A 115,343-nucleotide genomic window follows, 5' to 3' on the forward strand; every position below is an offset into this window, starting at 1 on the left:
TCATCTTTTGAACAATCATCTACAATTATCATTTCCCAGTTTTTAAAAGTTTGCATTTTAACTGAATCAATAGTCTTTTTTATATATTTACTAGAGTTATAGGAGGGAGTAATAATCGATACATATGGTAAGTTCTCTTTATCTAAACCCACTCTAATATTCCTCCTTATTCGACAATTTTATCATATCACACAAAATTAACTTTAACACTAATAAATAGAAATCGTCAAATTAAGATTCTAACCAAAACTTCCAATTGCCTTTTTATTTAGTCAAATTATACATCGAAAATGGTAGGGGAAATTAGCCTTTTCACGCTTTGAATCCTAGATTAATATTTTAAATCAAACAAAAAAGTGGTGTTAAAAGTTTACCTTTTAACACCACTTTTAGTATTATTTATTATTGTTTTGAAATGCAATAAATTCTCTACCAAGATTTGCAATTTTCTGATGCCAAGCTTCATCTGTTGCATATTGATGTACTTGTAGGTTATTACGCATATGATCTACGGTGTATTGCTTATAGCCATCGTAGATATAATTATTTGCAATCCATATTGATCCTTGAATTAAACCTTCTTCTTTTGTATCCCAAGATGATGCACAACTATATGCACAGCTATCAAAGGCTCTAATTCCAAAGAAGTTATTCTTATCCTTCACCAAACTACTTGTTCCCCAACCAGTCTCAAGTATTGAATGCGCAAGTAAATAAATAATATTAACTCCACTTTGCTCAGCAGCTTCCACGTAGGTTTTACCCATTCCAATTAACACACTATCGCTTTTTTTACTCTTTATAAACGCATCGATAGCCTCTGCAGTTACATTTTGTTGTTGTGTACGAAGGTCTGTAAAAATACTAAATGTACTAGAAGCATCTTCAATTCGGACAAGCAACTTTCCTCTTGAACTAGAATATCCAGTTATCCAGCCTACTTTGCCATCAGATGTTCTAATCTTATACCAATGTTTATAAGAATCTTTTCCATTATACTGGTATTCAAGAACTTTTACTTTGGTACCACCTTTTACAAGACCGATTAACGTACTATCATTTACCAAACGATCTGTTCGGATATTTCGGTCCTCTACTAATAAATAATCGGCATCTAATGGGTTATCTAATAAATAACTATTTTGAACCCATCCAATTTCATTTGTATTAAACATGATTTTTGCACCGTATGAATACTGTTCTAATATGTTTACAAAATCTCCATAAGTTAGAACATCTTTATGAGTGTAATCAGTGCTCAAATGTATTTCCCAATCAGATAATTCTTCCCAGGTATTATATACCGGTAATGCTTCTGTCGTGACAGCCTGTCCAGTTTGAACATCACTTTTACGAACATATCCAACCCTACCTAAAACATCAACCATATACCAACTTCCATAATCACTTAATATTGGATATCTATAATTAGCATATAGAGCGGAATATTGGATTAGATCACCAGAGCTGTTTTTAGCATATACAGCAATGTTTTGGCTTAGATAAAAGGAATTTGAACTATTTTGTGTATTATTTAGATCTCCAATCGATCCAATATAAGGAATAGTTAGATCTTTCTTAACATAACCGACAGTATTACCGAATTTCACTTCATGCCAATTATTTCCGTAGTCCCTAATTCTTGGATATACCTGTCCTTTATACACAGCACCAACACTAACTAGTTTGCTGCCTTCAAGAATATAAATTGCAGAATCCTCAGTTGCTTCAAAATACTTATCTGAAGTATTAAATGCAACATTCACGTCTGACTTTCTCACATATCCTACTCGATCAGAGTAAATAACCCTGAACCAGCTACCATAATCACCAACAATAGGGTATTTTACCCCTTCATTTATTCCTGCAAATGAAATGAGCTTTCCACTTGAATTATCATAAACAGCAACATTTTCCTTTGGTATAAAGAATCTCGTAGTATTGCTATAGCCTGAGTTTATATTTTTAAGGCTTGTTCCATCAGATGGTGTAGTAAACTCTTTAGCAACGTACCCAGTACCATTACCAAATTTCACTTCATGCCAATTACCAAAATCCCTAATACGTGGATATACTTCACCTTCTGGGACTCTTCCTACTCTTACAAGCTTTCCATTTTCATTTGCATAAATAGCAGTCGTTTCTAAGACTTTAAAGTATTTATCTGTAGAAGTAAACGAGGTACTAACAAGAGACTTTTTAACAAAGCCAACTCTTCCTGCTACAATAACTCGATACCAGCTACCATAATCACCAACAATTGGATAATCAATATTTGTATATAATCCAGCAAATGGAACTAATTTCCCACTCGTATTATCATATACTGCAACATTGATAAGCGGTCTAATCGTTTTTGATGAATTATTATATGGTCCGTTTAAGTTATTAATGTTTGATGAGCTACCTGGTTTTGTATAATCCTTCATTACATAGGCAACACTATTACCAAACTTGATCTCATGCCAATTTGCACCATAGTCACGAATTCTAGGGTAGGTTTCTCCTTCACTTAATCTACCAGACCTAATTAAGTCGCCATCCTTTTTTATATAGATAGCAGTAGCACCAGTTACTTCAAAATATTTAATCGATGATGTAAATTGTGCACTAGCAGTCGTTTTTGTTGTGATCTGTGGATCTGTTTCTTCTTTATTATTCTCAGTAGTTACTGATTCATCCTCAGCAACATTCGACATGTCTTCATCAGAAGATTCTGATGGAGTATTATCTTTAGTACTACTTGGATTTGTTTCTTCTTTATTCTCGTCATCTACTGTAGGTTCTTCTCCATCAACAGGATCTTCCTCTACTACAGGTTCTTCGTCAACATCAGAAGGTTCCTCATTAGTCGGGTCTGTTGTGGGCTCTTCATTTGTTGGATCAGATATATTATCTGTAGCAACATATGAAAATCTCGATTGATCATCTAGAAGGTAATAATAAAAACCGCCTATTGCAATCTTCAGAAAACCATCCTTCTTTTCCACTACCGGGTAAAGAATATCAGATTGAATAGTGAAGAAAAAATCCCCAGATTCCACTTCCAGATTAGTATCAAGAAGTTGTACTTCTACATCTTCACTTGATTTAAAGTAGCCTTCATTACTTTTTAATTCATCATAAGGTGTAAGAAGACTTTCCTCTGTCAAAAGAGTATCTTTTGTTTTCTCAAGTTCAACATAAGCCAATTCTTGTCCCCATTGAAAAAAGACTTTCCCATCTCTTTTTTCTTTGACGGTCAAGACAGATCCTACATTTACTTGACCAACCTCTCCATTCTCTTCTGAAAAAATTTGAGCCTGTTCAATCATCTCAACATAATTACTCGAAACTAATACACTATCATTGTTCATAGATGCATCATTTGAATTAGCAAATGAGACTGTTTGTGCAAATGTTGAAATTATCAACATTGATAGTGCCAAAAGTATCCCTAATTTTTTAATCATTTACGTTCTATTTCCCCCCTACATAAACTTCGTCTCTATTATACTACCAAATTTCGACGGAAAAAAACTACAATTCATCATAATATTTTACTAGGTAATTAGAACCAAAAATCTCCTCAGTTGTTAGCTAAGGAGATTTTTGTGATCTTATTTAGTTCTTTTATACGCTTCATCTGCCATTAATAACCCAACAGAATGATTTTCTTTCCATATACTTTCAAAGTTTTTTAATGGTACAGGTCTTGTACCTACGTAAGGAGAGATTTCTGGTGTAAAGCCTGGCTGTCTTTGATTAATTAAAAACCAATCTGTAAAACCACCACCACTTGGGTTACTCTTTGGTGCTACTAAATTGTATCCTGTTTTATCAGATAGTTTTTCAGCTAATTTATAATCTCGACTATAATCAGAAGATTTCTGGTGGAAATGCCAATAAATAATTTCGCCAGATGAATGATATGAAACAGCTGTCTTAAAGCTGTGATCAAGAGTAAAGTTATACATCGCTCTTACTTCTGGCTCACTTAATGGTTTTTCACCTTTATAATTTTGCGGTCCTGGCTTTCCTGGATTACAACATATATTGTTCCAATCTGCTGGGTATTGTCTATTTAAATCAACACCCCTTATGTTCGCTTTCCAAGCAGAAAAATCCTTATTGTTATTATTAATTTTTAAAACATATGAAGGATTTTTTGCACTTTTATAACCTTCCTGAACTAATGTTACTCCATCTGGATTAACCATAGGAACAAACCATATACTAGTATTGGTTAAGATTTGTTTAACATTATAACCATCTATCGCTTTGCTCCCAACATAGCCTTGTGCATATTCATCAATCATTTCCATTAATAAATTGGTTGTCATATGTTCTCTAGCATGGTGTGACCCATTGAATAGGACTTCTGTTTTACCAGTACCAAGCTTTAAAGCATAGATGTTTCTACCATCAACCGATTTACCAATAGTTTTAATATCAACAATCGATGGGTACATTGCATTTAGAGAAAAAATATCCTGCTCCATCTCTTTATAAGAATATGTTTGTACAGGATTCACAAGATCATTTCTAAGGACTGTTACATGCTCTTTACTTATGTACCCAACTCTACCTGATATCTTAATTTTGTACCAAGTTCCATAATCACTTACAATCGGATACGTTTCATTTGCATTTATTGATGCAAAAGGCACTAATTTCCCTGAATCATTATGGTAAACAGCACTATTTATCTTTGTTTTAAAGCTTGTTTTTGTATTTACTTCTCCTGCACTTTTATTAACAATTTTAATTGTAGATGGACTCGTGAATTGCTTTCGTATGTAAGCAACTCCATTACCATATTCAATTTCATGCCAATTTGCTCCATATTCTCTTATTCTTTCAACGACATGGCCCTCTTTGACAAAACCGACACTGATTAAATTGCCACCTTTTTTAATATAAATGGCTGTATTAACGGTGGCCTGTAATAGTTTCATATTGCTACTGAACTCAACATCTATATCTTTTTTCCTTACATAACCTAATCGATTTGCAACTACAACCTTAAACCAACTTCCATAATCACTTAAAACGGGGTAAGAGGCATTCGTGTATATACCTGCAAACGGAATTAGCTTACCATTCCTATTTTCGTAAACAGCAATGTTTTCTTTTGGTCGAAAGGTAATGGATGAATTCTTGTAATTTGTTATTTGATTCTTTACTTGATTTCCATCTGAAGGCTCAGTATATCTTTTTTCTACATATGCTACACTATTGCCAAATTTGATTTCGTGCCAATTTGCACCATAATCACGGACTCTAGGATATACTTCTCCTACCGATAACCTACCTACACGAACTAATTTATCATTTTGCTTTATATACATTGCTGTTGCATCAGTGACCTTAAAGTACTTAATAGCTGATGAAAAGCTTTCTGTTACATCTGATTTTCTAATAAACCCGACCCGGTCGAGAATGGAAATCTTGTACCAGCTTCCATAATCACTTATGATATGATAGTTTACATTTTCATATATTGATGCATACGGAACAAGCTCACCAGATGAATTATCATAAACTGCAATATTTTGTTTGGCTATAACATTCCTAGTAGAAGATTTCTCCCCATTAATAAGATTTTTGATGTCTGCTCCATTTGATGGCTTAGTATCCTCTTTCTTAACATAAGCAACAGTATTACTAAATTTAACTTCATGCCAGTTCTCACCATAATCTCTTATTCTCGGATATTCTTCACCTATCGTTAATCTTCCAACTCTAACTAATTTATTATTCTTTTTAAGATAGATCGGTGTTGTATTAATCACTTCAAAATAACGATCATTTTTTGAAAAAGCACTTAATACAGTAGCATCAGTACTTTCATTTACGGTCATTGCATCGACTTCTTCTTCATTTACACGATCAGTTTCTTCAAGAACTTCAATTGCTTGTTTCTCTTCTTCTACTATATTAGGTTGTTCAGGAGTAGATGAACCATTAGCTTCGTTTTCAGTGTTTTCAGTTATACTACTTGCTGGTTCTTCTTCTTGATTAATTGTATATGTCTGAACTTCATCCTTTTTAACAAATACTATTACCCCACCTAGTTTTAATTCAAAATAACCCGTATTGTCTTTAGTATATGTATACGTCTGATTTGGCACTAGTGTTCCTATAACACTACTTTGTTCATTACCCAACTCACTATAAATATAAGTTGAATCACTACTGATAAATTCTCCGACTGGAACAAGCTCTGCTAATTCATCTGAAGCTTGTTCTAATTCTTGTGTTGCTTCTAGTAAACTTTCATCCATTAAATAGAAAGTCTCATTAATATAGAAGCCCACATTCTGGTCATCCTGTTCTTCCTTTATTCCCTCTATAATAAACCCTTTATTAATTACACCAGCTTTTTCTCCTTCAATAGAAAAGAATTCACTATCTTCTTTTACTTCAAAGTAGCTTTTAGTTAATTCTATAGCTTGGGCACGGTCAAAAAATGGAATAATAGAACAAATAAGTGAACAGATAATCGTAATTATAATCAATTTTTGCTGTTTCATGGCTTCTCCTTTTCTAGTTTTCTAAGTATAAATACTCATTTAAAATACTTGTAAATTATACAATTAAAATTTCACTAATTCAATCTATGAAAATAGTACCATATGAGACTAGTAGTTAGGTGTCATGATTTTTCATGTTTTACAATCCTTTTTAGACTTAACATCTAGCAACTTGAATTAAACAAACATCCAACATTAAAAATCTAGATAGGATTTCACAATATGCAGAGCCAATACCCCAATCAAGTATTTCTTCTAAACACTTCTATACCATGCAGGTAAAGGATATAAAAAGGGTCTCATCAATTTAATGAAGAGACCCTTTTGTTTTATTGATTTTTTAGCAATTGGTTTTCCGGTACTTCTCTAAGGACTTTAGCTGGTGAACCTACAACAATTTTACCACTTTCAACATCTTTTGTTACAGTACTTGCTGCGGCAACTGCCCCATCTTCGTTAATGACTTTTCCAGGTAAAATAGTTGCATTTGCACCAATTCTTCCACCGTCTTTTATGGTTACACCTTTAAAGTGCTTCAAGCGTTCTTTTGATCGAGCCATATAGTTGTCATTTGTTGTAACGACACATGGCGCTACAAAAACATAATCGCCTAATTCCGAATAAGCAGTAATATAACAATTTGTTTCTAGTTTACACTTTTCACCTATTTTACAATCATTTTCTACAGATACTCCGCGTCCTATTATTGTTCGTTTTCCAACTGTAACACGTTCTCTCACCGTTGCTAGATCGGCAATAAATACTTCCTCATCTATTGTTGCATTCGCATAAATAATAGATGATGTACCAATCGTACATCCAGCCCCTACTATAGCAGGGGGTAGCTTTTTAACCTCAGGTAAGATTGAATTTTTTGCTCGTGTTGGTTGCTTACCGATAACACTATTATCTTGAATGATAACATTTGGTCCTATTTGAGTACCTTCATAAATGATAACATTATTACCAATTGTAACGTTCTCTCCAAACGATACATTGTCTTTAATTATGACATTTTCTCCGACAGTTGGGTTCGTCATTTCGCATCTTCCTTTTCACTGAAAAAATGATTAATATGCTCTACTATTTTTAGAGAGGCATTCCCATCCCCATATAGGTTTTCAACATAGCTTGGTTCTTTAAAGCTAGTGATTAAATGGGCAAGATCATGCTCAATAGGGTTAACGAGAAGATTCCAACCAACCTCAACTGTTTCCACCCATTCCGTTTGATCTCTTAACGTAAAACAAGGTACCTTTGCAAAGTAGGCTTCCTTTTGAACCCCGCCTGAGTCTGTTATGATTGCTTTAGCATTTTGCTCAAGCAACAACATCTCTAAATACGATACAGGACTAATAATCTTAATATTGGTTGATTCTTCAATAAGATGATAAAGTCCATTTTCTTTTAACAATTTTTCCGTCCTTGGATGTAGAGGTAAAATAATCGGATCGGCCAATAAATTTAGCGATTTAAAAATTGCCTCTAATCTTGATTTATCGTCAGTGTTTTCAGCTCTATGTATCGTCGCTAAAATATAATTGCCTTTTTCAACGTTGAACTTAGCTAAGGAGTAATTTTTCTCCGCAATTTTAATATTATATTTTACGGCATCATACATAACATCTCCGACTGCTATAGCATTTTCTGTAATACCTTCCTTTTTAAGGTTAGATATCGCATGTTCAGTCGGACAAAATAATAAGCTAGAAATATGATCTGTTAACACTCTGTTGACTTCTTCTGGCATCAGTTTATTGTAACTTCGCAATCCTGCTTCAACATGAAATAATGGAATATGAAGTTTACTTGCAGCTAGGGCACCAGCTAAAGTAGAATTTGTATCCCCATATACTAAAACAGCATCTGGTTGTTCATCAAAAATAACTTGCTCTATCTTAGCTAGCATATCACCAGTTTGTTTTCCATGTGAGCCAGAACCTACACCTAAATCATAATCAGGTGTAGGAATATTTAACTCCTCGAAAAACACACCTGCCATATTATGGTCATAATGCTGCCCTGTATTTACGATAATTTCCTGATAGGACCTTCTAAGTTCACGTGATACTGGTGCGAGCTTAATAAATTGAGGTCTAGCACCAACAATTGTTAAAATCTTTTTCATGCCTTTGCTTTTTCCTTATAGAAATTAGCGATTTGCTCTACAACATATGACTGCTGTTCTTGTTTTAATTCAGGAAACATTGGTAATGATAGTGCTTCTTGACAAGCTTTTTCAGTTACTGGTAAGTCCCCTTCTTTATATCCAAGGTACTCAAACACAGGTTGTAAATGTAAAGGCTTTGGATAATAAACCATTGTTGAAACTCCATGGTCTTTCAAGTAGCTTTGTAATTCATCGCGATCTTGTACTCGTAATGTATATTGGTGGAAGATATGATGGTTATGCTCTTCCTCAAATGGCGTAACAATTACATCGCTTAGTTGTTCATTTATTAATTGGTTATATGTATGTGCCTTTTCACGTCTAAGGTTACTCCAATCATCTAAATGTGGAAATTTCACATTTAATATGGCAGCTTGAAGCTCATCTAATCTACTGTTATAGCCTAATACATGATGATAATATTTAGGCTTACTTCCATGAACTCGAATGACACTCATTTTTTCTGCTATTGCTTCGTCATCTGTTACAATCATACCTGCATCACCGTAGGCACCTAAGTTCTTTGTTGGGAAGAAGCTATAGCATGCTGTAGTTCCTAATTCTCCAACCTTTTTACCTTTATATGTAGCTCCGATTGCTTGTGCTGCATCTTCAATAATTGCAAGGTTATGCTTTTTGGCAATTTCAACGATCGGATCCATATCTGCCATTTGACCATATAAATGAACAGGAATAATCGCCTTCGTTTTTTCAGTAATTGCTGCTTCAATTTTAGTAGGATCGATATTAAATGTTTTAGGATCGATGTCTACAAAAACTGGCTTCGCATTGATTCTTCCAATTGCGCCGGCTGTAGCAAAGAAAGTAAATGCAGTTGTGATAACTTCATCTCCTTCTTCCACTCCACAACCTAATAAAGAAATATGTAATGCGTCACTTCCACTAGCTACCCCAACACCATATTTTACATTACTGTAGTCAGCGACATCCTGCTCAAGCTTTTTAACATTCTTGCCAAGGATAAATGTTGAAGAAGACATAACATCTTCAAGTGAAGCATGTATTTCTGTTTTAAGGTTTTGATATTGTTCTTTTAAATCTAACATAGGTACTTGCATGGAATAACCTCCAGTAAATTTAGATATTTTTATTACACTAATAGATTAGCATATAAATCAAGTAATTTTTTTGATTCTGTTTCCCAATTATACTTTTGCTCTACAGCCTTTCTACCGTTTTCACCCATTATAGCAACTTCATCAGGATTTGATAACAGGTGGTTGATTGCTTCTCCAATGGCTTTAGGGTTAAGTGGATCAACACAAATCCCGCATTTATTTCCTTCAATGATTTCTTTCCATAAAGGGAAATTTGAAGCAATTACCGGTACACTACTAGACATGTATTCAAACATTTTATTGGGTTGGGCATCGATATGGTTTGGTAATGGATGAAAAAGTACCAAACCCGCAGAAGACTTTGCTAGAATTTTAGCCATTTCTTCTCGATTAACTTGTCCTAGCTCATCAACCTTTTTCCAGCCCTCTTTGTTCTTAACTGAATTTCTATCTGTTTCTGACACAAATTTTCCACCTAATAATAGTTCAGCATCAGTATACTCCATTGCTTGAACCATTTCAAAAATACCTCTAATTTTATTAATAACCCCTACATAACAAATTGAGTTTTTCTTTTCAATGTCATTAACATCTGACAGTCTTAATTCTTTTAATAGCGGGTAATTATTAACATCAAGAACATCTGATCTTAGTCCCGAAAATCTTTTCTTTATATGTGGAGTTGCAACAATAATAGCACTAAATCTTTTGGCTGCATAGTTTTCAATCGTCTCAAATGTTTTTGATATTGAGTATCTAATTGGCTTTGCTATCCACGCTTTTGAGAGAATTTGTCTTGGTACATCTTCATGAATATCATATATCACTTTTTTACCCTTTTTCATTAATAGAAGACCAACAAAGATTAGCTCAGGATCATGAAAATGATAAATTTCAGCATTAATTTTCAATGCTTCCTTATAAACTGCCATAACCGTATCTGTCATTCTTTTTATTCTATTTTTAGGTTTTTCAATTCCGTGAACATGAATATTATTGATTACCTCATTTGGAGCACCTGGTGAGATAAGATGTGTTTCATATTCACTAGTTAGGGATTGACATTCCTTAATGAATATTCTTGTATCATCATATCTATGAACTGAGGTAATATGGCATATTTTCCGCATAAAATATCTCTCCTATGCAAAAAACACCCTAAAGTTTTAGGGTTCATTTTGCTGAATTATTTTCTTCTAACAAATAGTACACCTACTATGATGACTACAACCATAAGAGCAAAACCAAGAATTCCACTTACAATGGCGCGCTTCATTGGATTACTACCAACTTCAGTAACGGTAATAGGTTCTTGTATTTCAGCTTTAAGAGCATTAATCTTCTTTAACTCCAAATCATATAAAAATTGTTCGGTTTCTAATGTTTTTTCTGATGTAGGACTAGAGTTTTTCAATTCATCAATTGTATTTTCGATTAATTGCACTTGATTATTATAGATTGCTTCACTATCTTTAAGTAGCTTGTTTGTAATTAATTCCAGGTTCTTCTTCACTTCATCCTTTTCAGAACCCTCTAGACCAATCGTAACCCAATCATTGTTTTTACCAATAACTAGATTATCTTGAACTTGTTCTATATTACTAATTTCTATTGAGCTTAGAAATTTCCTACTACTTAACATTTTTTCAACTGTGTCGGGATTTGAATAAACAGATGTATTCAAATTGTCTAGTGATACCTCAACAGTCGCATTATATGTTTTTTCTTTATTTACTTCTTGAATATAAGTTACAACACCAAATAGGACCGGGACAATTAACAGCAATAAAATAGACCATATTAAAAATTTATTCTTTTTCATCTTAGCCTCCAATAATGACTATAGAATTATTATCCATGACTCAATTGTCTATAGACTTGCAATAGAGTTTCTTCTTGATTTTGCCAATTAAATGTTTTGGCTAGATTCAGTGAGTTATTTGCCATTTCATTACGGTCTTGTTTCATGATGTCATCTAAACCTTGTTTAAAGGCAGTAACCGTATTTTCTTTAACAACAATCCCATTTTGATTTTTTGAAACAATTTCTTTCATTTCTGGTAAATTGCTCACTAATACAGGAAGTCCCACCATCGCATATTCAAAGAGTTTGTTAGGTAAACAATAATAGTAATTTAAGCAGCTATTTTCGATAAGCGATATGCCAATATCAGCTGAAGTAGTATAAGAGAGCACTTCATGTGGTGCTACTGCTTCTTTATAAAAAATATTTTCATTTTTTTCTGCAGCAGCTTTCACTTTAGCTTCTAATTGACCATATCCCATAAAAATGAGTACAGAATCATTATTATTCCTTTCTTCAAATGCGTCAATAAGTTTTTCAATCCCTCGTCCAGGTGTTAATGCCCCTTGATAAAGGAAGATAACTTGGTGAGGATCTATATCATAAAGCTCTCGAAACTTATCCTCTTTTTTTATCACATTATAGGCTGGACAATTTAAAACAAGCTTTGGTTTTGGAATATTGTAACGCTTCTGATACTCTTCAGCGATTCCTTCGCTTACAGTTAGAACCTGGTCAACACTGCGAATAAAAAATCGTTCAGTCCAAAAAGTTAACTTCTTTCTTAGCTTTTTCCCTACAAGCTTTTGCGTTTCTGTTTGAAACTCGTGAGCATCATAGACAATTTTCACATTTCCCGAAGATAATTTTTTTACTATCACTGCAATTGGTAAAGGCATTATATCATTGCAATGGATGATATCTACCTTTCCTTTTGACATTTTGATTATCTTATATGCCAATTCTAGGTATTTAATTATTTGCATAAATAAACTTTTTGATAATTTTTTCGTTTTTAATTTAATTCGCTTAACCTTAATTGCTGAAATCGTTTCTTGCTCTTTTAAACCATCTTCATGTAAAGCATAAACTGATACATCATAGCCATTTTCAGTTAAGGTTGTACATTCCTTTAATACACGCGAGTCATTTTTGAAATTATTAAACACCAAAGAAATAACTTTTTTCATGTTTTATTCCTCATACTTAAAAGTTTTTGTTCACTAGATCTTATCCATGTTAATGGATTTGTTAGAGTTAATTGGCTATTTAAAAACAACATCCCTATTACTACAATTGTCAAAAATACAAGGTCAATATTTAGTAGGAAATTCGCTAAGCTTGTACTTGAAAGTGTCATAGCCTCTACAATTAACCACGAACAATACGCAATAATCACTGGATTGAAATCTAATTTATTTATGAAGTATTGAATTAAATATAAGATCACACCAACAAGTAGAGAAGATAGGATAATACCCCCAATACCAAAGTTAGCAAACATATCCGCCCAAAATACTGTAGGTGCAGAACCAACAACTCCTGCTTCAATCATTGCTGGATTCATAAAATTCATTACTTCAGTTGTAATGCTAAAGTTTTCCCACGGGAAAATCCCCCCAGGATTAGGAAATGATCTCCCTAATAAATATTCTTCATGCTTTGGAAACATCTCTATATAAAAATAAGCCGGGCCTATCTGTCCTGTAAATGCTCTGCTGAAGATCGATTGAATAACATCAATAATTGGGCGCCCTTCTAACCCCATAAATCTGCGATACATAAAAAGCAGCGCTGTAAATGTTGTTGCTCCTAAAATCAGTGCAGTTTTTAGTTTTATCTGTGTTTTTTTTGTAATTAAATAAACTGATACCAAACCAATAAAAAACCACACGAGTGGCGCCTTTTGAGTAGTCATTAATGCAGTGAAAGATGCTGCAGAAAAGGTAACTAAAAAGAAAGACCAGTTAATAAGACTAGGTTTTTTCAAACTAGCAGCAAATGTGTAATATCCTAGGAATGTTAACACTGATGAATAGAAGAGCCTATACCAATGCAAATTCCCGCTAAATCCATTTGTTGCTTCACTCCTAGATAACGCTAACTCCTCAGAGCTTGCACCCCTAAGCTGTTCTATTAATGGTATTGATGGTATTTTACTTAAATAGAGAAGTACTACCCCAATACTTAGTAAAAATAGCAAAAACATTGCCATCTTTACATATCTATTTAATTCACCACTGTCCTTAATCTCACTATAGGACGTGTTCAGCTTTAAGTTAAAAACATTTGCTAACATGACGAACACAACAACAATTAATAGAATTGAAATGCTGGAGTATCCCCATAGCTCTAATATTTTAAACTTATTGTCAATTCCTAAGCTTACTCTATAATCGTTCCATAAAAAGAACAGGGCTAAAATCCCTACATACGAAAATACAAAATAGCTCCATAAAAAAATACTAGGGATTGTTGGAACTAGAAATCTTATATTACTTTTGCGTGCTAAATATATCACTATAATGATAATCATTAAAAAATTAATGACGAATAATAATGAAAACATGATCCCCCTCCATGTTCAAAACAATCTATATTTTAAGCTGATTATAACATATGATGTCCCTTCGAATATTTAACAATAACTGTAAAGGGGAACTTTTAAACAGTTGGTGTTGATTGTTCTGAAGTTCCTTTGCTTATTTTATAATAAATATAGAAGGTCCCGATTCTATGAACAACCAATGAATATGTTAATAAATATAGAAACTCTTCAACATTCAGATGGAAAAACAAAGCTATAACAAAATCAATGGCTGTAATAAATAACATTGAGAATTGAATAGCTAAGTCTATACCATTTTTTTGATATACACTTACTATTGTACTAACAGGAGATGTTATGAACCTAAAGAAAAACAACGGCATCATGATTTGGGCGTACTGCCCAGCTGTACTCCAATCTTCTCCAAAAACAATAATTATGACATCTTCTATAAAAACAAACATTATGACATAAGCAGGTATTGCAAGATAAAGTAATTTTTTCATTGTTGATTTGTATGTCTTTATTGAGTGACCATGCTTATTCTTTTCAGCCGTTGCTTGTTGAAAAAACACTTGTCCTATTGAAGTACCAATCAATAATGATGGCGTTGCTAAAATCCTATTTACTAATGAGTAAAACCCTAGAGTTATAGTAGAAAAGAGCATAGATATAAAGATACTGATAATATTCTGAGACAAGTTATTTGCTAACACAGCCCACATTGAATACTTAGGAAAATTTATATATTCCTTTGCAAGACGCTTCATTTCAGTAAACTTTATTTTTGCTAGCAATTCCTTATTTTTCATTAAGCGAATGAGCAAGCTTCCATTCCCAAAAATATGTGCTGACAACTGACCACCTACAAGACCATGGACATTTGGTTTTATTAATCCTGCAATCACTTGAATTGCTGCTGAAACAACAGCTTTATACATCTTTGCCCTTGCAACAAACTTGTATTGCTTAAATCTTGTATTCAAAAAATTCAAGGTATTAAAAAGACCAATAAAAAAAACGATAACAGGTGTCATATAGAGCCAAAATGAAATATTTTCATTGCCTAACATACTTAGTATTGGGTTATGAAACAAAACGATTATTGCAAATAAAGAAAAGCTTAGAGCTAATGCTACTAGGACAGAAAGTGCAGTTAAATTTATTGCATCTTCGTCCTTTTCAGGGAGAACAATTGCAATTTCATATCTTGCGTTAGCAATTGAACCAAACACTGCGGATATGGCTACAATCAATGCTAATACCCCAAAATCATTTGGGGTATATAGCCTTGTTAAAATTGGAGATATTGCTATAGGGATACCTTGTGCTACCATTGTCCCACTTAGCAAAGTTAACACATTTTTATTAAAATCATTTTTGGTTAATTGTTTTATTTTATTCAATCCATTCACTCCAACTATTGAGTGATTACAGTTTGTAATATCTTCCACTGATATTTTCATTATGTTGTTTCATTGCATTTCTAGTATCAAAAATTACTTTTGATTTTTTTGCAAGTAATTCATAGTTGAAATCACTATGATCAGTTGTTAATAAGACTAAATCTGCAGCTTCGATCAACTCTTCTGTAAGGTCATATGTTTTAACCTTTTGTTTGTTGTGCTTAAACTCTGGAACAAAAGGATCTACGACTTTCCAATTTGCACCTGTCTTATCTAAATCTTTTAAAATTTCTAAAACTGGAGATTCTCTAACGTCGTCAATATCCTTTTTGTATGCCACACCTAGGATCAGTACATTAGCTCCATTAAGTGAAATCTTATCTTCATTTAAAATTTTCATACAACGATCAACTACAAATTCAGGCATGCTATTATTGATCTCACCAGCAAGCTCAATTAGACGAGTATGATAATTAAACTCTCTAGCTTTCCATGTTAAGTAGAATGGATCGATTGGTATACAATGTCCACCTAATCCTGGACCTGGATAAAATGGCATAAATCCATATGGCTTAGTTGCGGCTGCAGAAATTACTTCCCAAACATCTATTCCCATTCGGTTACAAAGAATCGCCATTTCATTTGCTAACGCAATATTTATATGTCTAAATGTGTTTTCATAAATCTTTTCCATTTCAGCAACAGCAGGACTTGATACCTCATGGATCTCACCCTCTAAAACATTTTTGTATAGCGCTGCAGCTACTTTCGTACAATTATCTGTTATACCGCCAACAACCTTTGGTGTATTTTTTGTATTATATTGTTTATTACCTGGATCTACTCGCTCTGGAGAGTAGGCAATAAAAAAGTCAACTCCACATTCCATTCCAGAAGATTCCATGATTGGTTTCACGATTTCTTCAGTTGTTCCTGGATATGTTGTACTTTCTAAAACAACTAACATTCCTTCATGTAAATATTTTGAAATCTCTTTAGATGAACTTTCTACATAAGATGTATCTGGTTGCATGTATGTATCTAAAGGAGTAGGAACACAGATCGCAACCGCATCAACTTCACTAATCTTCGAGTAGTCTGTTGTTGCAATTAGTTTTTTTTCACGGACCATTTCAGCTAGCTCTTCTTCGACAATGTCCCCGATATAGTTTTGACCTTTATTAACCATATCGACTCTTTCTTGTTGTACATCAAAGCCAATAACTTGGTAACCAGCTTTAGCCTTTTCTACCGCAAGTGGAAGCCCTACATAACCAAGACCAACTACACCAATGGTTGCATTTTTACTATTTATTTTAGTTAATAAATTTTCAGCGATTTGGTTTGACATTAACTATTCACCCCTACATTTTTTTCAAAAGACACTGGTTTGTTTGTGTCAGCTGAATCATATAATTTTATGACTAACTCAAGAGCCTTTTTACCATCTTCACCACTTACAATTGGGTCGCGATTTGTTTTAATAGCCTCAACAATATCTTCAATAATACATTGATGCCCAGGCTTCCCAAGTGGATCTGCCTTTACACGCTCAATAATTTGGTCAATTTCTTCCTTATCCATGGACTCAATATCCAAGTGTTCCACAAAGCTTGCAGTTACTCCACCAATCTTTACTGAACCTGTCTCCCCAAAAATACTAATACTTTCTTCTAAATTCTTAGGATAGATTGTTGTGGCAGCTTCTATGATGCCTAAGGCACCGTTTTTAAATTTCGCAACACCTACTGATACGTCCTCAGCTTCAATATTACGTAATCTAGTAGCACTCATACTATAAACTTCATCTAAGTCACCCATTAACCAAACTAGTAAGTCTAGATTATGGATGGCCTGATTCATCAATACACCGCCATCAAGGTTTTTCGTACCTCTCCAAGGTGCTTGATCATAGTAAGCTTGGTTTCGATTCCACCGAACAGTTGCATCAGCGTGACTCAATTTCCCCAATTTACCGGAATCCATCAATTCTCTTAATTCTTTTATTGCTGGTCTAAATCGATTTGGATGGACAACTGTTAACTTTACTCCATTTTCCCTACAAGAGGAAATAATTGCATCAGCATCTTCAAGTGTAAGGGATATAGGTTTTTCAACGACGATATGTTTTTTTGCATTTGCTGCTTGAATGGCAATATTCGCATGAAAACCACTTGGCGTACATATATTAATTACGTCAATATTATTATCTTCATGTAACATATCATCAAGTTCAGTAAATGTTTGGACATCATATTTCTCTTTATAATATTGCATACTTTCTGGAATTTTATCGCATACTGCTACAAGTTTTGCATTTTCTGCTTTTTCGATAGCCTCAGCATGCTTTTTGGCAATATGCCCACATCCAACTATTGCGAAATTTACCATTTTTACTACTCCTTTGTATTTTATTCAGCGTGAGTTACTGGTGGTCGACCAATTGAGTAATATTCTATATTTGCCTTCATTGCATCCTTTAGATCAAAACAATTTCTCCCATCAAAAATTATAGGAGTCTTCATAAGTTGGTTTATCTCTTCAAGGTTAAATGTCTTGACCTCATTCCACTCAGTTAGAATAAGTAATGCGTCAGCACCTTTAATAGCATCTGAAAAAGATTCGGCATACGCCACTTCTTTATTTAATATTTTCTTGGCATTTCCAATAGCGATTGGGTCATATGCGATGACATTTGCGCCTTCATCAACTAACCTTTGTGATATCACAATTGAAGGTGCTTCTCTCATATCATCTGTATTTGGTTTAAATGCTAAACCCCATAGAGCAATAGTTTTACCCGAAAGGTTCCCTAGCCTTTGTTTAAGCTTTTCAACAAGTAAATATTGCTGATTACTATTTACTCTTATAACGGAAGATAGCAATTCGAAATCATATAGATTTTGACCAGCTATTTGGACTAGCGCTTTTGTATCTTTAGGGAAGCATGAACCTCCATACCCGATACCAGCATTAAGGAAATGCTCTCCAATACGCTTATCTAACCCCATACCTTTTGAAACATCTTCTATATTCGCATCTATCTTTTCACAGATGTTGGCTATCTCATTAATGAAACTAATTTTTGTAGCTAAAAATGCATTTGATGCATATTTGATCATTTCTGCACTTCTAATATCCGTTTTAAAAATAGGAATGCCAAATGGCTTATTGATGGATTCAAGTACTCTTCCAGCACTTTCTTCTGCATAGCCAATTACGATCCGATCGCCATGGAAGGTATCCTTTACAGCCGAGCCTTCTCGTAAAAACTCAGGGTTTGATACAATATTAACTTTATACTTCCCTTTTACTAGAGATTGAATAATAGCTAATACACGTTCATTCGTACCAACTGGCACAGTACTTTTTATAACAATTATCGAATCATTTTTTATATATGTTGCTACATCTTTTGCAACACTTTCTACATACGATAAATCTGCTGAACCATCTTCCATTTGTGGAGTCCCAACTGCTATGTAAATAACCTCTGCTCCAGAGTATCCCTTTACTAAATCACTAGTAAATTCCAATCTGTTTTCTTCAATATTTTTAACCATTAACTCTTCTAAGCCTGGTTCATATATCGGAGATTTTCCCTTTTTTAGTGAAGTCACTTTTTCCTCGTTTATATCAATACAAGTAACATTATGACCAATTTCCGAAAGGCAAACACCAGTTACTAATCCAACATAACCAGTACCAACTACTGAAATTTTCATATTTATCCTCCAATACAACAAATGTATCATCTAAAAATATCTGCTTTGACTCTTTATTACCAATACTCTGATTAAGAGCCCATCCACCATTGTACAATAAATTACACAATTATACATCAACTATGATTATATATTAACCATACTGATAGAAACATGTTGAAATTTGTCTATTCCTTGAAGCAAACAAAAACATTATAATATAAAATAGTGGTTTTGTTTTTTAAAACCTGCTTAAATTTATGTTACAAAGTGATTAAATATCAAACTCCTATGAAAGAGGACCAATAAATGCGTACTTTTTATTTTCTATTCTTTATTATTAGTCTTTTTGTATTTTCACCTACACACGATGTACAAGCTAATGAGCAAGATACACAAAGATATATCATTTTATTTACAAATAGTATAAACAAAGATCTTATTAATCATGTAGATGGAGAAATTATTCATGAATTTGAAACATTACCTGCAGCTACTGTTGTGCTACCGACATCGAAAATTGACCTTTTAAATAATGACCCATCGATCCAATTCATATCTGAAGAACAAGAAACTCAAATTAGCCAGCAAACAATCGATTGGGGATATACGGAAATAAATCCAACGCCAATCCATCAATCAGGATTCACTGGAAAGGGAAAAAAAATTGCTGTCATTGATACAGGTGTAGTAATTTCCCATCCTGATTTAAAAATTAAAGGCGGAAAATCGTTTGTTGATTATACTACTTCATATAATGATGACAATGGTCATGGCACACATGTAACAGGAATTATTAATGCTCAAAATAACTCTATTGGAACAATAGGAATAGCTTATGACGCTGATATCTATATGTTAAAGGCTTTTAATAATGAAGGCATTGGGAACACAGTTGATTTAGCACATGCAATCGATTGGGCAATTACTAATAATATGGATATGATAAATCTAAGCATAGGATTCGATGTGGATGATCCATTTATTAGGTACCTAGTTAAAAAAGCCTATCAGAATGATATTTTAATAGTAGCCGCTGCAGGGAATAAAGGAAAAGGAAACGATACAATCACTTTTCCAGCTAGATATGATGAAGCTATTGCAGTTGGTGCAATAAACGAGAATAACACTCGTGCTAGTTTTTCTTCCACAGGCCCTACATTAGAGGTTACAGCACCTGGTGATGAAATTTACAGTACTTACTTAGGAAATGAGTATCAATACATGAGTGGTACATCTATGGCTACCCCTTATGTAACAGGTTACTTAGCCCTTTTTGAAGAAGCCAATCCGAATTTATCAAACTCAGAAATTCGGACTCTCTTACATGAAAAGGTTGTTGATTTAGGGACTACAGGGTTTGACCACGAATATGGATTTGGTTTAATTTCTAATTTCATTGATATGGAACAAAATCAGGGTCAGGATCAGGACTCGGAACAAGAAAATGAGCAGACTTTTATACCTAGCGATAAATTCTTTAAAGTTCTTGAACCTTCAGCGATTTATATAAAGGAAAACAACCAATTGGTTAGAGTTGGAAGATTATCAACTAACGAATCCTTTCCAAGGATTCGCGATTATGGACCAAATTGGCACGAAATTAAATATGGGGCTCAAACAGCTTATGTAAAAAAAGAATTTACAGTACCATCTGATGGTTCAACTATTAACAATTTGGATACTACCACTAAACACTCACAATATACGATAAAGCCTAAGGAAAACATTGCTGTTTATGACAATTCTTCTGGGGAACTAGTTAATTTTGGTGCGATCTATACCAATGTTTCTTTTCCAATTATTAGCGATTATGGAAACTGGTATAAAATAAAATTTATTGATCGAATTGGTTTTATTCGAAAAAAGGATGTTCAACTAGACTTTTCAAGTGAAATTAAATTTTTCAAGGTCAATACTCCAACTGCCATTTATCAAAATTTAGATGGTAATCTAGTAAGGGTTGGTCGAGTGTACGAAAATCAGGTATACCCTAGAATTAGAGATTACGGGCCTAATTGGCACGAAATTCAATTTGGTAACGGTGTTGCCTATGTAAAAAAAAGCTATACAACACCTAGTCTTAACCATACGCCAGAAAATCTTAATACTACTTACAAAGATAGTAGTAAACATGTAAAACCTCGTTTAAATATCGCTGTTTACGATAACTCTTCCGGTTCTTTAGTCCAATATGGGGCAATTTACAGTGGGGTGTCCTATCCTATCGTTAGTGATTATGGAAATTGGTATCGTGTTAGATTAGCCGAGAGAATTGGCTATATTAGAAAGAAGGATGTAACAGAATAACAAAAGCTCAAGGCTCCTTGACTGTGCGCGAAAAGCGAACGCCTGCAGCGGAAATCAACAACCAAATTTAACAGAGCCAAATAAAAAAGAAGTCCTTTTCATTTGCGAATTGGACTTCTTTTTTATTTGATTTCATAACTTTTCTTTTAAATATTGTACTAGTTCTTGATTTAATTCTTCTCTTTCTAGCGCAAAGTCAATCGTAGCTTTTATAAATCCAAGTTTATCGCCAACATCATAACGAACACCATCAAATTCATATGCATAGACATCTTGATAATCCGTTAATTTGCAAATTGCATCTGTAAGCTGGATTTCTCCACCAGCTCCTGGCTCTTGATTTTCTAGAATTTCAAAAATCTCTGGCTGTAATATATAACGGCCCATAACAGCAATATTCGACGGATTTTGTCCAAACTTTGGCTTTTCAACTAAAGAATCAATTTTAAACAAGCCCTCATCTTCCTGATGATCAACTTTTATGATTCCATACTTTGATACATCTTCGTTTTTAACTCGTTGTACACCTACTATAGAGGCATTATATTGATTATGACGTTCAATCAGCTGTTTCAAACATGGAGTCGAAGAGGTAACAATATCATCCCCTAACATAACAGCAAATGGTTCATCACCAATAAATCTTCTTGCACAATAAATAGCATGTCCTAATCCTAGTGGCTCTTTCTGCCTTATATAATGGATATTTGCTAGTTTGGAAATATTTTGAACATCTTCAAGTCTAGTGTAATCACCTTTTTTAGCTAAGGTTTCCTCTAGTTCATATGACTTATCAAAATGATCTTCAATTGCTCTTTTTCCCCTACCAGATACAATAATGATATCTTCTATTCCAGAACGAACAGCTTCCTCCACAATGTATTGGATCGTTGGCTTATCCACAATCGGTAGCATCTCTTTAGGTTGAGCTTTTGTTGCAGGTAAAAATCGTGTTCCAAGACCCGCAGCTGGTATTATTGCCTTTCGAATTGTCATTCGTCAACACTCTCCCTTACTCATTACATGAACCTACTACTAAATATAACAAAAAAGGCTGTAAAGCACTATACCCACACCTTTTGTATAATTCATGTAACGTATTAATAGTGATTCAAGATCCCATAGAAAAAAATGACTAGGTTTTATGAAAGGTGATAATACTAACCTTATTTACTATCAAGACAAACATAAACTATGAGGTATATATGAGACACATTTCTATTTATATTATTGTTTTTGTTTCAATATTAATTCCTATTCTTCCGACAAACACCCTGGGAGAAAACAAAAAACCTTTAAGTGATGAGGAATTATGGGATTCAACTGTAAGAGAATATTTAAAAGAGGATCTATGGATTGGGAAAGAAGGATATATTGCAGCAAATTCACTGATGGTACCTATGCATATTGCATTTCAAGAAAACAAGAAAGAATGGATAGATGATTTTCAACATCATTTCTTAAAGCTATCTAGCTCTGGACTAAATAATAGTATTGATGCGAGTGAAAGGCTAAATACTCTCCAATATTACTATTTGGTTTCTAGATTCATTTATTTATGTGAATTTTATCATTACCCATTTCCAGAAGCAGAAAAATTAACTAATCATATGATAAAAGTTATTGAAAAAATTTGGACGACATCACCTGCATGGATGTGGAATAAGGTTGATTTTAAAGGTGCAAAAGAACGTGTTTCTTGGAAGTTAAAAAATAAAAATGTGGATAAAAGCTACTATAGAGCGATTACTGATGAGGAATTATTTATTTTTTCTATTAGCGCTGATTTAAAATCCATTTATTATTTGAAAGGCTTAAAAAATAATACGATTGATAGCATAGTGGATACCGCATACACGGTTTATTTCCAAGAAAGTAAATTCACTAATAATGGAAACTGGATTTTTCAACCAGGAGTATACAAAGAACATCCCGATTATAAATTTGCTGGGACTGACCTCGTGTTAAATGAGGAGTTCCCATTCTATATTGAAAATATCGCTAAGGATACTTCTCATAGTCATCGTTTTCCTTTATGGATATTATCGTTAAGGAATTCATTTCCTAAAAACTCTAAAGAATTCTTGTTTTTCAACAAAGTATTTAATGGCTTAGAAAATCAATTCTATGAAGAGGTTTTAGTTCCTTCTGATGAAAACCATTTTGATATACCTTTAACCACTAACTATATGGATGGAACGAATGGTATCTATCGATATAACTACTCTTCTTTAAAACGTGGTGATGGTTATTATCCATTTGAATTATCAGGTACTTTAACACTTGGATGGTGGTCTTTTCTAGGAAGTAATCGAATATTAGCAACATATAAAGAACTAGCCTCAAAATTCCCTTTAGAGAGCCAGCAGCTAGATGTCATGCTAAAGAAAAGATCTACTTTACAAAATCATAACAACGTAAGTATAGCATCAGGAGAGAAGGCCTTCATTAATGGATTTCGCGAGTTAATTTGTAGACTAGCCATTAATAATAAAACTAGTAAACAATAAATGTGTACCAACAAAAGCGCAAGCGCCTTGATCAGCCTAAGGCAATAAGATGATTTAGAATAGAAAATAAAAGGCGTTCTTTGCCTTCAATTCTAAATTAGGTTATGACCTCGAGGGGGGTAGGCGCTGGAGCTGGATGTCGTGCGCTTATCCACAGTACAAGAATTTTATAATTTCCTAAGCGACTAAAAAATGGATCTGAATAATCAGATCCATCCCCTATTTTTTACTCTTCTGCAAGAGTTCAATTTTCTTCTTCAGCTTCTGATTTTCAGCCTTTAATTCACTATTTTCTAACTTTAAGTCTTGTACTTGTTTTTCTAATTCAGTGCTTTGTCCCTCTGTCTTGGCCTCTTTATCATTTGAACAACCGACAGCTGTAACGAGTAAAGCTGCTGTTAATAGACTCACTGTTATTTTCTTCTTCATAACATTCCTCCTAGACAAACGTTCTTCAATTAAAGAGAAGAAGGGGCTGGCTATCTAGATCGAAGCCAGTCCCTTCGTATTTTATGCTTTTTTACGTTTTTGAGCAAGGAAGAATGCAGTAGTACCTAGCAGCATCAATACAAAACCGAACATAAACATGTTGAACATGTTTGTACTTGTGTTAGGGAGTTCTTCTTCTTTTTCATCCTCTTGCTTAGCAATTTGTTTTTCAACATTGCTTTGTTTTTCATTGCTGTCTTTTTTATCTTCTGAATTTGTTTCTTTACCTGTACCCGGTACTTCACCTGTTGCTGGCTCTTCACCTGCGTCTGGTTCTTCACCTGCGCTTTGTTGTACATCCCAAACTAAAAAAATAGACACAGGATTTCACCCATGCCTACTCCGCAATAAAATAATTCAATAAATAATCCGCCCAAACTTTATTTCCACTTTCATTCGCTTTAGACTCTGTTAAATAATCCTTCATTTTCACATCATCTAAATCAGGCCAATTCTCCCAATGATTCAAATAAATCATATCATTCTCTTCTGCATAAGCCTTTAATTGCGATACCTCACTTGGATAGTAGGTTGCATCATATAATGGATTTGGAGGCTGAATCATAAGTGTCATATCTTCATTTTCCGCTTTCCAAGAATCAATCATTTTTTGAATATTATCCAAAGTATTTTCAATTCCAATAAGTCCATTATCTTTTAACATCGATGGTTCAAATAATAGAATATCAGGGCTCAGCTCGTTAATTCCTTCATAGGATTGATCCTTTATGACATCAAGAGTTGTTTTGTCACCTGTTGAAAGAACGGTTACTTCGAATACATTCTCTCCATATGTAGCCTTTAATTCCTCGCTAAATTGATCAGACCACGCCCCTTTTTCATCAGAGGTTCCAAAAATAACAAGCTTTAACTGCTTACCTGTACTTGAAGCATTACTTATTTTTTCTTGTAGATCTTTCGGTAGATTACTAGCGTATTTTGAAACATCTATCTCAATTTTTTCCTCTTCAGGCTCTTCTTTTAATGATACAGACTTACTTGTGCTTGTCACAGCACCTTGTGTGGAAATTTTATTATTCCAATGGAGATTTCCAAGAATAATCGCTGCCACGCACACAATTAGTGTTACTAAGACTAAAAGCTTTTTCACAATGATATCCCCCAATATTCGACATGTTCCTATCTAAAATTATACACAAAAACATTGATTCTACAACAATTTCCATAACAAGAAATAGATTTCCTATTATTTATTGATAGGAAATCATTTGTAATTTTTGAATTAGCCTCAATTCTTCTTCATGCTTTAGTTTTCCTTTACCTTGATTAGAATGAGCTATGCATTCATCAATCGTCTTGCACATACCGCTTCTCACAAGCTGATTCATTTTTGTAATTGTAGTTGGAGTAATATAGGTATGAGGAATTGGCGATGCTGCAAGCTCTTGTAATATCGCAAATCGTTGTTGGTCAAGTTCATAGATCGAATTAGTTGAACTTGTTTTAGGCTGTGGCTTTTGCTCCTTTGTCATCTTTTTCACAAAAAACATGTAGAAACCTATGGAAAGGATCACTTGTGCCGTAGCAATATAGGTAATAAACTTCCTTGTTTCAACGATAAATGAGCCAATTGCAAAAGTTGCTGTAATAATAATGAAGCTGATTGCAGCTACGTATAGAATATGAAGTGATAAAGGGATTGCTTTTTGATTTTTTGGATTGTTCCTAGACTCATAGTCATGATAGCCTTTTATCAATTTAGTTAGTTGTTCCTCTAAATGTTGTAAATGCTGTAATAATTCTTCGCCCACCATATTTAGACTAAACTCCTTTTCTAAACTTATATAAGTATTCCTATTATTATTTCGGCATAAAATTACTTTTTTAAAGCTTTTATAGACATAAATAGGAAAAAGACTCAAAAAAGAAGGAAACCGCTCGGTTCCCTTCTTTCTCATTTACATATTAGATACACGTTTTCTTTTTTGAATAAAAAGAACGATTCCTCCTAAAGCTAGGACAATGAGTCCTACTGCCAAGAGGTTATACATTACAGTAGCTGTTTTAGGAAGTTGATTCTTATTTTCGACCTTAACAGGTTCAGTAACGATGTTATTCGAATCTACTGGTTTTTCTCCGATAGATGAATCATTTCCTTTAGAAGGATTTTCATCGTCAGGAGTTGGCTTTTGAGGATCCACGCCCTCATCTTGACCATCACCAGGTGCTGTTACAGGATCATCGTCCCCGTCTTCTAAAAGAAAGAGAATTGGTTCTTCTAGGTAATCTTCCGTTCCGTTTATCTCAAACTGGAAGCTTACTTCTTCTTCATCCGCTGTCACAAACGTTATTTCATAATTTCCAACAGGGAGCTCTAATATATCCATTTCTTCACCTGTCGAAACGTCAATTAATCTTCCTTGTTCGTCAGACCAACCAAAGTAATAAATATTTTCTGTTTCTTCATCGATTCCGTAAAGGTCAAATGTCGCATCAACCTCAGGAATATCGACTGTTTTGTATACATACAGACTAACATCCTTAACTGATCCTTCTATAGGTAAGGTTGTCACATCTGCAGATAAAAAGCCATAATACTCATCTTCTTCAACATTAACCTCAATGTAATAATCAGTATTTGGTGAGAGATTCAAAAATTGATACCTAGTCTCACTACTATCAATCTCAATATCCTCAACAAGTTCTCCATTATTCGAATATAGAGAAACGTTGTAAGTGCCTATACCTTTTGGTAGCATTGGATCCCACGAAATCGAAATTGAGTCTTCTGTTACTTCATCGATCTTAAGCTCAGGACTACTATCTACGTCAAGATTTACTTGTACGCCCCAATCCTTAAGATCTGAAATGACTTGGGCATTCTCCTTATCCTTTAGATCCAGTGTTGAAATATTGTATAACGAAACGTATTCTAGGCTTGGCAAGTCTCGTAAAGCTGTTAAATCTGAAATCATCGTTTCATCTAAAATCAAATAATATAGGTTTTCTAAATCTGCAATGCTTGAAAGATCCTTAATTGGGTTTCCACTTACATCCAAATAATTAAGACTTCCCTTCAATCCTGATAGTGGTGTTAAATCCTCTATTTTATTATTTGCAAGACTAATAAAGTTAAGCTTTCTTAATCCTGATAAAGCAGAAATATCTTTGAGACCATTGTTTATTAATGTAAGATCATACAGATTGGTCATTCCGCTTAAAAAGGAGATATCAGATAGATTACTATTGACGATAGCTAAAGAACTTACATTTTTCATTTCTTTTAAAACTGAATAGTTCTTTAAATCTGCATCTTCAATATGAACATAGTTTAGCTCTGATAAATTCTTAAGTGGTGATAAGTCTAGAGTAGCAGCATTTCCAAATACATAAAAATCAGATAGGTTGCTTGCAAACTCTAATCCAGAAAGATCCTTAATATCTGACTCAATTAAAGATAATGAGATTAGCTTCTCTAGATCACTTTCTCTTAAATCACGATCAAGTCCAAGCTGTTCTTTAATAAGCTCTTTCAAATTGTTATCCTTAAATGGTACGGTTTCACCTGTTGGTTCAGACCATGTCGTTTCAGAGATATTTGAACTAAGAACAAGATCACCATCACCGTTATACGCCTTAACCTCTATGTCATACTCAGTAGCTGGTTTAAGACCATCAATTTCTAAGAAGCTTTCTTCACCTGATAACTCGCTATGAAGTTCACCATTTACGTATACCTCATACGTTTTAATTTCTTGTTCACCGTAATAATCCCAATAAAGTGAAAGTGAATTCTCTGTTATTGTATTAATATAGGCTTCAAGCCACTCTTCTTCTTCAGCACCTTCATAATCAACCATTACACCATTTGCGATAAGCTGAGCAATTACTTGCTGAGCGGCTGACCCTTCTGCTAAATCGAGTTGTTCTGTACCATATAAAGACACATATTGAAGCTGCTCAAATTGCAGCAATTCATCAATCTTTTCAATGCTTGTATAGCTTAAATTAATACCCTCTAGCTTCGTCAGCTGCTTAATGTCAGCGAGCGAGCTAATTGGGTTAACATCCACATCGATATATGCAAGCTGTGTTAATTTTTCAATTCCTTTAAGATCTTTTAAATCATTTTCGTATAGTGATAAGTAAAGAAGACCTTCAAGAGCTGGCAGTGTTTCAATGCTCTCTAAGTTATTTCCATTTAGCGAAAGATCAGATAAATTTTGCAAATCTGCTAAAATAGATAAATCCTTTATTCCTGTTTCCCCTAAGTGTAAGCTTTCTAAATTCGTTAGCCCCTCTAAAGCAGTGAAATTCACAAGCGGATTTCCATCTACATATAGATTTCTTAGGTTTTGCAATGAAGCTAGAGGTGTTAAATCAGATATTCTATTTCCAGATAAGCTTAAGCTTTGGAGATTAGTTGCTGCTTCAATACCTGATAAATCTTGAATTCTATTACTGTCGAGATATAGCTCTTCTAGTCCTTTTAAGTCACTAATAAAAATATCACGTTCTAAACCAAATTCAGCTTTTATTGCTTTCTCTAGTTGTGCATCCTTAAATATAACCTTTTCTCCTTCAGGAGCTGAAAGTGTTTTAAACGTAGAAACAGTTTTTCCGATTTGCTCATCCTTGTCGTTAAAAGCAAAAATCTCCACTGTGTATTCTGTATTTGGTTGAAGAGTATCAACTGTTATTTGATTCCCTACCTCATCAGGGTCTACATGTGTTACCTTATCAGCAACTTTCACTTCATAATAATTTACATCCTCACCATCATATTCCCAGCTAATGATTGCTCTCTCTTCATTCGCTTTTATTGATGTGATATATATCTTATACGAATCATCGTGGTTAATCGTTAGACCGTCACGTTCAAGTGATTGAACCTCATCAATTAGAGAAAAATATAGCTCACCGTAAATGGTTAAAGTAGATAAATTAGTTAGCTGCTGTAGAGGTAATATCGTTGTAAGCTCTATGTAGCTAATATCTAGCGTTTCTAGGCTAGAAAGCGTTGCGATAGGTTCTACATTATTTATCAACGATTCTGCGAGTATAAGAGTTTTTAAGTTTGTTAATGAAGGTAAAAATTCAATGTTTTCTCCTTGGAAAGAAGTAAGATCAAGATAGTTAAGCTTTGTTAATCCTTGTAGTGCAGCTGCATCCTTGATATCATTTCCCGCCAATTCAAGCTTTGTTAAATTTATAGCCTTTTCTAAGCCTGTCACATCTTTTATACCACTATAAGATGCATCTAATGTCGTTAAGCTTTCCATATCTGATACATAAATTTCATCACGTTTTAATTGTAGAGCTGCTTTAATTGCACGCTTTAAAGCAGAATCAGGTATTGTGACAAGCTCACCTGAAGGCTCAGAAGCTGTTATACTTACCTTTTCTTTGCTTTCGGTAACACTAGAAGTATCTACACTTTCTTCTTCAGGCTTTTGTGTAGTCGTAATATTTTTCGATGCTTCTTTTAAAATAGCACCCTCACCAATTGCTCTAATGCTAACAGAATAGCTTGTCCCACTTTGAAGATCCTTTAGCTCATAAGAAACAGCTTGCTCGACTTCATCCACAATCTTGCCGTCAACAAGGACTTGATAACGATCAGCTTCTAGGAACTCTGACCAAGAAACCTTGATTGAGTTATCTGTTACACTTGTCGTGTTAATTTCGAATGGTGCAATTGCTTCCTTTTCTTGTTCATATGTAACTTCAATTGGTTGTGTTTGAAGCTCGATATCACCAGTTTTTTTCACCGTATAAGTATACGTTTCACCTACTACCACTTGTTCATCAACTAACTGATAGGTTCTATGGAGATTCCCATCTTTATCTTCTGATGACTCAATGACTTCTACTGAAGGCAAATTAGTCTCTTCTGTATTTTTCAATAAAGTAAAGCTTTCTTCTGAATGAGATGAAGAAATTGTACTCCATTGAAGCTTAATTCCATTCTCAATATTTTCTGCTGGTAAAATTGTCATGCTTTCATTAACAGCAACTGCAGTTGATAAGAATGGGGTAATGAGAGTAAATAGTAATGTAACAACGAGTGATAATGAAACGAAACGTTTAGTCAAGTTCGTCGTTCCTCCTATAATTTTCTATATATTGTCAGGGTTTATTATAATTTTTATTTTAGATTCTGCATATAAGAATTATTAGACAAATTTCTACAAAATTATGAAACTTTTTTGGGTTATCTTTCGTCATATAATTGGAAACATTTTTTTACAAAAAAGGATTGTGATAAAAGTAGGAGAGCACTATAATCTTTATAGACTAGAAAATTTAATTAAATAAAAAAGGATGAACTATAAATGCGCGAAACAAAAAAGAAAAAGAAGAAGTTACTATGGATAATTCTTAGTATTATCGGTGTGCTTGTTTTAGGTACAGGTGGTTATGCATTTTATCTATATAAATCTGCTGCAGATACAGTTGCTAGTATTCATGAGGATATTGACAGAGAGAAATCTGATAAGAGAACGGAAGAAGTTGAATTTACTGAAAAGGATCCAATTTCAATTTTATTAATGGGTGTTGATGAGCGTGAAGGTGATGCAGGCCGTTCAGACTCATTAATCTTAATGACTGTAAATCCTAATACGAATTCAACGCAAATGGTAAGTATTCCTCGTGATACTAGAACTGAGATTGTTGGTAAAGGGAAACAGGATAAAATCAACCATGCCTATGCTTTTGGTGGAACAGAAATGGCACTAGCTACAGTTGAAAACTTTCTAGACATTCCTGTTGATTATTTTGTCAAAATAAATATGGAAAGCTTTAAGGATACAGTTGATGCTGTTGGTGGTGTAGAAGTTAATAACACTCTTGACTTCACTTATGAAGGATACCATTTCACGAAAGGTACTACTTCTTTAGATGGAAAAAAGGCATTAGCTTATACAAGAATGCGTTATGAGGATCCACGTGGTGACTTCGGTCGTCAAGATCGTCAGCGCCAAGTAATTGAAGCAGTTATTAAAAAAGGTGCAAATGTTTCATCCATTACCAAGTTTGGTGATATGTTTGGCGTTGTACGTGACAATGTAAAAACAAACCTAACATTTGATGAAATGTGGGAAATCCAAGCTAACTATAAAGCGGCTAGTGCAAATCTTGAACAGTTTCAAGTAAAAGGTATTGGGGATAAAATTGACGGTATTTACTACTATATCGTTTCAGAAGAAGAGCGTTTAGCTTTATCAAATCAGTTAAAAGAGCATTTGGAGATTTCAACAAATACAGCAAGTACGAATTAACACAAAAATGTCAGTCCATAACGGGCTGACATTTTTTCTATTGATTTATGATGGTAATCGATCTATACCTGATATTGGATCTGATATCCTGCCAAGATTTAGTGTATTCTCCAGCTTATCTTGATTGTTAATATAAGTATTAAGGAGATCTGAAGCAAATGCTTTTTTCATTGTTAGTACATCGTAGCTAACTGGAACAACTACTCTATCATAGTTCTCAAATACAACAATTGATTTGTCTTTATATGGAATAATATCTCGAATGTGATTGACTGAAATCCACATACATTCTGATTTTTCAGCTGAATGTGTTGGGAACAAACAAATCCGAAATGTTGCAGATAAACAAAGTGGCAGCATTCTTTTCCCCTTTAACACGGTCTTAGCTGCCCCAAACTTTCCTTCGAGAGTGCAACCATGAAATTCACAATTGTCTTCTAATAATTCCTTAACTGACTTTAACACTTTTAGCTTTCGATATTGCTCAAGGACTAACGTGTTTTCATTTCCGCACTCATCATAAACTGCGTAGATTAATTGTGTTTCCCTTGAAATAAGATATTCATCTTTTACAACTTTCATCGTTGCACCTCTTTCATATTTTTAATTTTGAGTTTGGTGACTTATGTACTATATACTACATTTTGCTTATGACAAGATGACTTGGTTAAGCACCTCCCAATAACGTAGTTGATTCACGGATTTAATGTGTTTGGAAACAAAGATGTAGGAAATAGAGGGGTTTGACTTAATCGAAATTAGGTTATTTATACAAATATCATTATACCTTTAGTAGTAGGTAAAAAATATTATTTTATGGAAATTTTACCTAATTTTAACAACCGAAATATTGATTTTACCTAGGTGAAAATTAAATTTTTAATAAAGATAATGAAATAATCAATACGGAAAGGCTCATATACTATATTTAAGGCTATGGTAATTTTTTATACGGTATATGAATAAAAAGGATTGAACACCATATCCTTTAAGGATAATTGTTTGTAGGAGGGATTTATTATGGAATTTTCATTTGGTTTTATTATTTCCATTGCTATTGCAATCTTTTTAGCAATTGACGCACCGAAGCATGATCGTAATCCATGGCTATGGGGAATCTTAGGATTCGTATTTGGGCCAATCGTACTTGGGATTTACTTAATAGTCACAGGTCGAAAAGTGGCTGGATGGATTATCCTCATCATCTCCATTTTACTTATTTTACTTGTGATCCTATTATTCTCAGTCGGCATGTTCTTTTTGTTTAATGGAATGTAAGTGGAAAAGGAGTAATGCGGGGGGACAGTCCCCACATTACTCCTTTTTGCTGACTTTTCTATTTCGGGGACAGTCCCCACATTATCTTTTTGCTGACTTTTGAGTGGTCCTTACTCTATTTTGGGGACTGTCCCCCTATTCAAATTCCCACACAACCTTCCAATCTTCCTCATCTTTCACAACATAAATATCCTGAATGACTTTGAAAGTTCCAAACTTACTTTTAAAGGTCTGCTCAACCTCTACACGATAGGCATTCGAGAACTGCTCTGCATCCTTGGCCATCCTCCAGTTTTGCACTTCCTCTTCATCTCCGAGCTCAAATGAGAAGGTCTCAACACCATAATGGCTCATATAAATATGTGAACGCTCTGTCACGTATGCATTTTTTGAAAACCGCTCCTGCATCACAGGATGGAAATGCTCCCACGCACTACCGAAGTCACCTTCTTGCTCATAATGATAAAAAGCTTCAACTATATCCTTTGGATCCTGTTCTCCAACACCTGATAAAACCCTAATAATAAAAATCACAAACAAAATGACTGCTACAACTACAATCAAAATAGGAAGCTTACTTGAATTTCGTCTTCTCATGTTCACACCTCGCTGCCTGTCTACTAACAGACTATGATGGGGTGTGGACGATTATTCTTTTGCTTTTATGGTTGGGGACTTTGTTGGGGGACTGTCCCCACTTCATCGCGCTAACTTTGCGGGGGACTGTCCCCTCTTTATCGCGTTAACTTTGTGGGGGACTGTCCCCTCTTTATCGCGTTATCTTTGTGGGGGACTGTCCCCTCTTTATCGCGTTAACTTTGTGGGGGACTGTCCCCACTTCATCGCGCTAACTTTGTGGGGGACTGTCCCCTCTTTATCGCGTTAACTTTGTGGGGGACTGTCCCCTCTTTATCGCGTTAACTTTGTGGGGGACTGTCCCCTCTTTATCGCGTTAACTTTGCGGGGGACTGTCCTCGCTTTATCACGCTAACTTATTGAGGGACTGTCCCCAAGATTTTTTCACCAACTACCAAATAACAATTTAAGGTAAAACAGCAAATCCTTATCAATTGTTGGTATAATAGAGGTTCAGAATAAACTTTAGAAGCGAGTGAAAGAGTTAATGGGAGAAGGAATTAAGTTTCTTGTTGAGGTTGTAAACAACATCCATGACATATTGATTCTTATATTGAATGACGTACTTGGATTACAAATGACTGATAAAGACATGCACTTCTGGATTATGGGGTTTATCGGCATTTTCACATTTGCTTGTGTATATGTTATTTCTAAATGGTTGTCAAAGTTTCCGTTTGGAATTCATCTTATCGCCTTTTTATATACTTTAACATTTATGTTTGTATTGGTCTTTGCTATCGAAATTCAGCAGGCGATAACCAATAGAGGAAACATGGAATTCATTGATGCTATCATTGGACTTTGGGGATTTTTCGCATTATTTTTAGTGTATGTAGGAATAGCAGTGTTTTTTATTATCATTAAATTAATCTTCAAAAAAGTGAAAAATAAAGATGATGATGTAGATCTATAATCAAAAGAATATTAAAGAAGTAACTAAATTAGTTGCCCTTAAGGGTCTAAATTGGTTACTTCTTTTTTGTGCTTTTTAAAGTGAAGTCATAATTCTTTTCTTTTGTACAAAATAAGCCCACTCAGTAAAGCCGATTTCTTTCAGCCTTTTTTGAACTTGTTCAAATTCATCGCCAATTCTTTCAGGCTTATGGGAATCTGATCCAAAAGTTACTTTCACATTGTAGAAAAGTGCACGTTCTAAAATGTCGTCTGCTGGGTACCATCCGCCACAATCCTTTGTTTTCCCAGATGTATTGATTTCAATCGCAATATCTTCTTGTCCAATAATTTTCAATGTTTTTTCGATCACGTCTGTTTCAATATCTGAAAATGCTGGATAAAACCCTTTCATCGCATCAATATGACCGAGGATTTGAAACACTCCGCTTTTTGCTGATTTTTGAATTAAGTCATAGTATTCTTCCTTCACCTTTATCTGCTCTTGACTAGCTAAACCATCCCAACGACCTTTTTTGAAAATATTAAGGTCTTGAACATAGTGAACGGAGCCAATTATGTAGTCGAATGGATGTAAAATATATTGATCTTTATAGGCGTCAATATGATCTGGAAAGAAGTCACTTTCCATTCCTAATAACACATGAATTTTATCTTGATATTTTTCTTTTAGATGAAGAACTTCATTAATATATGGGACAAATTCACTTTTAGCCATCGAAATCGTTGGATAGAGATGGTCTTCTTCACTATAAAAATAGGGAGAATGGTCTGAGATCCCAATAAAATTTAGTCCATATTCAATTGCTTGCTTTACGTAATCCTCGATTGTGCCGATAGCATGTCCACAGCGATGATGGTGAGTATGAAGATCAAACTTTATAGAATTTGACATTTTCTAAGCCCTCCTACTAAAATTAACCAATTCGTCTTACCTCATCATAGCTTATATTTCTATTTTCATCCATTAAAAGGACCCCCACTATTTTATGCGTGGAGGCCCGGTTTATACTACTTACTATCAATCATCATTTTCGTCATCGTCATCGTTGTCGTTATCCAAGTCCAACTCTACTACCTTTTTACTGTGAGCATCAATTGTAATTTCCGCTTCACCCTTGGCTGTCTTTAATTCCATTTCATACTCGTATCTACCGTCATCTTCGTCTAATTCAATTTTAACAACTTCACCAGTTACGTTCTTTTTTGCAATTGCAATTGCTTCTTCTTCTGTAATCATTGATTCTTTCGTTGATGTTGAAGCTTGAACCTCACGATCATCGTCGTCATCTCGATTTTCATCAACCTTTATAATTTCAGCTGTATATGCATCTACATCAATGTCAAATTCTTTATTATCTTTATCGATATCCACCTCATAGTACGTTTGACCATTATAATTTCTATCTAATTCAACGCTCTCGACATTTCCATCTACCTTTTTCAGCGCGGCTGCTTTCGCTTTTTCAATTCCTATTAATTCAGTTGTCTGATCAGCCTCAACCTTTTTCTGATTATCCTCTTGAGCGTAACCATGATTAATTGCTATTGAACCACCTAGCACAATAGCTGCTGCTAATGTAACAGTAACGATCTTTTTCATTTTCTCTTTCCTCCTAAATGTTTTGTCTTACAGTCTCTACTATAAACAGCAAAGATTAGAGGAAGGAGAAAGAAAGATTAAAATTTGATGAGAAGCTTTTTAGAATTTCTCATTTTATTGGGGACTCTTATTTTGGGGACAGTCCCTCTTTTTGCAAAAGGGTCTGTCCCCTTACTATCTTAATCCTTGAGTTTATCGTATTTTGTTATGTGTAGGGACAGTCCCCTTCTATTGATTGAGGACTGTCCCTCTTTTTGCGGTGGGGTCTGTCCCCCTTGCTATCTAATCCTTGAGTTTATCGTATTTTGCTATGTATGGGGACAGTCCCCCACTATTAATAGGGGACTGTCCCCAATTAATCGTCCCCAATTAATCAACCATTCACTCCTCCTCATCATCACTTTCGTCCTCATCATGGTCCTCCCAGGAGACTGTTTTGATTTCGCGGGTGTAGGCGTCGATTTGCAGTACGGCCTCTTGGTCTTCATTTACTTCGACTTCGACTAGATAATATGGCGTTTGATTAGGTGGTTCATAAAAGTCGACTTCATCTACTGTACCTTTTACATTTTCTTCAGCTATCGAGATTGCTTCGGTTTCTGTTAGGATACGTGGTGATTCTTTTGTTGAGCTAATAATATCGCCTGAATACGAATCAACTTTTAATGTTATGTTTTCGTTATTTTTACTTACAACTGCTTTATAATAAGTGTTGTTGTTTTCCTTCACGAGATCAATTGATTTTAATTCACCTTGTGAGGAAATAAGTTCTTCGACTTGTTTCTGAGTAAGTTGTTTTGGTGCTGTTTTTTCAGGAGTTTCTTCAGGTTTTTTCTCAGGCTTTTCACCCCTTTTTATAGAATTGACCTCACCACTTTTAGCATCAATCCTAATATGATAGATTCCTGTTTCAAGCTGCATTTCAACGTGATATTCACCTGCAGATTTTGTTGTCTTTAGTATGTCACCAGGGTATTTATCCAGTGCCGCTTTGTTTGCTTCATCTTCTGTAAGCGATTGGGCTGATAATGACGGCGCCCACAATTGGAATCCGACAATGACAATCAGTGCTAAAATGAGAGTAGTGGCGGCGGTCCATATCCATTTTTTATTTTTCATCGTGTCACCTCACCCAACATTTTGTTGGCTTTATTATATCGTTGAAAAATGAGAACTTGCTGAGAAATCAGGTTAATTAATCGGTAAAAATAGAGTCACAGTTGTACCTCTGCCTTCAAGGCTATCCATTTCGATCCGTACATGTAGTGCATCAGCTATTTCCTTTGCTACTGATAGGCCTAAACCTGATCCACCTTGCTTTCGGCTTCTCGCTTTGTCTACCCGATAAAAGCGATCAAACACTTTCTCCAGTTCATTTTTGGGGATTCCGATTCCTCTATCTTCAATCCGAACATAAGCTTCATTGCTTATTTTTCCAATGTAGACATCTATAAACTCGTCACTGTACTTTCTCGCATTGTCTAAAAAGATAAACAATAGCTGTTTTAACTTTTGTACATCTGATGTTGCAAAAACCTCATTATTCGAATGGATTTCGATGTTTCGATGGTAGGCATTTTGAAACACTTTTGCTGATTCGTCCATGAATTCAATTAGGTTGATTTTTTCTAGCTTGATATTCCATTGTTCCTGATGTTTTGCCAGGAGGAGCAATTGCTCAGTCATTTCCCTCATTCTGATTGCTTCTGAATGAATCGCTTCGATCGATTCGTCAAATAAGTCAGGGCGTTCCATTCCTCTTCTTTTTAAAAGATCGGCATAGCTTTCGATAATTGTTAGTGGTGTTTTTAATTCATGTGATGCATTTGATACGAATTGCTCCTGCTTTTCAAAGTTAGTTTGCAGTAGATCAATCATGTGATTGAAGGTTTCTCCCATTTCTACGAGCTCATCCTTGGATTTTCCTTCAAAACTGATTCGCTTAAATTGGCCACTTTTTTGAATTTCCTTCATCGTATCAATCATCGATCTGATTGGACGGGTAATTAAGTTACTAAGAATACTACTTGAGATTAACACCGGTATCATCGCAATAATGGTTACTGCTATTAACACAATGCGTAAAATGCCAAGCATTTCTTCTGTTGCATGAATGCTTTTCGTGATTTGGAGATTGACGATACTTCCATCTGTCCAGATGATTGGGTTTGATGCAAATACATATTTTTTCTGATTGTAAGTGATGATTTCACTTTTTTCTCCTGGATAAAAAATAGGTTTTCGATCCTTTAAAGGGTTTTCTGGATGTGATGTAATGGTCGAGGAATCTTCATTCGTTTCTACTACAATTTGGACCATCCCATCGATCGGCACATAGGCACGAAGAAGATTATTTGGCGCAATTTGATTTACAGCCTTACTTACATCTTTCGCAATTTTTTCAGTCTCCGCTTTTGTCCGATCAAGTTCATTCGTCATGATCAAGTTACTAAAGACAAGGAAAATTGCGACATTCATTAAAATTAACAGGAAAATAAATAACACGGCGGTATATAAATTGATTTTATTTCGAAGCCTCATTTTGGATCCTTTAAGACGTAACCAACGCCTCTTACTGTATGAATAAGTGGTGTCTCAAAGTTGTAATCGATCTTTTTACGAACATAACGAATATACACATCCACAACATTCGTGTCGCCAAAGTAATCATAGCCCCAAACTGCCTCCAGAATTTGATCTCTGTTCAACACTTGCCGCTTATTTTTCAGCATATATAGCAGTAAATCATATTCCTTTGGGGTTAAATCAATTTCATTTTCACCTCTAATGACTTCACGAGTTTTATCATTCAGCTTTAAATCACCAGCAGATAACCATTCGTCATTAATCACAACACTATCTGGAGCGCTAGATCTCATCCTTAAAACTGCGCGAATTCTAGCAAATAATTCTTCTATTTGGAACGGTTTTGTTATATAGTCATTCGCGCCAAGATCAAGGCCAGACACTTTATCCTCAACAGAACCCTTTGCAGTTAATAGAATCACAGGAGTCATCGAGTCATTCGCTCTGATCCGGCGAAGTAGCTCAATACCACTTAACCCTGGAAGCATGACGTCTAGTAAAATTAAATCCCAGTTCCCTGAACGATAGGCTTCAAGAGCTTCAATGCCATCAGAGGCCTTTCCGACTTGGTAGCCTTCGTATTCGAGCTCTAATTCGAGTAGCCTTTGAATTTTTTCTTCGTCTTCTACGATTAGTATCGATTCTTTGGTCATTGGTTTGCCTCCTTTTCATTTGGTGGGGACTGTCCCTCACTGCTTTAAAGCACCAGATTGGGGACTGTCCCCCAATTTATTATACCAGTTCATGGAAGTAAGGTTTCAATTATAAACTCACAGATAAAGAGAGCGCAGTTACTTATGATACTTTGCTGCTCTCCCTAAATCATAGAGATTTCTCTCCAAATGTTTAATTTTATTAATTGCAACTCTAGATCATGTTTAAAGCTTTAATAAAAAGACAAAAATAGTAAGATAAAACCTTATGTTGGGAGGTAATAAGTGTGAATACTAGACATTATGTTATTTTTGCTATTATCCTAATTTTTATTTGTACACTAGGAAGTGCATACGCCTTTAAAGAGGAACCTAAACCAATAGAGATCCATAACCCCCAAAGGAAAATTGAAAGGCAATTATCTACTCCAGACCTGACCTCTTTTAATCAATCAAAAGCTGATGAAAATGAATAGGGACTGTCCCCCTTTTAGTGAGAACAGTCCATAAATTAAAAGTTTAAATAGATGTGGGGACTGTCCCCACATCTATTTATACAAAAAGACCACAGAACCAATGTCTGTGGTTGGGTGAAATTTATTAAGAAACTAAAGGTTAGTACTCCATAGAGGGTCACATCCCCGTCAACTTCTTCTTCAAATCAGTCTCCATCGAAGCTAAGTCCTGTTCTGCCTGAATACGCTTTGCTCTACCTTCCGCTTGAATACGGAGGGTTTCTTCTAGTGTTGATACTAAATGATCCTGCACTTTTTTAAGAGTATCAACATCGACAAGGCCTCGTTCGTTTTCTCTTGCCGTTTCTAGTGTGTTCACCTTTAACATCTCTGCATTCTTTAATAAAAGATCGTTCGTCGTTTTCGAGACTAGCTTTTGCGCCTCAACGGCGTTCTTTTGACGTAGCAATGTGAGAGCAATTGCTACTTGGTTTTTCCAGAGTGGGATAGCTGTTGTGATTGATGACTGGATCTTTTCTACTAATGCTTGGTTGGCACTTTGAATTAAGCGAATTTGTGGTGCGCTTTGCATCGTGATTTGTCTGCTTAGGACTAGGTCATGTGTCCGCTTTTCTAAGCGGTCAGCGAATTGCATGAGGTCATTAACTTCTTGAAAGGCCATTTGGTCTTGGGTTAATTCAGCCTTTTTCTTTAATTCTGGGATTGATTTTGTCTCTAATTCTTCAAGCTTTAGTTCTCCTGCTGCAATATAAACATTTAAAGCGTGAAAATATTCTTTGTTTTTTTCATATAGTTGTTCAAGTACGTTGATGTCACCGAGAAGATCATTTTTTGAGTGTTCTAATTTCACTGTAATCCGATCAATTTGTGCTCCGGTTTTTTGGTATTTTGACAAGACCTCCTGAACTGAGTTTGATATCTTGCCAAACATCTTTGTAATAAGATTGCGTTTTTCGGGCTTTAAGTCATCAGGACTTACTTGTTCTAGCTTTTTCATAAGATCACCGATAATCACGCCAATTTCACCGCTATCCTTCTTTTGTACATGGTCTAGCATTGTATGTGAAAAGTTAAGTAGCTTTGTTTGCGCTTGGCTGCCATATAATGAGATAGCTTGCTGGTTTTTCGGATCAATTTGTTCAGCTAGCTGAATGGCTTTTTGGCGATTTTCTTCAGGTAAGACATCAATTAGCCGATTTGCCTTTGTTGGTGTAGCTTTATCATCGATTACAACCTCATTTTCACCAAATGGGTTAGAAAGTAAATCATCAAGTTCACTATTTTTACTCATATGAACAGACCTCCTAGTGTCATTTTTTGATTGTTTTATTAATAGAAAGCTTGGCAACATCTAATTCAAATTGTAAATGATCAATATCCTTTGCGAGCACATCGTATAAATCCTTCTCCAAGGTCTCTGCAAGTTTAGAGATTGTCCTACGTGTTTCACTTAAAGAAATCGATAACTCGGCATTCTTCTTTGGTTGTGCTGCTAAAAATGCATATTTTTCACTGATTTCGACCATTGAGTCTAAGTGAGAATAATAAAACGGCTCTACTAAGTAAAAACGTTTAGGTTCATTTTTGGTAATCGTATAGATTTTGTTAACGATACGAATAATTTCAATGTTTTGCTTTATAGAAGCAACTGATCGCACATTCAAAAGTGCCTTTCTGAGTCGCCTGATTTTTTTGCTGGCTTCGTTTAAGTTCTTCTTTATATATTGATATTCCTTCCTCGACAGCTGATTCTGTTTCAAAAAGCGGTGTGTTGTCATTCCTTTAATTGATAGGTAAACGACACCACCTCCACCTAATGCATAAGCGCTTGCAAGTAGGAATGGTTGATGAAATGCGAAAAAACTCCCAAGCCAAATTGTCCCTGTTGAAAATGTAGCTACTGATGACCGAAGTAAAAAGTTAACTAATTGTTTCAATCGAATCGACTCCTATTATTAACGTACTATTATTAGTACGTATGATGAAGGAAGAAAGTTTCATTATTTAGAAAAGCGGAAGCGCCTTGCTCAGCCTCGGGCAATAAGACGCAAGTGAATAGATGACGTTCTTTGTCTTCAATTCACTTGTGGCTTATGACCTCGAGGGGCTAGGCGCTGGAGCTAGACACCAAAACTAAGTACAAACTTTTATACTTTCTTACCTTTTAAAGAAAAACTATCTCTTGAATAGTTGGTACTATTCATCTAAAATCACATATGGCTACATATTTATATAATAAAAATTGATAGGTGATAAATATGGCAATAAAACGTAATGATCCTTGTCCTTGTGGCAGTGGAAAAAAATATAAAAAATGCTGTTTAAGTAAAGCAAATGTCATTCAATTTCAAGAAGTTAAAGAAGAACGATTCTTTCAAAATAAACATATGCTTGTTTTAAAGCTTAGAGATTTTATGAATAAAGAGGTACCTTCAAACAAGTATTACCAACTGCAATCAGAATTCAAAAAACGATCACAGCACGCAATTAAAGGAAAATATGAAACAGGATTTTTTGAGTTTTGGTTATTTTTCTTCCATCGTTTTGAAAATGGACTTCGTGGGATTGAATGGTTTACCAAGGAAATTGCCCCACGTCTCTCAGAAGAAGAACGTCAGATGGCTAATACATGGCAGGAGCTAACGCCAAAAATCGTCCAGGCTGTTAATAAGGAAGCCGACATCATTTATTATGAAGATCGGTTTACTAATAAGCAATACCGCGTACCTTTTATTAAAAACGATGATCCTGAGTTTGTCCCGTGGTATGGCACAATTGGACTACTTGAGCCATTTGATCAGTTATTCTATTTTAATGGTGTAAGAGTTTTCGAAGATCCTATGGGTGTAAATCGAGCAGTTAAAAAGGTTGAAGAACTAGCTGAAACCTTTAAACAAAGCCATGAGCAAGTACTATTTGATTACTTTCCAGAGGTAATAGCTGCATTAAAAACAGATGAAGCGATGGAGAACTCTGAAAGTAAAGAGATTAGTGAATACACACTTCAATATCAGGTACTAGATGAAAAAGCTCTTTCTGCTTTAATCGAGAGCAATGAGCAGTTTATGATTGACATATGGGAAAAGAATAAAAAGCTATGCAGTTGGGTTGATAGCTGGTACATGTACACAGATAGTGAAATTTCACGTCCAATTCATATTGCTGAATTACATGGGAAACTTTCTGTAGAAAATAATATCTTACAGTTCATTAGCTTGGATTATGCTCGTGTTGTGGAATTCAAACAACTTATGGAAAGCTTAGTTGCTTCTTCTGCTTTATCGTTTACGAATGAAAAAATTAATTCACTAACGATTCCATTCCAGGCTGAAATAAGAGAATTGGTCGTTTCTTACGATAAGGACATACCTCAATACTTTGCTCTATATGCGCAAAATAACATACAATTTGAATTAGATAAACCAATTGGACTGTTTAACGGTTTAACTATTAGAGAATTGATTGACTCAGGAAGAAAAGATGACGCGGACAACTGGCTAAAACAAATGGAATATAATATGTATCAACAAGTACAGCAACAATTTAAACAAGTCGTAACGACTGCAGACTATAATACGGTTCGTAAAGAGCTCGGACTTGCCCTTTCACCATTTGTTACAAGTGGGGAAAATAGAACATCAACTTTTGAAAAGCTAACAACTCAGAATCCAGAGGGACAACATGTAGTGAAAAAGGAAGACATCCCATACTACGAGCAACTCGGATTCACACCGGATAACGTTAACACCTTCTACTCAGACGACTTTGTTGCCTTCTTTAAAGAAAAGACAGAAGGTAAATCTGAGAATACTATCAGAAAATATAGACTTAGTCTATCTGACTTAAGAATGATTTTGGAACAATATGAACTGTCCGGCTGGGAGAACTGTGATCAAGAATTCTGGACCCGAGTTATGATCATTGACTTTATTGGACTTTATGAGGTCTTGACTAAAACAGCAATAAAGGATTTCATCAGTACAACAAAAGCCCTGGCAAAATGGCTTGATCAACAGAAAAAATCATCCTCTTTAGCAAAGGTTGTTGTGCAGGTGACAAAAGAAACTGAAGATGAAATGATGCGTTCGGTTGAGGTTTACTTTTGATCCATTTTTAAAATTAACATTTTGATTCGTACGGTTACTTCAAGAGAAAATCAACCCTATTGCTTGATATCGATGTATTATTTACTTATAATCTAGGTAAGAATAAAAAAGATCAGGTGCTAAGAACACTGATCATGCAGACTACATGCCGCAAGAGAGCGGCTAACCAAGTATATAGTTTTTAATAAGAAGTAATTACCCATTTACCTTGGTCGGGTTGGGCAAGTTACTTCTTTTTGTTTTGATGTAACATAATGACAATTGTTAAAACACCAATCAAAACTAGATTTGATTTTAGTGCAATAGACATTGCTTCAAATGTTGTCATCATTTCCATTACTAAACTACTACCATTAATAGAACGTGTGTTTCATTATTAATTTATATATCCCTTAAAATCTAATACTTCGACAAATCCAACTTCGACCCAAAAAACAAATCATACTCCCGCGGATCATAGGCAATAAACCCACTACCTGGTGTAAACGTTAGCTCACCAAAATAAATCCTATTAGCTGTTTGATAAAGATCGACACGAACTAAAGGAAAGTCCCGCGAAAGCTCCTTAGCGATCGTCACCATCTCATTTAACATTGTTGGTTTTTGAATTTGTTCTTCTGATTTTGGATAAAGCAAACGAAATGCTAACGGCTCCCACTTTACTGTAAAAAGGTCTCGTTTGTGGCTGTCAAACCTTTCACTGTCCACTTGGATAAATAATGGTTCACCATGGAAACAAAAGAATTTGTAATCCTTAAGATCCACTTCTTCTTCACCAATATATTCTTCCACAATAATCCTTCCTGTTAAAGGTTTATAGTTCGGCTCACCACTAACATCATAAAAATTAGTCCCAAGCCAATCTCCACATTTCTTTTTTAATTCCGCTAAATCAAGCTTGCTTTTATCCAGGATCACTTCATTCCATCCTGAACCATGTGTGGCCTTAATCACAAATTTTTCAGGCAGCTTTTCGAAGTCTATTTCATCTACTGTTGAATAAACATCCAAAAGTGGGATTAAGAACTCTTTTCCAATTGTTTTGTTTATGAACTCTCTAACTTGATATTTATCAACATAACGCGCGAATCTTTCTAAATTCCCATTCAGCTTTAACCATTGAATTTTTTCTGATAACGTTTGAGGATTGTTTAGTGGACATGGATAGCCATGGTAATTATGAAAATAAAATTCGATAAATGATTTCAGTCCGAATTTTCTCAGGTATTCTTGTTTATTGTCTGCATCCCTTACATTGACCGCTTTTTCCAAAGTACGAGCTCACCTCGATTCAAAGAATTTTAACTTGCCCAATCATTTCGATTACAGTAGCACGAAGTTTTCCGCCAATTCACTGATAAAAAAACCATGTGAGTAAAACGAACAACAGCATGGAATATAATATGGAATCAGCCTACTATGATTGATATAACTGTAAATCACAAAGGGGTGTATGGCTTTGAAACAATATGTATTCACATTTGATACGAACGATCATCAACGTGATCTTATCATCAATGCTAGCGGGATTGTCGATGCAGTTAACCAACTCAAATTGATTTTAAATGTGGTAAAAACAGACAGCAACTATCAAACAAAAGGTGTTTATTACAAAGGGGTTATTTTTAACAATCATCTTCTTTAAAAATTTGACTTAAAATCCATTTATCCTTTCTGGATACACGCTTTTTTTCGAAAAATTCACTCGTTCTTAAGAAAAAGGGTTGAACAATTCTTATTCGTTCAACCCCCTCATTAAATGTCAACCAACTAAACTAGCTTGATCGGTCTTATGAATCTCATTCATTGGTTATCTCTTCATCTATTGCCGGAGCATTTTCTTCTGGAGAAGGCTCTATCGTCTCTTCCCCTTCAACATTCGTTTCTTCTTCTATATATGAATCATCAGGTATTTCTTCATAATAAGATTCTTCTTCATAACCAGCATCTTCATATTCACCAGTTTCGTTCCAACTCTCGTCTTCTTCAGCTTCATACAATTCCTCATCATCAACATAAGAATCATAGTCTTCCTCAGCTTCATATAATTCTTCTTCATCAACATAAGAATCATAATCTTCTTCCGTTTCATAAGACTCGTATTCTTCATATTCATACTCATTGCTTTCTTCAAAACTCTCATCCCAGCTACCGTCTTCATATGGAATCTCATAGTACTCAGAATAGTCCTCACTATAATCTCCACCTTCAAAATAGCCATATTCATCTAGGTAGTCTTGGTAGTAGTAGACTCCTTCCTCGTAGTAAAACATAGCGATGATGTCATCGTCTGATAAAGGAGTGCTTATCCATTGATTGATTAGTTCGATGATTTGGTAGATAGGGATACTAAAACCAATGTTTTCTTCACGGATATCCTTTGCAGAATTTACCGCAACGACTTTTCCGGTTAGTTTATTTACTAATGGTCCACCGCTACTCCCAGGTGCAATGGGTGCAGATGTTTGGTAGACACCACTATAATAGAAAGGCTCGATCACAAATGTTCGATCCACACCACTGATATTTCCAAGTGTTGCAGTATTTTCATAGCCTTGTGGACTACCTAACGCAATGACTTCTTCACCAATTTTTGCTGGAGTTAATTCTAGCGCAAGGGGACTCATTTTTGCTAAATCTGGCACACGAATGACCGCAACATCAGTTGTGTTACTATAGCCAATTAACTGACCTGTAAATTCCTTTCCATCCATGCTGCGAACTGTTGGCGTAAGACTCCCTTCTACAACGTGAGCATTTGTTAAGATGTCACCTTTATCATTTATAAGAAATCCTGACCCTTGGCTTAGCTCGGTAAAAATGGTATAAACCTTTGGTTGCGAAGAATTTATAATTTCTGTAACATCTTTTGGTGTTGTAGTTTGTTTTTTTGTTTCGTTGACAGCAACCTTTTCCGGTTCTTCTTTAGTCTGAGTGACTGTTTCACTTTTCACAACCTGACTTTCCGTCTGTTGAGTCGGGATGAAATCATTAAGCTTTACTCCTAGAAAAATGAAAACAAATATACATATGAGTGCCATTAAAATTGTGATCGTGATTAGTAGTTTACTAGCTACACTTTTTCTATGATTTCCACAAACCGGACAATATCTGGTCTTTGTTGACATTTTTGCTCCACAGTTGGGACAGTACACAAAGTAACCCCTCTCCTATTACTTTTGAACTATTTCTATCATATTGTAGAGAGGGCGATTTTACAATAAAAATCCAACTTAGTTGTTTCTACCAAAAATACCATTAGAAAAGGGGGTGAACTCAGGCAATATGGTCCACCCCCCCTAAAAAATATTTTCATATAAAGATATCTTCAAGCTAAGAGCTTATTTAAAAATCATCACCTTCCCAACCGTACCATCTTCACTCTCTCCAACCACACGGAATTTCAATCCTGTATTTGGTACATTTCGTCCAGCATCGACAAGACCTTTGTTACTGTAGTCGGCACCATCATCAAATAACGGATTGCTCTGTGTAAAGTTATCCTTTAATGTTAAGCCATTGATACTTGAGTAATCTAAGAACATTTTACTTGATTTAGCAAGGCTAAAGGCGGCATCATTTAATTGATAACGAGCCGAGGCAACCGTACCGTCACTCCAATAGTTTGTATGCTGATCAGCATCGACAAGACCTAGAAAGCCCTCACCTGGATGAATACCTGTCCAGTTATTATCATAGGAATTGTCTACATACCAAACAACTAAGCCTGGATCAAAGCTCATTAGGCTAGCACCACGGCGAATATGTGCTAAGCCAGCATCCACATCATTATGAGATCTCCATTCTAATAAATAATAGTTTTCGGAAGAGAATGTTCCTTCATCCTTCTTAAAGCCTGCAAATGTAAAGACAGAATCTCCTTCAGCATTATCAGCTACTAGCGTTGTACCATCAGCCTTTATCACAATATTATCAACATAGAAGCCTGGCATCGCCACTGCTACATCTGTCCAATAGTTAAATTTCACTTCAATATTTTTCCCTTTATATGCGGAAAGATCAAAGCTAGCATCGACCCAACCATTAGAATTCCCTGTAATTCCATGCCCTGGATTTTGTTCATATGGATTTTCAGTTGTTGTGATGTTTCCAGAAATAGCCGTCCATTCATTAGAACCTGCCTCTTTTACTTGAACAGATGCATAATCCCAATCTGCCTCAATGTCATACCATGTTTTAAATGTAAGTTCAGCACTTGTTGCACTTGTTAAATCAACAGTTGTAGTCATCGAATGATCCAGCTCATCACCACTACCACTAAAATACTCAAACTGCCCACTAGCTGGCGTGTTTACAATCGTCTTTTTATCAGGAAGATTTACTCTTACTGCATCTTGATTTGTTCCCTTTGTAACAGCTTCATCTAGTAAAATTGTTGTCCCTTCACTTGTTACATCGGCTCCATCTATCGTCGTTCCCGTTAACCAGTTACCACCATGTGCTGCCTGTAGGAATTCTTTTGCATATGGACTAAAACCAGTTGGTTCCGTTCCAGGAATTTTCCCTGCCCAGCTACCCGCTGACATAATTGACCAGTATTCAACAGGCTCACCTGCACCACTATAGATTGTGTCATATTCATCTGGAAGGCCTAAATCATGGCCATATTCATGTGCGAACACACCGGCTGCACCATCTTCAGGTTCAATTGTATAATCCCAAGCACCTAACAAACCACCGAAGCGATCACTATCAGACGTTGCATTTGGAACAGCAACAGGACCCGTACTTAGCTTAGATCGATGGGACCAAATTGCATCACCAGCGAGCTTCCCGCCCCCAGCCTCTTCACCAACACCAGCATGAATTACCATTAAATGGTCAATGATTCCGTCTGGCTCTGCATACACTCCATCTCCATCATAATCATCGCGATCCCATTGATCGTATTCTGTTAAATTTACATTAGGATCTGCTGATGCTTTTTTCAGTGCTTCATAAACTAATTCACGAGGTCGTGCATCATTGCCGTCAGGCGCAGGATCATTTCCTCCATAATAGCTTGCAGGATGTTCGGCCGTATACCAGCCAGCTACCTGTCCTTCAACTGTATAGCTATCACCTGATTGCTTCTCATAGTACTGCTTCATTGAGACAAGGCTTTCTCCATTTGGACCTTCATAGCCATCTTCACCAAAGATCATACTCTCAAAGTGCTCAAGTGGATAATCCCCATAAAACATATCTGTTTCTTCTTTTGTAATTGATCCTTGCTGATAGTCAGAAAAATCAATAGCAAGCACAAGAACTTTATCCTCACGAACAGCTCCTGTGTAATTCTCTTGTTCAACTGAATCAACCTTATTATTCTTTGCTTGTCCAAGCTTGTTTCCATTGCCATTTTTTAAGCTTTGATTAGTGGGCTCATCAGAACCTTCTAGTTTCTCAATTGGCTTTGGCAGCTTATCTTTAGTTGAACCTACCTTATTTTTCCCTTTAAGATACTCCTGCAAGGCCTTTTCAGCTTGTGCTTGAGTTGCTTTTTTAGAAAGCTTCCCTTGCTTTTTAAGCATCTCTATTAATCTCTCATCATTTGCAATACCTAAATCAGTAGTTACACCAAGAGATGGTGCCGTCACTTCTTTCAAAGCTGTTTCAGCAACTACTTTCTGTGCAGGCGACAAGACCCCTAGCGCAAATGTGCTTAGCCCAAGTGCCATTGCCATAGCAGTTTTTATTACTTTCCCCTTCTTCAACCCAATCTCCCCTTTATTAGAAAATCGTTTATGTTTCCTGACTAAATCATTTCGTCCCACGAAATAAATACTCCTTTTCGAAACGAGAAAATGAAGTAAAAGTCCTTATTCATTCTATTAGAATAGTACTTTCGATGAAGAGAATTCGGTCACAAATTGTTGGAATAAGGGGAAATTATTATTTCAGGCTATTTATTCAGGTTGATATTTAGCTATCTTCTTTTAACTATCCCTATAAATCATGCTAAATCACCTATAAAAAACCAAAACTATCATTATTTCCAAAGAATTATTCACAATATTTCTAGTTTATCTCCCCTTTAAATCTTATCTAGACAAATATCGCCATAGATTATTCTACAAAAATTCCGCTAAAGCAACATTTAGTTGAGAATTTTCAGGGAAAAGAATACTTCACGGAATACACAGATACACCAAACCCAAAATTCGACAAATTCCGGGTGGTGACAGGCACCACCCCCCTTCTGTAAGATAGTAACTAGATAGGGAGGGAACAAAAATGAACATCCTATACATAGAAGACGATAAAGAAATCGGGCAATGGGTTCAAAACGACTTAATATCAAAAGGATTCGATGTCACCTGGCTAACCTCTGGTATCAATTTGCCAACAAGCTTTGCTGAATTTAATCTTGTTATTTTAGATGTGATGCTTCCTGGGTTAGATGGGTTTTCACTTGGAAGAAGAATTAAAAAGGGAAATCCTGAGCTCCCAATTATTATGGTTTCGGCAAGGTCATCGCTTGAGGATAAATTAGAAGGACTCGAATTTGCGGATGATTATGTTACAAAGCCGTTTCATCCAGAGGAGCTTGCGAAGCGGGTTGAGATTTTATTGCGAAGGTTTGATCGCAGCTCACCAGCAAAAAAACAGCTAAAGCATTTAGATATCGATCTAGCAAGCAATGTCATTATCAATACAACTACCGGTAAGGAAATCATCTTGACTGGCAAACAGCATCAAATTTTTACATACTTTATGAGACATCTAAATCAAATTTTAACAAAGGAACAGCTCTATGAAGGTGTCTGGGAGGAACCCTATCTTGAAGGTGATAAGACCTTAATGGTTCATATTCGCTTCTTAAGAGAAAAGCTAGAACTAAACCCATCACAGCCAGAAATTATTGAAACAATCCGTGGGATTGGTTATCGGGTGAAGGCATGAAATGGGTGAAATCTTTACAGGTTAAATATTTAATGATCATTTTCATCGCAGTTATGATTATTCCATTTTCAGTTCCAGTTGTTTCATTGCTCGTATTTGTCCCACAAATTGCGATGGATGATCAAAAGGACACCTTCGAAGGCTTTAGCCAGCTAGAAGAATTGTGGCATGAGGAAGCGAAAAAACTAGCTGATCAATCTGATCCAACCATTAGCCGACACCTTCATGAACTACACAAAAAATACCCTGAATCGCAAATGTTCTGGGTCGACCGCTCAGGAAAAACGCGGGAAACATATGGTGACTTAGGTGACCTTCCTGACAAATGGACACCCTCTTACACGATTCAATTTATGAAGCAGCACTATGATGCAGATCCGTTTACTGTTGTCGCATTTCTCGGCGGTGATTCTACCAATGGGTTTATGGTCATCAAAGTCGACCGCACCCTACTAGAGCCACCTATTCAGCGGTTAGATGATCGTTATAGTTATCTTTATATGATCATTGTTATTTTCATCCTATTTTTATTTATTTTCCTATCCTGGCTGTTTTTCAAAGGAATCCATAAACGATTACTGCGTTTAACAAATGCTATGCAGGATAGGAGTGAACTTGGCATCCCTCATACAATTGTCATATCAAAACTCGATGAAATCGGGCAGCTTGAAAAAAGCTTTAATCAGATGATTACCGAATTAGAACAAAGTCGAAAACGGGAACAAGAGGAAGAAACACTTAGAAAGGATCTGATTGCAAATTTATCCCACGATCTCCGCACACCTCTTACAACCATTCGTGCGCAGCTTTCGATTGTGAAGGAAGAGGTAAAGTCAATAAAGGGAAATGAAGCACTTGCATCAGTTGACCAGAAAATAGATTATCTTAGTGCTCTGATTGATAACTTGTTCTCATACACACTTTTATCAGCAGGGAAGTATCCATACCATCCGGTGCAAACAGATCTTAACCGATTGATCCGAAAAATAGCTGCTCAATGGTATCCAGTTTTGGAGCAGCAGCAATTTAAAATAGACATTGACACACATCAAGAACCAATCTATTGGACAATTGATCCTCAGTGGATGGAACGATTAATCGAAAATCTCCTGCAAAATATCATTCGTCATGCAGCTGAAGGAAGGTATGTCGGCATTACCTTAAGCAAACAAGGGAATGGCGGGCAGCTTCTTATTCAGGACAAGGGAAATGGATTTAAGGAAAAAAGTGATAAGCAAGGTGCAGGGATTGGCCTTACAATTGTTGATCTTATGGTGAAAGAAATGGGGTTGACGTGGTCGATTGAGTCGAGTGAGGAAGGTACTGTTGTTAAGATTGTGGGGCCGTAGAATTTAAAGCGCACTATTACTTGAGAGAAGGAGCTAACAGGTTCCGTTACCTATAGCAAAACGTGAATTTGTAGCTGATAGTGTATAGTAAAATTCATATGACATTGGTACCGTTTTTCGATGCTTTTTGATTGTGAAAATAAATACCCCAATAACTTTTATAGTAAAATATTAGTATTTGCAAAAGGAGGCTCATTTTTATGAATATTTTACTTTTAGGTGCAACTGGACGAGTTGGAAGTCAAATAGTTACTTATGCCCTGCATGACAGACATCATGTTACTGTATTAGTTCGTACTCCAGAGAAGATTCAAATAAATAATGAAAATTTAACCATTATTCAAGGGAATGTTTTAAATAAAGATGATATCGTACGTGCAATGCATGGGAGTGATGTAGTTATTAGTGCACTAAATACTGATGGCACAACCACTCTATCAGAAAGTATGCCACTTATTATCGAAGCAATGAAAAACGAAGGTATAAAACGAATAATAACTATAGGAACTGCAGGTATCCTGCAAAGTAGAACCACGCCAAATTCTCTGCGTTATCAATCAAGTGAATCAAAGCGTAAGTCAACCCGCGCAGCGAAAGAACATCATAAAGTTTTCGATATGCTCAAACAATCAACCCTCGAATGGACGATTGTCTGTCCTACGTACTTGCCGGATGGAGAAAGGGTAGGCAAATATCGAATAGACCGAAATTTTTTGCCGGAGGGTGGAGTTGAAATATCCGTACCGGATACAGCAGAATTTACATTTAGACAGATAAAAACAAGCGATTATATAAAATCACGTGTAGGTATCGCCTACTAATAATATTATATCAATAAAAAATGACTATCAAATTAGTTTACAATTTGATAGTCATTTTTGGTTACATTATTAATGTCTGCGATAGGGGACTGAACCCGTAAGTCAATAGCACTTCTCCCTAGTATATCCCCATAATAATCCTGCGAAAGAGCCCTTATTTCTCAATCAACCCAATTAAAAATGCTTCCCACTTATCACGCGTTGAGAACTCTTTAAAAGCATCCTTTTTAATTCTTGTAGGCTTCATTTCGGTAACAAAATGAGCATTATTTTTTGGTACATTTTCTGGAGAAACCATCATGACTTCTTTCACTTCAACACCTTTAGTAACTTCTTTGATTCCATTAAAGCCTAACCCGGTTTGTACCGTTTTTTTTGTGATGAGACCATTTCCATTTAATTGATAGACATAAGGTTTCTTGCCCTCCTGAATCACCTTTTCAGGAACTGTTAAGACACCGATTGCCTCTGCTGTCACAACTGAAACAGTTGCTTTTGCTCCTATGGCGATTGTTTCAGACTGTTCGGTAAGATCCCCTTCAAATTGGTAGTGATTTTCTTTATTGACCTCTGGCTCTTTTGCTGGATAAGGATTGATTTTAGCAAGTGTTCCTTCAAGCTGCTTTTTCTCTCCATTAACATCAGCGGAAAACTTCATGCCCATTTCAGCTTTTTTAAATTGGGATTCTGTAAGCAATCCTTCTACAGAAAGGACATTGGAAACAATGGTGATGACTGGATTTCCAAGCTTTTCATTAACTTCTTTGACAATCCCATCTGATTCACTTACGATCATCGCTGTGCCACTTTGTTCATCGATCGTGTTTAATTGACTATCATACTTTTTCACTTCTTCTTCAAGCTTACTTTTTTCGAGCTCTTGTTTATAGATTTCTTGTTCAATTGCACTAACAATCATCTCGGAAGAAGCATTTTCATCGACTTCAATTTTCAATCCTCCCTCTAAACCCTCCTCTAGTGCAAAAACTTCTTCTACAGCTTCAGTTGGAGCTGGGATGCTAGCTTGATAATCTAGTAATGTGCTAATGTAATCGTCAATACCAGATATTTCTCCCTCAGCCTGTAGCTTTTCAGCTTCAAGTGTTTCCCTCAGCTTATCGAGTTCAGGAGTGATATACTCAAATAATGGTGTTCCTGCCGTTACGACATCACCTTCTTTAACAAGGAAACGTTGAAATTCTTTATCTATTTCATGAAAGTATATTTTATATTCTTCTTGAGGCATCATAACGCCCTCTGTATCAAATGTTTCGACAACATCGTCTTTCGTAACACGTGTCCAATCTTCAACGTAAACAGTATGCTGAACCTTGCTATCCTTTTTTGCAATTAAATACCCGTTTAAGGCAATAAACCCTAATGAAACAACCGTTAACGAAATGATAATCCACTTTTTCATCACAGCACCCTCCTCACGATAACGGGTACTTCTACATACGCCATCAATGCTGTTAACATCCAGATAATCAGATAAAATAAAACAATGACAGTGAGCGTTCCAAATTTATTTCTATCAGAAAGATTTTTTAAGTAATAGAAAAGAACTGAGATTGCTAGAAAGTGAAATAGAGTAATTGATCCGAAAAAATGCTGCCAAAACTCATTTTTGAACAAATACTGGCTAATGACGCCAAATGAAAAGGGATTACTTACTTGATTCAAATCAAATAACACAAGAATTGGAACTGTAATAGCCTGTTCGAATAAGTGAATTGTAAACACAAACATCTGAACAATCACTGCTTTTAGGTAAGAAATATCAAGCATGATCCAGAAAAAAAGTGCAGCCAACCAAATAAAAAGAGTGGTATACAAAACGCTTGAAGCAAGTTTCCCACCGAACACTAACAGTTTACCTGCTTCAAACTCCGCTTTGTTTTGTTCCGTAATGGTCCCTGAGTATGTCTCGGCTCCAATTCCAAAATATGTACTTACCGCAATACTAATTAACGCTACTAGATAAAGTAATAACAATTTAGGAATGACACCTGTCATTGTTTCTGCTCTTTGTAATTGATAAAGACTGGTTCCTGGTTGGAAAAGTCCTTTCAGTATTTTCATTTCGTATGTCATTACCGTTCCCCTTTGTAGATATATTCCGTTGGTATTTTCATTCTAGCATTTTGCGTGCCTGTCACTACCCGAAATTTGTCGATAATTGAAAATATTTTGATTAAGTTTTGACAACTGGTTATTGGTCGAAATACGCATGGTATTAAAGCTCCACTGCCCTCCTTGTATACCCAACAAAAGTATCGTATGTCACTGTGTCGAAATACTCACCCCGGCGTAACTAGATGAAATCTGTCTGACTAATTAGGAATGTAAAAAAGAAGTAACAGTCTAACCTCGTTTGAAGCTAAGAGTTACTTCTCTTTTCATCTAGAATAACTTTATCAATATCTTCCCGAAAGAAGTAAGCCAACGTAGTATAGTACCTCTGTTGTTAAAACTTCGTCCCGACTGTAATGTCTTCTTAATCAAGCTTAACCTCTTCTCGTTTCGCTAAGACAAATCCTAATGTTTAATTGTGCCTTGCAAAGCCACAATCCCTCCGCTCCCTCTTGATAATTATGTATGAATTACTTATAATTTAGTTAAGATAAAAAAGATCAGGTGAAGGATCCACCTGATCAGAACTTCGCAACTACATGCCGCAAATGAGCGGCAGCCTGGTTTATTGTAATTTAAAAAGAAGTAACTACCTAAACTTGGCGAGAGGTTAGGCGGTTACTTCTTTTTTCTATTGGTGACTACTGCAATTATAGCAACAAAAGCTGCTAAAGATGTTGCTAGAAATATACCGAATTGAAATAATATATTCAATACTTCATACGTCACCATTTACCACCTCACGAATATCTCCAATTACCAAATCCCTCCCAATTTTTAAACAAAATTTAAACAAAACAACAACTCAATTTTAACTCTATCCCTCTAAGCTATAGATGAGGTGAAAAATAATGAATGAAATGATGATAAAAACAACAGATTTAACAAGAAAGTTCAAAGGAAGTACAGTCGTAGATCATATTAATCTTTCAATTAAAAAGGGAGAAATATACGGATTCCTTGGACCAAATGGAGCAGGTAAAACAACAACAATTCGAATGTTGCTTGGGTTAATGAAGCCTACAAGCGGAAAAATTGAATTGTTCGGTGAAGATGTGAAGCATGATCATCTGAAGGCACTTAAGAAAATTGGATCATTGGTAGAGTCCCCTTCATATTATGGACATTTAACTGCAAGAGAAAATTTAGAAGCATTACGAAAAATCTTACAAGTACACAAAAGTAGAATCGATGAAGTGCTTTCGATCGTTCGGTTAACAAAAGATGCAGACCGGGCTGTTAAGGGCTATTCACTTGGTATGAAGCAGCGCCTCGGAATCGCTGCAGCTATATTAGGTAGACCAGAGCTATTAATTTTAGATGAACCAACTAATGGGCTTGATCCTTCTGGTATTCATGAAATTCGTGATCTTATCAAGAGGATGCCCCAGCAATACGGAATTACGATCTTGATTTCTAGTCACCTATTAAGCGAAATTGATCAAATGGCCACCCAGGTTGGCATCATTTCAAAAGGACAAATGATCTATCAAGATTCAATCGAGATGCTACGTAATAAAGCAATGGCACAGATTATGATAAAAGTGAAGGACGCGAAAAAAGCAAAGGCACTGCTTTTAGCTAAAGGCTTTTTAGTTGAGGTTGAAAATGAGTATGTCATCTGTGAGGATATGGCTGATGAAAAGGTCGCAACGATTATTACGATTTTAGTCAATGGCGGTCTTGCTATCTACCGAGTGGAAGAAAAACGGAAATCGCTTGAGGATATCTTCCTCGACTTAACAAGTGAAGGAGGAGCCCAACATGCTGGCGGTTCTGCAAGCTGATTTACTAAAAATTAAACGGAAGTGGTTTTGGTTCCTTGTTTTTCTCGGACCCTTTGGCGTGATTGCGCTGCAAATGGTGAACTATGGTGTCCGGTACGAATATTTAGTAGAAGGTAGAGAGGATCTCTGGCAGGACCTCATTCAAAATGTAAATATGTTTGTAGCCCCTGCCCTGTTACTTGGCATCACGATTCTAGCCTCACAAATTGCAACAATCGAGCATCAACAAAGCTCATGGAAGCAACTCCTAAGCTTACCTGTTAAAAGACGTGTTGTTTTTTCTTCAAAGTTTATCGTCACATTTATGATGCTCTTACTCTCATGTGTTCTATTATTCATCGGAACTTGTCTTTTAGGGATAGGGCTAGGATTTGCAGAATCACCCATTCCATTTGTAGCCATCTTAAAAAATAGCTTTTATCCACTATTGGCAGGTCTGCCTTTATTAGCGATTCATATCTGGCTGTCAATTATCCTAGATAATCAAGCCATTCCGCTAACGGTTGGAATTTTCGGTGCAGTTGTGACGTTATTCGCCTATTATGCACCAGATTGGGTTATCTGGAAATGGCCATTGCTTTATGGGGACCAGGAGCCTATTTGGTATGTAACCGTCGGAATAATCGTTGGGGTCATCATCCTGTTAATCGGTATGATCGACTTCCAAAAAAGGGATGTGAAATAATGTTTTGGCACCTTGTACAATCTGAAATCTTAAAAATGAGAAAAACAAATATTTGGCTGCTGCTATTTGTTAGCCCCTTACTTGCCTTTGCAGTTGGTTTAGCAACAACAGAGACAACGGAAGGAACTATCAATGAATGGACTACAACTTTACTCATAATGACACCTGTTCATACAATCCTTTTCTTACCGTTAATAATCGGTGTTTTTACAAGTTTTATTTGCCGATATGAACACAAAGACGGAGGCTGGAAACAGCTCTTAAGTTTACCTGTCAAAAGAACTCAAGTATATATATCTAAATTCTCACTTGTGATGTCATTAATCGCCTTAAATCAAATTCTTTTTATGGTCTGCTGGATATCGGTAGGACTTATAAAAGGATTCACAGATCCCTTCCCTACTCTCGTTATGTTCAAAAGCTTAGTCGGTGGCTGGATCGCAACACTGCCACTTGCAGCACTTATGCTTTTAGTATCAATGGCATGGTCAAGCTTTGCCGCACCACTTGCGTTGAACGTCGTCTTTACATTACCAAACATATTAGTCGCGAACTCTGAAAACTATGCTCCTTACTACCCTTGGGTTCAGCCGTTTTTAACAATGATTCCAAAAGGAGATGGTCCTTGGGGTGGATTCTTCGTTTCATTCGAATCGATTATTTTTGCGATTATTGGCGGGTTCGTGATTTTCTTTGCAGGTGGGCTGGTTTATATTCGGAGAAAAGCTGTATAATGTTGTAGAGGCTTAATCCATTCATTTCAAGGGTTAAGCTCTTTTTCGACATATTTCGGGTGGTGACAGGCACCGCCTACATACTCACAATACTTCCTCACTCTTTCATCAACCTCCCCCTCAAATTCATCCAATAAAATCGAAGGGTTAAAATATGGCTGGTCTATCTTCCCCTTTCCCATAAAGTACAGATAACTTCCCCATCGATAATCCTCTGGCTTTTCTACTATGTTAGCTTTTACAGGATTCAAATGAATGTATCGACTTACCTCCAACATTCCACTTGTAGAAAGAATCACCTTATCGAAAAATCTTTTCTCAAATACATGTCCTGAAAGATTGTATCGGGTATTAAAATAGTTTGCGTATCTTTTGTTGATAAGGGCCATTATCTTGGATATGGATTGTTCTGTTGATCTGAGTTGTAGATGAAAGTGGTTCGTCATTAAACAATAAGAGGCAAGTTCAAAAGGGTATTTTTCGTGGATCTTTCTGAGGATATATAAAAAGGTAAGGAAATCGCCATTTTCTATAAATAAAGGGTCACGACGGTTTCCACGGCAAACAATGTGGTAAAAGTGATGGGGTATCCAAACTCGCTTCTTTCTTCCCACTCTTTTACCACACTTGCCCTTTTATACTATTTTTCATTGTAGCCATTTTTCTCTCCTAACCAAGAACGAATGTTCCTGTTTTTGGTTTAGAATATAGCATGCAATGATAAAAGTCAAATACCTTTGTTCGACAAATTCCGAGTGGTGACAGGCACCAATAAAACTCAAATACCTTCGTTCGACAATTTCCGGGTGGTGACAGGCACCACAAAACCAACCACTCCCCCAACAACCGCCGGCAGCACCCAACCAACTCCTACATCATACAGAGGAACTACTCCTAAAAGAGAATCGAGTGAATTACCCAAAAAGGTGTAATTAACAGTCTCTACTAAACTAAACACCCCTGTAAACAATGTTGCAAATAAATAAACATGGTTTGGTATATAGTTGTTTATCAAACCGAGAGTAATCAAAACAACCGCAACAGGATAAATCGCTCCTAAAATTGGAACTGAAACAGACAGGATTTGTGTGAGACCCATATTTGCGACAATCATACTGACAATCGCTAGCACAACAGCCCAGCCTTTATAACTAAGGAAGGACAAGGTTGCTGAGAAGTATTGGCTACATGAAATAATTAACCCAATACACACGCAAAGACACGCAAGCGTGAATAACAATCCGAGCATCAAAATACCAGTCTGTCCAAATAACTCATTCATGACAATCGTTAATACCTGCGCACCATTTTCAGGCTGCCCAACCGATGCACTTGAAGCACCAAGATAGCTTAAAATTCCATAAATCGATGCCAGCAAAATCCCTGCACCAATTCCCGCGAAGCTCATATATTTCGAGAGCTGCTTCGGATCTTGCACACCCTTTGCCCGAATCGTATTCGCAACAACAATGCCAAACACAAGAGCTGCCAATGCATCCATTGTTAAATACCCATCTAAAAACCCTTGAAAGAATGGAGTTTCATTATATGTCTCTGAAGGGGAAGAAAAAGCCCCAATCGGTGTGATCATACTTTTCGTAAAGATCACGACAATCATCAGTAACAGCAATGGTGTTAACAATTTCCCAAAACGATCAACTAGCTTTGATGGGTTTAGACTAAGCCATAGCGTAATGGCAAAGAAAACAACCGTGTACCCCAGTAGCATGATAGGCTTGTCCATCAAAGTCTGTGGTAAAAATGGCTTTAAGCCCATCTCAAACGCTATCGTTCCAGCACGCGGAATCGCAAGACCAGGTCCGATCGAAACGTAAATTAATAAAGGAAAGATAAGCGCAAATAATGGATGAACACGTGTTGCTAGCTGATGAAAGCTACCAGCCTTCGCAACTGTGATAACACCAAGAATCGGCAGCCCAACAGCCGTAATAATAAAGCCAGCTAATGATAGCCAAACCTCTACCCCAGCTGATCTTCCTAAAAAGGCAGGAAAGATCAAATTCCCTGCACCAAAAAACATCGAAAATAGCATAAAACTAATAAAGATTAGTTCAGTTTTCTTAAACATATTAATAATTCTCCTTACTTATAATAGGCTGAATTATAACAAGTTCATCATGTAAAAGCCATTGAATATGGAATAGATCCATTATTAAAATTATTGCGTTTTTTCAGACTTAAATTCAATCCACCAACCTTCAAAATAAGACAAGAAACGATTAACCCCTAGGAAATAAGACCCTTTTTTTGTATAATATTTTATTATAGTAACCATTAGAAAGTGAATTAAAACGAGATTTCAAAAGTCATCTAAACAGGAGTGAAAGGAAGTCATCAAGCCAATGCTTCTTATCATTTATCATTGAAAACTAAGAAGAATGCCAAGCATTATTCATAAACAGGGCTTCTTTTAAATATGATATTTACGGGTTTACTTTAACTAGAACAGCTTAACTTACTAAAACAAAGTAAGCTAAATTCAAGCAATGAGATTTTAACTGCTCTTTAAAATTGAAAGGAAGTACGAAAAAGATGCAGCAAGCATACATACTAGGTGTAACAGGTCATCGTGATATTCACCCACAAGCTTTTCAAGAGGTGAAGGAAAAAACAGGCGCATGGCTTGATGATCTTCTATTTAAAAAGCCAAACAAACAGATCATTGTTTTATCGCCATTAGCATCAGGTGCTGATCAGCTTGTTGCTGAGCTTTCCCTTGAGCGGGGACTTGCCTTACATGTTACGCTTCCCTTCCCTTTAGAGCGTTATATAGAAGACTTCAAATCCGACAAAGAAAGAGAGCAATTTTATTCCCTTTATGAGCAGGCAGTACATGCCTATGTGCCTGAGCTTATTCAAGGCAAAAAGAATGATGCCTCCTGCTATTTCGCAGTAGGTGCCCACGTTGCCCAGCATAGTCATTTGCTATTTGCATTATGGAATGGCGCAAAGTCGCCGGAAAAGGTGGGTGGTACAGCCCATATCGTGCGCTGTCAATTACAAGGGTTTCCTGATGAGTTTACGAGTCCTTCTGCCCTTTCACACCGAGAAACCGTTTGGATTCGAACACAACGATCTGGAGATTCTTCTTTATCTCCAAAAGGAATCCATTTAACGAATGATCGTTATATTATTATTGGGAAGGACGATAACAATGGATGAGAAGATAAAAGTGTTTTTAAGCCATGCTAGTATAAATTTCCCAATCATGAAGGAAATGGCTGATTATTTAGAGAGCCTTGGCTATATATGCTGGTATGCCCCACGGGATATTGCGAAAGGAAATAACTATTTGGTAGATATCGTTGATGCAATTGATCAAGTAGATGTCGTCCTCCTCTTACATTCAAAGGAAGTGCACGATTCAAAGTATGTGTATCGAGAAATTGAATATGCTGATCAAATGAATAAATTGATTTTACCGATCTTAATTGATGATGCACCGATTGCCAAACAGCTCGTTCTCATTATTCGAAGCATGCAAATGACCTCTTTATTCGAATTCCCATCGATAGAGCTTGCAGTAGATGTGCTTCATGAAAGGATGAAAACCTTTCAGATTGAACGTGAGCAAAGTGAGATTTCAACAGATTGGCTGACATCATTTGGAGCACCGATCGTTCATACACACTCAACCAAGCATTCAACGACTGCTTTCATGATGAAGAACCAACGCATAGAGCAACTAAGTCGTGTATATGTTCCAGTTCCAAATTTCCAGCAGATTTGTAGCTTTTTAACGAAATCCCACCTTGCTGTCTTACAACATTCAGAACGCACAGGTAAGTATTCAACAGCAATCAATTTATTGCTTGATCAAGCTGTTGAGCACATTATCGAGGTGTTACCAACTCACACCATCGTAGACTTTATGAGTACACAACTCAAACACCATACAGGCTATATCATTGATAAAGCTAGTTTCCTATTTTTTGAAAAGTCTAGTTTCACCATTTGGGAGGAGCTTCAAGAAAAATTACAGCTTGTAAACAGCTTCCTTGTAATCACGACTGAAGAAACTGAACTACCTGATTGGATCGTGACACATTCGATTGACTGCCCAACAAACAAAAGGAGCATTCTGATCAACCATGCTAAGGAGCGAGGCGTAAATGAGGTTCCACCAGCAACTTTAACTGAAATTGATCCTTTTTTAGAAAATCTGCTTCCATACGAAATTGTCTCAATTCCAGACAAGTTATTACCTGTTATGAGCGGCAGCATCGATTTAGACGCCATGATTAAACAGCTCCAAAGTCAAGTGGAAGAACGTGTGATTGAATGGTATCATCAGCATGGACATTCACTTCGTCTCGTATCACACTATTTGACACTAGCCATTCTACAAGAGGTCCCAGAAAATACATTTACAGAGGCATCTCAGCTCCTGCAACATCACCTGCAGACTTCATGGGCCCAAGGGAATGAAGCTGCCTTTATGACAGATAGCGAGCAGCTAAAGATTCTAAATGCTGAGCGTGTTACCAAAAAAGTAAACTCAGATATTGGCTACATAGCGCTTGATCATCTTCGACTTACACACCCAGATGAAGCACAGGTTATTTTAACTCAATTCTGGGAACAATTTCGCTTTGCAAGACCTGCATTCCTACAGTGGTTTGATGAATATGTAACAAAGGCACGGAAGTCAGAAATGACAGCTCTCACCAATGCCTTAGCTCTGATTTCTAGCAGTGATCTACCAACCATCAGACAAGAGTTACTACAGAAATGGGCAATGCATGACAATACGTTTTACCGATTGACGGCAGTCAAGATTTTATCAAAGCTCATCACTTCTGAACACTATGTACAGGAAGTGATTCATTTAGTAAATAGCTGGAGCTCGCAGCGAAATAATCTTGCGCTACAATGGACAGCAACCGTAGCACTTGGTTCTGAAATTGGCATTTTACTCTATCCGAGATCATTGGAGTTATTACAAAAAGCATATTTAAGCAACCCAAAAACATTAAGACATCCTGCAAAACAAAGCTTTATCAACTTAATGAAGCTTGGAAATCTGAATCCTGATTATGATGAAGCGTTTTTGTTATACTTTAATGATTGGTTACGAGAGGAAAAACAAATGAGTAAAGAACCGTTTGAATTTCTTCATTTCTTTTTCTCAATCCTAAGGTCACGCATCTCTCGCCTTATCGAAACCTTAACAGGTGAACAGCTAAAGGATCAACTATCTCCTTTTATAAGCGAGTCATTACTATATAGCAAGAGTAAGAGATTAGGAGAAGAATTTTTAACAGTGGCTGCCTACGAACAGCCCAAGAAGCTAGCACCACTCGTTCTTGCCCTTCTCTACTTTGAGAATCACTCAGTAGGAGAACGAGCAAAAAGCTGGTTAAAAATCAGAATGACAACACAAAACCATCAACCATTTACCGAATTATATGAAGAAATGATGCAACAAAAAGGGAGGAAAACCACATGAATTTAATCGATGTTCAACCAGTCAAATTTAGTTTCTTTGAAAAACCGCCAGCTTCCTCGATGACACAGGCCTTTGTTTATACAAATGAAGAAAATCATTTTTTAGTCGTGAAAAATGGAGACCGGATCACACGCAGTGATCTTCGGGCAGGAAAATATACGAAAGTTTATAGTGTCAACATGACGACCTTAAATTTCCATTATGAAAATGAGGTTCCTTCACAGGATCGTGGACGCCATTTCCTTGTAGACCTGTCGATTGATTACAAGGTTGTTGACCCAATCTCACTTATTCAGCAAGGGGCAGGAGAAATTGTCACCTATATCCAAAAGAAGCTTCCATATTGGCTTGAAGAAATCACAAGTGACTATCCAATATCTGAAGCGAAGCGTGTAAAACGCCATATCGAGGATCTACATGAACACTCTTCAATGGTCGCAGGATTAAAGCAAGTTGGAGTTGCTGTTACAGATATCAATGTTCTTGTTAAACAAAGCGAAGATGACCAGGAGCATGATAAGAGATTCAGAGTGATCGATCAAGAGGATGAACTAGATGAATACCGTCGTGAAAAGAGACTTAAAAAGGCCAGCATACTAGCGAAAAGCATCCAGGAAGCAATTGAATCCGGAAACCTTCTTGAAGCCGTCTTAATAGCCGAAGAAAACAAAGATGCATTAGAAATTGTAAAAAATCGATTATACAACGAAGAAAATTTCCGGCTTGAGGTTCAAGATCAAGTACGAAAACTATTACTAGATCCTACAGTGGATGAGGTTGAGGCAAAAGAGCAAATTATGAAAATTAGAGCATATTTCCCACATGAATCATTTAGTGGAGAGAAACCTACCTCAAACGAGAGCAGCATGGATGACCCGCTAGATGACTTAAGGCATATCTATCAAACAACTAAAGGAGAGTAAATAACCTGTGGAAACCATTATAAATCAAGTATTTTGGCTTTGGGTCCCACTGTCATTATTGCCGGTATGGTTGAGAATAGCAATAGTGACCTATTTGGTCATCATTCTGTCAAGACCTATCCTATTACGTCTCCTTCCGAAACTGATAGAATGGGCAAGCATCCTTCTAAAAAAAGCGATAGAGCTACTTTCCTATCCTTTGATGGTGTGGATTAATCGCTTCTTAACAAAACGGAGACATGCAGGCAACTACCTGATCCCAGCTTGGATTGACATACTAGAGGATACTTGTGCTCTTCTGTTAAAAGGATTAGACAAAACAGAAGGTCTGTCCCAAAAACGAACAAGAAACAAAGCACGTCTGAAAAAAACCTTCAGAGTAGCAGCAATGATTCTAGCCATCCTTTTACCAATGGCGGTTATGAATAACCCGGGCCAAGCCTATTCAAAAACATGGTATAAATTCGAAGCATGGGCAACAGAAGAAAAGGTCCAAAAATCCCTTGGATTTGATCTCGACCAGCTCCAAGGGAAGATCCAAACGACAGTAGAATCTGTCAGTCCAACAAAGCTGACACTAAAAGCAGAATATCCAGAAGGCGGCAACATCCGCCAAACCCCATCCCTCAACGGGAAAATTGTCGCTGACATTAAGGAAGGCGAAACCGTCACATACCTTGACGAGGAACAAACGGATGATAAAGGGATCACATGGCTTAAGGTTGAAACAGATGCTGGGAAAGAAGGTTGGGTGTCTGAGAGGATTGTCGAAGAGATGTAAAAATATGAATTCAAATTATACAGAAATCCACCTACCACCTGATGATGGTAGATGGATTTCGCTTATTCTGATTTAACGATCACCGACAAAATGCCGAGAGGTGAAACCTACGCGACTACTCTCACTCAGGAACAAACGTCCGTTTCCCAAGCTCACTATCAAGCATAAAGAACGCATTACTATCGGTATCAATTCGCTTCAGTTTCTGAATAAGACCATCAAAAGTAGCCTCTTCTTCAACCTGTTCTTCAATAAACCAATTCAAAAAGGTCATTGTCGCATGCTCACGCTCATCTAAAGCAATGTCAGCAAGCTCATAAATGCGTCGCGTAACCTCTTTCTCATGATTCAAGCCCTTTTCAAATACATCTAAAATCGAAGCAAAATCATTATTTGGCGCAGGAAAACCCTCTACTACTGCACGCTCCCCCATATCATTGATAAAGTTATAAAACTTCATCGCATGAAAACGTTCCTCTTCAGCTTGTACAAGAAAAAAGTTCGCAAAGCCATCTAAGCTCTCTGCAGAACAATGGGCAGCCATCCCTAAATACGCATGTGCAGAATAAAATTCATAATTCATCTGTTTAATTAAGCCATTTACTAGTTTTTCACTAATCATGGAAAATCCCTCCTTTTTGGGTAGTATATCATAACTTTCTGAAGGTTATTAAAAGGGGTTATAACTTTCTTTTACCAAATTATATATAGTAAAAAAGAGAGAAAAGTATTTATACTCTTCTCCCTTTACTAACAATGGCTATTTCAATCCTTTAAAGTAGGATAGACACCACTACTTCTTCGGTGCCAATTCAACCGCTTGACGCATCGCTTCCATTAGGCTCTTCTCATCTGCGATTCCTTTGCCAGCAATATCAAATGCTGTACCGTGATCCACACTTGTACGGATAATTGGTAAACCGACTGTAATATTTACACCTGCATCTAAGCCCAAAACCTTAACCGGACCATGTCCTTGATCATGGTACATTGCTACAACGATATCAAAGTCACCGCGAACAGTTCGGAAGAATAATGTGTCAGCTGGTAGCGGGCCAACGACATCAATTCCTTCACCTTGTGCCTTTTCAACACCAGGAATGACTTTTTCTTCTTCTTCTCCATATCCGAATAAGCCATTTTCACCTGCATGTGGGTTAATACCACAAACGGCAATTTTAGGTGAGTTGATACCTGCTTTTTGGAGTGTGTCATGTGCAAGCTTGATCACATGATAGACACGTTCAGGGTTAATCATTTTGACTGCATCAAGAATTCCAACATGTGTTGTCACATGAATAACCTTTAAGTTTGGAGCGGAAAGCATCATCGAGAAATCTTGTGTTCCCGTTAGGTCAGCAAGGATTTCTGTGTGACCCGGATATTTATGACCACCTTTGTGCAAGGCTTCCTTATTTAACGGAGCTGTACAGATCGCACTAATTTTCTGTTGCTTTGCTAGTTCAATGGCTGTTTCTAAATATTTAAATGCTGCATGACCAGCCTCTGGGGATACTTGACCTACTGTCAGTTCTTCAGATAAAAGATTTAAATCTAAGCAGTAGACTGTTCCGTATTCATAGGCTAGATAGTCTAAATTTTCAGCATTAACAGACTCAACCTTTAACTCACTGTTTACAAAAGATTTCGCTCGTTCTAAGATTTTACTGTCACCGATGACTAGCGGACGGCTGATTTCATACATTTCTTCTTTTGCTAAACTTTTCAAGATGATTTCCGGGCCAACACCTGCAGCGTCACCCATTGTGATTCCGACGATTGGTTTTTGTTGATTCATGCTCTCACCCTTCTCTTGTTTGCCATAAATTCTACAACATTGACTAATGATTGTTCATGTCCAAATCCACCAGCTTTTGTGACTGCCCAATAGCTTTGCTCTTCACTACTTACTCTACCAAATGGAAGCCCTGGTTCAACCTCTGAATACAGCTCCATCTCTGAAATTTCAAGCTCAGAGCATACAGCCTTAGCCGTATCTCCACCTGTTAACACTAGTCCTTGAATGGAGGAATTGTCTTGTAATAAACTCTTTGCAATTTTCCCTAAGCCTTGTGAAATAGCTTCACTTACTTCTGTCACCGTTAAGCCAAGCTCTTCTCCTGCTTTCTTTGCAGAAACACGGTTTTTCTCAGAAGCTTCGACATAAAGAACAAAATAATCGTGATGAATATTTTGGGTTAATTGTTCTACATAGCTTTTAGGATGAAACGTTTGCTTCACTAGTTCTACCGGATTCACTTCTAGAAAAAATGATTTCGATAGTTCCTCAACTTTTACAAGCTGCTGCTTTGTTACTTGTGATAAGCTCCCTGACACAACCAAGGTTTTATCAATCGTTAGATCTAGATTGTTTCCTTTATTTGACGGGTTTAGCTGCAAGGACTCTGGTAAATACTCAATTAAACCTGCAGACCCTGTCCAGATTGTTCGTTTGTTCATTTCAGAAAAAATTTCGGTCACCTTTTGCAAATCAGCTTCTGTTTCACCATCACACACAAACCATATAATTCCTTTTTCAAGAAAGGTATTAATTGTTTGAATCACTTCTACTACTGATTTAGTTAAGATATCCTTATCGATTAACCCAATACCTCTATCCTGATATTGCTTAAGTAAATGTGGAATATAGGACTCTGTTACAGGTGTTTTTGGATCCTTCGAAAACTCAGTGTCAGTGATTAACACTCCATTTACGTAATGATGACCCTTTATGGTTTTGCGATTCATTTTCGGATAAGCAGGTGCTATGACGATGACCTCTGGTTGATAGACCTTTTCAAGTGCTGATAATTCTGCTGCAATATTCCCTCTTAAAGTAGAATCAACTTTTTTATAAAGATGTTGATATCCTTCCTTCTTTAGAAAGGAAGCAGCTTGGTAAGCTGCTTCATATGCTTCATTTACCGGTTTTGCCCTGCTGTCTGTATCAACAATTAACACATCAGGTTTTAGTGTCACATTTGTTTTGTTATAGTCAAACACAACGGTTGAAGAAAGATGCTTTTTCGCTAATTGTACACCTGAGTCATTTGCACCAGTTAAATCATCAGATATAATACCAATATTATTTTTCATTATGATCACACCTTTAGATGTTTGCTTTTTCTGAATTTCCTTGTTCAAAATTGTAGCCTTTTTTCTCTAGTCGTTTGACCAAAAAGCCAACATATATCGGGAGAAGAATCGCTGTTGTTACAGTAGATGCAGCGACTTGAACGGTTGCAATATCAACAACAGAAGCAAAACTTGCATTTGCTGCAGCAATCGCAGCTGGTGTTGCTACTGCATTCCCGGCTGTTGAACCTTCTGCTGCCCCCACAATTGGGTTCCATTTTAATGCTTTAAAGACAAAATAACCTGCAGATCCTGTGACAAATACTGTTAAGATACCAAGAATAATACCTGATAAACCACCTTCAAGAATTGCTGCAAAGTCAATTCCCATACCAAGCGCAAAAGCAAAGAACGGTATTAACATCGAGCTTCCTTTGTCTAAGAACGTACGCATGTCTTCGTCCAGGTTACCTAACACCATACCAACAACAATTGGAAGTAAAACAGAAATGAATGATGTAAATGAGAACATCCCATCAACAAAGCCCATTGCCCCAAAAATCGATAGCGCTACCATTGTTAGGAAAGGACCATCATTAAGCGCTAAAAGTGAATATGCCGCACGGTCTTCTTTGCTTCCATACTGACCAACAAGGGCAACGAATAAGCCACCATTACTGTTCGTCATTGCTGCAATAACTGCGATCGGTGCTAAGCCTAACCATAAGCCATTGTCTCCTGCAAGCATATAAGCAACCAATCCAAAGATTGCCCCTACTGCCCATTTTGTTGCTAAAAGAGTTGCACCTTTACCAACTGAAACACCAAATGATTTTACATTGATTTGTGCTCCTGTACATAAAAGGAAAAGAGAGATTAACGTTCCAGCACCATCTACAAACAAGCTTTGTGTAAAGTTTCCGATTCGCAGTAAGTCTGGAAAGAATGTATTAATCACTGCTGCAATTAACAACGGTACAACCATCATACCGCCAGGAATTCGATCTAACGTTGCTTTTATCTTCATAATCATAACACTCCTTTAGTTATTGTTTCAATATTAAACACTTAAACTATTAAGTAATCGTTTACAATAGTTATTGTAATGGCTTACAAACAAAATTGCAACATATTAAATTAAAAACGTTGCAATTTTAAACAGTAAATGAAATCTAATGCGCAATGAATGTTTCTTGTTGTAAATAGCTCTACTACGAACAAAAGCGCAAGAGCCAGTTTTAGCGACATATAAAAAAAGAGCACTTTGTATGAGATAACGGAAACACGAAGAGCGTAAGCGATTCGATGTTGACTTAGCGTATAAAAGAGGTTGCTGGGCGCTGGAGCTAGATGTCAAAGCACTTATCCACAGTACATGGATTTTATTATTCCCATAAAAAAAACAAGCTGAACATTATTGTTTCAGCTTGCGCCATAGTGTTGAACGATTAATTCCTAACCGCTCAGCAGCTTTTGTTTGATTTTGGTTTTCCTCTTCCATGATTTTAAGAATAATCCTCTTCTCAATTTCATCTAATGTACCAGTTAAAAAGTCATTGTCGAAGGACGCTGTTTTTCCATGCTTTTCACCAAGAAGCTCAGAAATCAATTCTTTTCCAATGACATACCCTTTTTCCTCTAATACAGCATCCTTAAGGAGTGTTTTTAGTTCAGCTACGTTTCCCGGCCATGAATAATGCTCAAGTAGCTCCATCGCTTCATTCTTAATTTTTATGGCGGATGTGCCAAGTTCTCCATGTAATGAGGCAATAAAATAAGTTGTCAAAGGCTTAATATCTTCTTTACGCTCATTTAAGGAAGGAATTGTGACTCGAATCACTTCATCATCGTACATCAATGAATGAAACACAGGATCTTCCTGTTGAATCGCAGTGATCACAGTTATTCCTCTCTTCGCCCAATCCTTTATTAATACTGCAAGCTTTTCGATATTTTGAGGAGATAAAACTTCCACCTCATTTATGTAGATCGTGTGGATATCAAGGTCATCGATATCATTCATTTTTATCGCATTTTCGGCTGATGAACTTGCAAAGAGTCCATTTCCCCCATTTGTTAGATAATGAATGTATTGCGAAATGAGTATTTTGCCAGACCCACTTGCCCCTACAAGAATCCACCGATTATTTGTAAGGTTGCTCTCAATCACATTCACACATCTCTGCATTTTTTTACTTTTTGCAATCAGCATTGGCTGCTGTGAAACGGCTTGTAACTGCAGTCCTTTTTGTTGGTTTTCATAATTAAACTCTGAAAATTGGAATAAATAATAAGTCTGATCATCTATGACCTTTTCATTCACCTTTTGTTTAATCTTTTTTAACTCACTTGATTCAACTATTTTTACGCCATGACTAAGTAGTCCTTGTTGAACAAGATCGATTAAGGTATCAATTGGTCTTGGGCACCCATCAAAGTTCGTCCAATTTTGATATACTACTTTCCCTTCAACCGAGATCACAATCATATCTGAAGCCGATTCCTCAAGAAGGTTCTTTAAAAGGGTAATTTTCTTTTGCTGCTTTTGGTGCAACCGATAAATTGATCGTGCTTTTTGAAACGCTTCAAAGATTGCTTCACGCCCCGACTGTATGAGAATCCCCTCAAGATTATGCTTAGAAGCGGCATCTATGGTGATGACATCCCCCATAATAAGCTCACAGCCCTCTGTTTTGAGTTGTTCCACAATAGTCTCTACCTCTTGAGCTGTCTCAACTGTATGTACCTCAATTGGAATATCTAGCAAGTCCGTAATCGCCTTCGCTCCAAGAGTAATATTTGAAAAGCCAACAATCGCTTTTCTTCCTGGAAAATCATTCGCTAACGTTAATACCCGAAGCATATCATAGCCAGAAACATGAACATCAACTACAGGAATATTTACTTCTTTTTCAATTAGTTTGGCTGTTCCACCTCGACTAATAATCACATCAAATCCACGATTCTCCGCAGCTTTCGCCAATGGAATCGCATCATGAAGATTCCCTACTTCAATATGGATATCAAGCTTTTGTTCCTCCTGCCGGCACTCTTCGATTAAATGTGCCATCGCAGAATATGGAGCTATAAATAAAGTTTTGATTTTCATTCAATCACACCTGTATGTTTGTTTACTATGTATTCCCCCTGAGGGAATCAGTATATATCAATTCTACCTGTTCTTCTTGAATTTACAAAGGCATATTAAAAACGTCATTGATGATGTAGCATAAATTTATGTTCATTATGAATTGTATTCCCTATATATATCTGATACCTTCATACATTCTCCCCTATAAAGTCAATTAACTTATACTTATTCTCCTGTCGTTTCTCCACAATTAATTTAGCATACAAAGTCCCGTAAAAATACACTTCAAATGTCTTGTGAATTTTCCCAAGTTTTTGAGCAAACACTGTTTGTTTAAAGGCGTGAATAACGCAATCAATGACATCATTCAAGGATCGTTGCAGCTTCATTTTGTTATAAACAATTAACACTCTTTGCCAAAGCTTATAAATTTCCAAAGTGTTTAGGAAGGGTTTTGTTGCTTCGACAAACTGCTTTGAAATGGACTCAGGAAGATAGCTTGAATCCAATTTCTGTGATGACGGCTTTGGCGTTTCCTTTACGTTAGTAGGTTTTATTTCTTTCTCACAGAGTGAGCTTTGCTTATTCTCTGTTTTATTAGCAGTGTCAGGTAGAGTGACATCTTGGGGTGACTTATTATTTATGATGGAATCAATCGTCTCAAAATGTTGAATCACCAAAAGGTTCACACCTTGTTTCCCATTCATACGAGAAGTAGGAACTTTTTTAATAATCCCTCTCTCTTCCAAGGAATTGACAGCGCGAATAACCGTTCGTCTGCTCACATTTACTTCCTCAGCAATATACTCATATTTTGCAAAAGAAACACCAACTACCTTAACCGAATGCTTCCAAATAAAGTTAAGAACTGCCATCGTCCCTTCAGATAATTCCGCTTTATGCTTATACAAAAAGCCGCGAACAGCGTGATCCATTTCTTCTATCTTTTCAAATGATTGATACTTCTGGATTGTTTCATAGTTTAGCTTTTCCACGTCTACTCTCTCCTTTAAACTCCTAAAAGTAAGTAGTTCTGTGCAGCGAAAGCCTGTTGGACGACAAATCAGGCTTCTTTTGACCAACAAAGTTCATAGTAATCTAGATGGGATTCTAAAAACCTGAGTTGTTAGCAGCACAAATCTCCCTCACCCTCTATATAGGGTTTTATAAAGGCAAGAGTAGCGTGTAAATTCAATTTTTTTAAAAATTTTCCGTAAAACAATTTTCATAGCCTACGATACACTTCAGTTTGCGATATAGGATAAATCAAACTTTATCAAATAATGTTTACTCAATTACAAACACTCACACCATTCGTTTGTTATTCCATTGACACTCACCAAACTTTACACTAATATGTTTATTATTAACCAAACAAATTAAACGTTTGTTCAATTTTATATACACTTGGCTCTTTTCTAAGAGATTGTTGCTTTTAAAACAAAAACTAATTCAGGTTGATTGGAGCGGAAGTGCGAGACTCCTGCGGGAGCAGCGGGACAGGTGAGACTCATGCAGGCGTTTACGCCGAGGAGGCTCACCGCCCGCCCCGCGGAAAGCGAGCAACTCGAGTGGAAATCAACCACACCGATACTTGGTAAATATCAACAAAGTTTGCGAAAACAGCCATACACTTTGATTGGATGTGTTTTTTACATGGAGATCTCGAATATTTTTTGGAATGCCTCTTTGGAGGAACTAAAACGAGGATATATTCAGGATAATGATTCTTATTTATGCCTGCTATGCGGCGAGAAGGTAGAAAAAGGGATTGTTTATCCACACGAAAATACGTTTTACGATGCGGAAAGATATATGCGGATTCATATTGAGATGACCCATCAATCTGTCTTTGAATCCTTACTCGGAATGGATAAAAAACTTACCGGACTTACCGACCACCAAAAAAGTCTCCTTCGTCTCTTCTATCAGGGAAAGAGTGATAAAGAAGTCCAACAGGAGCTAAGCTTGGGAAGCACCTCTACAATTCGTCATCACCGTTTTGCCTTAAAGGAGAAGGAACGACAAGCAAAGTCCTTTTTGGCAATGATGGAATTGTTAAAGGAAAAGGATCAGTATGCACCAGCATTTTTACCTGTTCATAAAAGTGCAAAAATGGTGGATGAAAGATATAACATTACACAAGAGGAACAAGAGAAAATAATCAGCAAATACTTTACAGAAGGAACAAATAAATCCTTGACCAAATTTCCACCAAAGGAAAAACAAAGGCTTGTCGTCCTTCGGGAAATCACAAAACAATTAAAACCTGATCATATGTATACGGAACAAGAATTAAATCATCAGTTGAAGGCGATTTATGAGGATCATGTCATGATCAGAAGATATTTAATAGAATACGGATTTTTAGATCGAAAATCAGATGGAAGCCAATATTGGTTAAAAAAATAGGCTCTTTTCTAAGAGATTGTTGCTTTTAAAACAAAAACTAATTCAGGTTGATTGGAGCGGAAGTGCGAGACTCCTGCGGGAGCAGCGGGACAGGTGAGACCCCACAGGCGTTTACGCCGAGGAGGCTCACCGCCCGCCCCGCGGAAAGCGAGCATCTCTCGCTGCAATCAACCACACCGCTTTACTTGGTTAATAGCAACAAAGTTTGCGAAAACAGCCAAAAAATAAGAAGAGAAAGTAGGTAGAACAAACATGGACCGTAAAAAGGAATTAAAACAACGTTATATAGAAGAAACAACGATTGAAGCTGGTGTTTACCAAATTAAAAACACCAAAAACCAAAAAATCTTTATCGGGAGTACAAAAAACTTAAAAACGTTAAATGGAGTAAAATTCAGTCTTGAAACAGGTGGAAGCTACAACAAAGAGCTTCAAGAGGATTGGAACCAATTTGGGAAAGACGCGTTTACTATTGAAGTATTAGAGGTGCTCAAAAAGAAGGATGAACCATATTTTAACGAGAAGGAAGCATTGGTAGAACTTGAGAATAAGTGGTTAGAAAACCTTCAGCCTTATGGGGAACGAGGATATAACAGGATAAAATCCCGTTAAGAATTTACGATTTTGCTTGAGTTAGACTTACACTACTGTTTATTGATTTATATCGAATAATCGATATAATTATCAGTTTTGAAGACGTTCAGGAATGAAGATTTAATAGCAACAAAGCTTTCATTTTGGGGTTAATCTTTTTCTGGTATTCTTCGGTGCTTAGCACACAAAACATGCCTTCCCCAACGGAATATTTTCATGTAAAATTGACATATAATTTAGAGAAGTGCTACCAACACTTTTCCCTGCAACCTAACCGCCAGAGTGGTGGTTGTTAAAAATTAGTTGCTTTTTCGAGAAACACCCTTTTGCTTGTGACGGCGTAGGGTGGTTTTCTTGTTTTCTAGAAAGTTTCTTCGAAAGAAGCACGAAAACCAACCACCCTCACAATATTCAGTTACACCTAGCTCTACCATATCTACTAAAACTAACAACCTACCAATCTTCGACAAAATTCGGGTGGTGACAGGCACTCAAAACTATTTCTTTAGCAACTTCTAAAGGTTGTTTATCAGTTGTATCTAATAGATACAACTGATGTAAGCTAGACTCTTCAAATTCTTTGATTAAGAATAAAGAACGTTCAATTAAGAATGGATCTCCTCTTTTATTCAAACGTTCGATTAATTTGGCTTCATTCGCCCTTAAAACGACATATTTGATCTGCACATTCATATCTGAAACCTGCTGACAAAACCATTCTAACTCTGTTTCAACTACATAATCAATTACTACATGATAGTCATGCTGAACAACATTCCTAGTCATAGAAAGGATGTTGCTCCAATTTATTTCTAGACGCTCTTCCCAAGTCAGCTCCGAATCACCGACAATCATAGCATTTAGTAAATCACCCTCAATTAACACACTCCTTTTAATCATGCGCGCAATTTCCTTTGAGACAGTAGATTTCCCTACTCCGCAAGGACCAGAAATGATATAGATGGTATTCCCTTTGCTCATTTCTGTTCTCCCCCTTTCTATTTAAGATCGACAATGTCCACAAATGGTATATGGAACCATATTAACTGTTTAAATAGCTATTTCACCTAGAGACTATTTTCACACTCTTTCTCAATAAAGCAAATGCCAAAACCGACTATCATCAGTTTTGGCATTCTTATTCTTATAAGTAGGTTAATGAATCAAGGATTTCCTGCAGGCTTAGTTCAGCACATGCCATTGATGTATCAGCGACTCCATAATACATTTTCACAACATCACCTTCTACAAGGGCTCCACATGAAAAGACAACACCGCCAAAGAATCCTTCTCTCTCATAAGGAGCGTCTGGTTCAACTAATGGTATTTCTGAACGGGCAATGACTTTTGTAGGATCGTTCAGATCTAATAAAACTGCTCCCATGCAATAACGATGATCCTGGCTTGCTCCATGATAAAGCTCTAACCAACCTTTTTCTGTCCTAAATGGTACCGCTCCTCCACCAATTCTACCGTCATCCCATTTTCCAGCTCTTAACCCAATTAGATGCTGATGGTTTCCCCAGTACAATAGGTTGTCCGATTCTGCAATCCAAATTTCCGGGGAACCATTACTATTTGGCACTGGACGATGAAGTGCATAGTATTTCCCATTTATTTTTTCAGGGAAAATTAAAACATCTTTATTTTCGGGTGCAAAAATCATCCCATGCTGCTTTACCGATTCAAAATCTGTGGTTGAAACCATTGATTCACCTACTCCCATTGGCGATGCTACACTGAAGTAGATGTAATACGTCTCATCAATTTGGGTAATTCGCGGATCTTCAATTCCGAACGTTTCAAGCTTATTTGATGGATAAACAAACGGTTTTTCATCCACTGTAAAATGGCGACCATCTTTACTTCGTGCAATGCGCAGATAGGAAAGTGAGGTTAAATATGACCATTTTTGCTTTGATGTTTCCCTGATAACGCGAGGATCAGATAGATCAAACTCAGGATCATCCTTACGAAATTCATAGATGTCTAGCTCATTTGTCAATGGATTATAAACAGGTGCTTTTACTACATTCGAATCCGTACTAATTGGTCTTTCTGCAACACGTAGTAGCATAATCACTTCGTCCTCAAATTTCGCAATTCCAGCATTAAAAGCACCGATTACTTCAAAACCTTCATGAAATGGTGGGACATCGTTTGGTGTAAGTAATGGATTTTGTTCATAGCGATATATATTCATGATTAACTCCTTAGTTTTCATATTGTAAAAATGGGTCTTCCAATTTTATTTTTTGAGCGTCTGCATCACTAATACCTGCATATAAGTCAGCTGTTCCGTCTGGTTTACGGACTAAGCCGCCACTAAATACGACATCTACTAAATCAGGGCGTTTTGATGGACCAGGACGAAAATTTGATCGTGTGGCAATTAACTTTATGTCTGAATAATCACCCGTCTCTGGATCAATCGCGAACACCATTGGGTAATAATGACGATTTCCTTCTTCATCAAAATTGGCAATATGACCTAATACACCGATCAAGCTATTTGCTAAAAGGTGAGCTTCATTTGCTCCTCCCCATTCCTCATCTATAAATTGATTTTTCAACAATGGCGTTTTCTCAATTTCTTCGATTGTTAAGTGCTCTAGAGAAGATAGACGTCTAAAACCGATCTTTCCTCTACCACCCTTTTCTCCTTGTGGTCGAGTTAACAACCCAATTGAACCATCCTTCAGTTCAATTAGACGCAGATCCTTCATACCATTCGGGCCATTTGCAAATTCTTTTAAACTCGCAATTTTTTCACCCTTCATAAAAATCGTTCGCCAGCTTAACGAATTTTCAAGTGTAGGATGAGGGAATATTTGCACACCCCCAAGCACAAGCTCACCAGCTATTTTTGTAAAAAACGGATCTTGCAGCTTGTAAACAGGAGCATTTTCTTTCGGTACCCATTCGCCATTTTGCTCGACAAAGAAAAAGACTTCAGAATGTTCACTGTCTCGCGATTCCACTCTTCCTGCAAGAACAATCTCTCCTTCATCTTCAAACGGAGCTGAAATATTGTAGACGTCTTTGTCCCCAACACCTGTAAACACAAGTTTTTCCGCATGATTCGGCTGATCCTTCAGTTGAAATTCCTGTAATAAATCCGCACATGTTTTCACTTCATTTTTAATGAGTTTACTCATAATTTATCTCCTTTCAGATACATAATAATTGCTTCTCCAGGCTGAACTGTTGTATCGACATTTTCTCGTTTACTCGATTGCAAAATTTCAATTGCTAAATGGGCTTCTTCAGGAAAAGGTACATCTACTTTCCCAAAATTGAGCAGGACCATAACTTGTTCATCTTCAGAAACTTTGATGAAATAGATCATTTCACCCTTTTTTTCAAGCAACTGATACTCTCCTTGGTGTAATGCAGGATGGTCCCTCCTTAATTCTATAAGCCTTTTATAATAAGAAAGAATTGAAGCATTTTGGACTAACTGCTGCTTCACATTGATTCCTTCACACTTTTCCGGAAATGACATCCATGGTTTGGCTGTTGAAAACCCATTGTATTCTGAGTTATCCCATTGCATCGGCGATCTCGATTTATCACGACTTTTCTCATTGGCAATGACTAATGCTTCTTCTATGGTTTTTCCAGCTTGAATGGAAAGCTCGTATGCCGTTACTCCTTGAATATCCTTCATTAATGAGATGTCATGATGAACTATATCACGCATACCTATTTCGTCGCCATAATAGAGAAATGGTACACCTTTTGCCGTTAAAATCAGTGTCGCAAGTAGCTTCGCACGTTCTACTTCGATCCCATCTTCACCAAAACGAGAAATAAGACGCGGCATATCGTGACTACTGAAAAACAGGGTTGGAAGCTGATCTTCCTTATGAACAGCTTCCATTTTCTGCAATTGCGCAAAAATGGTATCCACATGAAAGGTTGGGATACTTCCGAGATTAAAGTTAAACACAACGTCTAATTTGTTTTTTCCACTATAGGTCGCTAGTAAGTCGATTTCCTCAGACCCTACCTCTCCTACTAAAACCTTTTCTGAAAACTGATGAACAAAGCTAGATATCTCTTCAATAACGTCTAGAATTCCAGCTTGATCTTTATCATATTTATGAATTTGATGGTTATTTTCATCAATTGGGTTATTTTCAAACGTGTTATTCACCTTTAGAAAATTAATCACATCTAGTCGAAACCCATCGATTCCTTTGTTCAACCAAAAAGCCATCATCTTAAACATCGCGTGCTTCACTTCTGGATTTGCCCAATTTAGATCCACTTGCTCTTTAGCAAATGCATGATAATAATATTGTCCCGACTTTTCATCAAATTCCCATGCAGAGCCGCCGAAAAAGGATTCCCAGTTATTTGGAGGCTTCCCATCGATCGAATCTCTCCAAATATACCAATCTCTCTTCGGGTGATTTTCATCTGAAATGGCATCCTTAAACCATTCATGTTCTGACGACGTATGATTTAACACAAGGTCTGCAATCACTCTGATCTTTCTGTTATGCGCCTGTTCAATAAAGTGTTCAAAGTCTACGATCGTTCCATAATCCGGATCAATCTCATAATAGTTAGAAATGTCATAGCCATTGTCAACTTTGGGAGACTTGTAAAAGGGCGTCAACCACAAACAATCGATGCCTAGATCTGTAAAGTAATCGAGCTTCTCTGTGAGCCCTTTAAAATCTCCTACGCCATCCTTGTTCCCATCTGCAAAGCTTGGCATATATACTTCATAGAAAACTGCTTTTTTCCACCATTGCTCCATAATTTCCCCCAGAATGTTTATTTAAGTGTAAACTGCATACCTTCTTGGAATTTCTTCGCAAAGAAAAGGAACAGAATGATAATTGGCAATGTTAATAACACAGAGGCTGCATACATTGGACCTGGATAGCCTCCATACGGCCCAAACATTTGCGATAGAAGCACGTTAAGAGTAAGCATGCTATCACTTCGAACAACAAGCATGTCCCATAATAATTCTGTCCATCTTTCCATGAACAAGAATAAGAAAATAACAGTCGTTATCGATTTAGACATTGGCAGGACGACCTTAAACATAATTTGGAGATTAGATGCTCCGTCCAATTTCGCTGCTTCTATAAACGTATCTGGAATGGCTCTAAAAAAGTTTGTATACATAAAGACCGCCCACAAACTCATCGCTTTCGGAATAATCATCGCCCAGTACGTATCATATAGTCCTACATTTTGAATAATTAAAAAGGTAGGGACTAACAAAATGATTGCTGGGAAAAACATTTGAAACAAAATAATATTATTAACGGTATCTCGGCCTTTAAAGTTCATTTTAGCTAACGCATAAGCAACCATGACTCCCGTAATCATCATAAGTACGGTTGAGCCTGCCGAAACAATCACACTGTTGAAAAAGGCTTGAATCCATGGTCTTGGTATAGCGACATCACCACCACCAAACAACCATTGATACGAACGGAACGTAAATTCTGTTGGAATCATCCTTTTATCAACTTGATCCCATGTTGAAAAAGAATTTAGGACCATATAGAGATATGGAAACACCATTATGATCAATAAGACAATCGCAAGGATATAGCGAAGAAGTAATCCTCTTTTTTTAGACCCAACCATTGCGTTTCCCCCACAATTCTAATAGTTTTCTGATCACAAAAATCGAAATAAATGTAACAACTGATGCAATAATCGCAACTGCTGACGCATAACCTGCCTGAAGATTTTTAAAGGCCTGTGTAAAGATTTCCATTTGCCACGTATTTGTTGCGAAATTTGGACCTCCACCTGTTAATTGATATACCTCTGTGAAAATCCCAAATGTAACACCAATTGATAAAATCAACACAGTATAAATGGCTGGATATAGTAATGGAAGTGTGATTTTCCAAAAGCGCTGCCAGGGTGAAACTCCATCAATCGCGGCAGCTTCATAAATTTCAGTATTAATGCTTTCAAAGCCGGATGTTAGAATTAAAGCGTAATAGCCTGTGAATTTCCAAGCGATAATCACCGCTACCACACATAACGCTGAAAACGGAGATCCTAACCAGTCGATATCCAGTCCGAAATTTGATCTTAAAAATGCATTAAGTGGACTATTGTAGGAAAGGAGACCTTTTACGATTAATGAAGAAACAACTCCAGAAGCTAAATAAGGAAGAAAAAAACCGATTAAAAAAATACCCTTAAATCTAGGCAGTCCATGAATAATCGCCGCAACCAAAATCGATGAGACAATAACCAACGGTACAAAAACTGCCATAAATTTAAAGGTAACAAAAAAAGCAGCTTGAACTCCTGGTGACTGCATAGCTTTGATGTAGTTAGAAATGCCTTCAAAGTTAAATTCAGGTGAAATTAAATTCCAATCTGTCGCCGATAAATACAATGACCACACAAGTGGAATGGCAAAAAATATAATTGCATAGATAAGGTATGGACTGGCAAATAGCCAGCCCATTCCATTACTCTTTTTCGTTCTCATTACTTGAGATCCCCCTCAATTGCCTTTTTCATCTCATTCCAGCCTTTTTCAGGATCTACTTCCCCCTTAACAACAGGGTTTACAGCAAATTGTCCAATATAGGTTTGCAGTTCATTATATTTTGCATTGTCTATCGAAGGAATTGCGTTTGGCACTGCTTTAGCATACGGCTGTAATACTGGATTTTTTTCAAAGAACGCTGTAAAAGCTTCGTTGGTTGCTAAGTCATCACGAGCTGGTGGCAGGCTTGTCTTTTCTAACCACTCTAAATCGTTCTCTGGATTTGAATAAACCCACTTCATAAATTCCATTGCCGCTTTCTTTTCTTCATCCGTTGCAGACGCATAAATGACTAAACCCTTTGTATCAGCAAATGTTTTCACATTTTCAGTTGACATACCATCCGGAACTGGTGGTGGTGCAAGTGTAAATGTCTCACCATATTTCATTTCTGGGAATTTTTCAGTCCAGTAGCTGAATGTCCAAGGACCAATGTCAGTGAAAATTCCTAAACCAGTTTCAAATGGATCTGTTACTTGTTTTGCTAAGAGTGCATCTTCTTTTCTCAAATCATCTAATAATGTTAGAACGTTTACTCCAGCTTTATCATCCGCCACTAATTTGTTTCCTTCAATGAAGTTATTTCCTTCTGATGCAGCATCATAAAGCATAAAGAAGTCAAACCATCTCTTCCATGCAGTTGGATCCGCTAAATCCGCTTTTGCCCACACATATTTTTCCGGATATTTTTCCTTTAGCTTCTTTGCAACATCTAGCATTTCACTATATGTTTTAGGTGGTTCATTCACACCTAACTCTTTCAAAATATCAATTCTCCACCCAAACAACATTGGATTTGAGTAAATTGGAAGAACATACTGATTTCCATCGGCAAACTTCCAGCCTTCAACTGTTTCCGTCATTTGACGAGCAGAAACAATCTCCTCCCAGCCTTCTATTTCATTAAGTGGTACTAGAGCTTTACTTTCTGCAAGCTGCGCTGCAAAGCCGCGATTAATATTTTCTGACATCGTCGGTGCACTCTTACCTGCAATTGCTGATTGAATGCTAGCTTCAGATGATGGACTCTCTTTGATTGCGCTTACATTCACTTTAATCTCAGGATTTTCTTTTTCGAATTCCTTTGCCACTGCTTCCCAATATACTTGCTGAGCTGGGTTTGGAGCTGCCCAGAACTCAATTGTTGTTACACTGTCTTTTTCAGAACCTTGCTCTGTGCCTTTATCTCCACAACCAGATAGAAGTGATACTGCCATTGTTGCAGCAAATAATAATGATGCGCCTTTTTTCAATGTATGTTTCATCTTAATACCCCCGTTTTATTTTTTAAGGCGAAAGACTTAAAATTAGTCCTTTCAACTATCAATGTAAGTTTTGTACAATATTTGAGAACGCTACCAATCTTACTCAAAAAAATAGTATAATTGAATATAGTCATGTACAAAAACTTACTTAATCAAAATTACAAAATTAGTTACAGAGATTACTTTTATAGTTAAATAACGTTCCGTAACCTTACAAACAACATTATTACACCGTTTTCATGATAAGTCAACCAAATTAACGTAAATTATTATGTTGTTTGCATTTTACATTGTCATGTATTATATTAATTTTGTAACGTTACAGAAATAACAACTGTAATGTTCACTAGTATGATAAATAATAAACTCCCCTAATATAGATGATTCTATTACTTTATAAGAAAGGTTGATTACTCCTATGGCAAAAAAGATCACGATGCAGGATATCGCAGATCGTTTACAAATATCAAAAAATTCTGTTTCACAAGCTCTATCTGGAAAACCAGGAGTAAGCGAAGAAACAAGAAAGATCGTGGCAGCAGCCGCTAGAGAACTAGGCTACGAATATACATCTGTTCGAAATCATTCCCAGAAAAGCGATCAGGAGAGGAATATTGCACTAATTGCATCCGAATTTGCCTTTTCACTTAAAAGCTTTTTTGGGGAAATTTATTTAAGTATTGAGAGGGAGCTTTCGAAGCATGGAATTAACTTGTTGATCCAGCCCATTAGCGAACAGGCAGTTACCAAGCTTCAATTACCGTCATTTGTTCAAAACAATTCTGTTGATGGGATCTTAATTCTCTCCCACTTAAGTACAGATTATATTAATGAAATCCTTTCTACGGACATCCCTACAGTCTTAATCGACCATCATCATCCACACATCAAAGCGGATGCCATCCTAACTAATAATCGCTTCGGTGCTTATACTGCGGTTGATCACTTGCTGAAGTTAGGTCATAGAGAGATTGGGTATGTCGGAAATGCTTCCTTTTCACCAAGCTATTATGAGAGATTAGAAGGATATCAGTTGGCATTACATCATCATGGAATAAAAATAAACCCAACCTTCATTCTATCTGAGGTTCTTGAGGAAGAGGATGATATTCGTATCTCAATGGTCCATTTACCTAAACAGCCCACTGCATGGTTTTGTGTAAATGATGGATTCGGGTTTCTTGTCAGCTCCTATCTCCAACAATCCGGAATTAAAATTCCAGACCAAGTCTCAGTTTGCAATTTTGACAATGGACAGCTTTCACAAATATCAACTCCAAAAATAACGACAATGGATATTGATCTAACACTCTATGGTAAAAAAGCAGTCGAACAACTAATCTGGAGAATGAGCAACAAAGACGCTGTTTGTCATGAAATTCTATTACCAACCATTTTAATAAAAAGAGCTTCAACTGGACCCGCACCTACGAACTGAAAAAGATTTCAAAAAGACATGTAAAAAATCGACAAGCCACAGGACCTTGTCGATTTTTTAAAATGTATAATTCCCCTAAAAAATCTCCATCATTTGACCATTCATATAAGAAAAGATAAACGCATAAATCGCACCGGCACTTCCTCTTGTATCAATGACCACTAATATATCATCAACCTTATTCCCAGTGAAAACATCAAGAAAGGTTTTGGATTGTACCCTGAGTTCTCTTTCAATGTATTTGCTGATATTGGCTATTCGCCCTTTACTCACACCTTTCAAGAACGCGTTAATCTTTTTACTTGAAGGTTCTATATAACCTTCCTAAAAAGTTCATAGGTTGTTACACATGTTATATAAAAATTTAAGTTTTTTTAGATTTATAGAATTTTTGATAGTAGATTCCAAAGCAATACCAAATAAGTGAAGGCTCTTTAGAAACATTTCGATACTTATTTTGTGTTTGAACTCAACAGATTATAAAAAAATTTTACACCATCCGCTACTCTACCTCCCCCTTTTCCATATATAAAGGGTGAAAGGAGGTGAGAGCATGTCAGTTGCAACATTACTAGATTCTCAATTAAGCCTAGTTTTTGACATGGGAGTTGATGAGAATGGCAAAGCAATGACGAAACGTAAAAACTACAACAACGTCAAGACTTCAGCAACACCTGACCAATTGCTGCAAGCAGCACAAGCGATTGTAAGCTTACAAACAGAAACACTAGCATCAGTTGAGCGTAACGACACAAATCAAATTGATGCGTAACACCATAAACATGTAAACACAACATCTCTTGAAGGATAATGGAGTGAATCAGATCTCCTTTCCTTCAAACCAAGAAAGGAGGATAAAAAATGGCGAAAACATTAGAGCTTCAATTTTTAAACACAGCAGGGAAAACAGTGAAAATCAGTGTAGATTCTCCAGTTGAACCAGTTGATCAAACTGCTTTAAATGCAGCAATGGATCAACTCTTAGCAGCAAACATTTTCATTTCAACTGACGGAGAATTTGTATCAAAAAAAGGCGCAAGAATTATTGACCGTTCTGTAACGGAAATCACTCTTGGGTAACTGAAATAGGGGCTGACAAGATTTTTCCTGTCAGCCCTAATTATGAATTCAATTGAAAGAGGTGCAAATAAGATGGAACAATGGTTAACTGTGATTAGTGATGTTGGCTTCCCTATAATCGTCACTCTCTATTTACTAAATCGGATCGAAAGCAAGCTTGACACATTAAATCACTCGATCCAAATGCTTCCTACACAATTGCAAAAGGGATAAATCGTAATAAGGGATCCTATTTGTGAAATAGGATCCTCTCGAATGAAGCTTTACTTAAACTATATCTATCTTTGTTTTAATGAAAAGATTACTAGTTAATATAAGCTATTCTATCACCGGCGTTTCATAAAAGAAAAGGAGGACACTCTCATAAACAAAGAAAAAAGAACAACCACACAAACTGGCTGCAGAAGCTCCACAGTTTTCGACAAAATTCGAGTGGTGACAGGCACCGCTACACCTCCCCCCCAAAAACAGCAACATTCTGCCTATCAACACCAAAACCCTGCCCATTCCACTTCAATACAGTCTCGACAAATCCAAGCCCGTCGGCATTATACCTTCCAGCAATCCTCTGATAGGCATCAAGCTCATACGTCCCATCCCGATTAAAATCAACAGGATACAAGCCAGATAAAGGGTTCACCCACCCTTGTATCGGTTCCTTCAATTGACCATTTTCATGATAAATTTCAGATAAATAGTCCTTTCCCTTGTAAGTAAGGTCAAGTATATACTTTATTTTCAGGTTACGACTAATCACATTCGCTTTATAGTCATTCTCATAATTCACATCATATTGATACGTTTCATTAAACTTGTCAGAATTAAAAATTTCTCTCATTTCACCGTTCATAAATGAAAAGATATATGCATAAACCGCACCAGCACTTCCCCCTGTATCAATGACCACCTGGATATCATCTACCTTGTTCCCGGTAAAATCACCGAGAAAAAGGGTCGGATTGTACCCTGAGTTTTCCTTCAACGGAATTTGACTAAATAGGCTTGTTCGCCCATTTTGGACAACAAGAGTGATATTTTGCCAAAAGGGACTATCAGGTGTTTTATTTGCGGTAAGAAACACCTTGTCGATTATCCCGTCTCCGTCGATATCGCCTTGCTTAGCAGCCACAATTGTTTTCTTATTCTGATTTGTTTCTCTATATGAAGAAGACTGAAGCCACGCTTGCATATTTAGCAATGCTTGCTTTGAAGGATACGGATTTGGTAATGACAAGGCCTTTGAGATTGTATGCAGTGCTTCTGACCTGTAGCCTGCTCTCACTTGCGCATCAGCTAAATAGTACCAATAGTAAGGGTCATTTGTTTCCTGTATTATCGCACGGTAGAAATCAATTTCATGTCTAAGATAACTCGTGTTCACTAAACTCACCTGCTGCCTTCCTTCTATTTTTTCTCAATATAGAATTATATGCAGTGAGTTTGTAGAATTATGAATCTATTCTTTCCTGAGACAATAGAACCAGGCCTTTGTCCCTCTTCACACTTAAAACTTTAATTTCTTTAATACCCACAGCAGAACAGCATATTAAAAAAAATTAATATCCTACGCTACTCTATCCCCCCTTTCTCTATATATAAAGGGTGAAAGGAGGTGAGAGCATGGCAGTTGCAACATTACTAGATTCTCAATTAAGCCTAGTTTTCGATATGGGAGTGGATGAGAATGGAAAAGCAGTGACTAAACGTAAAAACTACAACAATGTCAAAACTTCAGCAACACCTGACCAATTGCTTCAAGCAGCACAAGCAATTGTAAGCTTACAAACAGAAACACTAGCATCAGTTGAGCGTAATGACACAAATCAAATTGATGCTTAAAACGAGAAACATGTAAAAACAATCTATTGAAGGATAATGGAGTGAATCAGACCACCTTTCCTTCAAACTAAGAAAGGAGGATAAAAAATGGCGAAAACATTAGAGCTTCAATTTTTAAACACAGCAGGAAAAACAGTGAAGATCAGTGTGGATTCTCCAGTTGAACCCGTTGATCAAATTGCGTTAAATGCAGCAATGGATCAAATCTTAGCAGCAAATATTTTCATTTCAACTGACGGAGAATTTGTATCGAAAAAAGGGGCAAGAATCATTGACCGTAATGTAACAGAAATTACTCTTGGGTAAATAATTGCGAATAGGGCTGACAAGCTTTTTCCTGTCGGCCCTTTTCTATAAATTCAATTGAAAGAGGTGTAAAATGATGGAACAATGGTTAACAGTGATTAGTGATGTCGGCTTCCCGATCGTCGTCACATTATATTTACTAAATCGGATCGAAAGCAAGCTCGACACATTAAATCAATCGATCCAGATGCTTCCTTCACAGTTACAAAAGGGATAATTGTAATAAGGGGGGGGCTATTACGGGTAGTGACAGTACACCCAAAACCTACTTTTACTTAGAAATATTTTTATGTTTAATGGAAATATAATAAAAGGGAGAAGTCAACTAGCTCTTCTCCCTGCAACCTCAACCGTCAGGGTTGCTGGTTGTCAAACAATTTTATATATGCTGAGAATCACCCTTATGCTTGCGACGGCGCGATGAACCCAAGAATTTTGATGAATTAGTCCCGCTTCCTCCGTACACGATCAATATAAATAGCAAGCACAATCACTAACCCTTTAATAATTAACTGCCAATAATAAGGTACGTTTAATAGAGTTAGGCCATTACTTAGAATCCCCATAAATAAGGCTCCGAATAAACTTCCGATGATAAATCCTACTCCACCTACTAAACTTGTACCACCAAGGACAACGGCTGCGATTGCGTCTAGTTCATATCCCATCCCTGCATTTGGCTGGCCTGAGAAAAGACGTGCCGCTAAGATAACACCTGCAATACCTGCACAGATACCACTAATGGTATATACCCAGGTAAGACTTGATGTAACTTTAATACCTGTTAATCTAGCCGCTTCTTCATTTCCACCTACCATATAGATATTGCGACCAAAGACCGTATATTTCAAGACTAAGTGTGCAATAACAAAGACCACGATCATGATAATAACAGGTATTGGAATTGGACCTACATATCCTGTTCCAATGCTCTTAAAAAAGCTAGATTCCACCATTAAAGGATATCCACCAGTTACTACATAGGCAATACCCCGTAAATATGTCATACTTCCTAATGTTACGATAATAGCTGGTAAGCGAGTGACAGATGTTAGAAAACCATTTACATATCCCGCTGCACCACCGATCAAAATCCCACAGAGTATTCCAAGTGGTGCTGGCATAAATCCGGAGAAATAGACGGCACAAACACCTGATAATGCGACAATTGCACCAATAGAGAGATCAATTCCTCCTGTTAAAATAACAAATGTCATTCCTGCTGCAAGAATTGCACTAATCGATGTTTGTCTTGCTACGTTCACAATGTTATTCCATGTTAAAAAATCACTAGATAAGATACTAAACAGTAAACAAAGTAGGATAACAACAACGATGATTCCCATTTTATTAAGAAAATTCAAAATACTATTTTTAAACTGCCCTTGCTTTGTTTCAACTATTTTTGTCTTGTGGTTTACTTGAGAAAGGCTCATGCTAATTTTCCCCCTGTCGCATATGTCATAATTGTTTCTTGATTTATATGGTCACCTGTTAATTCACCGACTACTTTTCCTTCATGCATTACATACACTCGATCAGAGAGGGAAATAATTTCTGGAAGCTCAGAGGATACAACTAGAACACTAAAGCCTTCCTCTGCTAATTGGTGAATAATTTCATAGATTTCCGCTTTTGCACCAACATCCACACCTCGTGTTGGTTCATCTAATAGCAACACCTTCGGGGCAATACTTAACCAACGTGCAATGATTGCTTTCTGTTGGTTCCCTCCACTTAAATTAAGAATTTTCGCGGCAAGGTTAGGGGTTTTTACATTTAATTTTTTCTTGTAATCTTCTTCTATTTCCTGAATAACTTTACGTTTAATGAAGCCAAAATGAGCATGCTTCGGTATTTTTAACACACTGATGTTTTCTCCGACTCCTAATTGTAAAAAGAGAGATTGATCCTTTCTACTTTCTGGTACAAGAGCAATTCCCTTTTCTATTGCACTCCGAGGATCTTTATTATGAATCACTTCTCCATTTAACTTGATTTCTCCGCTTTTTGCTTTTGTGTGACCGAAAATGGCTTGTAATAACTCTGAACGTCCAGAGCCAACAAGTCCGGCAATTCCTACAACTTCACCTGGATAAATATCAAGTGTCCCGTCTATGAGATCGTTCCCAGCTGCAAGCCGATTCACAGCTAAAACTGGAGCTTCTCTTTTCCTATCAATCTTTTTGGCTACTTTTTTCGTAACCGTATCAATTTCTCTACCAACCATTAGCTTAATTAACTCGTTTTCATTCGTTTCCTTCGTGTTCAATGTCCCTACATATTTTCCATCCCTTAACACCGTACATCGATCAGATATTTTAAAAATTTCATCCATCCGATGAGAAACATACACAATAGCCACTTTCTTTGATTTAAGAAGATCAATCAATTCAAATAATTTATCAATTTCTTTACTGGATAATGTTGCGCTTGGTTCATCCATAATAATGATATCTGCTTTAATCGATAAAGCTCTTGCTATTTCAACAATTTGTTGTTGGGCAATACTTAAAGTAGAGACCAAACGAGTAGGATCCAAGTCTGATCCGATTGATTTTAATAATTCTTTTGCTCGAGAGTTTACCTCATCCCATTTGATAAAACCGAACTTATTTTTCGGAATGTCCGCACCCATTAATACATTCTCGCCAACTGTTAGGTTAGGAGCCAATTTTAACTCTTGATGGATGACACTAATTCCTTTTTTCCTTGCATCCAAGGGACCATTCCAACTCACCTTCTGGCCATGGTAAACAATTTCACCACCATCTGGGATGTACACTCCACACACAACCTTCATAAGCGTTGATTTCCCAGCACCATTTTCACCCATTAAGGCAAGAACCTCTCCCTTTTTTAAATCAATCGAGACATTATCTAATGACTTTACTCCAGGGAATGTTTTTGTAATACCTTTTAGTTCTAAGATTGTATTGGCTTCACTCACTTTAAGCCCTCCCCCTTGTGTCAGAAATAATATGAAGGAGTAGCAATGGACTCCTTCATTTCTCTACTTTTTATTCAATGAATTAAAATTCTGGTTTGAACGTATCAACATTGTCCTTGCTTACTGGATCAACAGGCACGAGAATTTCTTCTTTTACTTCTTTACCAGCAAGTAAATCCTTGGCAAGCTTAATTGCTTCTACAATTTCCTGTTCAGGATGCTGAGCGGCTGTGAATCCAAACATATCATCCTTTTTAATAAAGTCGATTGCGTCTTGTGAACCATCAACACCTACAAAGAATAATTCTGTACGATCTGCTGCTTTTGCTGCTAAGTATCCACCAATGGCTGTCGGATCATTTACACCATATACTGCATCAATTTCCCCGACTGGATTTGAAGATAGAATGTTTTCCATGACACTATACGATTTATCTCGATTTAGTTCACCATTCTGTTCCGCAACGATTTTTATATCTGGGTATTTAGCGATTGCTTCTTTAAATCCATCGACACGGTCAAATATTGATGTGATTGGGTTTCCATTAAGTAAGACAACATTTCCCTTTCCCCCTAGGCGCTCAGCTAAATATTCCCCTGCAAGTACTCCCGCCTGGTAATTATCAGACATAACTGTCGCTGTTGTGCCTCCATCTGCACCAACATCAACGGCAATAACAGGAATTCCAGCTGCTACTGCCTGCTGCACTCCACCAGCAATCCCTTGTGAATCAACGGCATTTATTAGAATGACATCAACACCCTTTGAAATGAAATTTTCTATTTGCGATTGCTGTTTTGCTAAATCAAAGTCTGCACTATTCACTAATGCTTCAAAGCCTTCTTTCTCCGCTTCTGCTTCTAAACTATTTTTGAAGGCTACAAAATATGGATTATCAAGAGTCATAACTGTTAAACCTACTTTTGAAAGCTTTTTACTTCCAGCTTCTTCTCCCCCACCTGATGCCGCCTCTTCACTTCCTTGTGAACCACAAGCTGCTAAACCAATTGATAGTAAAATGGCTGTAAGAATCATTAATACCTTCTTCATAAAAATTTCCCCCTTAACATTTTTTCTTTATGATAAAGAGGGTGACCCTTTGGCTTTGAGCCACTCTCCTTTTAACAAGTATTAAACCCTTTTAATATTCGGATCTGTAAAAATATCATATTCGTCTCGACTTGTTGTCGAAAACTCTGAAACGATAGCCCCTTCTTTACCCGCTTTAAACCAATGCTTCACTCCAGGTAAGATCGTGAACTGCTCTCCAGGTTTGAGAGCGATTTCTTTTTTTGCTGTATAAAAACTTTCCTTCCCTTGCGGAGGCGCTGTACTTGGTTCAGCAGTTGTTTCCCCTTCAACATATAAGTAGACAATTCCCATTCTGCAACGAAAGGTCTCTTTTTTCCCTGGTAACACTCCGATCGGTGGATGGAGATGCTCTGGGCACGTTTGATTTGGAAGAAGAATCAGTTCCTTTGCACAATAATTTTCATTATTAATATAGGTAACAAGCTGTAAACCCTCAATCTCTATCTGCCCCAATCCCATATCAGTAACCTCTAGTTGCTCAATTTCTTTCTCAGTGAGAACAATCTTTGCTTTTTCTAATAGGGATAACACATGATTTTTAATGGTTTCACTCATTTTAAAGCACCCCTTTTGTTTTTTGAAAACGAATACATTTACCTGAATATAAAGGTTTAAGCCCTTAAATGAGCCTAATCTTCTTTATCATGCCTACTACTTTATATAGGATTTTTTTGTAATGATTCGAAACGGACTGTAATTCATATGGTCAATTTTTTCACCTTTTGCGGCTTTTAATGCCATTTCAACTGCCATAAAGCCCTGTTGTTCAGAATCTTGGAAGATCGTTCCTAGCATTCTTCCTTTTTCTACAGCCTTCACAGCTTCAGGAATGGCATCTATCCCAACAATATGAATCTCTTTTTCTCTTCCAGCTGCTTTTATCGCATCATATGCCCCTAGCGCCATTGCATCATTTTGTGAGATGACTGCATCTATATTTGGTAGATTCTGCAACCATTTTTCCATCACATATTCCCCTTGTTCCCTGTTACCGTTTGCAGTTTGCTCGGCAATAATATGGATATTTGGATATTGTGATAAAACGTTTTTGATCCCAGCATCCCTACTGATTTGTAAGGAACTACCACCCTGAATATGAAGGATAACAACATTCCCTACTCCACCAAGTTCATTAGCAATTAGCTCGGTTTCCATTCTACCTGCCACAATATCATTTGAACCAACATAGGCAGTTGCTTCATCTAAGTTTTCCACTTCACCACTCAAAACAATAAGTGGAATTTTAGCTTCTTTTGCTTTTTTAACTGCTAAAACTGTCCCATCCTTTTCATAAGGATTAAGTATGATTGCATCTACTTTATCGAATAGAAAATTTTCAACCTGGGTGACTTGATTCTCTGCTTTCCCTCTACCATCTTTCTCGATAATTGTTACATTTAGTTCATTCGCCTTTTGTTGGATTGCTCGTTGAAGGCCTTTTACATATTCATTTTCTAAGTTCTCATAAGAGACTCCAATCCGATATTTCCCTTCCGTTTGTGCATCTTCCTTTTTATAGGTTTGATCAGACTCAAAGAATGCAAATCCGACCCATCCTATTGAAATCATTAAAAGAAATAAGATGATGACATATAACCATTTCTTGCGGAGCATGTTGACTCCCTCCTGAAGCTTATTTTTACTATACTACCCTAGGGTCATGGACCTACATAAAAAATGTTGGGTGATACCCCGAAAAATTTCGTGTACTTTTTTAAAAAAGTCTTCCATAAAAAAAGAAGCTATCCTCAATTTAAGAGATAGCGCGACATTGAAAAGACCTTTATCCCGAGAATTTATCACTGTATTCTCGTACTGTCATCCCTGTTTGCTTTTTAAATACTGTGCCAAAATAATCGGGATCATTGAAACCGACTAAATAAGCGACATCTGATACCTTCATCGGCTGTTCAGATAGTAATTCCATTGCTTTTTCTATACGAACCTGCACCAAATATTTTTTAAATGGTACACCAACCTCTGTTTTAAATATTTCACTTAAATAAGAGCGATTAATATAATGCTGGTGAGCTAGTCCATCAAGTGAAATGTCACTATCATAGTAATGCACATGAAGATACTCTTGAATTTCCTTTACAATTTTTTTTGATTCCTTTTTGGTCATCCCATTGTCAAGCTCACTGCAAAACTTACTTAGTATAGAGATTAATCCTAACCTAAGATTCGAATCATGCTTGAGTAAAAATTCACTTAATGTAGGCATTGAAGCTTGGGAACCTTGTGTATACAGCTTATTTATTTTATGGCAATGCTTTTCAAGAACATCAAAAATAGCTGTTACCAAAGCAATACTTGAAACAGGTGATTCCCCTTCCAGGGAATGAAGTCTTGAAAAACAGTCTTGAACAAATTCCGTTACCTTTTTTATATCACTTTCTTGAAGTAAATCAGTTAAGCGCTTTTCTTCCTCGGTAGACCATACTGGCCCTAGTAATGCTGTGCTTTCTTTTTGATAGATGTCTTCAACAAACAGCACTGCGTTTCTCTGCTTTTCAGACTGGTAAACAGAAGCTGTCTTTCGATAATTCGAATACAGGTTCTTCAAATCTATAAATAATTCACTATTGATGATTTGTAGATTCAACTTGTGATAAATCCCTGTATTTTGGATGATCTTGTAACATCCCTTTTCAACCTCTTCTCGCAGAGGCTCACATTCGTTAAACCCGATGATGGTAATCCATTCATTTTCATTCACTTTTGATCTAAAACTAACAATTGGTAAAAGGAACTCCAGGCTATCTATCATTACATTTTCTAATCCAAAAAATAGCATTGATAAATCATCTGAAAAATACGATTTCATCTCATCTTCATTTAAAATATACATAGTCACAATGAGATACCGATCACAATTAAATTCGATTCCTAGCATCGCTAGTTTTTTTAGGATGTCTGTTGATTTCTGTTGATTACTATATAGTAAATCATTCATTAAATTGTCTTTTAGAAGGGCAGTACTTCTTTTTAGCAATTGGTGGTTTTTCACTTCACTTTTTATTTTCTTTGTTTCCTGTTCAATTTTGTTTGTCACATCATGCATCGCTTTATATAGCTCATCTTTAATCACGGGCTTTAATAAGTAATCCATTGCGCCACACTGCAGCGCTTTTTGCACATATTTAAAATCAGAATAACCACTTAAAACAATGACTTTAATCCTTAGAAACTCTGCTTTTAGAATTTCTAGGAAGGCCATTCCACCCATACCAGGCATTTTCATATCTAAAAAAATGATATGAGGAACAACCTTTTTTATCATCTCATAGGCTTCCTCTGCATTTTTTGCTTCCTCAATTTCAAAGCTTCCTTCATCATAACGCCTAATTTTCCCTTTCAAACTTCTTCTTACAGCAATTTCATCTTCAACAATCAAAATCCTAAGCGTGTCGTTACGTTCCATTTTACATACTCCTTATGTCAATGGTTGTGGCCGGGAACTCAATTTTGATCACTGTACCCTTATTTTTCACACTGTCAATTTCAAATGAGAGGTTATCTCCATATAATAGTGATAATCTCGTATACACATTTTTAAGTCCTAAATGATTCGATGAGGTTGTTAACGAAAACCGATTGTCAGAATTCATGGTAAACTTCTTAAAGTCATTTAGCTTGTCCTCGTCAAATCCAACACCATTATCAGCAACCTCGATATAAATGCGATCTTTCAATTTCTTTACAATTAGACTGATTTTCCCTTGACCAATCTTCATTTCCACCCCATGCTTAACCGAATTTTCAATCAAGGGCTGCAGGATCATTTTCATGATTAAAAATTGCTCAATTTCTGGGTCAGCCTTCATCTCGATTGATAACTCATCTTCAAACCGGCTTTTTAAGATGAAAAAATAATGGTTACAATGAGCAAGCTCTTCTTTTAGTGTGACTAACTCTCGATCGTGGCTTAAATTATACCTTAACAGCCTACTTAAGGATTCGGTAATATCTGAAATTTTATAAACCTCTTCTTCATCTGCTATCCCACTAATGACCTCTAAAGTGTTATAGAAAAAATGCGGATTTATTTGCATAATTAACGCCTTCAATTCAGCATCCTTTTTATGCAGCTCAGTCTGGTATTGAATGGTTACTAAATTATCGATTGTTCTCACCATCGTTTGAAATCGATTCCCGAGCTGAGTCGTTTCAATATTCGTCTGAGGTATATCAATAGCTGGATTAAAATTACCTTTTTCCACACTACTCATTTGTTTCATCAACACTTTAAGTGGATTGGTTAAATAGATTGATAATAAATAGGAAAGGATTAAAATTAGTACCACTAATATTAGGACACTATAAAAGATCAATCTTCCAAGAGAATTAATATCTTTAATTAATACTTCAAGCGGCATTGAACCAACAATTGTAAAGCTTTCATTTGTTAGCTTATTATAGGACATGATAATTTTTTCACCATTACTATTTTCCTCAATAAATGTATCTGCACTAAGGCGGTCTAAATGCGCAAGGAGCTTTTTATCGGCAAGTTTGCCAATTAAGGTGTTATTTGAGTGGTAGAGTAATGTCCCATTTTCCTTGATAATTTGCAATTCGCCGCCAAACCGGTTCTCAATTTCCTTAAAATTATTTGTAAATGAGTTTAACTCCTTGTCGAAGCTTACATACCCAATTTTCACATTTTCCACCGGATCAATGATGGCTCTAGATGCAGTAAAGCTATACACTCCATTTATTTCAAGTGGGTGAATATCAAAAAGTAATTCATCCTCATAATTATGTTTAATTCTTTGCTGCCATGTTTCTTCTTGATGGGAATTATATTCATAGACCTTATTATTCGTTGTATTTGTTGAAAACCCAACTAAATTCCCAAGATTATCAAAAGACCGGATACTAATAAAATCATTTCTGTTAAAAGTCTCATAAAGATGTTTGTTATCTACAAGCCATCTTTCTGATTGATATTGCTCACCACGCAGAAGATTGAGATTAAACGAATTCGTGTCGAGTATAATCGAGGCATAAATCGAAATTTCTTTACTAGTCCCTTCCAAGAAAGCGTTAATATTTTTACTTACAGCTTCCATTAAAGAGTTATAGTTCTCTAAGGCATCCTTCTTCATAGCTGATACCGATACTTCATAAAACACGTAACCAATGGCGATAAAAGGAATAATCACGATCAATAAATAGGTTACCTGAAGTTGATACCTCAATGTCTTATGGTGAAAGTACCTAATAATTAACCTTCGAAAAAATTTCATAGGTTGTTCTCCATATTATTTTAAATTTTAGTTTTTTAGATTAATAGGTTTTATGATAGTAGGGTTTGAAAGCGATGTCAAATATGTAAGGAGTTCTTTAGAACTATTTCGATCCTTATTTTGTGTTTGTACTCAACACGTTTTAAAAATTTCATACCAGCTACTCTACCTCGAGAGGATAGAATAATGGTTAACCGTCATAAGTTATGTTGGCTTTCCTATTTTTGTAACGTTTTATTTAATTTTCAGGGTCAAAGCAAGTCTAATACATTGAATCACTCGATCTAGATGCTTCCTTCACAGATACAAAAGGTTTAATCATTCATTTGACTACTGCTCATCGCACAAAAAGAGGGACATGGTCCCTATCCCTCAGTTCCTTTGCCTGTATAACTCTAAAAACTCCCGAAATTGATCCTTGGTTACATCGGAATTCATAGCGTACTGTGCCAGGTTGATCCATTCGTTTTCAAATTCCTTAGGGTCTGTTTCTCTTTGTTCATTAAGCAGAATTTGATAGGCGTACCTAGTACAGATGATACCTTATATAAAAAGTCGGTAGAGTGATCTTGATGGATATTGTTCTCAATTGAACGTAAATAGGATTCTTCAACACCTGTTTTTTCTCCTAATTCAGCTAAAGATACATTTTTTTTAATACGATATTTTTTAATCCTTTTACCAATCATGACAATCCACCTTTCTCATTAGCTAGGATTATTTTGAAAATATAAACTCCTTTCAATAAAAATTTATAAGTATCGTAGATCTAAAGATTATTAATTACCAACCTCTGTTAAAACCCTATTTTCGTGATAACAGGCAAGTACTATTTCTCTATTATTTGTTTTAAGCAATTCATTCAATAAGTCATCTAGCTTTGTACTTAATTTAACCGTATATGAGTGTGTTAACCCATATTCTAACCCTATTGATATCATGCTTTGTCTTGTTGCTTCAATCTCTTCTACCAGTTTTCTATTGGAAAGTTCACACATCATAATGTTCACCTACCCCTTTTATATTTCTGATGTCACTATTAAACAATCTACTAGTTTCAAAATGTTAACTTTAGTTTCCTATAAATTGAAATGATTGTATATCACCAGCAGTTCCTATTTCTAGGATATTAGCCTCACGTTCGACAATTTTGTTAGGAGGGTATTCCTATATTCTTCTATAAATGTCGACGATTAAGAAATAACAGTTGATCCATTAAAAGCTTAAGATTTCACTGTGAAAATAGCGAAAGATGAAAACACTTCCATTTCATTCAAAAAAATTATTCCCTGGATAATAGAATGTTATCTACTATAGAAATCTAAACAACCCAAAATTAAAAGGAGAGTCAATCTTTTTTATGACTGACTCTCCTTTTCTGCTTTTAAACGTATAATAAAATTGGTTGCATTACACTTCATTTGGAATTCTCCTTATCTTTTCCGAAAAAGCTTTTTTCACTAACCGTATCGAATCCCATAAGCAAAAACTCTCATTTTTTTAATAAACTTTTATGACTTAAATAAGTATGTTTGCAAACTACCAGATTCAAACTATGTAAACGTTTATCCTCCTTTCTTCCTATACAAAATTACCTTTCCTTAAAAGTGGTTTAATATTCGTCTGCTATTGTTAAAAATGGAGTTTCTATTAATCTATTTCTAAACAAAAAGGAGAGAAAAAAAGAATGATGCGTAAGTGGTTAGTTGGTTTGCTTGCATGTATGCTTACTGTTCCAATAGCAGCACAAGCTGAGAATGAAGCATCTTCAGTAGCTCAGGCTCGTTCAACGTCATCGGACAAAACGGAACCTGTCACCTTTGTAGGACCGGCGGGGAAAACGATTGTTTCGAATGAAACAACGACGCCGATTGGTCCTGGGATTAAGCTATCTCGTTTTGAGAGGTTTGATGCTCGGGGCTGGTTAAATGGGGAAATAATGACAATTGAACTAGAAAATGAAAACGTTTCGTTGGACCTGCTTTATCCTGGCTCGATTGCGTCGGCAAAGCCGTTGTCCGAGATCGCCAAGGAAGCAGGCGCAATTGCCGGGGTAAATGGTGACTTTTTTGATATTAACAATACAAAAGCACCACTTGGCGGAGCGATCCAAAACGGCCAGCTGCTAAAGGGACCTGAGGGCTCACATACTATAACAGCTGGTGTTGACAAAAGCGGGATCGGACAGATTGCAAATCTCCTTCTGGAAGGCATGATTACTCTTCCAAGTGGAACGCATTCACTATCTGCTTTGAATCAGTACGGCCTTTCTAAAGATGGTATTGGCTTATACACATCAGTATGGGGAACAAAACAAAGAACCTCAAGCGCTACATACGAAGTCGTGGTTCAGGATGGTAAGGTGCTTCGTACATCCAATCAGCCTGGAAGCGGTCCGATTGATGAAAACAGCTTCGTAGTAATCGGCAGAGAAAAGGGTGCTGAGGCGTTAAAGGGCTTATCGATTGGTGACAGCGTAACCGTCGACTACGTCCCAAAAGTGGATGGTGACAGCCTACTGTCATTTGCTGTTGGCGGTAATATCAAGCTAATGGAAAATGGAGAGATCCCAGCAGGCTTAGATGATACAACGGCTGCCCCAAGAACATCGGTTGGCTTCTCTAAGGATGGGAAGAAGATGTTTTTAGCTGTCGTTGATGGGCGGCAAATTGATAGCCGTGGAATGACGTATAAAGAATTAGCAGAGCTGATGAAGGAATACGGCGCCTACAATATACTGAATTTAGATGGCGGCGGCTCTTCAACAATGGTTGCCCGTTCTCTTGGTTCCAATCAGGCTGAGGTTGTCAATCAACCATCTGACGGGTCTGAGCGCTCTGTGCCAAACGGAATTGGAATTTTTGCAAAACCAGGCAGCGGTGAGCTTTCAGGTTTTAAAGTAGCAACAGCAGCCGAGTTGGAAAACAGTAACCGAGTATTTCCAGGGTTATCAAGGACACTCAAAGGTGCTGGATATGATGAAAATTATACTCCAGTTGCGACCAGCAATATCACTTGGCGGGCACTACCAGCTGATGTAGGAGCATTTGAAGAGAACAGCGTATTCCGCGCAAAAAAATCCGGATCAGCGGTTGTACAGGCTCAAGCAACAGCGATTAAAGGAACAATGGACATCACCGTCCTTGGCGAATTAGCCAGAATTGAAGCTGCGCCTTCTCGCCTAAGCTTAGAAATGGGCAAAAGCCAAGACTTTTCAATTTTAGGCTATGACAAGGACGGCTATGCGGCACCGATTGAACCACGTGATGCTCAGCTTGACTATGATAAAGCAGTTGTAGATATCACAGAAAACAGTGATGGCAGTTTTACCGCTGTGCCAAAGGCAGAAGGCGAATCAGCCCTTATTACGGTAACGGTTCAGGGACATAAAACGTATCTTCCTGTTACAATCGGCCTTTCAACAAAGCAAGCTGACGGTTTTGAAAATCCTGCTGATTGGTCGTATACAACCTATCCTTCGGCTGTAAAGGCTTCAATGGAATCTGTGGCCGGTAAAAATGGACAAGGCCTGCAGCTCACGTATGATTTCTCGACAACAACAGCAACGCGGGCAGCGTATATCCAAGCAGATCCAATGCTCGAACTTCCAGGTGACGTGCAAAAAATCGGCTTATGGGTATATGGCGATGGAAATGGAGCTTGGCTGCGCGCTGTGATTAGAGATGCAGCAAACACAAGCTATACGTTATCATTGGCAAGCCAGATCAATTGGACAGGCTGGAAATACGTTGAGGCATCTGTTCCAGCAGGAATTCGCTACCCAGCAAAGCTATGGCGGATTTATCCGGTCGAAACGAACAGAAGCAATCAATATAAAGGAAAAATAATCATTGATGATCTCACTGTAAAGGTACCACCAACTCTCGAGGTTCCTGAACAGTCACAATCTCAAGATCCATTGATTATTCAAAACGGAGAAATCAGCAAAAATAACTGGACCTTTGCCGTACTAGCAGATAGCCAGTTTGCAGCAAAATCACCAAATAGCCAACAAGTGCAAATTGCGCGCGAATCGCTTCAGCAAATAGTCAAAGCAAACCCTGATTTCCTTGTGATCAACGGAGATTTAGTTGACACGGCTTGGAAGGAAGATTTTGAGCTTGCGGAAAAGATTTTAAAGGAAGAAGTCGGAGACAAGTTACCAATCTATTATATCCCAGGCAACCATGAAATCATGGGCTCAGGATCGCTGGACAATTTTATTAACGTGTTTGAAAATAATCGTTTTACCTTTGACCATAAAGGAACACGATTTATCATGCTCGACACATCAACAGGAAGCTTGCGCACAAGTGATTTTGATCAATTAATCGAGTTGCAAAAATCTCTTGATGAAGCAGCTTCTGATCCGAAAATTAACAATGTTGTCGTGGTGGGACACCATCCAACACGCGACCCGCTCCCAACGAAAAACAGCCAGCTCAGCGACCAAAAAGAGGCTGACTTACTTGAACAATGGCTCACAGACTTCCGTAAAACATCAGGCGGAAAAGGTGCCGTCTATCTTAGCGGACATGCCCATACCGTCAATGTTGAACGCGTCGAAGGCGTACCGTACATGGTCGTCGGACCTGCAGGAAAGGCCCCATACGGCCCTGCCGATGAAGGCGGATTTTACTCATGGACCTTGTTTGGTATTGATCCTAATGCTGTAAAAGACAAAGCCTTTGGTCCTGAAAATGCCGCAACACGCAGCGAAGCAGCTAACCGCAGTTGGATCGAGGCTGAGGTGAGACCAATGTTGGAAGATATTACGGTAGATGCACCAGTTACAGTAAAGACAGGTGAAACCGTAAAAATCACCGCATCTGGACGCCAGGCTGGTGATCTAACCATTCCACTTCGTTACCCTGCGACATTGAAATGGAATGGCAGTGAGAATGTGTTTGTTGGTTCTGACAGTAAGCAGCTTGAACAGGCTAAGGCTTCCGGGAAGTTTGATGCCCTATTTGATCCTGAAACAGGTGAATTAACGGCGATTGCTGAGGGTAGGATTTCGTTAAAAGTTGAAGCCAATGGGACGATAGCTGAGGAGGAAATCAGCATACAATAATGGCATATAGAATAGGATAGCCAATCTCTTTTATAATTGGCTATCCTTTTCTTTTCGTCTAAATTGCTATATTTAAAACCATGACGAATAAAATTGTGAAACGAGAAAATCTTTCTCTGCCTCTTAAAATCTATTAAATTCGACAAAATCCGGGTGGTGACAGGTACCTGAAACTATTTTAAATGTTCAATCTTAATATTTTTAAATATCGCTGTTCCACCCTCAGAGTAGAGGCTAATACCTTGATCTTCTGCTTTTGGGAAGATCAAATTAGAATGAGTGATTCTTCCATCATCAATAAACACTTCAATGCTGGATTTATCAACGAGAATTTTCAAATGTACTTGCTGTTTGCTGCCATCAAATGGTGCTTTACTTTCTACATATTTATTACTCTCGTCAGGGTGACCGGTCCTTGAGCGATTGACATATGAGTATTGGTGAAGAGGGTCAATAAAGATACCAACATCAATATGGCTTTCTTTGTCAGCTGATTCGCGTAAACGAAATCCGACGTTTTTGAGTTCTGACCAAGAGATATCTGCCTCTAATTGATATATTTCACCTTTTATATCAAGAGTTTTAGTGCCATTTAATTCAATTTGTTCGTGAGAATCGATAGAATGTGTTAATTGGTTCATCGCTTTAATTGGTTGTGAGACTAAATAGTATTGATTGTCTTCCTCATGCTTTAGTTCAATTTGACGAACAATTGAATCCATGCCGTTAAAGTCCTCTTCCATTGTTGGGGTGTTATGAACATAATTCCAATTATTCATCCATGCCAAAGCATAGCGTTTAAAATTGTTATCAGGTTCCTTGCTACCTTCAAATGTGACTCCACCATACCAATCAAAGCCATAATCCAACCATTGTGGTTCGCTATGATCGGGGTAGAATTCCTTCCCGTCAAAAAATCCAGTCCAATAAGCATACGTATTTGGCTTACCGATTGTTTTTCCATTTGCACTAACGCCTAAGACCCATTTTAATTGTCCATTATTAGCACGCATCATATAAAGATCTGGGCACTCTACAATTCCAATTTCCTCTGTAAAAAAGCCGCTCGTATAATGCCAATCCTTCAAATTGTGAGACTCATAAAAGCCAATTTTGCTGCCTTCTGCCATGACCATGACCCAATTATCATTTCGTTTATCCCAGATAATTTTTGGATCTCGAAAATCATGTGTACCCGGATTTTTCATAATCGGTTCCTCGCTATATGAGGTAAAGGTTTTTCCTTTATCTGTACTGTACCAAAGATATTGTTCCTGTTTGCCGCCATCTGCTGAAGGTTGTGTCACAATGGCAATGAGAGCATCTTTTCCGAACCCGGCTGTATTTTCCTTGTCAATGACAACTGAGCCTGACCAGGGGTCCCCATTTTTGTTTGTGTATTTGGGGATTGCTACACCTTCATCCTTCCAGTGAACTAAATCTTTAGAAGTTGCATGACGCCATTCTGTGCCATTACCTTTAGGATAATCTCGATTATAGAGGTAATAGTAATGATATTTTCCATCAAAATAGATTGGTTTCTGCGGATCGTTTTTCCATTTATCTGGTACGGTAAAATGGTATTGAGCCCGATATGAGTGTTCTTTATTTTCCGGTGTTGAATCCTCTTCCTTTGAAGGAGTTTCTTCCTTTTTGTTTGATGATTTATTTGGATGATTAACCCAAAATCCGATGGCAATGATGATAGATAATCCAATTAGTATAAAACACAACGGCTTCACCCATTTTTTATTACGTATTTCTTTGTTCATTTATCTCACCACTTTATCGTTTTCCTTCTAGAATAGGGTAAACTTGCTTGTATATAAGAAAAGCTCTGGGCGCCTTGTTCAGACCCGAGGGGCTAGACGCTGAAACTAGACACCAAAACTGAGTAAGAAAAGTTATAAATTCTGTTACTATAAAAAAGAAAATGCCAACTAATTAAATTGGCATTTTCTTTTTGATGTTTTTACTTTACCTGATAAATTTATTGATTAATTCTACTATTATTTTATCGTTACTTGTCCTTGTTCAAGGATACTATTTTTCACAACAGATGTTTTGTCGCCTTTAATGTTAAGCTGGAAGCTTGGCGCAAATGTTGATTTGTGATCTTCGAAGTACCCTCTATTTGTCATGTAGCTTGTTACGACTGTATTGTCACTGCCTTCTTGCGGAATCGCAAAATGAGCATAGTTCCAAGTAACATCATATGGATCAAGATCATGGTGTAAAACAAGTCCAGTTTCATTTAAAGGCTTGTATGTTCCAGTTAATGAGTTAGATACATATCCTAATAGATAGATATCTTCATTATCAATGCCATCAATCGTCATTTTTGATCCACGAGAGCTTGTGAATAAGTACCATTTTCCATCCTTTTTAAAGATGTTAGGACGTTCGATTTCATCTGTTACCGTGTTTGATGTAACCAATGGTTTCATGACTCTTTTTAACGTATAATCATCATTAATTTCAATAATACCTAAAGCACCGTTTGAAATTTGCGCTAAATCCTTTTTAGGGCTTTGTAACAATTTGCTTTTCTCGTTTTGGAAGAAAGATTCACTATTGCCATAGTAAGCCTTATTAAATAATGATTCTTCCCCTTGGTATCCAGTTTCAGTTCCTGTATTAGCTTCGAATACTAGATATTTATGACCATTTTCTTCAATATAGTGAGGGTCTCTTAATGTATGATTATCAGAGTAATCGCCATTTCCAAAAGCTTGTTCAACTGTTTGATAGTTTTTCTTGTCACCATCAAAGATTGATTTGTGATCTTCAATTCCATCTACTTTCAATGTGTTTGAACCTTGTTCAGATACATTGATTTGAGCTGTTGTTAATGTTTGTTTTCCAAAGAAGTTATGTGCTGGATCCCAGCCATGACGGTTTGTATAGAACAAACGAACCTTTCCGTCTTCAGTTAAAGTAGCTGAACCTGACCATTCTTCCGCTTGGTTTCTTAAGACAGGATCATCTGATTTGAATTTATCGGAATCTTTAAACACTCTACCTGCGTTTTTCCAACTATCAATTCCTGTGTCACCAATTTTTTTATAGAACATGTAAATAAAAGTGTCCCATCCTTTATCAGGATCTCCAGCTAAACCGAAAACAATTTGGTAGCCATTATAATTTGCAACTGTTCCATCAGCATTTTGTAGTGGCCAAGTGTCCCACACATCTAAATCAATTAAGTTACCTAACTCATCATACCCTTTTGCAGAAGAGATGTTTTTGATTTTAGATTCGTCAAATTGAGGTACTGTATATCTTGAATCACCTTGTTGTTCAATCATCTTGTGCATGTCTGAACGTGTCATATGGGAAATTCCATAGGATTCATTGTGATCTCGGGAGTCTTTTTCTGCTGCAAAAGTCAGCGATTCTCCCCCACCTAATAATATAGCTGTACTAAGTGTTACGACTGTTGCTTGTTTGGCAAATCTTTTAAAGTTCATCGGTCGTCCTCCTAGAATTTTTAGTTGTTACACGGGGAGTACTTTACCAGAACGGCTAAGTGCCACCGTGTCTTGTCTACAAATAGAATTATAGGGTAGTTACGATTTTGTGAATATGTCATAGATTGATAAGAATTTAGTCGTAAATTGATATATAGAGGGGGATTTTAACGAAAGGCTGTTTTCACAAACTTTGTTGCTATTTACCAAGTAATGCGGTGTGGTTGAGTGCAGCGAGAGGATGCTCACTTTCCTCGGGGAGGGCGGTGAGCATCTGGAGTAAAAACGCCCGCAGGAGTCTCGCAATCCGTTCCAATCAACCTGAAATAGATTTGTTTTAAAAGCAACATACGAAAAAAACCCCCGAAAAAGGGGGTGGACGATATCATTTGATTAAGGTGAAAATGGATCATGAGGTTCATACAGTTCTTAAGTGAATTTCTGTCTCACATTACATAAACATTTGGCTGTCCGCTGCTTGCTTGAAATAGTTGTTGGCATGGTTACTGACTAGCAGCACTGTTCCAAGATTTTTGAAACTCTTGCAGTAACTGATCGCGCTGAAGCTGTTTTCCAATATATAACTGGATGGAAGGTCCAAATTTTTCTTTTACTCCGACAGGAAAATGAAACCAGTTAGAACGCATGGTTTTTCCTTCTTTGTAATATGCTAATGTATCATTAGCAAGGGGACCTAAATGGTTAGACTCTATATTTTTAAAAGCAGGGATGAATTTAAATTTTTCAGTCATAAATGTTTGTCCTTGTTGGGAAGAAACCATCCAGTTTAAGAATTTTTTTGCTTCCTTTTTCTTTTCGGGTGTTGATTGTTTGTTTACGACCCAATAATTTGAGACACTAACGACCAAGGCATCATTGTTACGTTCATCATTAATAGGTATTGGAAGAAGTCCGATATTCATATCAGGCGATAATTGATCAATCATTGGCTGAACCCAATTCCCTTGAAGTATCATTGCTGAAGCTCCTGTTGCAAACAAATTCACTTCCATATTGTAGTCAGTTGTTAGCGGATTATCATTTCCATATTCTATTGTTAAATCCAACAAATCAATGATATCCTTGAATTGCTGATTATTGGTGATTTTCTCCTTACCGGCATTGAGGTTTTTTATAAACGTGTTTGGATCTTCTTGTTGAGCAAAGGCGATATTTGAAAGAAGTACCCCCAATATCCATTCCTCGTAATAACCATTAGCAAAAGGAGTGATGCCTGCCTTTTGTAATTGTTCTGAGGCCTCTCTTAATTCTGTTAGCGTTTTTGGTAAAGTATTGATTCCTGCCTGTTTAAACAAATCTTTATTGTAAATAAAGCCGTATCCTTCCAAGTTAATTGGCATACCATAAATCTCTTCATTAAATGTGATTGGTGATAATGTATCCTTATATGCATTCTTCACCCATGGTTGATCTGAAAGGTTTTCTAAATATTCCCGCCATAATTTCGCACTTTCGTATCCATTGTTTGTGAAAATATCAGGACCTGTACCTGCAGCAATCTGTGCTTTTAGATCACTAAGATCATCAGTTGCACCACCAACAGTTTCTATCTGAATTTCTATGTTAGGGTTTTCCCTTTCATAAGCTTGTACCATTTGTTCGAACTGTTTTGAAATTTCCACTTTAGGATTTCTTACATTTAAGGTGATTTTTCGTTCGGCAATTTCTCTCTCTTTCGTTGTCGACTCCGTATTATTATTTTGACATGCTGCAAAAGAAAGGCTCAGAGTGCCAATTAATAACATGTATAATATCTCTCTTCTCATCAACTCACCCCAAGTATGTTTCACAAGATATAACGGAAATGATTTCAATCTATCTACTTTGTCAATGCAAGTTTTTTATCTAAGTTTCGATACTCAAATGGTGTGATCCCAACTACCTTTTTGAATAGCTTTGAAAAGTATTTTTCATCTTGATAGCCAAGCATTAATGAAATAGATAAAATACTCTCATCTGTTTCACTTAGCCATGATTTTGCCTGGTCAATTCTAAGATTCATAATGTATTTGGATAGGGGCATTCCAGTTTGTTGTTTAAATTTTCTTGAGATATGTTCACGACTTAAGAAGAACCGGTTTGCCAGTTTTTCTAAACTTAGTTCTTCCATATAATGCGTTTCTACAAAGTCAACAATGTTTTGCATTCGCTGAGCATCATCCAAGTCATTCAAACGGTGTATCGATCGGTATTTTTGATCATCCATCGTTTTTTGTATTTCTTGGTACAACCTAGGTATTTCATTTAATAAACGTAACGTTTTCCCGCTAACCAGCCGAACTGGAATGTCAAATTGATGACTAATCCATTCTTCAATCGCTAACCAATGCTTTGGTGTAGAAATAACAAGACAAAGATTTTGATCATGCTGAAGTGCAAATGCGTTTCCCCAGTCTTGATTAAAGAGCTCATCAGCTAATAATTGAATGTATGGTTCTGAATGATGCATATGATAAAAGGAAATCAGTGTAACATCGTATTCATCTGCAAGGGGAAGAAATGAAGCAACTTCTGATTCTTCGAATGGTTCCCCTAAACAAGCTTGTGTAACAACCTGATTCATACGAAACCTTTTAACCTCTTCGAGTACGCCTGTCTCTTTGTTTTGACGCTCTTCCTTTTCACTCTGCCAGGATTCAATGGCTGCTGACAATGTATTATTGAATGGATCTGCTTCAATCGGTTTTAATAAATAGTCGAAACTGTTGAACTGAATGGCTTTTCGCATAAATGAGTAGTCATCAAAGCCTGTAATGAAAATAACTTTGCCTGAATAATCGATTGAGTTTAACCACTCCATTATTTCGATTCCGCTTATTCCGGGCATTTTTATGTCAGTGAATATAATTTCCGGATTTTGTCTTTCTATTATTTTTTTTCCTTCCTCTCCATTAGCTGCTTCTAAAACATCAGTGATCCCGTGTTGTTTCCACTGTCCTAAATGTCGAATAACATAACGAACATTGAACTCATCATCTATAATTAGAGCCTTCATACAGTTCTTAGCCTCCTTATCAAAATTTTTTAATGTAACAATAATCAAATTGTATAGGTTGTTATAAATTAAAGCGTGCTAATCGTTTGATCCATTAGAGTCTAGAGGAATGACAAGTTGAACTAAAAAGCCTTGTCCTTGTTTCGTATCTAGCTTTATACCCGCATTTTGTCCATAGTTTAAAACCAATCGGTCATGTATGTTTTTAAGACCGATATGTTCGTGTGAATAGGTTCCTGTATAAGGAGTGGTGTAAATATTTTCTCTTAATGATTTCAGCTTTGAGAGTGTGACACTTGAGCCATCATTTTCTACTGTAAGAGTTAACGTTTCTCCTTTTATTTCTCCGTATATGCTTAAGTGTGCATCTTGGAATCCTTCTTCATAACAATGCTTAAAAAAGTTTTCAACAAGCGGCTGAATAACCATGCTCGGGATTTTCATTCTTTGAATTTCTTCGTTTAGTTTAATAGAAATGTTTAGATTGTTTCCAAAACGCTCCATTTGTAGGGAGAGGTATGCTTGTATATAATTCACTTCATCGCGTATCAGGACCCATTGATCAGCACGGATAGAGTATCGCATCATTTTGGATAAGGATGTTACTAATTGGTAGACATTTGGAGACTGAGAACGTAGAGCAACAGCTCCAATTGATTGTAATGCGTTAAATAAGAAGTGCGGATTCACTTGAGACTTTAGTGCTCTAAATTGGTTTTTTCTATTCTCAATGTCTAGTTTATATTCACGTTCAATATGGTGGTTAATGCGGTCCATCATATCCTTCATATGTTTTTCAAGATGACCAATCTCGTCCTCTCCTTTATGCTCAAAAGGGACATTCATATTTCCCCCTTCAATAGACCGCACTTTTTTGCTAAGAATTTTAATTGGACGAGTGATTCTATATGAAACAAAACCTATCATTAGCAAACCCATCATCCCTACTCCAATTCCAACGAGTATGTTTATAAATGCAGTCTGTCTTGCATCATGGAATAAGAAATGACTAGGAGTTATCTTAATTAGTTTCCATTGATTTAGTGATCCAGATAAAGTTTTCGATAATAAAATATCTTCTCCCGAATTAATATCTTTCGCATTGATACGCTCTAGTAAGTTAAGTGGAAGAACCTTACCGATAAGAGTAGTGTCGCTTGCATACATAACACGATCATTTGAATCAACCAGTAATACAGATTCTTCATTCTCCTGAATGAGAGTATTACATAAACGAGCATATCCATTTAAATCGATATCTATCGTAATAATTCCGAGAAATTCATTTGAAAGCACATCAACTATTTTATGGTGAAACGTCATAACTACTGTGTTGTCCGACTGAGGAACAATCGCAGCATTATTATAATTTACAAGTTGATGAGGCGGCTCAATCAGATAGTCTACGTTTGATTGATAAAGTTTTTTAATTGATTCTTGGTTTAATAAGTCAGGTTTCAATTTAGGAGCACTGACTTTAGCGTTATAAGCGGTAAAAGATTCTTTGTTTCTATCAAGATAAAAACGAACCTGGCGGATTTCATTTCGCATAAGATAAAAAGTCTCTATGCTTTTTTCTCTTGAGTTTGGGTTAGAGTACCCTGAATCTTCACTATCATTTCTGAAGACCTGAAATAAGTCAGGATTCCGATACAGAATATAAGGAAGATCGATCATATCTTGAAAGTATTGCTCCAGTTCATCTGACAATTTATTCATTTGATTGTTACTAACCTCAAGTGCTTGCTGTTCCACTCTATCTTTTGTATATCCATATATGAAAAAAACAGATAAAAAATACGGTATGATGATGAGAATAAGAAGCATAAGGAATAAGCGACTTTGGATGCTCTTCATTTCTAAAATGCTCCTTTCATTCGGGAAAAACAAATTAAAGCTATTTATGAATGATAGAAGGGTAGGATAATATCAAAATACTAAAGTCATTCATTACTCTTATTAACATCTAATTCTATTTCAGTCATTTCGTCAATATAGGGAAAATTGTCAAAAAAAAAAGACGGGAAGGGCTGTTTCCCCTTCATTATTGTGTTGGTAACGGTTACTTTAGAAGGGTAAAAACCAAACTTAATGAGGAAATCGAAACTTAGGTACTAGTAAGTGATACATTGTTACAAAAAATAGTCATAAAGGATTATTAAATGTCATAATTTTAACTTAGTTTACATAATTCGTGGAATTGTTTATGGAAGGACACCTGTGACTATCTTCGACAAATTTCGGGTGGTGACAGGCACCCGAAACTAAAAAAAGGAGAAGGTCTAGTTGACTTCTCCTTTACATTAAGTTCCTAATTAAAAGTATTCACGCACAATTCCCTTAAAGAACTTCTCGTAGAGTTTCAAGAAATGAAATGTTTCCATGGTGTATCGTATGCTTTGATTTAGTATGGATGGATCTTGATCCAATCAAAGTGTATGTTCTGATCCTGAGATGGACCATAACGGATTGGATCACTACCTCCGTGGAAGGCAGTCATATGAAGCGTATCAACTTTAGTTCCGTCCGTTACGTATTTAATATTCGTCTTGGTGAATTTCGGTGTACTCATGTCATTGACATAAATCTTTAGAACGCCATCGTAGTTACTGCCGCTATTGATCTTGACTAAGATTTTGATTGTATACCAGGTATTACTCAAGAGAACAACGTCATTTAACGGTTGATTATTCATATCTGCCCCAAAACCGTCTCCCCATGATTCTGTCATTCCCGCATGATAGACATATGGAATCAAATGACCTTCAGGTTTGAACATCAGCCTGACGCTAAATCCGTCTCCGTTAGTCGCATCGCCGCCCCCCGTATAGTTTTTACCGCCTCCAAGACCGGGAAGCTTTCCCCCTTCTGTCCAATCATAACTACCGCTAGTCGGGGTAAATTTCACTCGATATTCAACTGTGTACGCGTCCCTCTCCTGCAATCTAGATAATATTTGACCGCCGCTTCCGGATGTTCCTACACCGCCTTCAGGCATGTGAAAAACAAGGTGTCCCTCACTATTGATCGTGATTCGATTGGTGTCGGTTTTCGTAATAATGTTTCCAAAATCCTCTATTGCTTGTTGATCTGAATATACACCTGGCTCACTTGAGAAATACACATCGCGGTCTGCATAATACGTCGCGAAAACGGTTACAGACAACGATAAGAAAATGATACACCCTAATCCAAAAGATACAACGCCACGCTTATTCGCCCACCTCATCCATTTCCCTCCTTGTATGTTGAAATCTTATGAAATGGCGCATCCTACCGTAGTTTGCACTCCCTTATTAACATAAACTGCCTCGGTATCATCGTCTCCTTCAAGAATGAAACTGACATTAGAAAAATCAGAATTACCTGGACCGGTCCAAGAAAGGTCAACTGCTGATTTGACCATGCCATCTTACATTTCTGTTGGAGGTGTACGATCGACAAAGCTGACATCTACTTCATTAATGCGGGCAATCGTGTCATTCGGATCTCCATTCCCCCATGACGGACTGATAAATATGAACCGGATGGAGGTTGTCTCGATTGTATCAAAGTTCAGCAATGTGAATTGCTCCAAGAAGGCATCCTTGTCGTTATCTCTTACTTCCGCCAGCTTCTTCCATTCTGAACCATCTAAATATTCAAGATCAAAATCCTTCACATGCCAGCCGGCAGAGCCAGTAACCGGCACGTGTCCACTCCATAGCTTTACTTGGTTGATCGTTTGCGGGGATGTCCAATCCAACTTAAGAAAAGGGGTCTGTGTTCCGCTGGACAACCATCGAGTAGATAATTTTCTGTCCACTACTCTTTCTTTTACATTGGTACCAAGCGTGGAATCAACAGACAATTGAGCAGTTACCGCCAGGTTATTCGTCACGATCAACTTGATTGTACCGTTCTGCGTTATTCCATCCAATGTAGCAGTTACCTTAATTACTGCATCACCTTCCTTTAATGCAGTAACTACCCCGTTGCTGTTTACAGAAGCAATCTCTGGTGTCAGACTCTCATAGACAATCGCAGCATCTTCTAAAGAAGTATTAGATCCAGTGTTCATTTTTCCCGATACATGTAAGAGAGTTGAAGTTTTCGGTGTAAGTTGAGTTTTATCCGCAGATACTGTTACACTGGCCAATTCGACAGGTGGATAAGTTTCCACCATTAGGTACGGTCGCTTATCGCTGTCAGTACCATTATAGAGTTGGGTAAGATAACCAGTCAGCGCTGGATCTTGGGCGATGGCAAGCGATACTGTCTTATCGCCCGCCAATTGATCTTTCACAAACAAGGTAGCGTCGAATACATACCAAGAATCAACACCGTCATCTTTAACCTGTATTGTAGAAAGATGATCACCGAGTGCAGGCTGTGTATCGTCCGATTCCCACATTAAACTGTTTATACTCCATGAATCATCCTCGACACCGTACAAGGAATTAGCTACTGTCGTTTTCTCATTTTTGCTTTCCAATGCTCGTCCATAGACGTACAGTCTAGCCGTAGCAATCTTTCCACTTAGTTGACTCAAATCATATTTCAGATAGGTTCGAATCGAACTGTCATCATCGCCACCTTTGACAAGTAAATCGGATGCATCTAGAGGGGACGATGCATTTTTTTGGATGCTTGCAGCTTCAATAGCAGACAGCTGTTTAGGGATAGCCACACTGTTTATATAATCGGTCTCAGCATTGTCGCTTATCTCATTACCTGACAACAAAATATTGGTTCCATACGATATGTTAACACCGTTGGTATTGCCCGTTACACGATTGTTCTGAATGACGATGTTTTTTGGAATTCCTGCTCCATTACCCGCGTTCCCCGGATCTCCTTTATCTTCTAATGCAATAATACCCCAGAACTCATTCGCTGTATTATCATAAATCTTATTGTTTTTTACAATCGTTCCAGGTGCATTCTTCAGACGAATCCCCTGACTACCCGCTTTGGTGAAATTGATAATTTTATTGTTCTCTATAACGGTTTCGGGAGAGCCAAGATATACTTGAATGCCGTATCGATCCACATTCTCGATCACATTATTATGAATATAGTTGCCCGGACCTGCTGCATCATGCGTTGCACCAGGATTGCCTACACCAATAGCCGCTTCACCGCCGCCGAAGATATGGTTGAACCGAACCTCATTCATATATTCGTCTTCTCCATGAAAGTCAATCGAATCTAACGCAATGTTCTTATAGTTGTTATGTTCAATAAGATTATTATGGGTGTAGAATTGCATAAGTGTTCCATGACGCAGATAAGGACCGATAAAACGGTTGTTGCGAACAACATTGAAGTAGGAATCATCTTCTCTGCCTAAGCGGCTTTCTTTGGGCTTTCCTTCTATAGAAACGCCGTAGCCGCTCCCTCCTTCTGCAACATCCGTTGCGTTCCTGAATAAGGAGTTTTCTACGATCACATCGTGACTATTAATAATAGCTACACCGATGCGCTGGAATTTTTCAACTGTTAGACGGTCAAGAGTAATATTGTAAGAAGGCTTCCCGGCAGACGATGTAATGTATAACGCTTGTTTAGGCCCTCCTCTGTCAGGGTTTGCAACCCGAGTGTCCGTAGAATAATTCAGGTTCCAACTCGAGGTAAGGGTCATATTACTGATTTTGATATTGTTCTGTGCTGCAATCCGGATAATAATCCCATAATTTGTTGCGTGTTCTCCAGAATCGTTCGCATGATCTGAAACTAGAAGGACGCCCTCTTGGCTTTCTCCGCGCAATTGGACACCTGACTTCATTGTCAAGTGGGAGACACCATCGTAAGACATGCTGGATAATTGATAATGACCATTAGGAAGATAGACCTCATCGCCAGGCTGTGCTTTATCCAGAGCCTCGCGGATAGCTTTAGCATCATCCTCACCGTTATTGGAAGGATTCGCTCCAAAAGCTACGACATTAAGTTTTCTTCCCTTAACCTCTTGCAGCTCATGAGGTTTGTGGGGCGTGCCGTCCGCGTAGTAAAGACCAGGCTTGGTTGGAATCGGGGCATCCGGATCCGGTCCGGTTGGCGGTATTTCCAAATCGTTTAGTATGAACCCATCCTGATGAGGCGGGTACACTTGAATTTCAGTGATGCTGGTCCATTGGTTCTCACCACGTCCTACAACTCGAACATAACGGGCCGTCACAGTCTCGAAGCCGAATGCCTCCAATTGAATCGTCGTACCGCTACTGGTACCGCTGTATACCTTGGTCCAGGTCGTTTGATCGTTTGATACTTCGATATCAATCGTTTTAGTACGATTATCGCCCCTGTAGAAGGCGACGCCTAAGTATGAAACCTCCTTCTGTGAACCAAGGTCAAGTTCAATCCATTGTCCGTCACCAAAGACTGACCAACGGGAGGTGATATCGCCATCGATCGCATACTCTGGTAGATTAGAATCGCTGCCACTGGCACGGTATCCGACAATCGACAGTTGATTTACTGGGGTACCGTTGCTAGAGGCTACCTCATCCTCGGCATCCTCGAACACAAACTGGTTTTCCACCGCCTGGACCTGTTCTGCCTTTACACTAATGAAACTCATGATCAGTATACATAGGGTCAAGATAAACGATATAGATCTCTTGACACGGTTTCTCATGATCAGTACTCACTCCCTCAATAAATAATAACTTAATAGAATGTGAAGTTATCCCCAATTACTCTTAAGGGCATACGGGTAGTGTAATGACAAATCTGGACTACAGCAGCGTGCTTATCCGTAAAAATAATAGTGAGTTTGGTAGATTTGCTACTACATAATCATTACACTACGAAAAAAGGTATTAAAACATACGTTTAAAAAACTTCTAAATTCTTAAGACCAGTGCGAATGCAAGGTGCACTTATATCCTCTCCATCCTTTTCTTGAAGAAAAGCTTGAAAATTTTTTAAAAATAATTCATGTCTCAATGTATACATGTGAAGTGCAACAGAAATATTCGACATTTAACTAGTTAATTACCTTTTTAGATAGCTCTATCTCTAAATAAGCTCCCTGTTCTTGTAAGATATCCTGTAATTTTTTAATGTTAAGTTCTTGAACCTTTACGTTTTCTCTTGCTGCAATTGCAGCTGCAACTCCTCCTGCATGCCCAATTGCTCCTGCAGTAGGCGTTGTTCTTACGCCAGCTTGTGCTTCAAAAGTGGCAGAAAGACACCTTCCTACAACTATTAAATTGTTAATTTCTTTGGAAACAAGA

98 protein-coding genes (2 of these 98 cut by a window edge) are annotated in these 115,343 nt (G+C 36.8%); 29 read left to right on the forward strand and 69 right to left on the reverse strand.

Features of this window, described 5'->3' with window-relative positions:
• The 14 genes from tuaG to I7822_RS08850 form a co-directional block, all read right to left on the reverse strand.
• On the reverse strand, window positions 1–152 hold the 5' portion of the coding sequence (gene tuaG, locus I7822_RS08785; protein WP_307847708.1) for a teichuronic acid biosynthesis protein TuaG. Its footprint begins 616 nt before the window's first position; only the first 152 of its 768 coding nucleotides appear in the window; the start codon lies at window positions 150–152; the stop codon falls past the left edge of the window.
• A 243-nt stretch (window positions 153–395) separates the two neighbouring features.
• Complete coding sequence (locus tag I7822_RS08790; RefSeq protein WP_207977074.1) at window positions 396–3,452, reverse strand: glucosaminidase domain-containing protein; 3,057 nt, start codon at window positions 3,450–3,452, stop codon at window positions 396–398.
• Between the two features lie 147 nt (window positions 3,453–3,599).
• Window positions 3,600–6,515 (reverse strand): M14 family metallocarboxypeptidase, encoded by a 2,916-nt coding sequence (locus I7822_RS08795; protein WP_207977076.1) that lies wholly within the window; start codon window positions 6,513–6,515, stop codon window positions 3,600–3,602.
• Between the two features lie 329 nt (window positions 6,516–6,844).
• Entirely contained in the window at window positions 6,845–7,555 is a 711-nt protein-coding gene (locus tag I7822_RS08800) for an N-acetyltransferase (RefSeq protein WP_207977078.1), read from the reverse strand.
• A complete protein-coding gene (gene wecB, locus I7822_RS08805; RefSeq protein ID WP_207977079.1) occupies window positions 7,552–8,643 on the reverse strand; it encodes a non-hydrolyzing UDP-N-acetylglucosamine 2-epimerase in 1,092 nt (363 codons plus the stop codon). The genes I7822_RS08800 and wecB overlap by 4 nt, the downstream gene beginning before the upstream one ends.
• Complete coding sequence (locus I7822_RS08810; protein ID WP_207977081.1) at window positions 8,640–9,764, reverse strand: DegT/DnrJ/EryC1/StrS family aminotransferase; 1,125 nt, start codon at window positions 9,762–9,764, stop codon at window positions 8,640–8,642. The genes wecB and I7822_RS08810 overlap by 4 nt, the downstream gene beginning before the upstream one ends.
• Before the next feature lie 32 nt (window positions 9,765–9,796).
• Window positions 9,797–10,894, reverse strand: a complete 1,098-nt coding sequence (locus tag I7822_RS08815) for a glycosyltransferase family 4 protein (protein WP_207977084.1) — start codon at window positions 10,892–10,894, stop codon at window positions 9,797–9,799.
• Window positions 10,895–10,950: 56 nt separating this feature from the next.
• Complete coding sequence (locus I7822_RS08820) at window positions 10,951–11,586, reverse strand: hypothetical protein (protein WP_207977086.1); 636 nt, start codon at window positions 11,584–11,586, stop codon at window positions 10,951–10,953.
• A 29-nt stretch (window positions 11,587–11,615) separates the two neighbouring features.
• Window positions 11,616–12,758, reverse strand: a complete 1,143-nt coding sequence (locus I7822_RS08825) for a glycosyltransferase (RefSeq protein WP_207977088.1) — start codon at window positions 12,756–12,758, stop codon at window positions 11,616–11,618.
• Window positions 12,755–14,137, reverse strand: a complete 1,383-nt coding sequence (locus I7822_RS08830; protein ID WP_207977090.1) for an O-antigen polymerase — start codon at window positions 14,135–14,137, stop codon at window positions 12,755–12,757. Before I7822_RS08830 ends, I7822_RS08825 begins: the two co-directional genes overlap by 4 nt.
• 95 nt (window positions 14,138–14,232) lie before the next feature.
• Window positions 14,233–15,522 (reverse strand): lipopolysaccharide biosynthesis protein, encoded by a 1,290-nt coding sequence (locus I7822_RS08835; RefSeq protein ID WP_207977092.1) that lies wholly within the window; start codon window positions 15,520–15,522, stop codon window positions 14,233–14,235.
• Between the two features lie 25 nt (window positions 15,523–15,547).
• Window positions 15,548–16,873: a nucleotide sugar dehydrogenase gene (locus tag I7822_RS08840; protein ID WP_207977094.1), complete on the reverse strand. Its 1,326-nt coding sequence runs from the start codon at window positions 16,871–16,873 to the stop codon at window positions 15,548–15,550.
• Entirely contained in the window at window positions 16,873–17,913 is a 1,041-nt protein-coding gene (locus I7822_RS08845) for a Gfo/Idh/MocA family protein (protein ID WP_207977096.1), read from the reverse strand. Before I7822_RS08845 ends, I7822_RS08840 begins: the two co-directional genes overlap by 1 nt.
• A gap of 20 nt (window positions 17,914–17,933) precedes the next feature.
• Window positions 17,934–19,247, reverse strand: coding sequence for a UDP-glucose dehydrogenase family protein (locus I7822_RS08850; protein ID WP_207977098.1), 1,314 nt, complete (start codon window positions 19,245–19,247; stop codon window positions 17,934–17,936).
• Window positions 19,248–19,535: 288 nt separating this feature from the next.
• Here I7822_RS08850 and I7822_RS08855 point away from each other — a divergent pair, with 288 nt between their 5' ends.
• The gene (locus I7822_RS08855; protein ID WP_207977100.1) at window positions 19,536–21,536 is read left to right on the forward strand and encodes a S8 family peptidase; all 2,001 of its coding nucleotides are present in this window, start codon (window positions 19,536–19,538) and stop codon (window positions 21,534–21,536) included.
• A gap of 132 nt (window positions 21,537–21,668) precedes the next feature.
• On the opposite strand, the gene galU is transcribed toward I7822_RS08855, so the two are convergent.
• On the reverse strand, window positions 21,669–22,532 hold the full coding sequence (galU, locus tag I7822_RS08860) for a UTP--glucose-1-phosphate uridylyltransferase GalU (RefSeq protein ID WP_207977102.1): 864 nt from the start codon (window positions 22,530–22,532) through the stop codon (window positions 21,669–21,671).
• Between the two features lie 209 nt (window positions 22,533–22,741).
• Between galU and I7822_RS08865 the strand changes: the two genes are divergently transcribed.
• A complete protein-coding gene (locus I7822_RS08865; protein ID WP_207977104.1) occupies window positions 22,742–24,046 on the forward strand; it encodes a hypothetical protein in 1,305 nt (434 codons plus the stop codon).
• Between the two features lie 219 nt (window positions 24,047–24,265).
• Here the strand turns inward: I7822_RS08865 and I7822_RS08870 are convergent, their stop codons facing one another.
• From I7822_RS08870 to I7822_RS08890, 5 genes are all read right to left on the reverse strand, one after another.
• Window positions 24,266–24,475 carry a hypothetical protein gene (locus I7822_RS08870; protein WP_207977106.1) on the reverse strand — a complete coding sequence of 70 codons (210 nt, stop codon included), beginning with the start codon at window positions 24,473–24,475 and terminating at the stop codon, window positions 24,266–24,268.
• 81 nt (window positions 24,476–24,556) lie between these two features.
• Window positions 24,557–24,856, reverse strand: coding sequence for an LPxTATN C-terminal sorting signal domain (locus I7822_RS30430; protein WP_207977108.1), 300 nt, complete (start codon window positions 24,854–24,856; stop codon window positions 24,557–24,559).
• 16 nt (window positions 24,857–24,872) lie between these two features.
• Window positions 24,873–25,646: an SGNH/GDSL hydrolase family protein gene (locus I7822_RS08880; protein WP_207977110.1), complete on the reverse strand. Its 774-nt coding sequence runs from the start codon at window positions 25,644–25,646 to the stop codon at window positions 24,873–24,875.
• Window positions 25,647–25,746: 100 nt separating this feature from the next.
• Entirely contained in the window at window positions 25,747–26,310 is a 564-nt protein-coding gene (locus tag I7822_RS08885; RefSeq protein ID WP_207977112.1) for a hypothetical protein, read from the reverse strand.
• Window positions 26,311–26,454: 144 nt separating this feature from the next.
• The gene (locus I7822_RS08890) at window positions 26,455–30,591 is read right to left on the reverse strand and encodes a leucine-rich repeat domain-containing protein (RefSeq protein ID WP_207977114.1); all 4,137 of its coding nucleotides are present in this window, start codon (window positions 30,589–30,591) and stop codon (window positions 26,455–26,457) included.
• A 240-nt stretch (window positions 30,592–30,831) separates the two neighbouring features.
• Here I7822_RS08890 and tagU point away from each other — a divergent pair, with 240 nt between their 5' ends.
• Entirely contained in the window at window positions 30,832–31,779 is a 948-nt protein-coding gene (tagU, locus tag I7822_RS08895) for a polyisoprenyl-teichoic acid--peptidoglycan teichoic acid transferase TagU (protein ID WP_207977115.1), read from the forward strand.
• 45 nt (window positions 31,780–31,824) lie between these two features.
• Here the strand turns inward: tagU and I7822_RS08900 are convergent, their stop codons facing one another.
• Window positions 31,825–32,361 (reverse strand): competence protein ComK, encoded by a 537-nt coding sequence (locus I7822_RS08900; RefSeq protein WP_207977117.1) that lies wholly within the window; start codon window positions 32,359–32,361, stop codon window positions 31,825–31,827.
• A 438-nt stretch (window positions 32,362–32,799) separates the two neighbouring features.
• Between I7822_RS08900 and I7822_RS08905 the strand changes: the two genes are divergently transcribed.
• Window positions 32,800–33,057: a hypothetical protein gene (locus I7822_RS08905; RefSeq protein ID WP_207977119.1), complete on the forward strand. Its 258-nt coding sequence runs from the start codon at window positions 32,800–32,802 to the stop codon at window positions 33,055–33,057.
• A 135-nt stretch (window positions 33,058–33,192) separates the two neighbouring features.
• On the opposite strand, the gene I7822_RS08910 is transcribed toward I7822_RS08905, so the two are convergent.
• Window positions 33,193–33,654, reverse strand: a complete 462-nt coding sequence (locus tag I7822_RS08910; protein WP_207977121.1) for a nuclear transport factor 2 family protein — start codon at window positions 33,652–33,654, stop codon at window positions 33,193–33,195.
• A gap of 526 nt (window positions 33,655–34,180) precedes the next feature.
• On the opposite strand from I7822_RS08910, the gene I7822_RS08915 reads away from it, so the two are divergent.
• A complete protein-coding gene (locus I7822_RS08915; protein ID WP_207977123.1) occupies window positions 34,181–34,609 on the forward strand; it encodes a hypothetical protein in 429 nt (142 codons plus the stop codon).
• A 75-nt stretch (window positions 34,610–34,684) separates the two neighbouring features.
• On the opposite strand, the gene I7822_RS08920 is transcribed toward I7822_RS08915, so the two are convergent.
• From I7822_RS08920 to I7822_RS08940, 5 genes are all read right to left on the reverse strand, one after another.
• Complete coding sequence (locus I7822_RS08920) at window positions 34,685–35,503, reverse strand: histidinol-phosphatase (RefSeq protein WP_207977125.1); 819 nt, start codon at window positions 35,501–35,503, stop codon at window positions 34,685–34,687.
• Between the two features lie 126 nt (window positions 35,504–35,629).
• Window positions 35,630–36,211, reverse strand: coding sequence for a PepSY domain-containing protein (locus tag I7822_RS08925; RefSeq protein WP_207977127.1), 582 nt, complete (start codon window positions 36,209–36,211; stop codon window positions 35,630–35,632).
• A 381-nt stretch (window positions 36,212–36,592) separates the two neighbouring features.
• Entirely contained in the window at window positions 36,593–37,330 is a 738-nt protein-coding gene (locus I7822_RS08930; protein WP_207977129.1) for a PepSY domain-containing protein, read from the reverse strand.
• 72 nt (window positions 37,331–37,402) lie between these two features.
• Window positions 37,403–38,752: a sensor histidine kinase gene (locus I7822_RS08935; protein WP_207977131.1), complete on the reverse strand. Its 1,350-nt coding sequence runs from the start codon at window positions 38,750–38,752 to the stop codon at window positions 37,403–37,405.
• On the reverse strand, window positions 38,749–39,450 hold the full coding sequence (locus tag I7822_RS08940; protein WP_207977133.1) for a response regulator transcription factor: 702 nt from the start codon (window positions 39,448–39,450) through the stop codon (window positions 38,749–38,751). The genes I7822_RS08935 and I7822_RS08940 overlap by 4 nt, the downstream gene beginning before the upstream one ends.
• A 287-nt stretch (window positions 39,451–39,737) precedes the next feature.
• Between I7822_RS08940 and I7822_RS08945 the strand changes: the two genes are divergently transcribed.
• Window positions 39,738–39,926 carry a hypothetical protein gene (locus tag I7822_RS08945; RefSeq protein ID WP_207977135.1) on the forward strand — a complete coding sequence of 63 codons (189 nt, stop codon included), beginning with the start codon at window positions 39,738–39,740 and terminating at the stop codon, window positions 39,924–39,926.
• 157 nt (window positions 39,927–40,083) lie between these two features.
• Here the strand turns inward: I7822_RS08945 and I7822_RS08950 are convergent, their stop codons facing one another.
• Entirely contained in the window at window positions 40,084–41,217 is a 1,134-nt protein-coding gene (locus I7822_RS08950; RefSeq protein WP_207977137.1) for a toxic anion resistance protein, read from the reverse strand.
• A gap of 19 nt (window positions 41,218–41,236) precedes the next feature.
• Window positions 41,237–41,863: a 5-bromo-4-chloroindolyl phosphate hydrolysis family protein gene (locus I7822_RS08955; RefSeq protein ID WP_207977139.1), complete on the reverse strand. Its 627-nt coding sequence runs from the start codon at window positions 41,861–41,863 to the stop codon at window positions 41,237–41,239.
• A gap of 321 nt (window positions 41,864–42,184) precedes the next feature.
• Here I7822_RS08955 and I7822_RS08960 point away from each other — a divergent pair, with 321 nt between their 5' ends.
• Together I7822_RS08960 and I7822_RS30190 are read left to right on the forward strand one after the other, a co-directional pair.
• Entirely contained in the window at window positions 42,185–44,032 is a 1,848-nt protein-coding gene (locus I7822_RS08960) for a YecA family protein (protein ID WP_207977141.1), read from the forward strand.
• A gap of 254 nt (window positions 44,033–44,286) precedes the next feature.
• Complete coding sequence (locus I7822_RS30190) at window positions 44,287–44,412, forward strand: hypothetical protein (RefSeq protein ID WP_279381932.1); 126 nt, start codon at window positions 44,287–44,289, stop codon at window positions 44,410–44,412.
• A gap of 19 nt (window positions 44,413–44,431) precedes the next feature.
• On the opposite strand, the gene I7822_RS08965 is transcribed toward I7822_RS30190, so the two are convergent.
• A complete protein-coding gene (locus I7822_RS08965; protein ID WP_207977143.1) occupies window positions 44,432–45,304 on the reverse strand; it encodes an ATP-grasp fold amidoligase family protein in 873 nt (290 codons plus the stop codon).
• A 187-nt stretch (window positions 45,305–45,491) separates the two neighbouring features.
• On the opposite strand from I7822_RS08965, the gene I7822_RS08970 reads away from it, so the two are divergent.
• A complete protein-coding gene (locus tag I7822_RS08970; protein ID WP_207977145.1) occupies window positions 45,492–45,677 on the forward strand; it encodes a hypothetical protein in 186 nt (61 codons plus the stop codon).
• A gap of 154 nt (window positions 45,678–45,831) precedes the next feature.
• On the opposite strand, the gene I7822_RS08975 is transcribed toward I7822_RS08970, so the two are convergent.
• Window positions 45,832–47,160 carry a S1C family serine protease gene (locus I7822_RS08975; protein ID WP_207977147.1) on the reverse strand — a complete coding sequence of 443 codons (1,329 nt, stop codon included), beginning with the start codon at window positions 47,158–47,160 and terminating at the stop codon, window positions 45,832–45,834.
• 213 nt (window positions 47,161–47,373) lie between these two features.
• Window positions 47,374–49,749 (reverse strand): immune inhibitor A domain-containing protein, encoded by a 2,376-nt coding sequence (locus I7822_RS08980; protein WP_443673933.1) that lies wholly within the window; start codon window positions 49,747–49,749, stop codon window positions 47,374–47,376.
• Between the two features lie 520 nt (window positions 49,750–50,269).
• Here I7822_RS08980 and I7822_RS08985 point away from each other — a divergent pair.
• The 3 genes from I7822_RS08985 to I7822_RS08995 all read left to right on the forward strand — a co-directional run bounded on the left by I7822_RS08985 (window position 50,270) and on the right by I7822_RS08995 (window position 53,108).
• Complete coding sequence (locus I7822_RS08985; RefSeq protein ID WP_207977149.1) at window positions 50,270–50,938, forward strand: response regulator transcription factor; 669 nt, start codon at window positions 50,270–50,272, stop codon at window positions 50,936–50,938.
• Window positions 50,935–52,287, forward strand: coding sequence for a HAMP domain-containing sensor histidine kinase (locus I7822_RS08990; RefSeq protein WP_207977151.1), 1,353 nt, complete (start codon window positions 50,935–50,937; stop codon window positions 52,285–52,287). Before I7822_RS08985 ends, I7822_RS08990 begins: the two co-directional genes overlap by 4 nt.
• A gap of 200 nt (window positions 52,288–52,487) precedes the next feature.
• The gene (locus I7822_RS08995; protein WP_207977153.1) at window positions 52,488–53,108 is read left to right on the forward strand and encodes an NAD(P)-dependent oxidoreductase; all 621 of its coding nucleotides are present in this window, start codon (window positions 52,488–52,490) and stop codon (window positions 53,106–53,108) included.
• Window positions 53,109–53,262: 154 nt separating this feature from the next.
• Here I7822_RS08995 and I7822_RS09000 read toward each other — a convergent pair whose 3' ends face one another.
• The 3 genes from I7822_RS09000 to I7822_RS30195 form a co-directional block, all read right to left on the reverse strand.
• Window positions 53,263–54,528 (reverse strand): efflux RND transporter periplasmic adaptor subunit, encoded by a 1,266-nt coding sequence (locus I7822_RS09000; RefSeq protein ID WP_207977155.1) that lies wholly within the window; start codon window positions 54,526–54,528, stop codon window positions 53,263–53,265.
• On the reverse strand, window positions 54,528–55,202 hold the full coding sequence (locus I7822_RS09005; protein WP_207977157.1) for a hypothetical protein: 675 nt from the start codon (window positions 55,200–55,202) through the stop codon (window positions 54,528–54,530). Before I7822_RS09005 ends, I7822_RS09000 begins: the two co-directional genes overlap by 1 nt.
• 657 nt (window positions 55,203–55,859) lie before the next feature.
• Window positions 55,860–55,973: a putative holin-like toxin gene (locus tag I7822_RS30195; RefSeq protein ID WP_279381934.1), complete on the reverse strand. Its 114-nt coding sequence runs from the start codon at window positions 55,971–55,973 to the stop codon at window positions 55,860–55,862.
• Window positions 55,974–56,092: 119 nt separating this feature from the next.
• Between I7822_RS30195 and I7822_RS09010 the strand changes: the two genes are divergently transcribed.
• Genes I7822_RS09010 through I7822_RS09020 form a run of 3 tightly spaced genes read left to right on the forward strand, consistent with a single transcriptional unit; the run spans window position 56,093 to window position 58,447 of the window.
• Window positions 56,093–57,028, forward strand: coding sequence for an ABC transporter ATP-binding protein (locus I7822_RS09010; protein WP_207977159.1), 936 nt, complete (start codon window positions 56,093–56,095; stop codon window positions 57,026–57,028).
• Window positions 57,006–57,713: an ABC transporter permease gene (locus I7822_RS09015; protein WP_207977161.1), complete on the forward strand. Its 708-nt coding sequence runs from the start codon at window positions 57,006–57,008 to the stop codon at window positions 57,711–57,713. Before I7822_RS09010 ends, I7822_RS09015 begins: the two co-directional genes overlap by 23 nt.
• The gene (locus tag I7822_RS09020; RefSeq protein WP_207977163.1) at window positions 57,713–58,447 is read left to right on the forward strand and encodes an ABC transporter permease; all 735 of its coding nucleotides are present in this window, start codon (window positions 57,713–57,715) and stop codon (window positions 58,445–58,447) included. The genes I7822_RS09015 and I7822_RS09020 overlap by 1 nt, the downstream gene beginning before the upstream one ends.
• A gap of 26 nt (window positions 58,448–58,473) precedes the next feature.
• On the opposite strand, the gene I7822_RS09025 is transcribed toward I7822_RS09020, so the two are convergent.
• Window positions 58,474–59,061 carry an REP-associated tyrosine transposase gene (locus I7822_RS09025; RefSeq protein ID WP_207977165.1) on the reverse strand — a complete coding sequence of 196 codons (588 nt, stop codon included), beginning with the start codon at window positions 59,059–59,061 and terminating at the stop codon, window positions 58,474–58,476.
• Between the two features lie 164 nt (window positions 59,062–59,225).
• Window positions 59,226–60,542, reverse strand: a complete 1,317-nt coding sequence (gene brnQ / locus I7822_RS09030; RefSeq protein WP_443673934.1) for a branched-chain amino acid transport system II carrier protein — start codon at window positions 60,540–60,542, stop codon at window positions 59,226–59,228.
• A gap of 458 nt (window positions 60,543–61,000) precedes the next feature.
• Here brnQ and I7822_RS09035 point away from each other — a divergent pair, with 458 nt between their 5' ends.
• The 4 genes from I7822_RS09035 to I7822_RS30435 are packed head-to-tail and all read left to right on the forward strand — an operon-like array spanning window position 61,001 to window position 65,621.
• Entirely contained in the window at window positions 61,001–61,630 is a 630-nt protein-coding gene (locus I7822_RS09035; RefSeq protein WP_207977169.1) for a hypothetical protein, read from the forward strand.
• Window positions 61,623–63,917: a toll/interleukin-1 receptor domain-containing protein gene (locus I7822_RS09040; RefSeq protein ID WP_207977170.1), complete on the forward strand. Its 2,295-nt coding sequence runs from the start codon at window positions 61,623–61,625 to the stop codon at window positions 63,915–63,917. Before I7822_RS09035 ends, I7822_RS09040 begins: the two co-directional genes overlap by 8 nt.
• Window positions 63,914–64,840 (forward strand): hypothetical protein, encoded by a 927-nt coding sequence (locus I7822_RS09045; RefSeq protein ID WP_207977172.1) that lies wholly within the window; start codon window positions 63,914–63,916, stop codon window positions 64,838–64,840. The genes I7822_RS09040 and I7822_RS09045 overlap by 4 nt, the downstream gene beginning before the upstream one ends.
• A 7-nt stretch (window positions 64,841–64,847) precedes the next feature.
• Window positions 64,848–65,621 carry an SH3 domain-containing protein gene (locus tag I7822_RS30435; protein WP_207977174.1) on the forward strand — a complete coding sequence of 258 codons (774 nt, stop codon included), beginning with the start codon at window positions 64,848–64,850 and terminating at the stop codon, window positions 65,619–65,621.
• Window positions 65,622–65,742: 121 nt separating this feature from the next.
• Here the strand turns inward: I7822_RS30435 and I7822_RS09055 are convergent, their stop codons facing one another.
• The 6 genes from I7822_RS09055 to I7822_RS09080 all read right to left on the reverse strand — a co-directional run bounded on the left by I7822_RS09055 (window position 65,743) and on the right by I7822_RS09080 (window position 72,782).
• Window positions 65,743–66,243, reverse strand: coding sequence for a ferritin (locus I7822_RS09055; protein ID WP_207977176.1), 501 nt, complete (start codon window positions 66,241–66,243; stop codon window positions 65,743–65,745).
• A gap of 171 nt (window positions 66,244–66,414) precedes the next feature.
• Window positions 66,415–67,419: a 4-hydroxythreonine-4-phosphate dehydrogenase PdxA gene (gene pdxA, locus I7822_RS09060; protein WP_207977178.1), complete on the reverse strand. Its 1,005-nt coding sequence runs from the start codon at window positions 67,417–67,419 to the stop codon at window positions 66,415–66,417.
• Window positions 67,416–68,717, reverse strand: coding sequence for a four-carbon acid sugar kinase family protein (locus I7822_RS09065; protein WP_207977180.1), 1,302 nt, complete (start codon window positions 68,715–68,717; stop codon window positions 67,416–67,418). Before I7822_RS09065 ends, pdxA begins: the two co-directional genes overlap by 4 nt.
• Window positions 68,718–68,730: 13 nt before the next feature.
• The gene (locus I7822_RS09070) at window positions 68,731–69,723 is read right to left on the reverse strand and encodes a 2-keto-3-deoxygluconate permease (protein ID WP_207977182.1); all 993 of its coding nucleotides are present in this window, start codon (window positions 69,721–69,723) and stop codon (window positions 68,731–68,733) included.
• 387 nt (window positions 69,724–70,110) lie between these two features.
• Entirely contained in the window at window positions 70,111–71,805 is a 1,695-nt protein-coding gene (locus tag I7822_RS09075; protein WP_207977184.1) for a sigma-54-dependent transcriptional regulator, read from the reverse strand.
• Window positions 71,806–71,975: 170 nt separating this feature from the next.
• Complete coding sequence (locus tag I7822_RS09080; RefSeq protein WP_207977186.1) at window positions 71,976–72,782, reverse strand: helix-turn-helix domain-containing protein; 807 nt, start codon at window positions 72,780–72,782, stop codon at window positions 71,976–71,978.
• Window positions 72,783–73,443: 661 nt separating this feature from the next.
• Between I7822_RS09080 and I7822_RS09085 the strand changes: the two genes are divergently transcribed.
• Both I7822_RS09085 and I7822_RS09090 read left to right on the forward strand, forming a co-directional pair.
• A complete protein-coding gene (locus I7822_RS09085; protein ID WP_207977528.1) occupies window positions 73,444–74,199 on the forward strand; it encodes a DUF2087 domain-containing protein in 756 nt (251 codons plus the stop codon).
• 252 nt (window positions 74,200–74,451) lie between these two features.
• Window positions 74,452–74,811: a GIY-YIG nuclease family protein gene (locus I7822_RS09090; protein WP_207977188.1), complete on the forward strand. Its 360-nt coding sequence runs from the start codon at window positions 74,452–74,454 to the stop codon at window positions 74,809–74,811.
• A 435-nt stretch (window positions 74,812–75,246) separates the two neighbouring features.
• Here the strand turns inward: I7822_RS09090 and I7822_RS09095 are convergent, their stop codons facing one another.
• The 7 genes from I7822_RS09095 to I7822_RS09125 all read right to left on the reverse strand — a co-directional run bounded on the left by I7822_RS09095 (window position 75,247) and on the right by I7822_RS09125 (window position 82,605).
• On the reverse strand, window positions 75,247–75,774 hold the full coding sequence (locus I7822_RS09095) for an ATP-binding protein (RefSeq protein ID WP_207977190.1): 528 nt from the start codon (window positions 75,772–75,774) through the stop codon (window positions 75,247–75,249).
• A gap of 163 nt (window positions 75,775–75,937) precedes the next feature.
• Window positions 75,938–76,996, reverse strand: coding sequence for a BtaManbiosPhlase (locus I7822_RS09100; RefSeq protein ID WP_207977192.1), 1,059 nt, complete (start codon window positions 76,994–76,996; stop codon window positions 75,938–75,940).
• 10 nt (window positions 76,997–77,006) lie between these two features.
• The gene (locus I7822_RS09105) at window positions 77,007–77,951 is read right to left on the reverse strand and encodes an MTP-1 family protein (protein WP_207977194.1); all 945 of its coding nucleotides are present in this window, start codon (window positions 77,949–77,951) and stop codon (window positions 77,007–77,009) included.
• The gene (locus I7822_RS09110) at window positions 77,948–79,564 is read right to left on the reverse strand and encodes a glycoside hydrolase family 13 protein (RefSeq protein ID WP_207977196.1); all 1,617 of its coding nucleotides are present in this window, start codon (window positions 79,562–79,564) and stop codon (window positions 77,948–77,950) included. Before I7822_RS09110 ends, I7822_RS09105 begins: the two co-directional genes overlap by 4 nt.
• Window positions 79,565–79,581: 17 nt before the next feature.
• On the reverse strand, window positions 79,582–80,412 hold the full coding sequence (locus tag I7822_RS09115) for a carbohydrate ABC transporter permease (RefSeq protein ID WP_207977198.1): 831 nt from the start codon (window positions 80,410–80,412) through the stop codon (window positions 79,582–79,584).
• Entirely contained in the window at window positions 80,399–81,280 is an 882-nt protein-coding gene (locus I7822_RS09120; protein ID WP_207977200.1) for a carbohydrate ABC transporter permease, read from the reverse strand. Before I7822_RS09120 ends, I7822_RS09115 begins: the two co-directional genes overlap by 14 nt.
• Complete coding sequence (locus I7822_RS09125) at window positions 81,280–82,605, reverse strand: ABC transporter substrate-binding protein (RefSeq protein ID WP_207977202.1); 1,326 nt, start codon at window positions 82,603–82,605, stop codon at window positions 81,280–81,282. The genes I7822_RS09120 and I7822_RS09125 overlap by 1 nt, the downstream gene beginning before the upstream one ends.
• Window positions 82,606–83,023: 418 nt before the next feature.
• Here I7822_RS09125 and I7822_RS09130 point away from each other — a divergent pair, with 418 nt between their 5' ends.
• From I7822_RS09130 to I7822_RS09145, 4 genes are all read left to right on the forward strand, one after another.
• Window positions 83,024–84,043 carry a LacI family DNA-binding transcriptional regulator gene (locus tag I7822_RS09130; protein ID WP_207977204.1) on the forward strand — a complete coding sequence of 340 codons (1,020 nt, stop codon included), beginning with the start codon at window positions 83,024–83,026 and terminating at the stop codon, window positions 84,041–84,043.
• Between the two features lie 553 nt (window positions 84,044–84,596).
• Entirely contained in the window at window positions 84,597–84,815 is a 219-nt protein-coding gene (locus tag I7822_RS09135; protein ID WP_207977206.1) for a DUF1659 domain-containing protein, read from the forward strand.
• 89 nt (window positions 84,816–84,904) lie between these two features.
• Window positions 84,905–85,123, forward strand: a complete 219-nt coding sequence (locus tag I7822_RS09140) for a DUF2922 domain-containing protein (RefSeq protein ID WP_207977208.1) — start codon at window positions 84,905–84,907, stop codon at window positions 85,121–85,123.
• Between the two features lie 72 nt (window positions 85,124–85,195).
• Entirely contained in the window at window positions 85,196–85,336 is a 141-nt protein-coding gene (locus I7822_RS09145; RefSeq protein ID WP_207977210.1) for a YvrJ family protein, read from the forward strand.
• A 235-nt stretch (window positions 85,337–85,571) separates the two neighbouring features.
• Here the strand turns inward: I7822_RS09145 and I7822_RS09150 are convergent, their stop codons facing one another.
• The gene (locus I7822_RS09150) at window positions 85,572–86,312 is read right to left on the reverse strand and encodes a YybI family spore inner coat protein (protein WP_243459383.1); all 741 of its coding nucleotides are present in this window, start codon (window positions 86,310–86,312) and stop codon (window positions 85,572–85,574) included.
• A 431-nt stretch (window positions 86,313–86,743) separates the two neighbouring features.
• Between I7822_RS09150 and I7822_RS09155 the strand changes: the two genes are divergently transcribed.
• The 3 genes from I7822_RS09155 to I7822_RS09165 all read left to right on the forward strand — a co-directional run bounded on the left by I7822_RS09155 (window position 86,744) and on the right by I7822_RS09165 (window position 87,485).
• Window positions 86,744–86,962 (forward strand): DUF1659 domain-containing protein, encoded by a 219-nt coding sequence (locus I7822_RS09155; RefSeq protein ID WP_066329494.1) that lies wholly within the window; start codon window positions 86,744–86,746, stop codon window positions 86,960–86,962.
• An 87-nt stretch (window positions 86,963–87,049) separates the two neighbouring features.
• Window positions 87,050–87,268, forward strand: coding sequence for a DUF2922 domain-containing protein (locus I7822_RS09160; protein WP_207977212.1), 219 nt, complete (start codon window positions 87,050–87,052; stop codon window positions 87,266–87,268).
• Between the two features lie 76 nt (window positions 87,269–87,344).
• Window positions 87,345–87,485: a YvrJ family protein gene (locus I7822_RS09165; protein ID WP_066329499.1), complete on the forward strand. Its 141-nt coding sequence runs from the start codon at window positions 87,345–87,347 to the stop codon at window positions 87,483–87,485.
• Between the two features lie 226 nt (window positions 87,486–87,711).
• On the opposite strand, the gene I7822_RS09170 is transcribed toward I7822_RS09165, so the two are convergent.
• From I7822_RS09170 to I7822_RS09210, 10 genes are all read right to left on the reverse strand, one after another.
• The gene (locus tag I7822_RS09170; RefSeq protein WP_207977214.1) at window positions 87,712–88,704 is read right to left on the reverse strand and encodes an ABC transporter permease; all 993 of its coding nucleotides are present in this window, start codon (window positions 88,702–88,704) and stop codon (window positions 87,712–87,714) included.
• Window positions 88,701–90,218, reverse strand: coding sequence for a sugar ABC transporter ATP-binding protein (locus I7822_RS09175; RefSeq protein WP_307847709.1), 1,518 nt, complete (start codon window positions 90,216–90,218; stop codon window positions 88,701–88,703). Before I7822_RS09175 ends, I7822_RS09170 begins: the two co-directional genes overlap by 4 nt.
• Before the next feature lie 82 nt (window positions 90,219–90,300).
• Window positions 90,301–91,269 carry a substrate-binding domain-containing protein gene (locus tag I7822_RS09180; protein ID WP_207977216.1) on the reverse strand — a complete coding sequence of 323 codons (969 nt, stop codon included), beginning with the start codon at window positions 91,267–91,269 and terminating at the stop codon, window positions 90,301–90,303.
• Between the two features lie 81 nt (window positions 91,270–91,350).
• On the reverse strand, window positions 91,351–91,866 hold the full coding sequence (locus I7822_RS09185; RefSeq protein WP_207977218.1) for a D-lyxose/D-mannose family sugar isomerase: 516 nt from the start codon (window positions 91,864–91,866) through the stop codon (window positions 91,351–91,353).
• 96 nt (window positions 91,867–91,962) lie between these two features.
• Window positions 91,963–92,925: a substrate-binding domain-containing protein gene (locus tag I7822_RS09190; RefSeq protein ID WP_207977220.1), complete on the reverse strand. Its 963-nt coding sequence runs from the start codon at window positions 92,923–92,925 to the stop codon at window positions 91,963–91,965.
• 169 nt (window positions 92,926–93,094) lie between these two features.
• Window positions 93,095–94,735 (reverse strand): response regulator transcription factor, encoded by a 1,641-nt coding sequence (locus I7822_RS09195; RefSeq protein WP_207977222.1) that lies wholly within the window; start codon window positions 94,733–94,735, stop codon window positions 93,095–93,097.
• Window position 94,736: 1 nt separating this feature from the next.
• The gene (locus tag I7822_RS09200) at window positions 94,737–96,563 is read right to left on the reverse strand and encodes a sensor histidine kinase (RefSeq protein ID WP_207977224.1); all 1,827 of its coding nucleotides are present in this window, start codon (window positions 96,561–96,563) and stop codon (window positions 94,737–94,739) included.
• A gap of 372 nt (window positions 96,564–96,935) precedes the next feature.
• Window positions 96,936–97,001, reverse strand: coding sequence for a hypothetical protein (locus I7822_RS30200; protein ID WP_279381942.1), 66 nt, complete (start codon window positions 96,999–97,001; stop codon window positions 96,936–96,938).
• Entirely contained in the window at window positions 96,998–97,252 is a 255-nt protein-coding gene (locus I7822_RS09205; protein WP_279381935.1) for a helix-turn-helix domain-containing protein, read from the reverse strand. Before I7822_RS09205 ends, I7822_RS30200 begins: the two co-directional genes overlap by 4 nt.
• Before the next feature lie 90 nt (window positions 97,253–97,342).
• Complete coding sequence (locus I7822_RS09210) at window positions 97,343–97,564, reverse strand: aspartyl-phosphate phosphatase Spo0E family protein (protein ID WP_207977226.1); 222 nt, start codon at window positions 97,562–97,564, stop codon at window positions 97,343–97,345.
• A 686-nt stretch (window positions 97,565–98,250) separates the two neighbouring features.
• Here I7822_RS09210 and I7822_RS09215 point away from each other — a divergent pair.
• Window positions 98,251–101,637, forward strand: a complete 3,387-nt coding sequence (locus I7822_RS09215; RefSeq protein WP_207977228.1) for a phosphodiester glycosidase family protein — start codon at window positions 98,251–98,253, stop codon at window positions 101,635–101,637.
• 173 nt (window positions 101,638–101,810) lie between these two features.
• Here I7822_RS09215 and levB read toward each other — a convergent pair whose 3' ends face one another.
• The 8 genes from levB to I7822_RS09255 all read right to left on the reverse strand — a co-directional run.
• On the reverse strand, window positions 101,811–103,409 hold the full coding sequence (gene levB, locus I7822_RS09220; protein ID WP_207977230.1) for a 2,6-beta-fructan 6-levanbiohydrolase: 1,599 nt from the start codon (window positions 103,407–103,409) through the stop codon (window positions 101,811–101,813).
• Window positions 103,410–103,646: 237 nt separating this feature from the next.
• A complete protein-coding gene (gene sacB, locus I7822_RS09225; protein WP_207977232.1) occupies window positions 103,647–105,107 on the reverse strand; it encodes a levansucrase in 1,461 nt (486 codons plus the stop codon).
• 503 nt (window positions 105,108–105,610) lie between these two features.
• Window positions 105,611–106,894: an ABC transporter substrate-binding protein gene (locus I7822_RS09230; protein ID WP_207977235.1), complete on the reverse strand. Its 1,284-nt coding sequence runs from the start codon at window positions 106,892–106,894 to the stop codon at window positions 105,611–105,613.
• A gap of 53 nt (window positions 106,895–106,947) precedes the next feature.
• The gene (locus tag I7822_RS09235) at window positions 106,948–108,123 is read right to left on the reverse strand and encodes a response regulator (RefSeq protein WP_207977237.1); all 1,176 of its coding nucleotides are present in this window, start codon (window positions 108,121–108,123) and stop codon (window positions 106,948–106,950) included.
• Window positions 108,124–108,201: 78 nt separating this feature from the next.
• Entirely contained in the window at window positions 108,202–109,980 is a 1,779-nt protein-coding gene (locus I7822_RS09240; protein ID WP_207977239.1) for a sensor histidine kinase, read from the reverse strand.
• A 547-nt stretch (window positions 109,981–110,527) separates the two neighbouring features.
• Window positions 110,528–111,352, reverse strand: coding sequence for a polysaccharide lyase (locus tag I7822_RS09245; protein WP_207977241.1), 825 nt, complete (start codon window positions 111,350–111,352; stop codon window positions 110,528–110,530).
• A 183-nt stretch (window positions 111,353–111,535) separates the two neighbouring features.
• On the reverse strand, window positions 111,536–114,742 hold the full coding sequence (locus tag I7822_RS09250; protein ID WP_207977243.1) for a galactose-binding domain-containing protein: 3,207 nt from the start codon (window positions 114,740–114,742) through the stop codon (window positions 111,536–111,538).
• A 351-nt stretch (window positions 114,743–115,093) separates the two neighbouring features.
• Window positions 115,094–115,343, reverse strand: partial view of an FAD-dependent oxidoreductase gene (locus I7822_RS09255; protein WP_207977244.1) — the 3' portion only. 1,124 nt of this gene lie beyond the right edge of the window; only the last 250 of its 1,374 coding nucleotides appear in the window; its start codon lies off the right edge, out of view; it ends in the stop codon at window positions 115,094–115,096.

Origin of the sequence: Metabacillus bambusae, from assembly GCF_017497975.1 — a bacterium.
GTDB classification, from domain to species: domain Bacteria; phylum Bacillota; class Bacilli; order Bacillales; family Bacillaceae; genus Metabacillus; species Metabacillus bambusae.

Excerpts from the sequence above, each read along its gene's own strand:
- I7822_RS08790 (WP_207977074.1), bottom strand. The coding sequence starts at position 3,452 with ATGATTAAAAAATTAGGGATACTTTTGGCACTATCAATGTTGATAATT.
- I7822_RS08795 (WP_207977076.1), bottom strand. The coding sequence starts at position 6,515 with ATGAAACAGCAAAAATTGATTATAATTACGATTATCTGTTCACTTATT.
- I7822_RS08800 (WP_207977078.1), bottom strand. The coding sequence starts at position 7,555 with ATGACGAACCCAACTGTCGGAGAAAATGTCATAATTAAAGACAATGTA.
- wecB (WP_207977079.1), bottom strand. The coding sequence starts at position 8,643 with ATGAAAAAGATTTTAACAATTGTTGGTGCTAGACCTCAATTTATTAAG.
- I7822_RS08810 (WP_207977081.1), bottom strand. The coding sequence starts at position 9,764 with ATGCAAGTACCTATGTTAGATTTAAAAGAACAATATCAAAACCTTAAA.
- I7822_RS08815 (WP_207977084.1), bottom strand. The coding sequence starts at position 10,894 with ATGCGGAAAATATGCCATATTACCTCAGTTCATAGATATGATGATACA.
- I7822_RS08820 (WP_207977086.1), bottom strand. The coding sequence starts at position 11,586 with ATGAAAAAGAATAAATTTTTAATATGGTCTATTTTATTGCTGTTAATT.
- I7822_RS08825 (WP_207977088.1), bottom strand. The coding sequence starts at position 12,758 with ATGAAAAAAGTTATTTCTTTGGTGTTTAATAATTTCAAAAATGACTCG.
- I7822_RS08830 (WP_207977090.1), bottom strand. The coding sequence starts at position 14,137 with ATGTTTTCATTATTATTCGTCATTAATTTTTTAATGATTATCATTATA.
- I7822_RS08840 (WP_207977094.1), bottom strand. The coding sequence starts at position 16,873 with ATGTCAAACCAAATCGCTGAAAATTTATTAACTAAAATAAATAGTAAA.
- I7822_RS08845 (WP_207977096.1), bottom strand. The coding sequence starts at position 17,913 with ATGGTAAATTTCGCAATAGTTGGATGTGGGCATATTGCCAAAAAGCAT.
- I7822_RS08850 (WP_207977098.1), bottom strand. The coding sequence starts at position 19,247 with ATGAAAATTTCAGTAGTTGGTACTGGTTATGTTGGATTAGTAACTGGT.
- I7822_RS08855 (WP_207977100.1), top strand. The coding sequence starts at position 19,536 with ATGCGTACTTTTTATTTTCTATTCTTTATTATTAGTCTTTTTGTATTT.
- galU (WP_207977102.1), bottom strand. The coding sequence starts at position 22,532 with ATGACAATTCGAAAGGCAATAATACCAGCTGCGGGTCTTGGAACACGA.
- I7822_RS08865 (WP_207977104.1), top strand. The coding sequence starts at position 22,742 with ATGAGACACATTTCTATTTATATTATTGTTTTTGTTTCAATATTAATT.
- I7822_RS08870 (WP_207977106.1), bottom strand. The coding sequence starts at position 24,475 with ATGAAGAAGAAAATAACAGTGAGTCTATTAACAGCAGCTTTACTCGTT.
- I7822_RS08885 (WP_207977112.1), bottom strand. The coding sequence starts at position 26,310 with ATGGTGGGCGAAGAATTATTACAGCATTTACAACATTTAGAGGAACAA.
- tagU (WP_207977115.1), top strand. The coding sequence starts at position 30,832 with ATGCGCGAAACAAAAAAGAAAAAGAAGAAGTTACTATGGATAATTCTT.
- I7822_RS08900 (WP_207977117.1), bottom strand. The coding sequence starts at position 32,361 with ATGAAAGTTGTAAAAGATGAATATCTTATTTCAAGGGAAACACAATTA.
- I7822_RS08905 (WP_207977119.1), top strand. The coding sequence starts at position 32,800 with ATGGAATTTTCATTTGGTTTTATTATTTCCATTGCTATTGCAATCTTT.
- I7822_RS08910 (WP_207977121.1), bottom strand. The coding sequence starts at position 33,654 with ATGAGAAGACGAAATTCAAGTAAGCTTCCTATTTTGATTGTAGTTGTA.
- I7822_RS08915 (WP_207977123.1), top strand. The coding sequence starts at position 34,181 with ATGGGAGAAGGAATTAAGTTTCTTGTTGAGGTTGTAAACAACATCCAT.
- I7822_RS08920 (WP_207977125.1), bottom strand. The coding sequence starts at position 35,503 with ATGTCAAATTCTATAAAGTTTGATCTTCATACTCACCATCATCGCTGT.
- I7822_RS08925 (WP_207977127.1), bottom strand. The coding sequence starts at position 36,211 with ATGAAAAAGATCGTTACTGTTACATTAGCAGCAGCTATTGTGCTAGGT.
- I7822_RS08930 (WP_207977129.1), bottom strand. The coding sequence starts at position 37,330 with ATGAAAAATAAAAAATGGATATGGACCGCCGCCACTACTCTCATTTTA.
- I7822_RS08935 (WP_207977131.1), bottom strand. The coding sequence starts at position 38,752 with ATGAGGCTTCGAAATAAAATCAATTTATATACCGCCGTGTTATTTATT.
- I7822_RS08940 (WP_207977133.1), bottom strand. The coding sequence starts at position 39,450 with ATGACCAAAGAATCGATACTAATCGTAGAAGACGAAGAAAAAATTCAA.
- I7822_RS08950 (WP_207977137.1), bottom strand. The coding sequence starts at position 41,217 with ATGAGTAAAAATAGTGAACTTGATGATTTACTTTCTAACCCATTTGGT.
- I7822_RS08960 (WP_207977141.1), top strand. The coding sequence starts at position 42,185 with ATGGCAATAAAACGTAATGATCCTTGTCCTTGTGGCAGTGGAAAAAAA.
- I7822_RS30190 (WP_279381932.1), top strand. The coding sequence starts at position 44,287 with ATGACAATTGTTAAAACACCAATCAAAACTAGATTTGATTTTAGTGCA.
- I7822_RS08975 (WP_207977147.1), bottom strand. The coding sequence starts at position 47,160 with ATGTCAACAAAGACCAGATATTGTCCGGTTTGTGGAAATCATAGAAAA.
- I7822_RS08985 (WP_207977149.1), top strand. The coding sequence starts at position 50,270 with ATGAACATCCTATACATAGAAGACGATAAAGAAATCGGGCAATGGGTT.
- I7822_RS08990 (WP_207977151.1), top strand. The coding sequence starts at position 50,935 with ATGAAATGGGTGAAATCTTTACAGGTTAAATATTTAATGATCATTTTC.
- I7822_RS08995 (WP_207977153.1), top strand. The coding sequence starts at position 52,488 with ATGAATATTTTACTTTTAGGTGCAACTGGACGAGTTGGAAGTCAAATA.
- I7822_RS09000 (WP_207977155.1), bottom strand. The coding sequence starts at position 54,528 with ATGAAAAAGTGGATTATCATTTCGTTAACGGTTGTTTCATTAGGGTTT.
- I7822_RS09005 (WP_207977157.1), bottom strand. The coding sequence starts at position 55,202 with ATGACATACGAAATGAAAATACTGAAAGGACTTTTCCAACCAGGAACC.
- I7822_RS30195 (WP_279381934.1), bottom strand. The coding sequence starts at position 55,973 with ATGGTGACGTATGAAGTATTGAATATATTATTTCAATTCGGTATATTT.
- I7822_RS09010 (WP_207977159.1), top strand. The coding sequence starts at position 56,093 with ATGAATGAAATGATGATAAAAACAACAGATTTAACAAGAAAGTTCAAA.
- I7822_RS09015 (WP_207977161.1), top strand. The coding sequence starts at position 57,006 with ATGCTGGCGGTTCTGCAAGCTGATTTACTAAAAATTAAACGGAAGTGG.
- I7822_RS09020 (WP_207977163.1), top strand. The coding sequence starts at position 57,713 with ATGTTTTGGCACCTTGTACAATCTGAAATCTTAAAAATGAGAAAAACA.
- I7822_RS09035 (WP_207977169.1), top strand. The coding sequence starts at position 61,001 with ATGCAGCAAGCATACATACTAGGTGTAACAGGTCATCGTGATATTCAC.
- I7822_RS09040 (WP_207977170.1), top strand. The coding sequence starts at position 61,623 with ATGGATGAGAAGATAAAAGTGTTTTTAAGCCATGCTAGTATAAATTTC.
- I7822_RS09045 (WP_207977172.1), top strand. The coding sequence starts at position 63,914 with ATGAATTTAATCGATGTTCAACCAGTCAAATTTAGTTTCTTTGAAAAA.
- I7822_RS09055 (WP_207977176.1), bottom strand. The coding sequence starts at position 66,243 with ATGATTAGTGAAAAACTAGTAAATGGCTTAATTAAACAGATGAATTAT.
- pdxA (WP_207977178.1), bottom strand. The coding sequence starts at position 67,419 with ATGAATCAACAAAAACCAATCGTCGGAATCACAATGGGTGACGCTGCA.
- I7822_RS09065 (WP_207977180.1), bottom strand. The coding sequence starts at position 68,717 with ATGAAAAATAATATTGGTATTATATCTGATGATTTAACTGGTGCAAAT.
- I7822_RS09070 (WP_207977182.1), bottom strand. The coding sequence starts at position 69,723 with ATGAAGATAAAAGCAACGTTAGATCGAATTCCTGGCGGTATGATGGTT.
- I7822_RS09075 (WP_207977184.1), bottom strand. The coding sequence starts at position 71,805 with ATGAAAATCAAAACTTTATTTATAGCTCCATATTCTGCGATGGCACAT.
- I7822_RS09085 (WP_207977528.1), top strand. The coding sequence starts at position 73,444 with ATGGAGATCTCGAATATTTTTTGGAATGCCTCTTTGGAGGAACTAAAA.
- I7822_RS09090 (WP_207977188.1), top strand. The coding sequence starts at position 74,452 with ATGGACCGTAAAAAGGAATTAAAACAACGTTATATAGAAGAAACAACG.
- I7822_RS09095 (WP_207977190.1), bottom strand. The coding sequence starts at position 75,774 with ATGAGCAAAGGGAATACCATCTATATCATTTCTGGTCCTTGCGGAGTA.
- I7822_RS09100 (WP_207977192.1), bottom strand. The coding sequence starts at position 76,996 with ATGAATATATATCGCTATGAACAAAATCCATTACTTACACCAAACGAT.
- I7822_RS09105 (WP_207977194.1), bottom strand. The coding sequence starts at position 77,951 with ATGAGTAAACTCATTAAAAATGAAGTGAAAACATGTGCGGATTTATTA.
- I7822_RS09110 (WP_207977196.1), bottom strand. The coding sequence starts at position 79,564 with ATGGAGCAATGGTGGAAAAAAGCAGTTTTCTATGAAGTATATATGCCA.
- I7822_RS09115 (WP_207977198.1), bottom strand. The coding sequence starts at position 80,412 with ATGGTTGGGTCTAAAAAAAGAGGATTACTTCTTCGCTATATCCTTGCG.
- I7822_RS09120 (WP_207977200.1), bottom strand. The coding sequence starts at position 81,280 with ATGAGAACGAAAAAGAGTAATGGAATGGGCTGGCTATTTGCCAGTCCA.
- I7822_RS09125 (WP_207977202.1), bottom strand. The coding sequence starts at position 82,605 with ATGAAACATACATTGAAAAAAGGCGCATCATTATTATTTGCTGCAACA.
- I7822_RS09130 (WP_207977204.1), top strand. The coding sequence starts at position 83,024 with ATGGCAAAAAAGATCACGATGCAGGATATCGCAGATCGTTTACAAATA.
- I7822_RS09135 (WP_207977206.1), top strand. The coding sequence starts at position 84,597 with ATGTCAGTTGCAACATTACTAGATTCTCAATTAAGCCTAGTTTTTGAC.
- I7822_RS09140 (WP_207977208.1), top strand. The coding sequence starts at position 84,905 with ATGGCGAAAACATTAGAGCTTCAATTTTTAAACACAGCAGGGAAAACA.
- I7822_RS09145 (WP_207977210.1), top strand. The coding sequence starts at position 85,196 with ATGGAACAATGGTTAACTGTGATTAGTGATGTTGGCTTCCCTATAATC.
- I7822_RS09150 (WP_243459383.1), bottom strand. The coding sequence starts at position 86,312 with ATGCAAGCGTGGCTTCAGTCTTCTTCATATAGAGAAACAAATCAGAAT.
- I7822_RS09155 (WP_066329494.1), top strand. The coding sequence starts at position 86,744 with ATGGCAGTTGCAACATTACTAGATTCTCAATTAAGCCTAGTTTTCGAT.
- I7822_RS09160 (WP_207977212.1), top strand. The coding sequence starts at position 87,050 with ATGGCGAAAACATTAGAGCTTCAATTTTTAAACACAGCAGGAAAAACA.
- I7822_RS09165 (WP_066329499.1), top strand. The coding sequence starts at position 87,345 with ATGGAACAATGGTTAACAGTGATTAGTGATGTCGGCTTCCCGATCGTC.
- I7822_RS09170 (WP_207977214.1), bottom strand. The coding sequence starts at position 88,704 with ATGAGCCTTTCTCAAGTAAACCACAAGACAAAAATAGTTGAAACAAAG.
- I7822_RS09180 (WP_207977216.1), bottom strand. The coding sequence starts at position 91,269 with ATGAAGAAGGTATTAATGATTCTTACAGCCATTTTACTATCAATTGGT.
- I7822_RS09185 (WP_207977218.1), bottom strand. The coding sequence starts at position 91,866 with ATGAGTGAAACCATTAAAAATCATGTGTTATCCCTATTAGAAAAAGCA.
- I7822_RS09190 (WP_207977220.1), bottom strand. The coding sequence starts at position 92,925 with ATGCTCCGCAAGAAATGGTTATATGTCATCATCTTATTTCTTTTAATG.
- I7822_RS09195 (WP_207977222.1), bottom strand. The coding sequence starts at position 94,735 with ATGGAACGTAACGACACGCTTAGGATTTTGATTGTTGAAGATGAAATT.
- I7822_RS09200 (WP_207977224.1), bottom strand. The coding sequence starts at position 96,563 with ATGAAATTTTTTCGAAGGTTAATTATTAGGTACTTTCACCATAAGACA.
- I7822_RS09205 (WP_279381935.1), bottom strand. The coding sequence starts at position 97,252 with ATGATTGGTAAAAGGATTAAAAAATATCGTATTAAAAAAAATGTATCT.
- I7822_RS09210 (WP_207977226.1), bottom strand. The coding sequence starts at position 97,564 with ATGATGTGTGAACTTTCCAATAGAAAACTGGTAGAAGAGATTGAAGCA.
- I7822_RS09215 (WP_207977228.1), top strand. The coding sequence starts at position 98,251 with ATGATGCGTAAGTGGTTAGTTGGTTTGCTTGCATGTATGCTTACTGTT.
- levB (WP_207977230.1), bottom strand. The coding sequence starts at position 103,409 with ATGAACAAAGAAATACGTAATAAAAAATGGGTGAAGCCGTTGTGTTTT.
- sacB (WP_207977232.1), bottom strand. The coding sequence starts at position 105,107 with ATGAACTTTAAAAGATTTGCCAAACAAGCAACAGTCGTAACACTTAGT.
- I7822_RS09230 (WP_207977235.1), bottom strand. The coding sequence starts at position 106,894 with ATGAGAAGAGAGATATTATACATGTTATTAATTGGCACTCTGAGCCTT.
- I7822_RS09235 (WP_207977237.1), bottom strand. The coding sequence starts at position 108,123 with ATGAAGGCTCTAATTATAGATGATGAGTTCAATGTTCGTTATGTTATT.
- I7822_RS09240 (WP_207977239.1), bottom strand. The coding sequence starts at position 109,980 with ATGAAGAGCATCCAAAGTCGCTTATTCCTTATGCTTCTTATTCTCATC.
- I7822_RS09245 (WP_207977241.1), bottom strand. The coding sequence starts at position 111,352 with ATGAGGTGGGCGAATAAGCGTGGCGTTGTATCTTTTGGATTAGGGTGT.
- I7822_RS09250 (WP_207977243.1), bottom strand. The coding sequence starts at position 114,742 with ATGAGAAACCGTGTCAAGAGATCTATATCGTTTATCTTGACCCTATGT.